This is a genomic window from Streptococcus sp. 9.1 (assembly GCF_016648815.1).
GTDB classification, from domain to species: domain Bacteria; phylum Bacillota; class Bacilli; order Lactobacillales; family Streptococcaceae; genus Streptococcus; species Streptococcus salivarius_E.
The window spans coordinates 1-102,937 of the sequence record NZ_JACLQS010000007.1 but is presented as its reverse complement, the minus strand read 5'-3'; the positions used below and the strand labels follow the sequence as shown (position 1 = coordinate 102,937).

General features: G+C 38.8%; 93 protein-coding genes, 4 pseudogenes and 1 riboswitch. Of the genes and pseudogenes, 61 read left to right on the top strand and 36 right to left on the bottom strand.

Annotated elements, in window-relative coordinates:
• The first annotated feature begins 267 nt into the window (after positions 1 to 267).
• Positions 268 to 1,878 (top strand): glucan 1,6-alpha-glucosidase DexB, encoded by a 1,611-nt coding sequence (gene dexB / locus H7T93_RS06580; protein WP_201041704.1) that lies wholly within the window; start codon positions 268 to 270, stop codon positions 1,876 to 1,878.
• 58 nt (positions 1,879 to 1,936) lie between these two features.
• Here the strand turns inward: dexB and H7T93_RS06575 are convergent, their stop codons facing one another.
• A complete protein-coding gene (locus tag H7T93_RS06575; RefSeq protein WP_201036512.1) occupies positions 1,937 to 2,932 on the bottom strand; it encodes a LacI family DNA-binding transcriptional regulator in 996 nt (331 codons plus the stop codon).
• A gap of 140 nt (positions 2,933 to 3,072) precedes the next feature.
• On the opposite strand from H7T93_RS06575, the gene H7T93_RS06570 reads away from it, so the two are divergent.
• The 14 genes from H7T93_RS06570 to H7T93_RS06505 all read left to right on the top strand — a co-directional run bounded on the left by H7T93_RS06570 (position 3,073) and on the right by H7T93_RS06505 (position 19,390).
• Entirely contained in the window at positions 3,073 to 4,239 is a 1,167-nt protein-coding gene (locus H7T93_RS06570; protein WP_060934054.1) for a galactokinase, read from the top strand.
• A 19-nt stretch (positions 4,240 to 4,258) separates the two neighbouring features.
• Positions 4,259 to 5,740 carry a UDP-glucose--hexose-1-phosphate uridylyltransferase gene (gene galT, locus H7T93_RS06565; RefSeq protein WP_064525316.1) on the top strand — a complete coding sequence of 494 codons (1,482 nt, stop codon included), beginning with the start codon at positions 4,259 to 4,261 and terminating at the stop codon, positions 5,738 to 5,740.
• A gap of 29 nt (positions 5,741 to 5,769) precedes the next feature.
• Positions 5,770 to 6,771, top strand: a complete 1,002-nt coding sequence (galE, locus tag H7T93_RS06560; RefSeq protein WP_002888050.1) for a UDP-glucose 4-epimerase GalE — start codon at positions 5,770 to 5,772, stop codon at positions 6,769 to 6,771.
• 69 nt (positions 6,772 to 6,840) lie between these two features.
• Positions 6,841 to 7,887: a galactose-1-epimerase gene (locus H7T93_RS06555; RefSeq protein WP_201041703.1), complete on the top strand. Its 1,047-nt coding sequence runs from the start codon at positions 6,841 to 6,843 to the stop codon at positions 7,885 to 7,887.
• A 111-nt stretch (positions 7,888 to 7,998) separates the two neighbouring features.
• A complete protein-coding gene (locus H7T93_RS06550) occupies positions 7,999 to 9,903 on the top strand; it encodes a PTS sugar transporter subunit IIA (RefSeq protein ID WP_201041702.1) in 1,905 nt (634 codons plus the stop codon).
• 3 nt (positions 9,904 to 9,906) lie between these two features.
• On the top strand, positions 9,907 to 12,924 hold the full coding sequence (locus H7T93_RS06545; protein WP_201041701.1) for a glycoside hydrolase family 2 TIM barrel-domain containing protein: 3,018 nt from the start codon (positions 9,907 to 9,909) through the stop codon (positions 12,922 to 12,924).
• 437 nt (positions 12,925 to 13,361) lie between these two features.
• Entirely contained in the window at positions 13,362 to 14,582 is a 1,221-nt protein-coding gene (locus tag H7T93_RS06540; RefSeq protein ID WP_260313908.1) for a hypothetical protein, read from the top strand.
• Between the two features lie 93 nt (positions 14,583 to 14,675).
• Positions 14,676 to 15,518, top strand: coding sequence for an aldo/keto reductase (locus H7T93_RS06535; RefSeq protein WP_201041700.1), 843 nt, complete (start codon positions 14,676 to 14,678; stop codon positions 15,516 to 15,518).
• 133 nt (positions 15,519 to 15,651) lie between these two features.
• A complete protein-coding gene (gene relB, locus H7T93_RS06530; protein ID WP_070438100.1) occupies positions 15,652 to 15,867 on the top strand; it encodes a type II toxin-antitoxin system RelB family antitoxin in 216 nt (71 codons plus the stop codon).
• A complete protein-coding gene (locus tag H7T93_RS06525; RefSeq protein ID WP_145517253.1) occupies positions 15,857 to 16,111 on the top strand; it encodes a type II toxin-antitoxin system RelE family toxin in 255 nt (84 codons plus the stop codon). The genes relB and H7T93_RS06525 overlap by 11 nt, the downstream gene beginning before the upstream one ends.
• Positions 16,112 to 16,255: 144 nt before the next feature.
• A complete protein-coding gene (locus tag H7T93_RS06520) occupies positions 16,256 to 16,942 on the top strand; it encodes a YoaK family protein (RefSeq protein WP_155164599.1) in 687 nt (228 codons plus the stop codon).
• 90 nt (positions 16,943 to 17,032) lie between these two features.
• Positions 17,033 to 17,665, top strand: coding sequence for a nitroreductase family protein (locus H7T93_RS06515; RefSeq protein ID WP_155164598.1), 633 nt, complete (start codon positions 17,033 to 17,035; stop codon positions 17,663 to 17,665).
• Positions 17,666 to 17,828: 163 nt separating this feature from the next.
• Complete coding sequence (locus H7T93_RS06510) at positions 17,829 to 18,512, top strand: response regulator transcription factor (RefSeq protein WP_037602224.1); 684 nt, start codon at positions 17,829 to 17,831, stop codon at positions 18,510 to 18,512.
• The gene (locus tag H7T93_RS06505; protein ID WP_175057640.1) at positions 18,512 to 19,390 is read left to right on the top strand and encodes a sensor histidine kinase; all 879 of its coding nucleotides are present in this window, start codon (positions 18,512 to 18,514) and stop codon (positions 19,388 to 19,390) included. The genes H7T93_RS06510 and H7T93_RS06505 overlap by 1 nt, the downstream gene beginning before the upstream one ends.
• A gap of 477 nt (positions 19,391 to 19,867) precedes the next feature.
• On the opposite strand, the gene H7T93_RS06500 is transcribed toward H7T93_RS06505, so the two are convergent.
• A complete protein-coding gene (locus H7T93_RS06500; RefSeq protein ID WP_175057639.1) occupies positions 19,868 to 20,623 on the bottom strand; it encodes a hypothetical protein in 756 nt (251 codons plus the stop codon).
• A 4-nt stretch (positions 20,624 to 20,627) separates the two neighbouring features.
• Positions 20,628 to 21,548, bottom strand: coding sequence for an ABC transporter ATP-binding protein (locus tag H7T93_RS06495; RefSeq protein ID WP_038676354.1), 921 nt, complete (start codon positions 21,546 to 21,548; stop codon positions 20,628 to 20,630).
• Positions 21,549 to 21,796: 248 nt separating this feature from the next.
• On the opposite strand from H7T93_RS06495, the gene H7T93_RS06490 reads away from it, so the two are divergent.
• The 5 genes from H7T93_RS06490 (at position 21,797) to H7T93_RS06470 (ending at position 26,293) form a co-directional block, all read left to right on the top strand.
• Complete coding sequence (locus H7T93_RS06490; protein WP_175057638.1) at positions 21,797 to 23,089, top strand: PTS sugar transporter subunit IIC; 1,293 nt, start codon at positions 21,797 to 21,799, stop codon at positions 23,087 to 23,089.
• Positions 23,076 to 23,939 carry an alpha/beta hydrolase gene (locus tag H7T93_RS06485; protein ID WP_175057637.1) on the top strand — a complete coding sequence of 288 codons (864 nt, stop codon included), beginning with the start codon at positions 23,076 to 23,078 and terminating at the stop codon, positions 23,937 to 23,939. The genes H7T93_RS06490 and H7T93_RS06485 overlap by 14 nt, the downstream gene beginning before the upstream one ends.
• A 179-nt stretch (positions 23,940 to 24,118) precedes the next feature.
• The gene (locus H7T93_RS06480; protein ID WP_156685338.1) at positions 24,119 to 24,568 is read left to right on the top strand and encodes an Rrf2 family transcriptional regulator; all 450 of its coding nucleotides are present in this window, start codon (positions 24,119 to 24,121) and stop codon (positions 24,566 to 24,568) included.
• Positions 24,569 to 24,700: 132 nt separating this feature from the next.
• Positions 24,701 to 25,555, top strand: coding sequence for a VOC family protein (locus tag H7T93_RS06475; protein WP_175057636.1), 855 nt, complete (start codon positions 24,701 to 24,703; stop codon positions 25,553 to 25,555).
• 135 nt (positions 25,556 to 25,690) lie between these two features.
• On the top strand, positions 25,691 to 26,293 hold the full coding sequence (locus tag H7T93_RS06470) for a nitroreductase family protein (protein WP_175057635.1): 603 nt from the start codon (positions 25,691 to 25,693) through the stop codon (positions 26,291 to 26,293).
• Between the two features lie 288 nt (positions 26,294 to 26,581).
• Here the strand turns inward: H7T93_RS06470 and H7T93_RS06465 are convergent, their stop codons facing one another.
• Positions 26,582 to 27,799: a tyrosine-type recombinase/integrase gene (locus tag H7T93_RS06465; RefSeq protein ID WP_001291561.1), complete on the bottom strand. Its 1,218-nt coding sequence runs from the start codon at positions 27,797 to 27,799 to the stop codon at positions 26,582 to 26,584.
• An 81-nt stretch (positions 27,800 to 27,880) separates the two neighbouring features.
• Entirely contained in the window at positions 27,881 to 28,084 is a 204-nt protein-coding gene (locus H7T93_RS06460; RefSeq protein ID WP_000814511.1) for an excisionase, read from the bottom strand.
• Between H7T93_RS06460 and H7T93_RS09985 the strand changes: the two genes are divergently transcribed.
• The gene (locus tag H7T93_RS09985) at positions 28,068 to 28,319 is read left to right on the top strand and encodes a hypothetical protein (RefSeq protein ID WP_001845478.1); all 252 of its coding nucleotides are present in this window, start codon (positions 28,068 to 28,070) and stop codon (positions 28,317 to 28,319) included. The genes H7T93_RS06460 and H7T93_RS09985 overlap by 17 nt on opposite strands.
• A gap of 225 nt (positions 28,320 to 28,544) precedes the next feature.
• Here H7T93_RS09985 and H7T93_RS06455 read toward each other — a convergent pair whose 3' ends face one another.
• A complete protein-coding gene (locus H7T93_RS06455; RefSeq protein ID WP_000857133.1) occupies positions 28,545 to 28,775 on the bottom strand; it encodes a helix-turn-helix domain-containing protein in 231 nt (76 codons plus the stop codon).
• Entirely contained in the window at positions 28,772 to 29,194 is a 423-nt protein-coding gene (locus H7T93_RS06450; RefSeq protein ID WP_000804885.1) for a sigma-70 family RNA polymerase sigma factor, read from the bottom strand. Before H7T93_RS06450 ends, H7T93_RS06455 begins: the two co-directional genes overlap by 4 nt.
• Positions 29,195 to 29,698: 504 nt before the next feature.
• On the opposite strand from H7T93_RS06450, the pseudogene H7T93_RS06445 reads away from it, so the two are divergent.
• Positions 29,699 to 29,920: pseudogene (locus H7T93_RS06445) on the top strand (helix-turn-helix domain-containing protein); the annotation flags it as partial.
• Positions 29,921 to 29,993: 73 nt separating this feature from the next.
• Here H7T93_RS06445 and H7T93_RS06440 read toward each other — a convergent pair.
• The 5 genes and pseudogenes from H7T93_RS06440 to H7T93_RS10040 form a co-directional block, all read right to left on the bottom strand.
• A complete protein-coding gene (locus tag H7T93_RS06440) occupies positions 29,994 to 32,912 on the bottom strand; it encodes a Tn3 family transposase (RefSeq protein WP_001240982.1) in 2,919 nt (972 codons plus the stop codon).
• A gap of 3 nt (positions 32,913 to 32,915) precedes the next feature.
• A complete protein-coding gene (locus H7T93_RS06435) occupies positions 32,916 to 33,470 on the bottom strand; it encodes a recombinase family protein (RefSeq protein WP_000576156.1) in 555 nt (184 codons plus the stop codon).
• 354 nt (positions 33,471 to 33,824) lie between these two features.
• Complete coding sequence (gene erm(B) / locus H7T93_RS06430) at positions 33,825 to 34,562, bottom strand: 23S rRNA (adenine(2058)-N(6))-methyltransferase Erm(B) (protein ID WP_001038796.1); 738 nt, start codon at positions 34,560 to 34,562, stop codon at positions 33,825 to 33,827.
• 124 nt (positions 34,563 to 34,686) lie between these two features.
• A complete protein-coding gene (locus tag H7T93_RS06425) occupies positions 34,687 to 34,770 on the bottom strand; it encodes a 23S rRNA methyltransferase attenuation leader peptide (protein ID WP_001814874.1) in 84 nt (27 codons plus the stop codon).
• A 48-nt stretch (positions 34,771 to 34,818) separates the two neighbouring features.
• Positions 34,819 to 34,902 (bottom strand): annotated as a pseudogene (locus tag H7T93_RS10040) (MLS leader peptide); the annotation flags it as partial.
• Between the two features lie 283 nt (positions 34,903 to 35,185).
• On the opposite strand from H7T93_RS10040, the pseudogene H7T93_RS06420 reads away from it, so the two are divergent.
• Positions 35,186 to 35,323, top strand: a pseudogene (locus H7T93_RS06420) (XRE family transcriptional regulator); the annotation flags it as partial.
• Between the two features lie 59 nt (positions 35,324 to 35,382).
• Here H7T93_RS06420 and H7T93_RS06415 read toward each other — a convergent pair.
• From H7T93_RS06415 to H7T93_RS06345, 15 genes and pseudogenes are all read right to left on the bottom strand, one after another.
• Entirely contained in the window at positions 35,383 to 35,550 is a 168-nt protein-coding gene (locus H7T93_RS06415; protein WP_000336323.1) for a cysteine-rich KTR domain-containing protein, read from the bottom strand.
• 118 nt (positions 35,551 to 35,668) lie between these two features.
• Positions 35,669 to 37,588 carry a tetracycline resistance ribosomal protection protein Tet(M) gene (tet(M), locus tag H7T93_RS06410; RefSeq protein ID WP_201041699.1) on the bottom strand — a complete coding sequence of 640 codons (1,920 nt, stop codon included), beginning with the start codon at positions 37,586 to 37,588 and terminating at the stop codon, positions 35,669 to 35,671.
• Between the two features lie 15 nt (positions 37,589 to 37,603).
• Positions 37,604 to 37,651: pseudogene (locus H7T93_RS10065) on the bottom strand (hypothetical protein); the annotation flags it as partial.
• Between the two features lie 313 nt (positions 37,652 to 37,964).
• Positions 37,965 to 38,897, bottom strand: coding sequence for a conjugal transfer protein (locus H7T93_RS06400; RefSeq protein ID WP_001224319.1), 933 nt, complete (start codon positions 38,895 to 38,897; stop codon positions 37,965 to 37,967).
• Positions 38,894 to 39,895: a lysozyme family protein gene (locus tag H7T93_RS06395; protein ID WP_000769868.1), complete on the bottom strand. Its 1,002-nt coding sequence runs from the start codon at positions 39,893 to 39,895 to the stop codon at positions 38,894 to 38,896. Before H7T93_RS06395 ends, H7T93_RS06400 begins: the two co-directional genes overlap by 4 nt.
• Entirely contained in the window at positions 39,892 to 42,069 is a 2,178-nt protein-coding gene (locus H7T93_RS06390) for a CD3337/EF1877 family mobilome membrane protein (protein WP_000804748.1), read from the bottom strand. Before H7T93_RS06390 ends, H7T93_RS06395 begins: the two co-directional genes overlap by 4 nt.
• A 2-nt stretch (positions 42,070 to 42,071) precedes the next feature.
• Positions 42,072 to 44,519 (bottom strand): ATP-binding protein, encoded by a 2,448-nt coding sequence (locus tag H7T93_RS06385; protein ID WP_000331160.1) that lies wholly within the window; start codon positions 44,517 to 44,519, stop codon positions 42,072 to 42,074.
• The gene (locus tag H7T93_RS06380) at positions 44,503 to 44,895 is read right to left on the bottom strand and encodes a conjugal transfer protein (RefSeq protein ID WP_000723888.1); all 393 of its coding nucleotides are present in this window, start codon (positions 44,893 to 44,895) and stop codon (positions 44,503 to 44,505) included. The genes H7T93_RS06385 and H7T93_RS06380 overlap by 17 nt, the downstream gene beginning before the upstream one ends.
• An 88-nt stretch (positions 44,896 to 44,983) precedes the next feature.
• Positions 44,984 to 45,481 (bottom strand): antirestriction protein ArdA, encoded by a 498-nt coding sequence (locus H7T93_RS06375; protein ID WP_000342539.1) that lies wholly within the window; start codon positions 45,479 to 45,481, stop codon positions 44,984 to 44,986.
• Between the two features lie 116 nt (positions 45,482 to 45,597).
• Entirely contained in the window at positions 45,598 to 45,819 is a 222-nt protein-coding gene (locus H7T93_RS06370; RefSeq protein ID WP_001009056.1) for a hypothetical protein, read from the bottom strand.
• Positions 45,820 to 45,861: 42 nt separating this feature from the next.
• The gene (gene mobT, locus H7T93_RS06365) at positions 45,862 to 47,067 is read right to left on the bottom strand and encodes a MobT family relaxase (protein WP_000398284.1); all 1,206 of its coding nucleotides are present in this window, start codon (positions 47,065 to 47,067) and stop codon (positions 45,862 to 45,864) included.
• Positions 47,068 to 47,089: 22 nt separating this feature from the next.
• A complete protein-coding gene (locus H7T93_RS06360; protein ID WP_000879507.1) occupies positions 47,090 to 47,242 on the bottom strand; it encodes a hypothetical protein in 153 nt (50 codons plus the stop codon).
• A gap of 2 nt (positions 47,243 to 47,244) precedes the next feature.
• Positions 47,245 to 48,630, bottom strand: coding sequence for an FtsK/SpoIIIE domain-containing protein (locus H7T93_RS06355; protein ID WP_000813488.1), 1,386 nt, complete (start codon positions 48,628 to 48,630; stop codon positions 47,245 to 47,247).
• A 28-nt stretch (positions 48,631 to 48,658) separates the two neighbouring features.
• Positions 48,659 to 49,045, bottom strand: coding sequence for a YdcP family protein (locus H7T93_RS06350; RefSeq protein WP_000985015.1), 387 nt, complete (start codon positions 49,043 to 49,045; stop codon positions 48,659 to 48,661).
• 15 nt (positions 49,046 to 49,060) lie between these two features.
• Positions 49,061 to 49,375: a YdcP family protein gene (locus H7T93_RS06345; protein WP_000420682.1), complete on the bottom strand. Its 315-nt coding sequence runs from the start codon at positions 49,373 to 49,375 to the stop codon at positions 49,061 to 49,063.
• Positions 49,376 to 50,098: 723 nt separating this feature from the next.
• On the opposite strand from H7T93_RS06345, the gene H7T93_RS06340 reads away from it, so the two are divergent.
• The 8 genes from H7T93_RS06340 to H7T93_RS06305 all read left to right on the top strand — a co-directional run bounded on the left by H7T93_RS06340 (position 50,099) and on the right by H7T93_RS06305 (position 55,726).
• The gene (locus tag H7T93_RS06340) at positions 50,099 to 50,407 is read left to right on the top strand and encodes a hypothetical protein (RefSeq protein ID WP_037602207.1); all 309 of its coding nucleotides are present in this window, start codon (positions 50,099 to 50,101) and stop codon (positions 50,405 to 50,407) included.
• A gap of 13 nt (positions 50,408 to 50,420) precedes the next feature.
• A complete protein-coding gene (locus H7T93_RS06335; RefSeq protein ID WP_021143931.1) occupies positions 50,421 to 50,630 on the top strand; it encodes a helix-turn-helix transcriptional regulator in 210 nt (69 codons plus the stop codon).
• Entirely contained in the window at positions 50,627 to 51,430 is an 804-nt protein-coding gene (locus H7T93_RS06330; RefSeq protein ID WP_014634712.1) for a DUF3169 family protein, read from the top strand. The genes H7T93_RS06335 and H7T93_RS06330 overlap by 4 nt, the downstream gene beginning before the upstream one ends.
• A gap of 264 nt (positions 51,431 to 51,694) precedes the next feature.
• A complete protein-coding gene (locus H7T93_RS06325) occupies positions 51,695 to 52,618 on the top strand; it encodes an aldo/keto reductase (RefSeq protein ID WP_014634711.1) in 924 nt (307 codons plus the stop codon).
• Between the two features lie 151 nt (positions 52,619 to 52,769).
• Positions 52,770 to 53,345: a TetR/AcrR family transcriptional regulator gene (locus H7T93_RS06320; RefSeq protein WP_037602203.1), complete on the top strand. Its 576-nt coding sequence runs from the start codon at positions 52,770 to 52,772 to the stop codon at positions 53,343 to 53,345.
• Positions 53,342 to 54,022: an ABC transporter ATP-binding protein gene (locus H7T93_RS06315; RefSeq protein WP_037597976.1), complete on the top strand. Its 681-nt coding sequence runs from the start codon at positions 53,342 to 53,344 to the stop codon at positions 54,020 to 54,022. The genes H7T93_RS06320 and H7T93_RS06315 overlap by 4 nt, the downstream gene beginning before the upstream one ends.
• Positions 54,023 to 54,025: 3 nt before the next feature.
• On the top strand, positions 54,026 to 55,171 hold the full coding sequence (locus tag H7T93_RS06310; protein ID WP_037602201.1) for an FtsX-like permease family protein: 1,146 nt from the start codon (positions 54,026 to 54,028) through the stop codon (positions 55,169 to 55,171).
• Between the two features lie 294 nt (positions 55,172 to 55,465).
• Positions 55,466 to 55,726 carry a SemiSWEET family transporter gene (locus H7T93_RS06305; protein WP_002885327.1) on the top strand — a complete coding sequence of 87 codons (261 nt, stop codon included), beginning with the start codon at positions 55,466 to 55,468 and terminating at the stop codon, positions 55,724 to 55,726.
• Positions 55,727 to 55,833: 107 nt separating this feature from the next.
• Here the strand turns inward: H7T93_RS06305 and H7T93_RS06300 are convergent, their stop codons facing one another.
• A complete protein-coding gene (locus H7T93_RS06300; protein ID WP_037602199.1) occupies positions 55,834 to 56,316 on the bottom strand; it encodes a glutathione peroxidase in 483 nt (160 codons plus the stop codon).
• 129 nt (positions 56,317 to 56,445) lie between these two features.
• Positions 56,446 to 59,595, bottom strand: a complete 3,150-nt coding sequence (locus H7T93_RS06295; protein ID WP_037602197.1) for a KxYKxGKxW signal peptide domain-containing protein — start codon at positions 59,593 to 59,595, stop codon at positions 56,446 to 56,448.
• 325 nt (positions 59,596 to 59,920) lie between these two features.
• Here H7T93_RS06295 and H7T93_RS06290 point away from each other — a divergent pair, with 325 nt between their 5' ends.
• The 3 genes from H7T93_RS06290 (at position 59,921) to H7T93_RS06280 (ending at position 64,585) form a co-directional block, all read left to right on the top strand.
• A complete protein-coding gene (locus H7T93_RS06290) occupies positions 59,921 to 61,306 on the top strand; it encodes an amino acid permease (RefSeq protein WP_037602195.1) in 1,386 nt (461 codons plus the stop codon).
• A 73-nt stretch (positions 61,307 to 61,379) separates the two neighbouring features.
• Positions 61,380 to 61,823, top strand: a complete 444-nt coding sequence (locus H7T93_RS06285; RefSeq protein WP_037602193.1) for an ASCH domain-containing protein — start codon at positions 61,380 to 61,382, stop codon at positions 61,821 to 61,823.
• Between the two features lie 119 nt (positions 61,824 to 61,942).
• Entirely contained in the window at positions 61,943 to 64,585 is a 2,643-nt protein-coding gene (locus H7T93_RS06280; RefSeq protein ID WP_037602191.1) for a carbohydrate-binding domain-containing protein, read from the top strand.
• A 55-nt stretch (positions 64,586 to 64,640) separates the two neighbouring features.
• Here the strand turns inward: H7T93_RS06280 and H7T93_RS06275 are convergent, their stop codons facing one another.
• From H7T93_RS06275 to H7T93_RS06265, 3 genes are all read right to left on the bottom strand, one after another.
• Positions 64,641 to 64,835, bottom strand: coding sequence for a CsbD family protein (locus tag H7T93_RS06275; RefSeq protein WP_037602189.1), 195 nt, complete (start codon positions 64,833 to 64,835; stop codon positions 64,641 to 64,643).
• Between the two features lie 66 nt (positions 64,836 to 64,901).
• Entirely contained in the window at positions 64,902 to 65,534 is a 633-nt protein-coding gene (locus H7T93_RS06270) for a DUF421 domain-containing protein (RefSeq protein ID WP_037602187.1), read from the bottom strand.
• Positions 65,531 to 65,983: a DUF3290 family protein gene (locus tag H7T93_RS06265; RefSeq protein ID WP_037602185.1), complete on the bottom strand. Its 453-nt coding sequence runs from the start codon at positions 65,981 to 65,983 to the stop codon at positions 65,531 to 65,533. The genes H7T93_RS06270 and H7T93_RS06265 overlap by 4 nt, the downstream gene beginning before the upstream one ends.
• 372 nt (positions 65,984 to 66,355) lie before the next feature.
• On the opposite strand from H7T93_RS06265, the gene manA reads away from it, so the two are divergent.
• From manA to msrB, 3 genes are all read left to right on the top strand, one after another.
• On the top strand, positions 66,356 to 67,297 hold the full coding sequence (gene manA, locus H7T93_RS06260) for a mannose-6-phosphate isomerase, class I (RefSeq protein WP_037602183.1): 942 nt from the start codon (positions 66,356 to 66,358) through the stop codon (positions 67,295 to 67,297).
• A gap of 215 nt (positions 67,298 to 67,512) precedes the next feature.
• On the top strand, positions 67,513 to 68,841 hold the full coding sequence (gene brnQ / locus H7T93_RS06255) for a branched-chain amino acid transport system II carrier protein (protein WP_073685796.1): 1,329 nt from the start codon (positions 67,513 to 67,515) through the stop codon (positions 68,839 to 68,841).
• Positions 68,842 to 68,975: 134 nt separating this feature from the next.
• On the top strand, positions 68,976 to 69,926 hold the full coding sequence (gene msrB, locus H7T93_RS06250; RefSeq protein WP_145517272.1) for a peptide-methionine (R)-S-oxide reductase MsrB: 951 nt from the start codon (positions 68,976 to 68,978) through the stop codon (positions 69,924 to 69,926).
• An 885-nt stretch (positions 69,927 to 70,811) separates the two neighbouring features.
• Here the strand turns inward: msrB and H7T93_RS06245 are convergent.
• Together H7T93_RS06245 and H7T93_RS06240 are read right to left on the bottom strand one after the other, a co-directional pair.
• Positions 70,812 to 72,161 carry an MATE family efflux transporter gene (locus H7T93_RS06245; RefSeq protein ID WP_002891247.1) on the bottom strand — a complete coding sequence of 450 codons (1,350 nt, stop codon included), beginning with the start codon at positions 72,159 to 72,161 and terminating at the stop codon, positions 70,812 to 70,814.
• Positions 72,162 to 72,224: 63 nt separating this feature from the next.
• Positions 72,225 to 73,058, bottom strand: coding sequence for a helix-turn-helix domain-containing protein (locus tag H7T93_RS06240; protein WP_145517273.1), 834 nt, complete (start codon positions 73,056 to 73,058; stop codon positions 72,225 to 72,227).
• Positions 73,059 to 73,149: 91 nt separating this feature from the next.
• On the opposite strand from H7T93_RS06240, the gene H7T93_RS06235 reads away from it, so the two are divergent.
• Both H7T93_RS06235 and H7T93_RS06230 read left to right on the top strand, forming a co-directional pair.
• On the top strand, positions 73,150 to 74,751 hold the full coding sequence (locus H7T93_RS06235) for an ABC transporter ATP-binding protein (protein ID WP_201041698.1): 1,602 nt from the start codon (positions 73,150 to 73,152) through the stop codon (positions 74,749 to 74,751).
• Between the two features lie 111 nt (positions 74,752 to 74,862).
• Entirely contained in the window at positions 74,863 to 75,279 is a 417-nt protein-coding gene (locus tag H7T93_RS06230; RefSeq protein ID WP_201041697.1) for a pyridoxamine 5'-phosphate oxidase family protein, read from the top strand.
• 49 nt (positions 75,280 to 75,328) lie between these two features.
• Here the strand turns inward: H7T93_RS06230 and H7T93_RS06225 are convergent, their stop codons facing one another.
• Both H7T93_RS06225 and H7T93_RS06220 read right to left on the bottom strand, forming a co-directional pair.
• Complete coding sequence (locus H7T93_RS06225) at positions 75,329 to 76,597, bottom strand: nucleobase:cation symporter-2 family protein (protein ID WP_145517405.1); 1,269 nt, start codon at positions 76,595 to 76,597, stop codon at positions 75,329 to 75,331.
• Positions 76,597 to 77,178, bottom strand: a complete 582-nt coding sequence (locus H7T93_RS06220) for a xanthine phosphoribosyltransferase (RefSeq protein ID WP_004182304.1) — start codon at positions 77,176 to 77,178, stop codon at positions 76,597 to 76,599. Before H7T93_RS06220 ends, H7T93_RS06225 begins: the two co-directional genes overlap by 1 nt.
• A 146-nt stretch (positions 77,179 to 77,324) precedes the next feature.
• Positions 77,325 to 77,420: riboswitch (purine riboswitch) on the bottom strand.
• Between the two features lie 206 nt (positions 77,421 to 77,626).
• On the opposite strand from H7T93_RS06220, the gene H7T93_RS06215 reads away from it, so the two are divergent.
• From H7T93_RS06215 to H7T93_RS06110, 22 genes are all read left to right on the top strand, one after another.
• Positions 77,627 to 78,307: a response regulator transcription factor gene (locus H7T93_RS06215; protein ID WP_048675379.1), complete on the top strand. Its 681-nt coding sequence runs from the start codon at positions 77,627 to 77,629 to the stop codon at positions 78,305 to 78,307.
• The gene (locus H7T93_RS06210; RefSeq protein WP_398578082.1) at positions 78,297 to 79,271 is read left to right on the top strand and encodes a sensor histidine kinase; all 975 of its coding nucleotides are present in this window, start codon (positions 78,297 to 78,299) and stop codon (positions 79,269 to 79,271) included. The genes H7T93_RS06215 and H7T93_RS06210 overlap by 11 nt, the downstream gene beginning before the upstream one ends.
• A gap of 144 nt (positions 79,272 to 79,415) precedes the next feature.
• Positions 79,416 to 80,174: an ABC transporter ATP-binding protein gene (locus H7T93_RS06205; RefSeq protein ID WP_008534947.1), complete on the top strand. Its 759-nt coding sequence runs from the start codon at positions 79,416 to 79,418 to the stop codon at positions 80,172 to 80,174.
• A 1-nt stretch (position 80,175) separates the two neighbouring features.
• Positions 80,176 to 82,176 (top strand): ABC transporter permease, encoded by a 2,001-nt coding sequence (locus H7T93_RS06200; protein WP_110981483.1) that lies wholly within the window; start codon positions 80,176 to 80,178, stop codon positions 82,174 to 82,176.
• Between the two features lie 84 nt (positions 82,177 to 82,260).
• Positions 82,261 to 82,755, top strand: a complete 495-nt coding sequence (locus H7T93_RS06195) for a YkgJ family cysteine cluster protein (RefSeq protein ID WP_002885314.1) — start codon at positions 82,261 to 82,263, stop codon at positions 82,753 to 82,755.
• A gap of 12 nt (positions 82,756 to 82,767) precedes the next feature.
• A complete protein-coding gene (locus tag H7T93_RS06190) occupies positions 82,768 to 83,433 on the top strand; it encodes a hypothetical protein (RefSeq protein ID WP_110981482.1) in 666 nt (221 codons plus the stop codon).
• Between the two features lie 136 nt (positions 83,434 to 83,569).
• Positions 83,570 to 84,247: a hypothetical protein gene (locus tag H7T93_RS06185; RefSeq protein ID WP_155222633.1), complete on the top strand. Its 678-nt coding sequence runs from the start codon at positions 83,570 to 83,572 to the stop codon at positions 84,245 to 84,247.
• 71 nt (positions 84,248 to 84,318) lie between these two features.
• The gene (locus tag H7T93_RS06180) at positions 84,319 to 85,200 is read left to right on the top strand and encodes an ABC transporter ATP-binding protein (RefSeq protein WP_201041696.1); all 882 of its coding nucleotides are present in this window, start codon (positions 84,319 to 84,321) and stop codon (positions 85,198 to 85,200) included.
• Positions 85,197 to 85,934 (top strand): ABC transporter permease, encoded by a 738-nt coding sequence (locus H7T93_RS06175; protein ID WP_002891235.1) that lies wholly within the window; start codon positions 85,197 to 85,199, stop codon positions 85,932 to 85,934. Before H7T93_RS06180 ends, H7T93_RS06175 begins: the two co-directional genes overlap by 4 nt.
• Before the next feature lie 10 nt (positions 85,935 to 85,944).
• The gene (locus tag H7T93_RS06170) at positions 85,945 to 86,394 is read left to right on the top strand and encodes a cytidine deaminase family protein (RefSeq protein WP_107373189.1); all 450 of its coding nucleotides are present in this window, start codon (positions 85,945 to 85,947) and stop codon (positions 86,392 to 86,394) included.
• Positions 86,395 to 86,536: 142 nt separating this feature from the next.
• Positions 86,537 to 87,472, top strand: coding sequence for a bile acid:sodium symporter family protein (locus tag H7T93_RS06165; protein WP_013990402.1), 936 nt, complete (start codon positions 86,537 to 86,539; stop codon positions 87,470 to 87,472).
• A gap of 434 nt (positions 87,473 to 87,906) precedes the next feature.
• Positions 87,907 to 88,116, top strand: a complete 210-nt coding sequence (locus H7T93_RS06160; protein WP_004182317.1) for a hypothetical protein — start codon at positions 87,907 to 87,909, stop codon at positions 88,114 to 88,116.
• Between the two features lie 10 nt (positions 88,117 to 88,126).
• A complete protein-coding gene (locus H7T93_RS06155; RefSeq protein WP_004182318.1) occupies positions 88,127 to 88,306 on the top strand; it encodes a hypothetical protein in 180 nt (59 codons plus the stop codon).
• On the top strand, positions 88,299 to 89,180 hold the full coding sequence (locus H7T93_RS06150) for an ABC transporter ATP-binding protein (protein WP_201041695.1): 882 nt from the start codon (positions 88,299 to 88,301) through the stop codon (positions 89,178 to 89,180). The genes H7T93_RS06155 and H7T93_RS06150 overlap by 8 nt, the downstream gene beginning before the upstream one ends.
• Positions 89,177 to 89,914, top strand: a complete 738-nt coding sequence (locus H7T93_RS06145) for an ABC transporter permease (RefSeq protein WP_004182319.1) — start codon at positions 89,177 to 89,179, stop codon at positions 89,912 to 89,914. The genes H7T93_RS06150 and H7T93_RS06145 overlap by 4 nt, the downstream gene beginning before the upstream one ends.
• Positions 89,907 to 91,001, top strand: a complete 1,095-nt coding sequence (locus H7T93_RS06140) for a sensor histidine kinase (RefSeq protein ID WP_004182320.1) — start codon at positions 89,907 to 89,909, stop codon at positions 90,999 to 91,001. The genes H7T93_RS06145 and H7T93_RS06140 overlap by 8 nt, the downstream gene beginning before the upstream one ends.
• Positions 90,998 to 91,600 carry a response regulator transcription factor gene (locus tag H7T93_RS06135; protein ID WP_004182322.1) on the top strand — a complete coding sequence of 201 codons (603 nt, stop codon included), beginning with the start codon at positions 90,998 to 91,000 and terminating at the stop codon, positions 91,598 to 91,600. Before H7T93_RS06140 ends, H7T93_RS06135 begins: the two co-directional genes overlap by 4 nt.
• Before the next feature lie 594 nt (positions 91,601 to 92,194).
• Entirely contained in the window at positions 92,195 to 93,187 is a 993-nt protein-coding gene (locus H7T93_RS06130) for an ATP-binding cassette domain-containing protein (protein WP_004182323.1), read from the top strand.
• Position 93,188: 1 nt separating this feature from the next.
• Positions 93,189 to 94,007 (top strand): ABC transporter permease, encoded by an 819-nt coding sequence (locus tag H7T93_RS06125; RefSeq protein WP_004182324.1) that lies wholly within the window; start codon positions 93,189 to 93,191, stop codon positions 94,005 to 94,007.
• Position 94,008: 1 nt separating this feature from the next.
• A complete protein-coding gene (locus tag H7T93_RS06120) occupies positions 94,009 to 94,794 on the top strand; it encodes an ABC transporter permease (protein WP_004182325.1) in 786 nt (261 codons plus the stop codon).
• 38 nt (positions 94,795 to 94,832) lie between these two features.
• The gene (locus H7T93_RS06115) at positions 94,833 to 95,294 is read left to right on the top strand and encodes a GNAT family N-acetyltransferase (RefSeq protein ID WP_004182326.1); all 462 of its coding nucleotides are present in this window, start codon (positions 94,833 to 94,835) and stop codon (positions 95,292 to 95,294) included.
• A gap of 684 nt (positions 95,295 to 95,978) precedes the next feature.
• Positions 95,979 to 102,473 carry a S8 family peptidase gene (locus tag H7T93_RS06110; RefSeq protein ID WP_201041694.1) on the top strand — a complete coding sequence of 2,165 codons (6,495 nt, stop codon included), beginning with the start codon at positions 95,979 to 95,981 and terminating at the stop codon, positions 102,471 to 102,473.
• Positions 102,474 to 102,937: the final 464 nt, after the last annotated feature.

Here is a 102,937-nt window from a genome sequence, read left to right as displayed (position 1 = left end):
AGCGTCTTTAGGCGCTGGCTGGTATTATGGGCTTATAGCCCTTGATCAAACCACCCGTTAGACGGGTGGTTATGATTGTTAAATAAGCAAAGGCTAACCTTACATTTCAACTCTATTATTTTTCAATATTACCAAAAGTTTAAGGAGTCTGGAGTATAGATCATTGAAATGTTTTAAACAACAAAAGAAAACGCTTGCATAACTTCTAGAAAAACGTAAAATAGAACTATCAGACTCACGATAATAATAACTACGAGGAGTAGAATCATGCAAAAATACTGGTGGCACAAGGCTACGATTTATCAAATTTACCCCAAGTCATTCATGGATTCCAACGGTGATGGCATCGGTGACCTCAAGGGGATTACAAGTAAGTTAGACTATCTTCAAAAGCTAGGGATTACAGCCCTTTGGCTCTCGCCTGTTTATGATAGCCCGATGGACGACAATGGTTATGATATTGCTAACTATGAGGCTATTGCAGATATTTTTGGAGACATGAGTGACATGGATGAGCTTTTGGCGGAAGCCAAGAAGCGTGATATTCAAATTGTTATGGACTTGGTGGTTAACCATACGTCTGATGAGCATGCATGGTTCATCGAAGCGCGTGAAAATCCAGAAAGTCTTGAACGAGATTTCTACATCTGGCGAGACAAACCTAATGAGTTAGTATCTGTCTTTAGTGGATCTGCTTGGGAATATGATGAGACCTCAGGGCAATATTATCTGCATTTCTTTAGTAAGAAACAGCCAGACCTCAATTGGGAAAATCCACAGTTGCGCCAGAAAGTTTATGACATGATGAATTTCTGGATTGATAAGGGAATCGGTGGTTTCCGCATGGATGTGATTGATATGATTGGTAAGATCCCAGATCAACTGATTGATACAAACGGTCCAAAACTTCACGATTATATCAAGGAGATGAACAAGGCAAGCTTTGGAAAGCACGACCTTCTAACCGTTGGTGAAACTTGGGGAGCAACACCCGAAATTGCTAAACAGTATTCAAATCCTGATAATCAAGAACTTTCTATGGTTTTCCAGTTTGAACATATTGGACTTCAGCATAAGGCAGATAGCCCTAAATGGGAGTATGAGAAGGAGTTGGATGTTACAGCACTTAAGGCTATTTTTAATAAATGGCAAACCGAGTTAGAGTTGGGACAAGGGTGGAACTCACTTTTTTGGAATAATCATGATCTGCCTCGTATTCTTTCAATGTGGGGAGATACTGGTGTCTATCGTGAGAAGTCAGCCAAGGCCTTAGCTATCCTTCTTCATCTGATGAGGGGAACACCTTACATTTATCAAGGTGAAGAAATCGGAATGACCAATTATCCTTTTAGAACTTTGGAAGAATTGAATGACATTGAATCTCTCAACTATGCCAAAGAAGCTCTCGAAAAAGGGGCATCGCTAGAAGTTATCATGGACCAAATCCGTCAGGTGGGTCGTGACAATGCTCGAACACCAATGCAATGGGATACGTCTAAAAATGCTGGATTTAGCATATCGGATAAGACTTGGTTACCTGTTAATCCAAACTATAAGGACATAAATGTTGAATCAGCCCTTGCCAATCCAGAATCAATTTTCTATACATATCAGAAGCTCGTAGAGCTTCGTAAGACTCAAGATTGGTTGGTAGATGCTGACTTTGAACTCTTGGAGACAACTGACAAAGTCTTTGCTTACATTCGGAAAACCAAAGATAGCAGTTATCTGGTTGTAGTCAACCTATCAGACCAAGAACAAGACTTCTATTATGATTTCGAAAGAGCAGAAGTTGTCATTGCAAATACCGAATTAGAGCCAATTACAGACCAAGGCAAACTCCAAGCTTGGGATGCTATTTGTGTGAAGATGAAATAAAAAGAAAAGTGGTTGCCAACTAACTGTTGGCGACCACCTTTTGTCTATTAAATGATTGTTATTTCGTACTTTCTCTCAGAGTCAGTTTAGTGCCCAACATAGTAAGTGTCGGGATTTCTCTTGGAGCCAAGACTTGTTTATTGAGGACATCCATGGCCGTTCGTCCCATTTCTTCGGTGTAGACAGTAATACTAGAAAGTGGCGGATAAACTTGTTTGGCTAGACTGGTGTCATTAAAGGAGATAATCTGGATATCTTCTGGGACATTAATGCCATTTTCCTGAAGGGCTCTAAGAGCACCGATAGCCAGACTATCACTAGCTGCAAAGTAGGCATCTGGTAGGGGTGTACCACTTGCTATTTTAGAGGCTAAAAGGTCATAGCCAGATCGAACTGTAAAATTACCTGAAAGAATCAAAAGAGGGTCATAGATGCTCTTTTCAATACAGTAGTTACGATAAGAACGTAAACGAGGCTCCGGAACGATTTCAGTTGAATCCGTTGTTTTTTCTTGCCCTGTTAAAAGACCGATGCTCTTACACCCTTGCTCAGTGAGATAACTTAGTGCCGTTTGAACAGCATTTTCAAAGTCAGTTGTCACACAAGGATGTCCCTGAAGTAGGGTATCACTATCTACAAAGACCAGTGATTTACCCAATGATTCCAATTCAGTAATCTGTTCACGACTAAACTTTCCGATACAAAGTATACCTATGACTTCTTCAGCGAGACTAAAAGGAATGTCATTGAAATAACGAAGCATCTCGTAGTCTAGCTCATGGGCTCTTGTTTCAATTCCAAGCCGAATGTTGTAGTAGTAGAGATCGTCTAACTCATCTTCCTCACTTACCCATTGGATAATTGCCACTTGATGTTTTTCTTTTTTCAAGTTTCCGATTTTCTTATGTTTGGTATATCCGATTTCATCTGCCGCAGTTAAAATACGGTGCCTGGTTTCTTCAGTAACGGAGAGGTTTTCATCTTGGTTGAGAACACGTGAAACAGTTGCGATTGATACATCAGCCAATTTTGCGATATCTTTTAATGTAGCCATATTGTTCTCCTTTCATCCAAAGTATATCATAATTTCTAAAATTTTACCTATTTTTTACTAAAAAAACAGTAAAAATATTGATTTTCCTTGTGAAAGGGGTTACACTGTTAGTGTAAAAAAGAATAAGTGAGGTACATCCTATGAAGACATCACAGTTAAGAGAAAAGTTTAAAGAAGTTTTTGGTGTAGAAGCAGAACATACTTTCTTTTCTCCAGGTCGTATTAATTTGATTGGTGAACACACTGACTACAACGGTGGACATGTGTTCCCAGCAGCTATTACCTTAGGTACTTACGGAGCGGCCCGTAAACGTGATGACAAAGTTTTGCGTTTCTTCTCAGGTAACTTTGAAGATAAGGGAATCATCGAAGTTCCACTTGAAAATCTTCGTTTTGAAAAAGAACACAACTGGACAAACTATCCAAAAGGTGTTCTTCATTTCTTGCAAGAAGCTGGTCATACGATTGATTCAGGTATGGATATTTACATCTATGGTAACATTCCAAATGGATCAGGCTTGTCATCATCATCATCTTTGGAATTATTGATTGGTGTTATTGCTGAAAAACTTTATGACCTTAAATTGGAACGCCTTGACTTGGTTAAAATCGGTAAGCAAACTGAAAATGACTTTATCGGCGTTAACTCTGGTATCATGGACCAATTCGCTATTGGTATGGGAGCTGATCAACGTGCGATTTACTTGGATACAAATACTTTAGAGTATGACTTGGTACCACTTGACCTAAAAGACAATGTTGTTGTTATCATGAACACTAACAAACGTCGTGAATTGGCTGATTCTAAATACAATGAACGTCGTGCTGAATGTGAAACAGCAGTATCTGAACTCCAAGAAAAACTTGATATCCAAACACTTGGTGAATTGGACCTCTGGACATTCGATGCATACAGCTACTTGATTAAAGACGAAAACCGTATCAAACGTGCCCGTCACGCAGTTCTTGAAAATCAACGTACACTTCAAGCCCGTAAAGCTCTTGAATCAGGAGATTTGGAAGGCTTTGGTCGTCTTATGAATGCTTCTCACGTGTCATTGGAACATGATTACGAAGTTACAGGTCTTGAACTTGATACTTTGGCACACACAGCATGGGAACAAGAAGGTGTTCTTGGAGCTCGTATGACAGGAGCGGGCTTTGGTGGATGTGCCATCGCACTTGTAAACAAAGATAAAGTTGAAGATTTCAAAAAAGCAGTTGGTCAACGTTATGAAGAAGTCGTTGGTTATGCACCAAGCTTCTATATTGCTGAAGTAGCTGGCGGTTCACGAGTACTTGATTAATGAGAAAGAAGTAGAGATTATGGCTGAAAATTTAGTAAACACTTTTGTAACTCTGGTTATTGAAAATAGTGATTATGAGGAATTGGACCGTATCTATTTGACAAACAAAGTTTTTGCTTTGGTTGGAGAAGGAGTTGCTGATGTTGAAACAGATAGCTCTGAGTTGATTGACCTTAAAGACCAGTTGCTTCAAGCAGGTGTTAAAGCTGGTTCTGTAGGTGAACTTAATGAAGAACAAGATATCATCGGTGCTCAACTCATGGACTTGATTACACCAAGCCCTAGCCTTGTCAATCGTAACTTCTGGGATACTTATAAATCTGACCCAGAGCAAGCAATTGCTGACTTTTATGCACAAAGTAAACGAAATGATTATGTGAAAGTCAAAGCCATTGCACAAAATATTGCTTATAAAGCACCTACTAAATACGGTGACTTGGAAATTACGATTAACCTTTCGAAACCGGAAAAAGATCCAAAAGCCATCGCTGCTGCTAAAAATGCGGTAGCTTCTGATTATCCAAAATGCCAACTTTGTATGGAAAATGAAGGTTATCTTGGTCGCATCAATCACCCAGCACGTAGTAATCATCGTGTTATTCGTTTCCAAATGGAAGGAAATGACTGGGGCTTCCAATATTCACCATATGCTTACTTTAATGAACATTCTATCTTCTTTTATAGTAAGCACGAACCAATGCACATCAGTCCATTGACGTTTGGTCGTCTCCTATCAATTGTTGAAGCATTTCCTGGTTACTTCGCAGGTTCAAATGCCGATCTTCCAATTGTAGGTGGTTCGATTCTTACACATGAACACTATCAAGGTGGTCGCCATACCTTCCCAATGGAAGTAGCAGGCATTAAAGAAAAAGTTAGTTTTGATGGTTACTCTGATGTTGAGGCTGGTATCGTTAATTGGCCTATGTCAGTTCTTCGTTTAAGAAGTGAAGATAAGGAAAGACTTATTGCTCTTGCAACCAAAATTTTAAATTGTTGGCGTGGTTATTCAGACGAAAAAGCTGGTGTCTTGGCTGAGTCTGATGGACAACCTCACCACACCATTACCCCAATTGCTCGTAGAAAAGACGGCAAATTTGAATTGGATTTGGTTCTTCGTGACAATCAAACTTCTGAAGAACATCCAGACGGTATCTACCACCCACATAAAGATGTTCAACATATTAAGAAAGAAAACATTGGTTTGATTGAAGTTATGGGATTGGCCATTCTTCCTCCTCGTTTGAAAACAGAACTTAAAGATGTTGAAGATTATCTATTAGGTCAAGGTAACCAAGTTGCTCCAATTCACCAAGAATGGGCAGATGAACTCAAAGCTCAAAATCCGAATGTTACGGCTGAGGAAGTGACAGAAGTTGTTCGACAATCTGTTGCAGATATCTTTGCTCGTGTACTAGAAGATGCAGGTGTTTATAAGACTAATAGTGAAGGCTTAGATCAGTTTAAAGCATTTGTAGATTTTGTAAATTTAGCTGATTAATTGTTTTTTCTGAAGAAAGGAGATAAGAAATGGCAATTTTAGTATTAGGTGGAGCTGGTTATATCGGTTCTCACATGGTTGATCGCTTAGTTGAAAAAGGTCAAGAAAAAGTAGTAGTAGTAGATAGTTTGGTAACCGGTCACCGTGCTGCCGTACATCCAGATGCTATTTTCTACCAAGGCGATCTCTCTGATCAAGATTTTATGAGAAAGGTCTTCAAAGAAAATCCTGATGTTGATGCCGTTATTCACTTTGCGGCCTATTCATTGGTTGGTGAATCAATGGAAAAACCACTCAAATATTTTGATAACAATACAGCTGGAATGGTTAAATTGCTTGAAGTTATGAACGAATGCGGTGTTAAATACATTGTCTTCTCATCAACAGCAGCAACTTACGGTATCCCAGAAGAAATTCCAATTCTTGAAACAACACCACAAAACCCTATCAACCCATATGGTGAAAGTAAGTTGATGATGGAAACTATCATGAAGTGGTCTGATAAAGCTTATGGTATTAAATATGTGCCACTTCGTTACTTCAACGTTGCTGGTGCAAAACCTGATGGTTCTATTGGTGAAGATCACGGTCCAGAAACTCACCTTCTACCGATTATTCTTCAAGTAGCTCAAGGTGTTCGTGAAAAAATCATGATCTTTGGGGATGACTACAATACTCCTGATGGTACAAATGTTCGTGACTACGTTCACCCATTTGACTTGGCTGATGCTCACCTCCTTGCTGTTGAATATCTTCGTAAAGGTAATGAATCTACAGCCTTTAACTTAGGTTCATCAACAGGTTTCTCAAACCTTCAAATTCTTGAAGCCGCTCGTAAGGTAACTGGTAAAGAAATTCCAGCTGAAAAAGCTGATCGTCGTCCTGGTGATCCTGATACATTGATTGCTTCATCTGAAAAAGCACGTACAGTTCTTGGATGGAAACCACAATTTGATAACATCGAAAAAATCATCGCAAGTGCTTGGGCATGGCATTCTAGCCATCCAAAAGGGTACGATGATCGAGGATAATTAAAATAATAAACAAAGGGTCAAAGAGTATATATAATTATTGTACTCTTTGTTTTTTGAGGAAAAAATATGAAAATAAGCTGCGAAATTATTGGAAAAGTTGATTCAGGCGATGTCAGTAAAATTTCAATGGAAAATAATAATGGTGTTGTCATTTCTACACTCACAACAGGTGCTACACTTCAGGAGTTTTTGGTTCCAACGGAAACCGGTGCTCTTAAAAATATAGTACTTGGCTTCAGTGATTACGAGGATTACTATAAGAATAACTTATGTGCCTGCCAGTCCATTGGTAGGGTTGCTGGAAGAATTGGGAAAGCTTCGTATACTCATAATATGGTTCTTTATAGTCTTCCTAAGAATGAGGGAGAAAACTGTTTACATGGTGGTCCAAAAGGAATGCAGGTTCAAAATTGGAACTATGTCACAAACCTGAATGATGAATATGTTGAGACTAAATTTAGTAGAAGACTTTATTCAAGTGTAGATGGCTTTCCTGGTGATGTTACAGTCTCTATTAGTTATAGACTTAACAATAATAACCGCTTAACAATACTCTTTGAAGCCTTCGATGTTACGGAGTCAACAGTCTTTAATCCGACAAACCATGTTTACTTTAATCTTAGCGACAAACAGGATTTATCAAGTCATGAGTTACAAATCTATTCAGACTATCGTTTAGAGTTGGATTCTGAGTTAATTCCAACAGGACAAAAAATTAATGTAGATGGAACGAATTATGATTTCAGAACGACAACTGACTTGCTACCTCGAATTGAAGCAAATAATGGTTTTGATGATGCCTTTGTAGTTGGAGGGGAAACTTGTGATCATGTGAAAGAAGTAGCTATTTTGCATGACAAAGAAAGCGGAGATGGTATTGAAATCTTCTCTAACAGAAATGGTTTAGTTATTTATACTATGGATATTATAGAGGATAATATTTACTTTGCGAGAGATCGAGGAACAATTGCAAAAGGACGAGAAGCTATAGCTATGGAAGCTCAAACACTCCCAGATGCCGTTAATCATACAGATTTTGGAGATATCATCTTGGAGGAGGGTCATAGTGTAAGCTATGAAATCGGTTTCCAATATTTTAATTCATCAAAATAACCATGTTTTAGTAAAAATTTAGTAAAAAATCACTAAAACTATTGACGATTTAAACTAATACTTATATAATGTAAGCGTATTCAAAAAAACAACTAACAGGAGGTTTTCGTAATGGGAAAATCTAAAGGTCAAATGAAGTCTCGTCTATCCTATTCAGCTGGTGCTTTTGGTAACGACGTCTTCTATGCAACGTTGTCAACATACTTTATCATGTTTGTGACAACTCACTTGTTTAACACAGGTGATCCAAAGCAAAATAGTCACTACGTACTATTAATAACTAACATCATCGCTATTTTGCGTATCTTGGAAGTATTTATCGATCCATTGATCGGTAACATGATTGATAACACTCATACTAAGTATGGTAAATTCAAACCATGGGTAGTTGGTGGTGGTATCATCAGTTCTATCGCCTTGTTGCTTCTCTTCACCGATTTAGGTGGTTTGAATAAAACAAATCCTTTCTTGTACCTTGTACTTTTCGGAATTATCTACCTTGTAATGGATGTCTTCTACTCAATTAAAGATATCGGTTTCTGGTCAATGATTCCTGCCTTGTCTCTTGACAGTCATGAACGTGAAAAAATGGCAACTTTTGCCCGTATTGGTTCTACTATTGGTGCCAATATTGTAGGTGTTGCCATCATGCCAATCGTTTTGTTCTTCTCTATGACGAACAGTAGTGGCTCTGGAGATAAATCTGGATGGTTCTGGTTTGCATTTATCGTTGCTCTCATTGGTGTGATTACATCAATTGCTGTTGGTATTGGTACACGTGAAGTTGAGTCAAAACTTCGTGATAACAAAGAAAAAACTAGCCTTAAACAAGTCTTTAAAGTTCTTGGTAAAAACGACCAATTGATGTGGTTGTCTCTCGGATATTGGTTCTATGGTCTTGGTATTAATACACTTAATGCTCTTCAACTTTTTTACTTCACATTTATCCTTGGTGATCCAGGGAAATACTCAATCCTTTACGGATTGAATACAGTTGTTGGTTTGGTTTCAGTTTCACTCTTCCCTAGCCTAGCTGGTAAATTCAACCGTAAACGTTTGTTCTATGGATGTATTGCAGTAATGCTCGGTGGTATCGGAATCTTTAGTATTGCAGGAACATCACTTCCAATGATCTTGACTGCTGCTGAACTCTTCTTTATTCCACAACCTCTTGTGTTCCTTGTTATCCTCATGATTATCTCTGACTCAGTAGAATATGGTCAATGGAAATTGGGACACCGTGATGAATCACTTACTTTGTCAGTTCGTCCACTTGTTGATAAACTTGGTGGTGCGATGTCAAACTGGCTTGTTTCTACAATTGCCGTAGCTGCCGGTATGACAACAGGTGCCTCAGCATCAACAATTACAACACATCAACAGTCTATTTTTAAGCTTAGCATGTTTGGTTTCCCAGCAGCAGCAATGCTCATCGGTGCCTTCATTATTGCTCGTAAAATCACTTTGACTGAAGCACGTCACGCTGAAATTGTTGAAGAATTGGAACATCGCTTTAGCGTAGCAACTTCTGAAAATGAAGTTAAAGCTAACGTCGTATCTCTTGTAAACCCTACAACTGGTCATTTGGTTGACCTCTCAAGTGTTAATGATGAACACTTTGCTTCAGGTAGCATGGGTAAAGGTTTCGCCATTAAACCTACTGATGGAGCTGTCTTTGCACCAATTAGTGGTACCATTCGTCAAGTTCTTCCTACTCGCCATGCAGTTGGTATTGAAAGTGAAGATGGTGTCATTGTTCTTATCCACGTTGGTATCGGAACAGTTAAACTTAAAGGTGAAGGATTCATTAGTTATGTAGAACAAGGTGATCGTGTTGAAGTTGGACAAAAACTTCTTGAGTTCTGGCCACCAATTATTGAGAAAAATGGTCTTGATGACACAGTACTTGTCACTGTAACTAATTCAGAAAAATTCAGTGCTTTCCATCTTGAACAAGAAGTTGGAGAAAAGGTAGAAGCTTTGTCTGAAGTTATTACCTTCAAAAAAGGAGAATAATCTATGAACACGACTGAAAAAATTCAAACTTACTTAAACGATCCAAAGATTGTTAGCGTTAATACTGTTGACGCTCACTCAGATCATAAGTATTTTGAATCTCTTGCAGAATTTTCTGAAGGGGAGATGAAGTTAAGACAATCTCTTAATGGAAAATGGAAAATTCACTATGCTCAGAATACAAATCAGGTTTTAAAAGACTTTTATAAAACAGAATTTGATGAAACGGATTTGAATTTCATCAATGTACCAGGTCATTTAGAGCTTCAAGGTTTTGGTTCTCCACAATATGTGAATACCCAATATCCTTGGGATGGTAAAGAATTCCTTCGTCCACCTCAAGTTCCTCAAGAATCAAATGCTGTTGCATCATACGTTAAACATTTTACCTTGAATGATGCATTAAAAAATAAAAAAGTATTTATCTCATTCCAAGGGGTTGCCACTTCCATCTTTGTATGGGTCAATGGTAACTTCGTAGGATACAGTGAAGATTCATTTACACCTAGTGAATTTGAAATCAGTGATTACCTTGTTGAAGGTGATAACAAGTTGGCGGTAGCTGTTTATCGTTACTCTACAGCAAGCTGGTTGGAAGACCAAGACTTCTGGAGACTTTACGGTATTTTCAGAGATGTTTACTTGTATGCTATTCCAAAAGTTCACGTTCAAGATCTCTTTGTTAAGGGAGATTATGATTACCAAACAAAAGCAGGTCAATTGGATATTGATTTGAAGACTGTTGGTGATTACGAAGATAAGAAGATTAAATATGTTCTTTCAGATCATGAAGGCATCGTTAAAGAAGGTGATGCATCTGTTAATGCTGACGGTGAACTATCTGTAAGTCTTGAAGATTTGCAAATCAAACCTTGGAGTGCTGAAAGTCCTAAACTTTACAATTTGACCCTTCATGTTTTGGATGATGGCCAAGTTGTTGAAGTCGTTCCAGTTAAGGTTGGATTTAGACACTTCGAAATTAAAGATAAACTCATGCTTTTGAATGGTAAGAGAATTGTCTTTAAAGGGGTTAACAGACACGAATTTAACGCTAGAACAGGACGTTGTATCACTGAAGAAGATATGCTTTGGGATATCAAAGTAATGAAACAACATAACATCAATGCTGTTCGTACTTCTCACTATCCTAACCAAACACGTTGGTATGAATTGTGTGATGAATATGGACTTTATGTTATCGATGAAGCCAACCTTGAAACACACGGTACATGGCAAAAACTTGGTCTAAGCGAACCTTCATGGAATATCCCAGCTAGTGAACCAGAATGGTTGCCTGCTTGTTTGGATCGTGCCAATAACATGTTCCAACGTGATAAGAACCATGCTAGTGTTATCATTTGGTCTTGTGGTAATGAATCATATGCTGGTAAAGATATTGCTGACATGGCTGATTACTTCCGTAGTGTTGACAATACTCGTCCAGTTCACTATGAAGGTGTTACATGGTGTCGTGAATTTGATTACATTACAGACATCGAAAGTCGTATGTATGCGAAACCAGCTGATATTGAAGAATACCTCACTAACAATCCTCAAAAACCTTATATTTCATGTGAATACATGCACACAATGGGTAACTCTGGTGGTGGATTGAAACTCTACACTGACTTAGAGAAATATCCAGAATACCAAGGTGGATTTATTTGGGACTTCATTGACCAAGCTATTTACAAACCACTTCCAAATGGTAGCGAATTCCTATCATATGGTGGTGACTGGCATGATAGACCTTCTGACTACGAATTTTGTGGAAATGGTATTGTCTTCGCAGATCGTACTCTAACTCCAAAACTTCAAACAGTTAAACATCTTTACTCTAATATTAAGATTGCTGTTGATGAAAAATCAGTAACTATCAAGAATGATAATGTCTTTGAAGATCTTTCTGCTTATACTTTCCTAGCTAGAGTTTACGAAGATGGTAGAAAAGTTAGCGAAAGTGAATATCACTTTGATGTTAAACCAGGTGAAGAAGCAACATTCCCAGTAGAATTCGCCGTTGGAGCTTCAAATGCTGAACGAATTTATGAAGTTGCTTGTGTTCAGAATGAAGCAACTGAATGGGCTCCAAAAGGACATGAAATTGTTCGTGGTCAATATGTTGCTGAAAAGATTAGCACTGAAACACCAGTTAAAGCACCTTTGAATGTTGTTGAAGGCGACTTCAACATCGGAATTCAAGGACAAAACTTCTCTATCTTGCTTTCACGTGCACAAAATACGCTAGTATCTGCTAAGTATAACGGTGTTGAATTCATTGAGAAAGGTCCTAAACTTAACTTTACTCGTGCTTACACCGACAACGATCGTGGTGCTGGATATCCATTCGAAATGGCAGGCTGGAAAGTTGCTGGAAACTATAGTAAGGTTACAGATACTCAAATTCAAATTGAAGATGACTCTGTTAAAGTGACTTATGTTCATGAATTGCCTGGCTTGTCTGATGTCGAAGTTAAGGTGACTTATCAAGTTGATTACAAGGGTCGAATCTTTGTTACTGCAAACTATGATGGTAAAGCAGGTTTGCCAAACTTCCCTGAATTTGGTCTAGAATTTGCTATCGGTTCACAATTTACAAACCTAAGCTATTATGGATACGGTGCAGAAGAAAGCTACCTTGATAAACTTCCTGGTGCCTATCTTGGTCGATATGAAACATCTGTTGAAAAGACATTTGCTCCATATCTAATGCCACAAGAATCTGGTAACCACTATGGTACTCGTGAATTTACAGTATCTGATGATAACCATAATGGTCTTAAATTCACCGCACTTAATAAGGCATTCGAATTCAGTGCTTTGCGTAACAGTACTGAACAAATTGAAAATGCTCGTCATCAATATGAGTTGCAACAATCTGATGCTACATGGATTAAAGTTCTTGCTGCTCAAATGGGTGTCGGTGGTGACGACTCATGGGGTGCTCCAGTTCATGACGAATTCTTGGTTAGCTCAGCAGATAGCTATCAATTGAGTTTCGTGATTGAACCACTCAACTAAAGTATTATTGGACTTTGCCTCCAACGATATATATGATAAAGGAAACTCGAAAGGGTTTCCTTTTGTCATGGTTTGAAGTAAGAAAAAAGGAAACAGATCTCTGTTTCCTTTTAAAATTTAACTCAGTTTTCAATTCCTTTAAAAATGGGAGTGGTCAAGTAAAATTATGAAAAAGTGAGTTAAAGTTATTGATATAGAAAAGGAACTAAACCACTCCCAAGACGTTAATGATTTTTTGTAGCTTTAAATGAAACTTGAAGATTATGCCTTGATGTTAATCGTCCAATGGCACTCTATCTAATATGAGTGTACAACTTTGAGTCTAGATGTCCAAAAATAAGACTCTATGGATTCTTATCTGTATTGTGATTGGCGACTATTTTTGTCAATAAAAATTTAAGAGGTTGTTGATTTCACTTAGAATATAGTAATGTTCTATGAAAACGTATACAATAGTAGTTAGAGAAATAAACATAGATTGGAGAAGATTGATGACATCATCTTTTGAAGACTTCACAAAAAAAGCAGAAGCATTCTTAGAAGAACATATTACAGAGTATCTCAGTGTGGACATGGCTCTTGAAGATTTTGCAAGACAATACAACCAAGGGCTTTTTGATGAGATTACTTCCCCTGATTCAAAGCAGGAGAGAGCTTGGAAACTCATTGAAGAGGCTTATCATTATCACGAGGAAGATCCTTCGAGAAGTCAGGAATTTTTGACAGAAGCTTTAAAACTAGATCCTGAAAATCTTGATGCTAAGCAGATGCTCTTAACTTTTCAAAGTCCACTTGAACATCTAAAAGGCCTAATTGCTTTAGAAAAAGAGCAAAGGTCCAAGTGGGATCAAGGTCCAAAAATGGGCTGGGCTAATCTTGACGAGCGTCCTTATTTGTCTTTGAAGTATAATCTTGCTAAATTTTATTTAAGCAACAGTATGAAGCGGTTTGCTATTAAGGAATTTGAAGAGATTCTAGAGATAGATGTTCAAGATCACATGGGAGTCTGTTACGAATTGATGGCTACCTATTGTAATCTGGAGGAGTTTGATAAGGCTAAAAGCTTTTTCGAATGTGAGCAAATGGAATATCACGAAGAAGATTTGATGATAGTACCAATGATGACGGTCTCTCTAATGACGGGACATAGTGAGGATGCGGATTTCTATTTTGATCTTCTCTATGCAAAAAATCCAGAGTTCGAAAATTATTTAAAAATGATTGAACAAGGTGATGAAGAGCGTCTAGTTGCCGAAACGCTTAAAGTCAACCCTATCTTATTTGAAGCCAATAGTATGCAAAGTCTTTTAATGGTTTTTAATCAAGTCGTTGATCTGTCCCAGTCAGAATATTATTTTACTTGGTTAATCGAAAAATATCGTGCAAAACGTCCACAAAGACATGTTGCGAAAAAGAAAAATCCAGAATTGCACAAACTAATTAGAGAATTGGAAAAAAGTATAGAACCAAGCAAAGCCCTCCAAGGACTTTCAATAAGTGTGGAGCGTATACTTCGTCAACATAGCTTAATAGAATTTAAAGATTTTAAAAAGAAAACGGAAGAGGAAGTAGCAGCGATTAGAGGAGTTGGAAAGGTGAGCATGGAAATCCTTAAAGAAAATGGTGTTGTCTATAAAAAGAAGCGGAAAAAGAAGTAAGGAACTATTCATCAAACAAGCCGTAGCAAATCTTTGCATTTTTATCTTATATTTTTTAAGATAATTCTGTTACAAATTGAAAAGGAGAACAGGATGGAAACATATACACTTTCAAATGGCGTTACGATTCCTAAAATCGGTTTTGGGACTTGGCAGATTCCAGAAGGGGAAGAAGCTTATAACAGCGTTAGTTTCGCACTTAAGGCTGGTTACACACATATTGATACAGCGCAAATCTACGGTAACGAGGTTTCTGTAGGTAAGGCGATTGCTGATAGTGATGTGGCGCGTGAGGATATTTTCCTCACAACAAAACTTTGGAATGACAAGCATGATTACGAATTGGCTAAAGCCTCTATCGACGAGTCACTCGAAAGATTAGGTGTGGATTATTTGGATCTTTTGCTCATCCACTGGCCAAATCCTAAGGCTCTTCGTGAAAATGATGCTTGGAAGGCTGGCAATGCAGGCGCTTGGAAGGCAATGGAAGAAGCTTACAAAGATGGTAAGGTTCGTGCTATTGGGGTATCTAACTTTATGCAACATCACCTTGAAGCTCTCCTTGAAACGGCTGAAATTGTGCCACATGTCAACCAAATTCTCTTGGCTCCAGGTTGTGCTCAAGAAGAGTTGGTTGACTATTGCCAAGAGCGTGACATTCTTCTTGAAGCCTACAGTCCACTAGGTACTGGTAGCATTTTTGGAAATGAAGACGTTGAAGCAGTGGCTGAACGTAACGGAAAATCTGTTGCTCAAGTTGCCTTACGTTGGAGCCTTCAAAAAGGTTTCTTGCCACTACCTAAGTCAGTGACAGCAAAAAATATCGAAGCCAACTTGGATATCTTTGACTTTGATTTGTCAGAGGAAGATATGGCAGTATTGGATAAGATTCAAGGCATTAAAACTCAGGATGATCCTGATTCAGTTAACTTTTAATAGGACTGCAAGCAACTCGTAAGGGTTGCTTTTTCTATTGTTTTACGAATAAAAGTATGAACCTATTATCAAAATTGACAAAAAGGAGGAGTGGTAATACAATGGTGTTACAAAAGAGAACGAGGTTAAGGATATGACAACAATTACATTGAAGGTTTCAGAAGCAGATAAGAAGTTCATGCAGGCCATTGCGAAATTTGAAGGGGTATCCTTGTCAGAATTAATTCGTACCAAAACTTTAGAAGCCATTGAGGATGAATATGACGCTAGAGTAGCCGATTTGGCTTTGGTAGAATATGAAGACTATCTTGAAAATGGTGGGGAGGTGCTAAATTGGGATGACCTATAAGATAGTACCCACCCCTATATTTGCCAAAAATTTAAAAAAGTTGGATCCTTTCGTCAGAAAACAAATTAAGGCTTATCTCAATCGTGTCACAGATAATCCAAGAGCCAAGGGTAAGGCCTTGGTTGCCAATCGCACTGGACAATGGCGCTATCGTATTGGTGCCTATCGTGTTATTGTCAATATTCAGGACAATGAACTAATCATACTTGCCCTCGAAGTCGGTCATAGACGTGATATCTATTAGTATCAAGACTTATAATATCCCAGATTCCGTTAATTTTTAATAGGATAGAAGCAACTCGTGAGGGTTGCTTTTTTCTACTGTGTGTGCCCGAATTTGCTATAATAAGGCTATCATATCAATTACTATTAGAAGGGAAGTTATGCTATGGAATCGCGGAACCTTCTTCCTCAAAATACGCGTCTGATGGCTAATTTGTTGAGTTTCTCGGGAGGGGCTTTGGATGTCTTTTGTTATATGTACTATCATAGTTTGGTTGCTACACAGACTGGGAATATCCTTCTCTTGGTCGCTGACTGGCGAAACAGTAGTATGTACTATAACTTGTTGCGTTGCTTTTCAATCTTATTCTTTTCTTTAGGCTTTCTTTTTGGTATGTGGTTTAAAGACCAGCGTAAGAATGCCTATTGGCGAGTTTATGGTCTTCTTCCACTTTGTGTGATGACAGCTATCCTGCCTTTTCTACCTTCAAATGCCTTGATTGAGCTCCCGATTATCGCTTTTTCTGCAGGTATCATGATGAAGACTTTTACTGGCAGTCAGATTGAGAATCATCCCTTCGTGATATTTATGACCTCAGGAAATTATCGAAGGATGTTAACGGCCCTCTATTATGCCATTCAGGGAAGTGGTGATCAGAGAGAATATCGTCGTCAGGCTGTCAATTATAGCTTTATCGTAGGGAGCTTTGTCGTTGGTGCTATCGTCTCAGCCGTTCTGATGCATTTTGTACACCTTAAGTCAATCTGGGTAATCACACTCAGTCTTATTGTCATCATGGTTTACTATTCATCTGAAGTGAAACGGCTAGGGCTCAAGGAAACTAATCTTTAGTCGTCTGTAGCAAATATTTTTGATAACAATTGTCTTATGTTATAATTTTGATTATATTATTTTCATTTAATCAAAAAAAGGAGACATAAGATGCCTGTAGTATGCAATGATTTTTCAGATATCGTTTATAATCGTCGTTCCATTCGTAACTTTGATCCATCTGTTAAGATTCCGCGAGAAGAACTGTTGGAAATCCTAGATAAGACTGTTACAGCACCATCATCAGTCAACATGCAACCTTGGCGTTTTGTTGTTGTTGAGAGCGAAGAGGGCAAGGAAAAATTGACACCTTTCGTCAGCTACAATGGTGTGCAAAATGAAACATCATCAGCCATGGTCCTTATTTTTGCCGATTTGAAGAGCCAAGAAAGAGCTGAAGATATCTACGGTAAGGCTGTTGCTCAAGGAAAAATGCCTGAAGAAGTCAAAGAAAAACAACTGTCAAGCATTGTGCCAATGTATGAAAATGCTCCTCGCGAAATGATGAATGAAATTGTCCACATCGATGCTAGCCTTGCTGCCATGCAGTTGATGTTGGTTGCTCGTTCTTATGGTTATGATACCAACGCCATCGGTGGTTATAAAAAAGATGGGCTTGCCAAAGCCTTTGGACTTGATGAAGACCGTCATGTACCAGTTTTGCTCATTGCTCTTGGGAAAGCCAATGAAGAAGGCTTTGAGTCTGTTCGTCTGGATGCCTCTGATGTGACGACTTTTGCTTAATAAATAATTGACCGTAAGTCTCGGAAGTGGAGGCTTACGGTTTTTATTTTTCCTTTTATGCTATCAATAACTCATAATGCACCTTGTCATTAATTTGGCTTTTTGTTAAGATGAAAGAAAAAGTGAGCGTATACAATTGGTAGTATTATTGGAGGATTAAGACATGGCACGTATTTTACAGATTGAAGACAATGAGGATATCCAGAATATTCTTTTTAACTTGTTTTCTGAAGAACATGATATTATCCAAGCCTACTCTGGAACCGAAGGAGAGCTTTTGTTTCAAAGTCAAGAGATTGATTTGGTTCTCCTAGATATCATGTTACCGGGTAAGGGTGGCGAAGAAGTGCTTAAGTTTATCAGGCAAAGAAGCTCTGTTCCTGTCATTATGCTGACAGCCTTGGGTGACAAGCACTTGATTAGCCAGTACTTACTTGATGGTGCAAATGATTATATCGTTAAGCCCTTTGATCTTGAAGAAGTTTATGCGCGTGTCTCGGTTCAACTACGTGAACACAGCAAGGAAAGTAGTAAGCATGATAACATCTATCAAGTCAAAAATATCACGATAAACCCAGACAGTTTTGAAGTCTCCTGTCAGGGAAAAGTCATTCGTTTGGGTAAGAAAGAGTTTCAAATTTTCCACACACTCCTTCAAAATCCAAAGAAAATTTTTACTAAAGAGGACCTTTATGAGACGGTTTGGGAAGCCCCTTATCTATCAGGTGATAATACATTGAATGCACAGTTGAGTAATCTACGTAAGAAACTAGCCCAAGTGGATGCGGGTACGGAGTATATCGAAACGATTTGGGGCTTAGGTGTGCGACTTAAAGGAGAAGACTGATGGAAGGACTGCTTATTGTATTGATAGGACTTCTTCTGGGAGCGACTACCTGTCTAGTTCGTTACTATTTGGCTGTAAAATCTCTCTCAAAGCAGATTGAAGAAAAGCTAGTTGAAGAAAGCCATCGACGAATTACTCTGAAAAACCAGCCAGAATCATTGGTTATCCTAACGAATCGGATTGAGTCTCTTTTTACCCAAATTGAAAAGACTAAGCTTGTCGCTCTCCAAGAAAAGAAAACCATGGACATGGCTATCAGTAATATTGCCCATGATATACGAACACCACTGACAGTAGCGAGCGGCTATGCTCAGCAAAGTCTTCGAAGTAGTAGGGATGATGATATGGCTATGGAGAAGATTTCTAAAAATCTACTGACTGTTTCAAAGCGTTTGGAAGCCTTGTTGGAATATCGACGATTAACAGAGGGGGCCATCCAACCACAATTTCAAGATGTGGACTTTTCTCAACTTGTGGTTAAGTCTATCCTGCCTTACTATGACATGTTTCAAGAGACAGGGATTACACTAGATATTCAAGTAACCCCTGATATCCAATGCGAAATGGATCCAGATATTTTTGAACGTCTATTTCAGAATATTATCAGTAACGTTCTAAAACATGGTAAGACTCAAGCTCAACTGACATTGCAGAAAAAGGACGATGGCATTTATTTGTCAGTTAGTAATATGGTCCAACAGCCGATACAGCATCTGGACCAACTAACGACCCGCTTTTATTCTGAAAACCTGTCAGACACCGAGGATTCCTCTGGACTTGGACTTTATATCACCGAACACTTAGTCCAAGTCTTAGCGGGTGAGTTACATTTGGCCTATGAGAATGAATGGTTTTATTTAACAGTGAGGTTAAAATAATTTCGGAAAACAATTCAACCACCGATTTGATTTAGCAAAAAATCTTTGATTCTAGAATTCTTTTAAAATATAGAAAGTAACATTATTCATACTGCTTTTCTTGATTCTATTTGCTTTCAGTGATAGAATAAAAATATTGAGAGGATATCGTAGGATGACTGGTAACAGAGCGTTCAAAGGTACCAACTTCTGGTACGGGTGCGGTGCTACCTTCAGCTTCAGGCTGTAAAGAACCCTTACTGACATTGGTCCTCTTTTTTAGTTGTCGTCAACTTTTGTTGGTGACTTTTTTTATATTTTAGATTTTGAAAGAATCCATAAATTTATACAAACTCTCGTAAATAAAATAGATATCTTCAAAGTAAACAAACACTTCTACATCAAAAATATGAATTGTTTCGCACCTTCGGAGAGAAACGGATTTGAAGTCACAGAATAAAAATAACATCGCGCGCGTGCACGATGTTATTTTTGTTCTCATAAATCTTGTTTTTCAAAGGTAATCAAGCCCAAAGCTGTGAATGCTAGGATAAATGCTACTGCCACGATTGCAGTATTTTGAATGATAGTTTTATCTGCAGTCATGCCGTAATTAAAGTTGAGTGACAAGTATTTCAAAATTTCTACTTTAGGGAAGACTGCTGCTGGTACGGTTAAAGCTACTAAACCAAGGGTGTAAGTCACAAAGGTTGTCACGATAGAATGTGTGAGGTAGAGGGCAACCGTGGTCAGACTTACCCAAGCTAGATTACACAAGAATTGGAGAAGGAAAGTTAAGGCAAAGTTTCTAACAAAGTGATCAGGTACAGTTCCAAGACCGTGGCAAAGAGTACCTAGAACAAAGGCAAGGCCGTAAGACAGGAGGAGTTGTCCTAAAGTGATAGCTACAATGACGGTTGCCTTGGCGAAGAAGAACCCGCTCCGTGAAATGCCAGAGGTGAGATTATTCTTGTACAATTTTTGTGCTAAATCAACACCCAAAATGATAGAGACCACAATTAAAGTGAAGAGGACTGTCATGGAGATACTACTAGAGTAATTAATCAGTGATCCGACACCGGTCCACGAAGAGGCGCTTTTAACGGCTTGTTTTGCCCCAGTTTCTACGCCTACATGCCCTGTGCCTCCCAATAGGACACCAGAAATAATGTTTAGGGCTAGGATAATTTCAGAAATCCAAAATCCTTTAGAACGGAAGAGTCGATAGAAATCGGCGTGAATAGTGTGTAACATGGCTCTACCTCCTTTCTGAATCTACTAGTTGTGTGAAGTAGTTTTCTAAGTCTTGACGTTTGTAGTAAATTTCATCGATGTCAACTTCTTGTTTAACCAGCTCTTTGACAATTGCCTTTATAACATGGGATTTGTCAAAAATATGAATTTCATTGTCGCTGTTAACCACTTTGAAGTGTTGATGGAGTTGGTCTTGGAGAATGCGACTAGCCAGGGCTAATTGGTTAGTTTTAAGAACGATATAGTCTTCGCTGAGATGTTCGAATTCGTCCTTAGTGATTTCACGGATGATGTGACCGTGATCAATAATGCCAAAGCGGGTTGAAACTTGATAGAGTTCAGACAAGATATGGCTAGAGATGAGAACTGTCATACCTTGCTCTTCGCTCAATTTTTTAATCATTTGGCGGAATTCTTTGATAGCAACTGGGTCGAGACCATTAATCGGTTCATCTAAAATAAGTAGGTCTGGTTTTGCAATCAGTGCAATAGCGATACCTAGACGTTGCTTCATACCCAGTGAGAAACTACGAAATTTTTTCTTGCCAGTGTGTCCAAGTCCAACTGTATCAAGGATCTCATCAATGACCTTGTCAGGATTTGGAACGTGATGAATCTTGCAGTAGTAACGTAGGTTTTGACGTGCATTGAGATGATTCAGGGCAACTGGTGTTTCAATCACAGAACCAACACGTTTCAGTGCGTGAGTCCACTCTGATTTGGAGGTAGAGTGGAAGAGGGAAATACTGCCTTGGCTAGGGCGGATGAGTTTAGTGATGACTTTAATCAGTGTTGTCTTACCTGCTCCGTTTCTTCCGATAAGGCCATAGACCTCACCCTTTTCTAAGGTCAGGTTTACATTGTCGAGTGCTAGGTGTTGGCCGTAACGTTTAGTCAGATGTCTGACCTCAAGTACCTTTTTCATGATAAGCCTCCTTTCGCTTATTTGATACCGCTTTCTTTTCATCTTTATTGTAGTATAAAGTCATTAAATAAACATCAAGAAATTCTCAAATATTTCTTAAATTTTTCAAGAAATCATGAAAATAGTGGTGACTAAATTCTGATAGTGTGTGCTTTAACCCACGATTAAGGTAAGGCCTCTCTCTTTGTGTTATAATGAAGAAAAACGTTGAATGTAAAGTTTATTTTGCCTTTTACTAGGAGTCTTTTATGACAAACTATTTGGTCCAGAGGTTTCTCTGGTTTCGTGAGCGAGGCTTCGTCCAAATTACGCAGAAAACCTTGGTTTCGCTCTTTCCCTTTTTCCTATTTTCAGGAATTATTCGGGTGATTTCGCTATCTGTCTTTTCGGAGCTTGGTTATATTAACCAATTGTTTTCAGTTTCTGACTGGTTACCGGCCTTTAAGATAACTGGGCAGGTGCTCATTAATCTTTCCAACTTTCTTGGTGGCTTAGCCGGGCCCTTATCAACCTACTTTGCAGGAAAATACACAGCTGGTCACTATGGTAGAAGTACTGGTACAGCTGGTGTGACATCCCTTTTGGTTAGCTTAATTATAGGATCGCAGGAGCTGTTGCTGTCACCGCTAAACGATGGTGTTTTGACTCGCATCAATTTACCGGCTTCAATCAACATTATGTTGGCTATCTTTGTGGGCTATCTGGTTGGCCAGATTTTTCGCTTTTCAAGAGCTAGTGATGATCAGATTGTGGACAAGGACTATATTTATCAACCAAAGACCGTCCGTCCCATTTTTTTGTCACTCATTTTAGCTATTGGACTTAACATTCTCTTTGTGATTGGAGAGCAAGATAATGTTTTTCTGATGATTAGACAGGTTACCTCTACCTTTACTGTAACTGATAATCACCTGTTCTCAACCTTTATGATGGGACTTTTGAACACTTTTTCTGCTTGGATTGGAAATAGTCAGGCTTTTGCCCTAAATTCAATTGCCGAGGATAGTTTTGCCTTGGAAAATTTGACCTATGCTGTTTCCCATCATACGACGACTGGGCTTCCCCACCTTTACACACTAACAAATCTTTATCATAGTTATGGCTTGGTTGCTGGCATTGGCTCAGGGCTAGCCCTCTTGGTGGCTCTGCTTTTAGCATCAACCAGTTATAAGGATAAGAAGGTGAGTCTTCTAAGTGTCTTTCCTAGTCTCTTTAACAATGGGGCTCCATTTATGGTGGGGATACCAGTCTTGCTTAATTTAGTTTATCTGGTTCCTTTCCTACTGGCACCTATAATCAATATGGGCATTGCTGCGGTGGCCTTGGCTATTCATCTTATGCCAGCTGCGGTTTATCCAGTTCCAGATGGTACACCAAGTCTTCTTTTCGCCTTTATCGGAACTGGGGGTAGTTTACGAGCTCTTGCTGTAAGTCTGCTCTGTTTTGCAGTCGACATTATTATCTTTATTCCATTTGTGCGTCTGTCTAATAAAGTACAACACGGTCTAAAAGAGGAAGGAGAGAGCATTGAAACTAAATAAAAAAACTAAGTTGGTCTTTATCCTTGTTGCTTTCTTTCTCATTGGGCTAGCCGTCCCATCCTATAGTTGGACTAGGAAAAATGTCAAGGAAATAGAGACTTTCTATAATTCAAAATTGTCTCCCATTATCATGATTCCAGGGAGCTCCGCTACGGAAAATAGATTCGACGGCCTAGTACGTAAGCTCAATCAAGACCGTCGTGGCGTCAAGCATAGCCTTCTCAAAGTCAAGGTCTGGAACAATGGGCGTATCACCTTTGAGGGTAAAATCAAGGATAAGGATAACGAGCCAGTCATTGTTATTGGATTTGAGAATAACAAAGATGGCTATAACAATATCAAGAAACAAACTAAGATGATGAATCAGGCATTTGAAGCCTTGCAGAATAAATACAATTTCAATAATTTTAAAGGGTTGGGACATTCAAATGGTGGCTTGATTTATACAGCTTTTATTGAAAATTATCTTAGGGACTACGATGTCAAGATAAATTCTTTGATGACTATCGGAACGCCCTATAATTTCACTGAAACCAATATTAAAAATAAATCGGTCATGCTAGCAGACTTTATAGCTGCTAAGGAGAATATTCCGGCTACCCTACATGTCTATTCGGTAGCGGGAACCATTACCTATGATTCGGACGAATTGGTTCCCGATGCTAGTGTGTCCGCTGGGAAATATATCTATCAGAATCAGGCAAAAAGTTATACTGAAATCACTGTTACAGGTGAAGATGCCCAACACTCGGATTTACCAACCAATGATGAAGTAGTGGAACTAATCAAACAACATATCGAAGGACAAGGTGTTCGTAAGAAGCAAAAGACCAATCTAGAACCTCAATAGGCTAGAATACTATGTATTATTAGTCTAGTTAGTATTATCAAATACAAAAGAATAGAGTCTACGATGGCTCTATTTTTTTAGTGTAAGACTAACTCTTTAAGTTGTTGTAACTCCTTGTTTTACAACGTTGGTTTTGTTATAATTGATTGAAAAGAAAAAGATGAATGAGAGGTTCTGATATGCAAATACCAAGTCGCTTTACCATTGCTGTCCATATTTTGACCCTTATAGCACAAAATAAGGGAAATGAAACTAAGCTAACCAGTGATTTAATGGCAGGTAGTGTGGGGGTTAATCCAGTTATTATCCGCAAAACCTTGTCGCAACTGAAGAAAGCAGACTTGATTTCAGTTCAAAGGGGAAGTGGAGGAGCCACATTAGCCAAGGCACCAGAGGAGATTAACCTTTTGCAGGTTTTTCGTGCGGTGGATAGCATCGGTCCAAGTGGCAAACTCTTTAGTTTTCATGACAATCCTAATCCAGCGTGTCCAGTAGGACGTAATATCCATGGTATTTTGGATCAGAGCCTAGAAGACGTTCAAATGGCAATGGAAAAAGAACTCGAAAAGAAAACTTTGGCTGGTATTTTAAAGGATGCTAAGGCCAACTGGAAAGAAGCTGGAGCTTGATTTTTAGATTTTAAACTATAAGAAATCGAAAGTTTTTCGGTTTCTTTCTTAATTTCCAAGTTGTAATGATTGACGTGACAATAGAAAAAGTTATAATGTAATTCATATAATTACAACACAGGAGAAAATCATATGACATACGACTACAATAGTAAGATTTACCTTGCGGAGACGGTACTCAATGTGAAGGACTTGGCACGTCAGACAGCCTTTTATACACAGGTTATAGGACTTGAAATCCTATCTCAAACTGCAACAGAAATTGTTTTGGGTGCTGGAAACAAGCCACTAGTTCACTTGATTGAAACCAATCGTGAGGAAGCGGTCAAGTCCAGTTATGGTCTCTACCATATGGCAATTTTGTTGCCATCTCGCGAGGATCTGGCAGATGTTTTCAAACATATTGCTGAGCTAGATTATCCATTTGTCGGTGCAGCTGACCACGGTTATAGTGAAGCCCTTTATTTGGAAGACCTTGAAGGCAATGGTATTGAGCTCTATAGAGACAAGCCTGTTGCTGAATGGGATATTCGTGAGGATGGTCGCATTGTTGGTGTAACAGAAGAACTATCAGCTCAAGAAATTTACGAGATGGGACGCAAGGTTGAGCCTTTTGTGATAGCTAAGGATACTCGCATGGGGCATATTCATTTATCGGTCAAAGATAGTCAGCTAGCAACGGCTTTCTATAAGGATGTTTTGGAGCTGGCAGATAAGTATACCATTCCAAGTGCTAGTTGGATTGCTTCAGGTGATTACCATCACCACTTGGCTGTCAATGAATGGGGTGGCAAAAACTTAGCCAAACGTGAAAAAGGGATGATTGGTCTTGCCTACTACGTCCTTGAAGTAGAAGACAAAGAAGATTTGATTACCATAGCAGAACGTGCTAAGAATCGTGGAGCAGAGGTCAAATGGTTATCTTCTAATGCGTTAACATTCGAGGATAGTGATGGTATTTTGACAGGAGTAAGAAAAAATCAATAATTAGTGATTTTTTGAGTCGTAACTGTTGACATTACATTTGAAAGGTCTATAATGGTTATTGTAATCAAAGTTATTACAAATAAAACTTAACAATTTTAACAATTAACATTCATCACAAAGAAAGAGGGAATAACTATGACCTACTTTACAGACTTACAAACAAAACGTCGTTCAATTTATGCTTTGGGAAAAGACCTTGAGCTCTCTAACCAAGAATTGATTGAAACCATTCAAGGAGCTGTTCTTAACACACCGACAGCCTTTAACTCACAAACATCACGTGTGGTGATCTTGCTGGATGAAGAGTCAGATGTTTTCTGGAATGAGATTGCTTACTCTGAGCTTGAAAAAGTAACGCCAGCAGAAGTTTTTGAGGCAACAAAAGAACGTTTGGCAGGTTTTGCTCAAGCTAAGGGAACAATCCTCTTCTACGAAGATCAAGATGTAGTGAAAGGCCTTCAAGAGCAATTCCCACTTTACGCTGAAAACTTCCCAATTTGGTCAGAGCAAGGTCATGGAATCGCCCTTTATGCGACGTGGTTGGCTTTGGCTGAGAAGAATATCGGTATGAACGTACAACACTACAACCCACTTGTTGATGCTCAATTAGCTGAAAAATACGACATTCCAGCTAACTGGAAACTCCGTGCTCAAGCGCCATTTGGTCAAATCGTTGCACCAGCAGGAGATAAAGACATCCAAACAGAAGGTCGTTTCAAAGTTTTTGGCGACAAATAATCACTTTAATTTAGTCAGTCAGCCTGACAGTAGGCTACATACTGACTGAACAAAATCATAATGATAAGACAAAAAAATTAGCAAGATTGAGAAATCTTGTTATTTTTTTATCTTAAACAAAGTATAAATTTCTAATTATCTTTTTATATTTTCTTAAATGCTCGTAAAGCCTTATTCTATGTGCTTTCGAGTATTTTTACTGTAGGAAGATACTTCACGTTTCTTTGCATATTTCCTCATGTCTTAGCTGTCAGAAGTGGTAAATAAGTAGTAAATTCATTTGTACTACTAAGCAACAAGACGCTCCTGTTGCTTCTCTTTATTCAAGCGTTTCATTTCTGCCATTGCAGAATCGAATGTTGCATGTGCGTAATAGTTCAGCGTCATGGCTATATTAGCATGTCCCATAATGTACTGTAATGCCTTTGGATTCATTCCTGCATTTGCATAGTTGGTACAGAATGTATGTCGCAAACTATGTGGAGTGATGTGTGGCAATTTATCCTCGTTATACTTATTGTATTTCTTAACAAGACCTTTCATCATGCCGTTGTAATCACTTGCCACTTTTGGATAGTTCTTTCTATTAAGAAAGAGGAAATCACTATATCCATCAATCTCAACACGCTTATCATTCTTTCGATTCGCTAACACTCGCTTAAATGCTTGATAGGCTTCTTCAACCATAGGAACTTGACGTTCGCCACTTTTGGTCTTTGGTGTTTCAATGTAGTACCCAATTTCAGTATCTCTCAATAGCTGATGGTCTATATTGACAAGACGATTCTCAAAATCTAAATCTGGAAGTGTCAAACCACCAAACTCTGAAATACGAAGACCTGTTTTTAAGAGTATCAGAATTTCATCATAATTTTTGCTGTAGGTTTTATCAGCTTTTGCAAAGGCTAACAGTTTTTCTTCCTGTTCTTCTGTTAGTACGGTCTTAGGGACAGTATCATCATCAAGAACTGCTTTCAGTTGAAAGTCAAATGGATTCTTCCGAACACAATCATCTTGTATAGCAATATAGAATGAAGCCTTTAAAGAACGTTTGTAGTTATTGATGGTTTGATAAGCATAACCATTTTCACTCATTCTAATAGCCCATTCTTTAGCGTCTGATGGCTTAATACTGTCAATACTTCTTACACCTAACTTGTCTTTCTTCAAAATATCCATAAGATATTTGCGTCCAGTTTCAGTGTTTTTTCTAACCTTTGGTCTTTGAGCGTTCTGTTTTGCGTAAAGCTGGCAGAGTGTCATTTTCTTTCCTACAACATCAATACCATCATGAATGTCTTTCTGTAACTCTGCGATTTTCTCTCTAAGTGAGATACAATCACGCTTTCCTGCTGGTACTCGGTCTGTAGCCACAAGTTTCCACGAGTAAACAAATTGCGGTTCTCCAAATGAATCTATATATTTGTATAAGTATCTTCCGTCTTTTCGTTGGCTCTCTCCAGTCTTTAAGATTCGACCTTTATTGTCACGTCTTTTTTCTGACATGGCATTTGCTCCTTTCCTTTATGGAAAGAGCCTTGATACGACTTAATACTATTTTATCATATACAAGACCCTTTGGCGACGCTAGATTGCGTCCAATGTATCTATAATTTTTTCAAATTGTTTTCGTTTAATCTGAATACGATTGCCATTCATAATCAGCCAATTTGCATTTTTATTTTCCTCTGCCAAGCGTCGTAGCTTGTTTTCGCCAATACGAAAATATTTTGACGCTTCTTCAATGGTTAGGGTATAACGTTCCCAAATAGGAATGTCAGTCTGCTTCATAAAATCCTCCTTTCCAAATCACTTATTTGGATTTCATAAAAGTTGTTTTACCAGCAATCGAACAGCTTTAGCAAAGCTCACGGGAGTTCCACCCCTGCATGGTTCTCATGTAGCCATACTCATTGCCTGCGACGGTTTTATCACGCTCGGACTATTGACTGTATGGGAGTATCATTATCACGATAAGAATGTCGTTGCAGGCAATCCTGCTAAAGATTGCTTCTCGGATCACTAACATGAATCGCTCGCTATCTTTATAAGATAGGTCATGGCGGTTAGTTCCGTTGGCTCTTTTCTTATCGAAACGTATTCGATTACTTTTATTCAGTTTTCAAAGAACAATGGCTCGTTAGCCTATCAAAACACATTGAAAGCTCAATATGCTTTGGTGGAATAACAAACCTCCCTGTTCGGGAAGCGTGGAATGGTTTAGCACGCTTCCACGAAAGGAGAGAGGATATTACTTAATTTCAAATGACAAAATCTTTGTAATCAGTCTGGTTTCCATTCTTCCACGTAAGACTTCATCAACGACCATACTTTGATTGCCATATTCATCTTTCATAAGTCGTAGGGAACGCTTCGTTATGTACCCTCTGTAATGATGTAGAATCTGGTTAATCGCTTCGGTATCGCCATCTGTTGCCTTTACAATGAGAGGAAAGGGAATCATAGGATATTGTGTTTTCATTCTTCAAATTCCTCCATAAACTTTTTAATTAAGGCTAGTCCACTGGTTCTATGCCGATAGACAGTAGAACGGTTCAATTTCAACAGGTCTGCAATTTCTGAATCGCTCATGTCCATAAAGTAAAACAGCAGTAGAATTTCACGTTTCTTGTCTGGCAACTCACGTAATGCTTCACTCAACAAATCATTTTCAACGCCTACTGATAACCCATTGAGTGTAAAAATCTGAAAGTCAGTTGAATAGTTATCTGTTGTCGCAAACTGGCTAACAAGATAATCGCCAACATCCGAAAAGGACACCTCACGCTTTGCAATCCTTGAAAGATAAAGCATATAATTCTTTCGCTCGTCTTCCATAGCACGTTTACAGATATAGTCAAACTGATTTTCTATTGTGGTCTGAAAAGAAGATGGTTTCATGTTTCTCACCCCCTTTCTGTCTAGGAAAGGAAGTGAGCCTTGCTCGTTTATCTCCTTTCACTCTTAGTCCCAATGTGAAAGGGGGATTTGTTGCATTACTGATAAATAAACTTTGTAAAAAAGTTCTGAATAGCCAAAAAAGCATATAAACAGATTTATTTCTCTGTTTACATGCTTCTGTTATTCTATCTATATGATTTATAAAACCACATTGGTGGACGTACTTATCTATTGCAGATAGACGACTTTTTTTGACAAGAACCCAATGTAAGGAAATTTATTGTATATGATGTACTTCATGGCGACGTTGACCTCCAACAAACCGCCATTTGGAAGTAATATACAATATTTTAACAGCGTAAATAGCACTACCATATAACGGTTTTTTTTATTGGCGTTTAGTAGTGCTTTTTATTAAATATAAACCTATAAACCATATAACACGTTTTTCTATACCTGTTTTTAATTCAGTAGGAACAATAAAATGTATAGAGGTGGTCTACTATGCGTAAAAAAGAAGATAAATATGATTTTAGAGCCTTTGGTTTAGCCATTAAAGAAGCTCGATTGAAACGAGGTTTAACTCGTGAACAAGTGGGAGCATTGATTGAAATTGACCCACGGTACTTAACTAATATTGAAAATAAAGGGCAACACCCCAGCATACAAGTTCTTTATGACCTTGTATCGTTACTTCATGTTTCCGTTGATGAATTTTTCTTACCTGGGGTCCCGAGCGCTTAGTGGGAATTTGTATCGATAAGGGGTACAAATTCCCACTAAACCAATGTTTCAAGGCCTATTTATTTTTTATATTCAATTCTCTTAAGTGTTTAGGAATAGATAACAAGTCAAATTTATACTCTCCAAGAAAAGTGATATGCTCCCAATTAATAGGAGATACATGCTTCATATACTTAGTTACTTCGGGATCTATTTTGACGAGATAATTATAAGCTGCTTGTAAGTAGACGGCGTTCCATATACTTATTGCATTTATTAACACATTAAGCGCACTAGCACTTTGAAGTTGTCGGCGAATATCGCGCTCCATAAATTTTCCGCGTCGCCCAAAAAATAGTTCTCTAGCTAAAGCATTAATCGCTTCTGTCTTATTTAGTCCATGAGTGATCCTTCGCCGTAGCTCACTATCTGTAATATAATCTATCATAAAAATGCTCTTTTCAATGCGACCTAGTTCTCTCAGTGCAAGAGCTACTCTATTCTTACGTGCGTATGAGCCTAGCTTTCCTAATAGTAAAGAACTAGATACTTTTCCTGTTTGAATCGAATAGGCGATTCGTTTAATTTCATCATAGTTTTCTTCAATAATTTTTACATTGATTTTTCCGCTTATATCTTCTGATAAGTTAGGGTAGTAGGAAGGTGATTTGATAGAAAATAATTGTGATTTTTTTATATTTCTGATGCGAGGTTCAAAATCAAAGCCTAGTAATGCGGTCATTCCAAACACCTGATCAGAATACCCATTTGTATCAGTAAAATGTTCCTCAATATCTAGATCTGTTTCATGATAAAGTAGGCCATCAAGGGTATGAGTAGCTTCCCTTGTATTAGTTGAAGCAACCTCGATATGATGAGTCGTATGCCTATCATTTATTGATCGAATCATTGTAGCTCCTTTTTCCATACTTTTGTAATGTGGATTAACATCGGATTTTAGAGCTGAGACGCCCACTGGGACGCGCATTCCGTCTGAAGCAGTGGTTTTTCCTTCACCCCAAAAGTCTGCAACAGGAAGCTTTAACTGATAATTAACCAAAACAGATTGAGCACGAGTCAGAGCTTCTTTATAAAAGCGCCATTGTTTGGCATTGGCTAACTGAGAATAAGAAATTCCAGGAGTTGATTGGGCCATTTTTTCAAGACCAATATTCATCCCTAAACCCAGCAAAGCAGCAAAAATAATTTTTCTTTCTTGTTCACTCGGCGGTTTCCCTGTAGAATCATGACTAAATTCTTGTGAAAAGTTGGTCCAACTGTCCACCTCAATTAAAAGATCACTAAGCCTTATCTTAGGAATTATTGAATAAAGTTTTTTTCTATATATTTCTGCTTCGCTAGGTGTAACTTTTTCCAACTTTTTAAGGTTTGCTCTTGAAATTCTCTTATCAACTGTCGAATAAAATTGAAGCTGTAAATCTAAAATTATTTCCCGATCCTTTAAATAGTCCTCAAACGTGTCTGGAATAGTTTCTGAATCAATACAAGCAGATAAATCAACTAAGTAATCATCAATATTTCGATGGATCATACTTCCTTCAACTGAAATATCTCCTGATCGAATATTGTTCTTTAGCTCGGTGAAAGCTACTAACTCATAGTAAGACCGATCTATTTTCCCCTCTTCTGGCCGAACAAGGCTTTTCCATTTTTTACTCACAAAATCAGTAGAAGTATCTGCCGGTATTTTTCTTTTACCACTATTGTGTAAATCAGTTAGTTGAGTTAGGGCCATGAGGACTGGATTTGCTGCCGGAGTTGCTTTGAACGAAAGGGTCCTCAATAACATTGGCGTGTATCTTCGGAGGTAATTAGCTTTATTTCGAACCATTTCTAAATAGCCATGATTTTTATTACCTGTAATTTTTTTAGCTTCTTCTCCATCTTGTACTAAATCTTCCCAAGGCATGATTCGTTCAATTTCGTCAAAAGGATTACTATCATTATCTTTTGCAAAGTGAAGAGCATCAATTAAAGAAGCATAATGTTCCAATTTTTTAGTAGCCAATTTTCCTTTTTCTTTTAACTGTTCTTGTGAATCACGTGTCCCTTTGCGTTTAATACTTGCTAAAATGCGGTCATTAATCTCAATCAGTTGATCGATCAGATATTGATGATGATTGACTAAAAAAGCAATAAGTAAAGAGTATCTTTTTTCAAGCTCAAAACGGGAGAAGTCATATGCATCATAATTTTCCCCTAGTCTAGCTAGCTGAAGAAACCTGTTCCGATTAATATGGGAGACATTAATTGTCCCGAGTCCCATGGAAGCAATCACTTCCACTTTTTTACAAATACTCATAAAGCTTTCTGGATTTGCCTTACCTGGAATGTCTTTTAGCCAAGCGAGTTTAGTTATTTTCGTCTCTTCATAAATTTGAAACAAACTCTCTAGTTTTTCAATTTGTATATCTGTTAATGAACAGAGTAATATTGAAAATAAGTTGTTTTCTGCTTTATCTCGACAGCGGCTTATAATGTCTTCAAGTGTAGCTATAGATGGAAAAATAATTCTTTTTCGAGTTAAGAAATCAATTGTTTTTTTCATTAGATAGATAGAGTCATCATTTTCTAAAGCTAGTTCAATTAAATATTCTATTAACTGTTTTTGTGTATTAGCACTACCGAATCGATGATAGTTGAATACTTCTAAGATCTCGTTGAAGTGATTTGCACGTGTATTTCTATGATCATATGAATTTAAATCAATTGCATCAAGATGGAGCTGTCGACTCACATAAGAAGTTAGTCTGGTTGATTTAATCGGCCAATTACTTAAAGAACACCCAGGATACCGGGCCAAACAAAGTTGTATCGCAAATCCTAGTTTATTGACCTTTCCACGGTGTTGATTAATAACCTCCAGATCATAATCAGAAAAACTAAAATACGCTTTAAAATCCTCTTCTGATAAGTGGTCTACAGAAAGAAGTTGTTCACGCTGTGAAGTAGTTAAAATTCTTTTCATAGCCATATCTTAAGCATTCCTTTTATTGAGGTAACGGTAAAAGGTTGTTTTGCTTAATTTAGAGGCATCAAGAATTTGACGAATAGAATACTCTTTGCTGTCATACATTTTTAAAGCTAAATCAATTGATAGCTTACCTTTACTTGGACGGCCCCCTTTTTTTCCTCGGACTCTGGCTGCCTTAAGACCAGAGTTAGTTCGTTCAATAATAATATCCCGTTCCAGTTCTGCTAAACTAGCCATAACTCGGAAAAAGAATCTTCCCATAGACGTTGAAGTATCTACGTTATCTTGAATAGATATAAAATTGACACTAAGTTCTTCAAATAATTCAGAAAGTTCAATCAAATGTTTAGTTGATCGTGAAATTCGATCTAACTTGTAAATGACAACAGAATCTCCTTCACGTAGTAGGTTGATCATTTCTTCTAATTGCGGTCGGTCTTTTTTCGCACCAGTTACTTTTTCTTGAAATAATTTATCAATTCCATAATGAGTAAGTGCATCAATTTGTAAACTAAGATTTTGATCATCCGTACTCACTCGAGCATAGCCAAAAATCATAAAAAAACCTCCTTAATTTTATAATTTAAATGTACCATAACTCATTAAGTATAACTATATAGGAACTATGAAAAAGGAACGGATTTTGGTACTTGATTTACTTAAAAAACATTTAGAAAAAGCAGGAAAATGAAAAGGTACCATAAACGGTCGTTTATGGTACCATTCAAATTTATCCTTATTGTACAAAATAACAGCGAAATTTTTAAATCTATTCCTTATCGATACAAATTCCCCGTAGGCGCTAGGGACCTCTTTAGCTCCTTGGAAGCTGTCAGTAGTATACCTAATAATTTATCTACATTCCCTTTAGTAACGTGTAACTTTCCAAATTTACAAAAGCGACTCATAGAATTATTTCCTCCCGTTAAATAATAGATAACTATTAAAAATAGACAATACTTGCTCATAAGTAACGGTACTTAAATTGTTTACTTTGGCGTGTTTCATTGCTTGATGAAACTGATTTTTAGTAAACAGTTGACGATATTCTCGATTGACCCATTTTGAAACAAAGTACGTATATAGCTTCCAATATTTATCTGGAACATCTGTGGTATGGCGGGTAAGTTTTATTAAGACACTGTTTACTTTTGGTTTAGGATGAAAGCATTCCGCTGGCAGCTTAAGCAATTGCTGAATCGAGACTTGAGTGTGCAAGAGCAACCCTAGTGTTCGGTGAATATCCAAGGTACGCTTGTAGAATCCTTCTTCAACAATCAGATAGATGTCAGACGCACGGCTTTCAAAAACCACTTTTTTAATAATTTGTGTGCTTAAATGGTAAGGAATATTCCCAACAATTTTATACCTCTGTTTGTTAGGGAATTGAAACTGTAGAATATCTTGGTGAATTAAAGTGACACGAGTATTCAGTTTTAATTTTTCTGACGATAAGTTGAATAGATGACTGTCTAATTCAATAGACGTTACCTGTTTACTTATTTTAGCCAGTTTCGTCGTTAAATGCCCTTTACCTGTTCCAATTTCGTAAACGGTATCGGTTTCTTTTAAATTCAATTGTTTTATTATTTGGTTGAGTACTTTTTCACTCGTTAAAAAGTTTTGAGAATATTTTATATTTTTGTTCATGTAATCTCTCCTGAAGTGATTACATCTATAAACAAATACAGAAGTTAAACGATTTGTTTGTAATTTTAGTTATCTGTTTAAAAAGTCATAAGATTAGTCACTGGTAGGAATTAATCTAACGTATTTATTTATCTGCGTAATCACTGTTTTTAGTCTGTTTCAAAACAGTAGATGTTTTATCTACATTACGCATTTGGAATACCAACATGACGAATCCCTCCTTCTTAATTACAAATTTTTAGCATCTAATTTAACTTCAATTCCTATTATACAAAATTTTAAGATAATGCACTATCAACACACTCTTAAGTTTGCTTCTAAGTCTTATTTCCATAACTTTAGGGTTAACCATACGCAAGACCAATCACTCTCGGACAATACTCATGATTTTAATGATAAAATCCATGTTAAACCCATAGATAAGAAATACACCTGCAATAACCGTTACCTGTTTGTGCCAATTTAAAAATGCACCACTTTTTTATAATTAAAACGGTTGAAAACTGTACCACTAATAACTCACAATAGAGAGATGTCACCGTCAAGTTAAATGTACAAAATAACAGCGAAATTTTTAAATCTATTTCTTATCGATACAAATTCCTCGTAGGCGCTCGGGACCCCTACCTGCTAATAACTTGGTAAAAAGCACCCGACGATTACAGATAGAGAAATACATGGATAGCTTTACAGACAAAGAACTATCCTTAATGGAATCTTTAGCCAGCGGTATCAACGAAGCAAGAAACATCGAAGACTAATTAAAAGAATCCATACATAACGGAAAGAGCCGATAAAATGAGATTGTATTAATCTCATTTTATCGGCTCTGCGTCTTTGCGTCTGGCTCTGTAATCACAGTTACTTTGAACTGCTTTATTTCAATTAAATTTTCTTGTCTGCATTTCGGACAATAGAGGGGGAATTTTTTTAATTCAGTATCTTCCCTTATCTTTAATCGTGTTTTATTTCCACATACAGGACACAATATCCACTTGTAGTTTATAATAACTATCTCCTCCTTTACACTTTAATTCAAATCTTTATTAAAAAATATTTCATCTTATTTAACAAGAAACCATATTTATATAACAACATAAAATACACTAAGTTATTTTATTGAACATATATCGTACTTTATCTATCCGACTATTTGGACGACGGGGCTGGCAAACAGGTTCACCGGTAGTAACATGGTACCCTTTTAACTCTGTTAAACAAACACTACGTCCATTTGTAAAGAAAGTTAAATCACTACGATATTCTTGAATACACCGAGCAGGGATTTCTCCACTAAGAATGACCTCATTATTTTTCAATTGAGTGTCTACGATGTTCGCACAATATTTAGGAGCATCGTTGTATGCTCGTGAAAGATATTCCTGTGGCGCATAAATTTTAAAACTAAGATATGGCTCTAACAATTCTGTTCCAGCTTTTTTTAAGACTTGTTCCAATACAATAGGAGCAAGCATCCGAAAATCTGCTGGGGTACTAACAGGGCTATAGTATAAGCCATACTTAAAACAGATTTTACAGTCCGTCACATTCCAACCATACAATCCTTGTTCACAGCCATAGCGTATCCCCTCCATAACTGCATTTTGAAACGATTGATTTAAGTATCCAAGAGAAACCGAGCTCTCATACTGTACTCCGCTCCCTAATGGAAGCGGTGCTACAGATAGACCAATGGAAGCCCAGAAAGGATTCGGTGGAACTTCGATGTGAATGGTATACTCTGCTTTTTTTAACGGTCTTTCCATATAAATGACTGTAGGCTCTTTTATTTCTATCTCCACATGATACTTTTCTTGCAGCAGAGCACAAGTCACTTCCATTTGTACTTTCCCTAAGAAAGAAAGTATGATTTCATGTGTCGCAGAATCCACATAATATCGCAGAAGCGGGTCACTGTCGGAGATTTCTAAAAGTGCATCAAGTAACATTTCCCTTTGTTGAGGTTTGCTCGGTTCAACAGTCGTTTGCAGCAGAGGGAGGGGATTTTCAATTCTCTCTCTCTGTGGCAATAGCTTTGTATCTCCAAGAACACTATTTAACTTCAAAAACTCATTCTGCAAAATAACAATTTCCCCGGAATAAGCCTTATCGATTTTACATAATTCACCATTTATTGAAGTATACATTTCTGTAATTTTTATTTTTTCCTTTTCCGATATTCTAACCGGATCTCGCAAATGCAGTACGCCACTATAAAGACGTATATATGCAAGACGCTGTCTTTTTTCCGAATACTCAATTTTGAAAACTTTTCCGCAAAGTTCAGACTGACCTCGATGTGTTGATGAATAAAATTTATTCGTAATCACTTCTATAAGGTTATCAATCCCTATATTGTTTTTTGCACTTCCGTGATAAACAGGGAACAGGGAACAATTATGAAATCTTATGCTTTCCTCTTGTTCGAGTTCTAATGCTTCCAATAATTTCCCAGACGTATATTTCTCCAAAAGGTAATCATTTCCTTCTATTACCATATCCCATTGTTCAGATTCGGTAAAGTTCATTACACGCATATTAGGATGCAGTTCTACCTTCTGTTTGATTACAATTTCCGCAGAAAGTTTCTCTTTAATATCCTGATAAACCGTTGATAAATCAATTCCATTTTGGTCAATCTTATTGATAAAAAAGATTGTGGGAATACCTATTTTCCTAAGTGCATGAAACAATATACGAGTTTGTGCTTGTACGCCATCTTTTGCAGAAATCAGTAGAATTGCCCCATCTAATACTGATAATGAACGATATACTTCTGCTAAAAAATCCATATGTCCTGGCGTGTCTATGATGTTCACCTTCGTATTTTCCCACTGAAAAGAGGTTATTCCTGTCTGAATTGTAATTCCTCTCTGACGTTCTAAAAGCGTATTATCCGTCCTAGTTGTACCTTTGTCCACGCTTCCTAATTCTGTAATCGCTCCACTGTTATATAATAAGCTTTCTGTTAAGGTAGTTTTTCCTGCATCAACATGAGCTAAAACTCCAATATTAATAATTTTCATGTGATTTTCCTCCATTCAAAAACCCAAAAGGGCATAAAAATCCCAGTGATAAATACTTTTATCACTGGGATTTTTATGCATAACCATAGGTATACAAAGCATACAGATATTCTCTGGATACTTTAGAATCACATGATAAAGGTATTCTTAAACTGGGTACAAAAAACTAAGCCCTCCTAAAAAAGGACATCTAATTATTTGTTCCCGCTATCAAATTGACAGTTTATTTAAGAATACCTTGCCGCATATTTATTAACTCCTTTTAAATAGTCACTTAAATAATAGCACGTAAGAGCATATTTGTAAAGGAATCTCCAATTTTTTATCAAAAAGAGTACATGATTACAAAGTATCTGTAATCATGTACCAATATTTGTTATTTTACAATCTTCCAATTACTCCCGTTCTTTTCAAGTACCAAATCAAATTGAGATACCTGCGTTGCTTTGGTCTGCTGGTCGATATACTCCACTGTCAGCGATACCGTGACTTGATTATCCTTACGATTGTGAATAGGATTTACCAGTTCTTGAAAGATGTACTCTTTTCCGATTGGTTTTAATATCCCGTCATTCACATAGTAGGAAAGTTCACTGGCTGTCGCTGTAGGATAGAGCTTGAAGAACGTCGTTAAAAACTCATTGATTTCATTGGTTGTAATGGAATCAACCGTCCCCTCACTTTCAATGGCTTTTGGTTTATAACTTGATTTCTTAGGTATGTTGGTAATGGTCGGATTCTTAACCAGTACCATATTTCCAGAACCATCTACATAGACACTCACTATATAAGCAGAGTGGACGGTCTTTGTATTTTCTCCCTCTGTAATGAGCTGGTCTACACTGTAGGTTACATTAAACTCATTGTCGCCAGTTGGCTCTACCGTCCATATCTGAAATCCTCTTACAGAAGACGATACAGGAATATCTTTGCGTACTGTATCAACATTGAGAGCTTGAAGTTCATCTGTCAGATAGCCTTTTAGACTTTCCATTCGATTATCAATGGACTTATCGGATTGCTCCCATGAATAGTAGACTTTCGCAAAGTTCTCTACAAAATTTTCTACATGATGAGTATCAACGTATTCCTTTTCTATGATAGTTGTTTCGTGAATAGTATGAGTATCTATAGCTGTAAAGTGCTTGAATATCGCAAAGCTGAAACTAAGCCCTAAAAGTACCCACAAGGCAATCACAACCTTTTTATGAGGATTGACCTTATAGACACGAGGTTTCTTTTCCTTTGGTATCTGTTTTTCTTTATTCTGATTTTTTCTAAATTTCATCATTAAATCTTCCTTTCTCATTGTTTGATTCGTCCTGCTCCCACTAAATGCTGTTGCCAGTAGGGGCTTGTTAAGTCGGCATAACCGATTGGGTCGCCTGCATGAAACATACGGTTATTGCCAAGGTATATCCCAACATGAGTAATATAAGAGCCAGCGTTATAGGTAGAATGAAAGAAAACCAAATCGCCAGCTTGTGCTTCCGATAGTGGGATATGCTGGGTCACATCATATTGCTGTTGTGCGGTTCGTGGTAAGTTAATTCCAGCTTTTCCATACGTCCATTGTGTCAGTCCGCTACAATCAAAAGAAGTAGTCGGGGAAGCTCCACCGTAAACGTATCGCCAGCCCTCATATTTCAGTGCTTCGTCCATGATGGCTTGTACCGTATCATCATCAAACTCTGTTGTGACAAGATACTGCGTTACCAGTTGCACATAAAACATATTGCCATAGTTGTATCGCCAGCCCCCATTGATAGGTATGGCTATGGGATTGGGGTAAGACACTTTTTCGCCACCTGAATACTCTTTTGAGAAACTTTGAGCCAGTTCAAAGGTATATTTATTTCCACGATTAGCCACATACCCTAAGAAACCACCACCATAATTGTAGGACTGGATAACCGATTCTAAATCTACACTGAGCCTTTCGCTACTGGCTAATAATTCACTGAAATACTTCACACCTTGCTTAATGGATTCTTCTGTACTCAATGAATTAGGTGGAAGACCGAGGGATTCCGAGGACTGCATAACATCTTCCGCAGTACCGCCCGATTCCACCTGTATAATCGCAAGAAGTATGTTGACATATTCTTCAACGCCATATTCTTTGGCATATTTTTCTACCATAGGCTTATGAGCCAGCACTTCTGCGGAAACATTCACACCTCCATAATGAATATTGGAAATTCCGCTGTCCTGTTCATCTGAAAATAAAATGGCAACAAACAGAAGCAGTGAGAAGACCATCAAGAATAATCCAGAACCACCAATCACTAAAGTTTTCAACTTCATGGTTTCTTACCGACTTTCTTAATGGTGGCGGTTTTGATTGGTGGTCTACTTCTTGTATTTTGTAGTGGTACTCTTTGAACAGTAGACGGACGTTCTTTTGTGATTGGACGTTGTGAAGTTCTATCTGCTGTAGTGGTTGAAGTTGCTGGCTTTTGAACGGTTTTTTCTTGAACGGTATTGCCTTGGCGTTCCACTTTTGGACTTGAAAAATCGGACTTAACTGCTGGACGCTCTTGTTTGGCTTGTTGAGATTCCTTATATGAAGTCTGAATATTAGACTGTTTTGAGGTCTGTTCATCATGATATTGTTCTTGTCTTGTAGTCGGTCTTTCATGAACAGAAGAAGCAGGCTGTTTTTTCTGTTTGACCTGTTCCATTTCAGAGCGACGCTTCGCAATGGTTTTTCGCCTTTGTTCCTGCTGTTCCTTGCGTCCACTGGCTCTGTCCGCTTTGGTTTGAGAAATACTACTGGTTAAATCACGGACATTCTCTTTTACTTTGGATTTTCCTTGATATACTGCATATCTTGCATTGGTCGGCAAATCTTTAACCTGTTCTTTCAAACCACTAGCAGTGTCTACCATTCTGTCTTTGGTATCAGCTACTGTACCGATGGTTTGACCGATACGTTTTCCAAGTGTTGATTTTTCCTTTCCGTCTGGTCGGGAGTGATCTGCTTGTGTCCTTGCAGAACTCCCCGAACCCGACTGTCCTTTTTTACCTGTAACAATGGCAGACCCAGCCCCTAGAGTAGTCATGGAACGTCCAAGTTTCCGCTGTAGACGGTGCATGTGAGCGTGCATAAGCATACGAGGTTTTCTCATCACACGACTTCCCACACTTTGAGAATCGTTACTCTGTAGAGAAAACATACTCATTAAATCGCCCAGCTTGAAGTAGATTCCTGCAAAGGTCACAATCTGTAGAAAAGCAATCAAAAAGAACGGATAACCAGCCGATAAGGTATAGAGCATGGTTGAAATACTAAATGCTGTCGTAATAATCAATGTGATTCCAGCTCGTGTCAAAATGGTATTAAAGAGCTTTGTTATGGCTCGTTTTGACATACCATCAAATGATGGAATCATGCTTAAAATAAAGCTCACAGGCAGAAACATAGCATAGATGATAAAAAGTACCTGCGAGAAAATCATGATTCCTGTTAATAGGAATACAAATATGGAAATCCCAATATTGAAGACAAATAGGAAGAAGACTGTACCTAAACGGTTAATGGTCTTTGTAATGGTTAGATTGGTATTGCTTCTGTCTTCAATTTCTTCCGCAACAATTTTTTCTCTGTCTTCGCCATTGTTGGAATCTGGGCTGGTGGAGAGCAGGCTTTCCACACGGTCAATACCGATACTTTCAATGTCTGAACTGTTGTATTGAAGCAGTAGCCACGGTTGCTGAACCTGTATGGAAAACAGGCTATCTCTGATTAAGTCCACGCTGTCCTTGCCTTGACTATCGGAATGGGGCATGACAATCTTCGTGCCAAGTGATAAACTGGCATTACTGATGTCTGATGAAAAGTCATTGATTTTTTTAATGTAGTCGGGAGCGTAGGCAATAAAGGAAGCCGATAGGATAAACACCAGCACAAAATTCATAATGGCATGAATTGCCTTTGTGGTTTCTCTCTTTATCAGTCCCGTATAGGCAACATAAACCCCAAGAACCAAAATCAAGAGTAAGAGGAATCCAACATAGAAACCCTCTGTTGAAAATCCGTTTGCACTCACACCAGCTAAGGTCTGCATATTCTTACCAATGGAATCTGCTGTAGCGGAAATGAAGTCTAAGGAATAGGCTTCCTGTACTAAGTAACCTGTCGCATTGGAAACATACAAACTGATTGTCCAAATAAAATTGGTAATGGCATATAGTCCATACATGACCTGTTTTCCAATCCCGTCCGACCAGTTCCACGGAAGCCAGCCCCAGCTATTATCCACATAAAAATCCAGTTGATAGTTTTCAAGTGGGTATCGGCTGTATTCATTTGCCACATTGACCGTATCATCTACCAAGCCCGCAGCTTGAACCACCGTTCCCAGCATGGCTAAAAGAAAAATGGCAATCACAAGTGTGAAAGCCACTGTCATTGCCACTTTACCTAGACGTTTCAGCGTCCAGTTTGATTTTATTCTGTTTACTATTGATGGTTTCACATTTACACCTCTTTTCGCACAGGTGGTCTGGTATCAAAGGCATGGAGCAGTTCTTCAAATACAGGGTGGAACTGTATCACACCGACACGACCATATAAATCACTGATAAGGCATTGCCCGTTTTCCAAATCACGCAATCGCTTCTGATTGTTTTCGTCCTCTGGGTCTACACCAAAAAAGGCTAAGGTCTTTTTAATCTCGTTAAGGTCAGTGGAACGAAATGCAAATTTTAAGCCGAGGTTATTTTTCAGTTTTTCATCTAAGAGGTCGTCTGTATTTTGGGTCACGAAATATACCCCAGCGTTCATAGCACGACCAGCCCGAACCAGCTTCATAGATAGTGTTTTTCCTTGTGCTACCTGTAAAAAGCTCCATGCTTCGTCTAAATCTACAATCTTGAAAATGCTTCGGTCTGTATGGATAAAGTCTAAAGCAAAGGTACTAATGACAATCAGCATAGCAACGGATAAAAGCTCCATAGTGGTATATTCCTCAAAGGAAGTTTCCTTGTCGGGAAGTACCAAGTCCGCAACCTGTATAATGTTCAGTTGTTTTTCTAAGCTGATAGACTGCTCCACATAACCATTACTGAATAATAAATGTGCAAAGTCATAGTCTGTAAAACTTTCGATATGGTCGGCTATACTGGTACTTAGTGGCGTATTCTCAACCCGTAATTCCTCAATCACTTTCATCAACCCTCGTACTTCACTATTGGTTACTGCACGAATGGCTTTTCTAAGGATTGGGAAGCGTTCCCCATCACGAGAGGAAATCCCCGTAAGGAATGTCAGAATATCAATAGCCAGTGATTCAGAATCTTTGGGATTTTTCATAATCACATAAGGGTCAAGTAAGCCTTTGTTTTTCTCATCAGAAGTCAGAGTGACGATATTGATTTCATGGGAAATCTCTGGCAAGGTTTCTTTCCATCTGCCACGTTCTGCTTTTGGGTCTACAATCACTGCTTGTGCCCCATAAAGCACCGCATAATAGACGATAAGGTTATTCGCAAAGGATTTACCACCACCCAGCGAACCAACAAAAGCCGACGCTAACGCATTGGTTACTGAACCCTTAACCCCTTGACTGGCAAGAGCAGGTTTCAGATAGACATTGCGTCCAGTATCTAAGCTGTAGCCAACATAAATCCCCTCATTTTCCCCCAGCATTTGAGTAGCACCAAAACCTAAACCAGCGAGGAAATCAGAGGTCACGTATTGAATATAATCATTCATATAACGCTTGCTGGCAGGTAAAAATTCTTCATGTAAGCCGAGCATATCCCCAAATGGTCGTACCAGTTTTACGCTTAAATCGTCATAAAAATCTTTCACTTCATTACAACGACGTTTGAGTTCGTCAAGATCATTTGCTGATACCCTTACCACATAAGACAGCTTGTACATAGATTCCTTGCTTTGGTCTAAATTGGTTTCCAGCTCATTCACACTTTCCAGAGCTTCCGCCACATTGGAGCTGGTTTCATTATCACTTTGCCAAGCGTGGTTATCCAAGTCTTTCAGTTCTTTCTTTTTATTGCGGACAGTAGATAGGGCTTTACGATTCGCTACAATTTCCACATTCATTGACGTATCAATCGGGAATGTAAATTGCTGTTGCTGGTAGTAGAAGATTTCAGAGGACGGGAAGTCCAGTTCTCCGACAATGCTGTTAATGGTAAAGTAAGCTACATAGACGGTTTCATCTTCCTGCTGGATTTTCAAATATCGCTGTTTTTCTTCCACCAAACAGCGAGTAGGCTTAATCAAGTCATAGTATTTAATCAGCGTTTCATTATCCAGCTTTTTCTTTGATAGATGGTACTCATACTCTTCATAGGCAGTGCCTGTCTGTCCGTAAAGGTGTTCAATCAGATAGCCGAAGTCGTCCTTATCTAACCTGCGGATTTTGAAACGACGAGAGATTTTATTTTCTAAGAGCTTTTCCATCTTCTGAAAACGCAGGATTTCATCATTACTCATACTAACAAAATCGCCCATCAGCTTATGGTTCACATCATAGACAAAATCAGACAAAGCATTTTTTGCTTCAACGGTAAGACTTTTCATAGAAAACTCCTGATCGTTGAGAAGCAACTTAAAGCCGATAAAGAAACGGTAGTTCACTTGATTTTCGCCAATCATGGATATTAAAGCGTCTGTCTGTTGGTCGATTTTGTCATAGGCAACCGCTTTGAGCTTGCCAGTGACTTCATTTTTGGAACGCTCTTGTGCAGAACGTATGCTGGATTCTGTACTGATTTGTAAAGCATGAATTTTGCCATCACGATTTTGTGCGATAAGCTGTCTGAAAGAATCATGCACTTGTATTTTCTGTTCTGGACTTAGAAATGAGTAATTGTAAGGAACAAGCTCATAGTAAGCATAACATTCCCCGTCTTTATTCCAGACGAGATTGTTTTCAATGTATTTAATTGGATATGCCATAAAATTCACTCCTAACTGCTGTAATGGCTTCTTGTGGCTGGTTTCTGCCAAGCGTTACTTTTTTTCCTGCATAGGTCAGCTTTGGTCGCAGTGCATAAGCAATGACAGACTTCAAAAATCCATAAGGCTTTTTACCATCAAAAGTTTTTGTAGACATAAACCATGTGAAAGCCACAGGAATCCCAAAGTATTTGAGAAATGCTCCCTCTATCATGGAAAGAGGGGGCAAGTTGCCAAGTATCATCACTGCAAAGAGTGACACGACAAACCATGTCATTTGCGTAAAGGTTATGGGAAACGGAAGTCTAAAATCATTGATAGAATACAGTACCTTTTCCACAGACCAGATACTGGTATAGCTTCGTATTTTCTTCATGTAATCAATCCTTTCATAAAAAATAGGGGTAGCTGATTGAGCCACCCCGTAAAATAGAAAATCTGCCAGTAGTAATGTACCGACAGATTTAATAGACGATTTCAAAAATCCCATGATTGGTTGAGATAAACGTTCCTGAAAGGTCTAAATCCCGACCATAGGCTTGATAATCAATATAGTTTTGAAGACTAGCTGGTACTTCGCCTAAAGCACCCGTTTCTTCAATGTAGTAGCGTGCCACGTCATACATATCATCACAATCGGAATGAATGATAATATCCTCTTGATGTTCGCTTAGTTCTTCAATGCTTGAAAAATGAGTGAGCAGAGCAGATAGCTCCGATTGTAATTCTTCGGGTAATTCCGATACCATTTCCCATAGTCGATTGAGTTCGCCAATGGAAGTGTATTCGTCAACCGTAAAGGGTAACTCGTAGTCATGAATGGCGTATTCCTCATATTCATCATTCAAGCCGATTTTCTCTTTGACTTCCTCAAAGTCAATGGGAAAGGTAAACCACGCACCGACCAATTCGCCCTCATTGTATTTGCCTAAATTCGCAATATAGACTTGCATATCGTCCATATATTCACGTCCTTTCTTTGTAGAGATTCAAAAATCCCTACCGCACTTCGTTTGGTGTACCATTCCTTTGCGGAACATAAGAAAACCACTTATATTCCACAAAAGAACGGTTTTATTTAAGCACCAATAATGCGATTGAATAGCTCTAGTAAAATGTCTTTTACTCCAGCAGCGTTGAAGACTAAGCCAACCGCAATAATCGCAATAATTAAAAAGCCAATCAGTTTGCTAAACTCACGCTTGAAGCCAAGATACAAGCCAATCACAACGATTGCTAAAAGCACCAGTGATTGAGCGTTTGATAGAAACCAGTTATAAAGGTTTTGTCCAAAATTCATAAAAATGTTCTCCTCTCTATATTCAATGAATTTGTATTTGAGTTATTTTTTTGTTGTTATCACGTCCTGTTCTTTTACTGACTGTTGCTTCAAAATCTGCTTGTGTCGGTCTGTCAGTTTCGCATGGTCGAGAATGTCTTTTACAACCTGCGTCTGGTTGATTTCATCAAGTTTAATCGCAACCTTTAAGGTCGGGGCAACTTGATGAGATAGCCAGTTCAGCGTCCTTTGGAAGGAGTAAGGCTCTGGTTTTGTGGTTAGTTTTAATCGTTCACGATTGTTCCCAATAAACCAAGCCCATTCTTCATTCAGTTTCCAATCAGAACGAGGTTTGGAATCGTCTTTATCTACAAAACGGATATACCGATTGATAATTTTAAAGGCGGTATGCTCTGGATTGTCATAGACGAGTAAATCACGGACTGCATAATAGGCACGCTCATTTTTCAATCGAATCTCAAAACGGTTTTTTACTTCTGCGTCTTCAATGGGAATATCATTTTTCTTGTACTGCTCGTAGTCCTTTTCATAGATACAGAAATAAACTTCACTTTGTAATGAACCGATATAGAGGGTGTTTCCCATACATTCCTTTTCCTCTTTGCGTACCAGTTCGCCACTGCGATAGCTTTTAAAACTGCGGAAGACGGAGATACATTCTTCCTGTTGGCACTTTTCAGTGAGTACAGGGATATTTAAAATCCCTGTCTTATCGTTAATGGCAAGGTCAAGGCGTTTCATCACACCGCCAGCCACCAAAACGTCCATAAAGAACTCATACCAGCTTCTTTGTTGTGCCAGAAGATAGCTTTCAAATTGTCTGCACCCACGACCTTTCAATTCCACCAGAACTCCTTTGTCCAGTTCATGGGAGCAAAGGACGAATATGTCGCCTAAAGCATAATGCTCTGAATAAGAATAGAAACCATAGTCCTCATGAAGAAAATAGGACAGTTTCAGTTGTAAGATGTTTTCGACCACCTGCTGTACGTCTGTTGTCGGAAAGCGAATTCTTACATAATCAAACAGCATTTCAAGGGGAGCGTCGGGATTGAAGCGTTCCAGAGCTTCCCAAAGGGACTGCTGTAAATCCTCTGATGGCTTGACTTTTCCTGTTTCAATATCGCTTAGATACTGCCTTGTAATACCAGTCGCAACAGCTAAACGGTTTTGAGATAGTCCATAAGCCAAGCGTTTTTCTTTTAAATGCTGTAACCAAGTTTGTTCATTCAGTAAAAATCCCTCCAATCAAAAAGGCGTATGTCAACTTTTAAAGCCCATTTGACATACGCTGAAATTTTGTAAATCCCTTGTAACCAAAGGATTTTCTAATGTTTTTTTGACTGTTTCCTGTCGATTTGTACCCCCCTGTTAGATACGGGGGGTTAAGTGCTGGCGTGGCTATTGCCACACCAGCCAGCAAGATCAGTCCACACCTGCGACTTCCGCTTCGCACGTCGCCTGCGTGGACTGTCTGCTGTTGGATAACTTTTTAATTTCCTCCAAGAAATCATATCCTTTTGGTACAAGGGGAGTATAAAACTCTGATATGACACTTGTTCCTACATCAACATAGCCACGACCTTTGATTCGCTTTAAGAAGAAATCCTTTTGTACGTCACTGCCAAACATCATGCCATAGCCCATTTCAGACATACGACCTAAAGCCACTCTGAAATTAAACTGATCACGGATTCCGTCGCCTAAATATTTTGCGTCTGGACGTTGACAAGCCAGTATTAGAAAGAAGCCAGCTTGACGACCTAACATGACAATCTGTTTCAGCTTATTCATAACTGCGGTGTTTTCTTTTGTTCCCAGCATTTCCATGAAAGCGACGTATTCATCAAAGATTAAGAAGTGTGCCGGGAGACCTAAGTAAGCATAATTTTTGCCAGTCTTATAGTTCTTCATCTGCTTCATTTCCTCACTACGTTTCATCATTTCTTCATAGAATGTTTCAATGCAAGAAAGCAAGTCTTCTTTTCTATAGTAGACATTTGCCATCACAGAACCTAAGTCCGCAAGATCAGCATTTTTCGGGTCAAGAATATACAGTTTTGAATCTGTATGAAGCAAGGCTTCAATCAGTGTCAGTATAAAGTAAGTTTTACCGCCACCTGTACCACCAGCAATCAACATATGAGGGAGCTTATCATATTCCCACCATACGTTTTTCATTAAGCGAAGTTTACCATCTTTAGCTTCTACTTCATCAATAGAAATACGACTGGCTATGGTGTCATAGAGCAAAGTATATTCCACATAGGAATCCTTTAACTCTTTATCCGTCAGCTCACAGTACAAGCCACTCTCTAATTTCTTTTCCAAGTGTAAGAGTTGGTCTTGATATTTTCCCAGCGTGATTTCCACCCGTATCTGTATCAAGCCATTTTTAAGTCGATAATACATTTTAGGGAAGTAGGTTATCTTTTCCTTTGTACGACCAGCACTATCTTTAAAGAAACCCTCTGTTTTGACCTGTTCAGATTCATACCACTTGTTTTCAAGTATCATCTTTGCCAGTTTTTGACGGTGGTAAAGTTGTTTAACCGTATCATAGCGAACCCGTTTGAATACAAACGCTACCAGCAAGCAGATAAGAATTGCGACACTGAAACTGATAATTAAATAGGGAATGTCAATCTTATCTGCTTGTGATAGGTTAAAATCCTGCCAGTTGATCTGCTGGATTGTCTTCACATGAAACAGTCCGACAACCAGCAGGAAAACAGGCAGGAGTGACGCTATCGTAAAATGAAAGACTAAATCTTTACCAGATGGGCGAATCCTTTTACCACGCTGTTTCATGCGAAAAAGTCTCCTTTCTACCTAGCGACTATTTGTCTTGTGTCGGTTCTTTCTTTGCTTGTGGTTGAGCTTTGAATGAACTAGAATCCTTTGTCAGCACAATATCGTCTGCCTTGATATACCAGTCAACATCTGCTCCTTGATAGGTGGCAGTAGCAACGGTGTCCGCAATGGGATTGATAAGTTCCACCCGTGCGTTATAATCAAACTCTTTCAAAGGCACGCTGGCAGGAATACTTACTTGAATCATGCGTCCTTGTCCTTTGGATTTTAAGTCATAGGTACGTTCCTTGATTTCATCTGAAACCGACCCGTCTTCATTTTGGATTCTCACTTCACGACGTAGAGCAGAGAATTTCAATTCTCCAAAAGTCGTGTCTTTATCTAATACAATGCCATTTGCTAATCTCATCATTTTTCCTCTCTTTCTTTATTCTTTTATCATGTCGTCAGCATGTAAAAGGTAATTTGTAAAACCACGAGTGCCGATTTTGTAGCCCTCTGCGGTAATACGTGGATTGACTAACTTCACACGTTCCTCAAAGCCGAAATGTTTTTCGCCAGCTTCAGCAGGAAGCACCACCACAATATCATCTGCTCTTTGAACATCAGAATAGAGATTATAGCTTCTTGATAAGACAGTTAGCCGTCCGTTGATTCTTCGCTGAACGACTTTATCCTCGCCAGCAAATTCTAAATTGCCGAATGTTTTTTCCATGTTGGGAATCACAAATTTAAGTTCCATATTTTTACCTATCCTTTCTTTTTTATTGGCTGAATGAATGTTTGATGGTCTTAAAGAGTGGGGAACGACCTTTTGATTCTTGATTTTTTGTTTTCATAAGTTCACTTCCTTTCAAAATCGGGTAAAAAAATAGACACCTCATTTTTTGAAGTGTCTACCTATTAAATATTCAAATTTTATTGGAAGTATCTTTATATCTTCACTTTTCAAGGATAAATCGTCGTATCAAAGCTCATTCATAAGTAGTAAATTAGTAGTAAATTGAGTGGTTTTGACCTTGATAAAGTGTGATAAGTCCAGTTTTTATGCGGATAACTAGATTTTTATGCTATTTTTATCATAAAAATAGTAATACCCAAGGAAAGTTATAGCTTGAATTTTGCTAAGGTGACACCGGACGTCAGCAATCTTTTTCGAGGTTTCATGACTAAGTTTTAAGTTTCTAGATTTTAAATTTTTAGGCTCGGGCTAAGACAATTTTCCCAATTTCCGAGTATCTGAAACTATTTGGTTTCGGGCGCTTGCGTAACGGCATCTTGCATATCAATTTTTCCAAGTCATTTTTTTGAAGGAGAAGTGCTATAAGATGTTAGAAAAGTTGTGTTATTTATATCATATTTTCAATGATTTTGACAATATCCTTTTTATTTTTGACAAAGATGCTTGTCAAAAATAAAAAGAAGCGTTACAATAGTTTTAGACGAAAGAAGGAGAGGTATTCTTATGGGAGCCATATGGATTCTTTTTATCCCTTTTATAGTTATATTTTATGCAAGCTCAGAAAAGAAGATAAAAGGATTGAACAGACGTATCAGACGATTAGAAAAACAAGTGAAAGGAAATAAAGAAATGTCTAGACTTTTAGAAGAATTGAAAGGCCAAACGGCCACTGTTACAGTAGATGGTGTTGGATTTGAGTATGAAATTATGGATATCGATGAAGATTGGGTCAAATTGAGTCGTGAAATTAATAAACAACAAAGAGAAACTAAATTAGTCCGTATCGAAGATATTCAGGGTGTTCAACTATAAGGAGGCGGATGCCATGATCTTAAAAAATCGTCTGAAAGAGTTGAGGGCGCGTGATGGGCTCAACCAATCTGAGCTAGCTAAGCTAGCAGGGGTCTCGCGTCAGTCCATCAGTCTCTTGGAACGGGGGGAATATACCCCTTCGGTTATTATTGCCATCACCATCGCCCAGGTTTTTAAAGAGCCTGTGGAAAATGTTTTTAGTCTTGTAGAGGAAGAGGAATGATTATGAAAAAGCAACCACAAAAAAGATCTCCACGTAATCGTTTTTGGAGAAATGTCGGAATCATCACAGTTTCCGGCTTGATTGGAGGAGTCATTGGTTTTTTGACAGGCATGTTCGGATCCGAAAAACCCCTTGAAATCCAATCCTTCTTTAGTATAGAAGTACTCCTTTTGGGCTCAATACTTTTGTTTCTTATCGTGTTTATGGTCACGATAGCCTTACTAATAAGCGCGAGAAAAGTCCATCAAAAAATGCTCCAGATAGAAGACGAAGAGGAAGCCTATCACTATGACATCCAGAATAAAAAACTGTTTGGGTTAGCGACCATTTTTAAAGGAGTCATGATCTTGCCATACTTTTTAGTCATCATCTTTTATAGTCAATGGGTGTATATGGATAGACCTTCCACAGGGCACTTAGCTTTTATCTTTGGAACTTTTACCATGCTCTATCTTTTTCTTGTCTTGATTGTCCTATTTTTCTTATCAGATATCTTCTTTCGCAAGACCTTCCATCTGCTTTATGGAAAACCAATTCCCCGCAATGTCAATACCAAGGAAGTGCGTGAATTTATGATGAGTATGATGGATGAGGCAGAAAAACAGATAAGCTACGAGGAAAATTTCGAAGTGGTGGTTAAGTTAAGTAATTATATCTTACCTATCATGCTAATTGGAATTTTAATCATTGGGATTGCCTTCCAGACGGATATCCTCTTGGCTTTGAGTGTTGTATCCATCATCTATATTTATATCCTTATTTCACAATACAAGATTACCAAACGTTATTATAAAGAATAAATGTATCATCCATGTTAGAAATCTGTAAAAGCTTTTGGAAGTGATAAAGAGCTCTTTTTATTGAAAATCTTATCTTCCATTTCTTTATATACAATCAATGGGAGTGTTATCAGTCTTGAATCTTAGGGATTCTGAGAGACTATCAAAGGTGACCTAGCTATCGTAAATCATCCAAGCCCTCAGTTGATGCTGAGGGCCTTTTATTTCTCAATTGATTTTTGAAACCCTTTTCACTACAATAGAGATACAGAAAAGGAGGCAGAGATGAAGTATATTGATTTTGCTGAAAATGAGCGATTGTCAACGATTGTCCTTGGGATGATGCGTATTAGCGAATTGAGTGAAGATGAGGTGGAGGGCTTGGTGGAGGGAGCCCTGTCGATTGGAATCAACACCTTTGATTTGGCGGATATTTATGGCAATGGCCAGTGTGAGCAGCTCCTTGGTAAGGTCCTCAAACGTCGTCCGGATCTTCGGGACCAGATGTGGATCCAGTCCAAGTGTGGGATTCGCAAAGATGGTTTTACCTATTTTGATTTTTCCAAAGATTATATTTTGGATTCCGTTGATGGCATCCTCGAGCGTCTGCAGATTGAGCGTTTAGATAGTCTTCTCCTTCACCGACCGGATGCCCTCATGGAGCCTGAAGAAGTGGCAGAAGCCTTTAATCACTTGGAGCAAGCTGGCAAGGTCCGTCATTTTGGGGTGTCCAATCAAAATCCTATGATGATGGAATTGCTCAAAACGGCTGTCAAACAACCTCTCAAGGTCAACCAGCTGCAGTTGAGTGCCGCCTTTACACCGAGCTTTGAAGCTGGTTTTCATGTCAATATGGAAGGCCCAAAAGCAGCCGTGCGAGATGGCAGTGTCTTTGAGTATTGTCGTTTAACTGATACGGTGATTCAGGCCTGGTCTGTCCTCCAGCATGGCTATTTCAAGGGAAATTTTGTCGGTAAAGAAGAGTTTGCGGCCCTCAATCACGTCCTCAATGACTTGGCAAAAAAATACCAAGTCACTCCGACAGCTATTGCCCTTGCTTGGGTTCTCCGCTATCCAGGTAAGATGCAGGCCGTCATCGGAACGACCAAGCCCCAGCATGTCCTTGAAGCAGGAAAAGCAGCAGAAGTTACCCTAACGCGCAAGGAATGGTACCAAATCTACCTTGCTGCAGGTAATGATTTGCCTTAGAATAGTTGTTAGTAGACCAGACTTCACTTGTATCAGTGGGCTGGTTTTTTTGTTTTATGCTTTACAGATCTTTTTTGACAAGTATTTCTTTATTATGGTACTATTTTAGGAAACAACTGTTGCGCAACAACCGTTGCGTGAAAGGAGTCTTATGCCACCCAAGGTTAAATTTAGTAAAGAGGCTATCATTGGGACAGCTTTACAATTGGTGAGAGAAGAGGGAATGGCTAGTTTAACTGCTCGAGCATTAGCGGAGCAACTGGGAGCCACACCGAGAGTCATTTTTGGGCAATTTGCCAATATGGCTGAGTTACAAGCAGAGGTTATTGGTGCTGCGGAAATGGTCGTGGTGGAGTATGTTCGTAAAGCCTTAGAAGATGAGAAGCCTTTTCGATCCGTCGGGGTTGCTTATATCCTTTTCGCCTCAAAAGAGCCCCAACTCTTTCAATTGCTTTTCCAAAATCCTAGCAAAGATTCGATTCGTCGCTTTCAAGATTTTCTTCCCATGAAGGATCATAGCTACCAATTGGTTCTGGAATCGATTGTCGCAGACTATCCGTTGACGTTAGAGGAGGCTAGTCGCTTGTACCAGCATTTATTTATCTACTCACACGGGATGGCCTCGATGGTTGCTTCTGGTATTTATCTGTTCAGCATGGAAGAAGTGATTGGTTTATTGACAGAAGTTTGTCAATCTCTCATCAAAGAAATGGTAGGAAAGAAATGATTCAACTAGAAAATGTTCACAAAAGTTATGGCCAAACAAAGGTTTTAAAAGGGATTGATTTGCAGATTCAAGACCAGGATGATGTGGTTATCCTAGGCCCTTCTGGATCAGGAAAGTCCACTCTCTTAAACGTATTATCAGGATTAGAAAAGGTAGACGAGGGGCATATCCTCATTCAAGGGCAGGATTTGTCTCAACTCACGGATGCTCAATTGACAGCTTTCAGACGTGAGAAGATTGCCTTTATTTTTCAGCAGTATTATTTATTACCGAATCTCACGGTCAGACAGAATGTTAAGATGGGAGCTGATCTGGCAAGCAATCATGATTTTTTGAAGATCATCGAGGATTTGGGTCTTGGCGATAAGCTGGACAAGTATCCAAGTGAATTGTCTGGTGGAGAACAGCAGAGAGTCTCCATTGCTCGGGCCTTAGCCAAAAAGCCAGAGATTCTTTTCTTAGATGAGCCGACTGGGGCCCTGGATGAAGAAACAGGGCGCAAGATTCTCGACTATATCTGGAAATTAAAGGAAAAGTTGGGCTTTACCTTAATCATGGTGACGCACAACCAAAATATTGCGGATATGGCCAGAACCATCATTCGTGTCAATAGTGGCAAGATTACCCAAGTTGTGACCAATGATCAGCCTCAGACTGCCTATGAGATTGGATGGTAAGCCATGTTTTCAGTAAAAGATATTCGAAAATTAGTTGTCGTCAGTATCATTGGGGCTTGTGCGGTCTTTGTGGCTAATCTTTTCTTGAATTTTTATCTTGATATCGAGCAGTTGGAGATTTCTAAAATCAATCCGATGATTCAGACCTACTATGATGCCCAGGTTTCGCTTTCCTGGATGGTGGCCATGGTCAGTGGAGTCGTCTTGTCCTTGACGTCGGTCCTTCTCATGTGTTTTTATATCAAACAATTTGTCGACGACCACAAGGAACAATTAGGAATTTTAAAGGCTTTGGGCTATAGCAATGGCCAGTTGGCTAAACGATTTTGGGCCTTTGGACTCAGTTTTGGAGCTGGAGCGCTTCTTGGCTATTTTGCTTCATTTCTCATGATGGGACATTTTTTTGACTTCCGTAATGAGAAGGGGATTTTGCCAGAAATCACCATTCATTTTCACTGGCAGCTCTTGCTTGCTTTGGTGATCCTGCCAACGACCTTCTTTATGCTTCTCGCGATTGGTTATGCCAGAAGACAACTACAAACACCGGCACTTCGCTTATTGAAAAAGTCTCCAACACCAATCAAGGTCCAAAGGAGAAAGAGGGCTCCCAAGAAAGACAAATCCTTCCTAAAAGAGCTATCCTCGTCACTGATTTGGGGGAGAAAATCTATCTTGTTTTTTGTAGTCTTTGGCTCTATGTGTTTTGCGGCCATGGTTCAATTGTCCTTTGGCTTAAGAGATTACACAGATGACATCATCCAAACCATGATGATTATGATTGGCCTAATTCTTTCTTTCTCGATTCTCTTTTTGTCATTGGGGATTGTCGTCTCAGAAAGTCGCGAAACCTTAGCCTTGATGAAGGCTTTTGGCTACACCAATCGTGAATGCCAAAATCATATTCTCGCTCCCTATCGTTTTTGGGCTTATCTAGGATTTGTTCTTGGGACAGCTTATCAATATGGCATCATGGAAATCTTGATCGGTGTGATCAAAGACACGGTTCCTGAAAAGATTGAGCATAACTTTGATGGGAATGTGTGCTTCTGGACCTTGCTCGGTTTTGCTGTAGTTTATGAAAGCCTCTTTTATCTATCCAACAGAAAACTCCAAAAACAAACCATCAAAGAAGTGCTCTTAGCTGAATGATTTATGACAATAATCCTTAATATCAGTGCTTTTTGATGAGAAAAAATAGTAGATTCATTGACTTTAGACCTCTTAAAGAGGTCTTTTTCTCTGATGAAAACGCTACATAAGAGACTAAATGCACTATCACAATCTTGTGATAGTTTACATCTTCTTAACATTGTCCCGAAATTCTTGCATTCTCTATTGTTAAAGCGTAAGATAGACACTGTTTTAATTTTGTGCATTAAAACATGTCTTGAAATATTTCTAGGTGTACAAGGCAAATAGAATTTTATGAAAGAGGAGTCTCGAATGTCAGATAAACAAATGAAAACCCTTGGTTGGGTGGCAACCTTCATGTCAGTTATGATGTATGTATCATACGTACCACAAATCATGGACAATTTGTCTGGTCATAAAGGAAACTTTATCCAACCATTGGTAGCTGCAGTCAACTGTAGCCTTTGGGTTTACTATGGTCTCTTTAAAAAAGAACGTGACCTTCCCCTTGCTGCGGCCAATGCACCAGGTATTATCTTTGGTTTAATTACAGCATTGACAGCTTTGTTCTAAAATAAAGCGAAATTTCTTTCTATACTATTTTTCTTAACGCAGAAAACGAGAGCAGAACTAGCGACAGTTAAAGATTGTCGTTCTAGTTTCACTCTCGTTTTTTGTTTTTAGTTACTAAGAAGAGCCTTGATAGCATCTTCCATTTTTAGTGGTTCAGTTTTGGAAGAAAAGCGTTCGACGACTTGACCTTCACGGTTAATCAAAAACTTAGCAAAGTTCCATTCGATTCTAGCCCCAAGAGGTCCAGATTTTTCTTGTTTTAGCCAATCAAAAAGTGGTTCTGCTTCCTTTCCATTGACCTTGATTTTGGCAAACCGAGGGAAGGTAGTATGGTAATTTAGGGTGCAGAAGGTATTGATTTCTTCAGCACTACCAGGTGCCTGCCCCATAAATTGATTACAAGGAAAATCAAGAATCTCGAAACCCTGGTTTTTGTATTTGTCATAAAGTTCTTGCAAGCCCTGATACTGTGGCGTCAAACCACAGCCTGTTGCTGTATTGACGATTAAGACGACCTTGCCCTTATAGTCCTGGAGAGACACAAGCTGGTTGGATTGATTTGAAACTGTAAAATCGTATAAGGTTGTCATAGGAAACCTCCTTTGGTTTAGTTGAGACTATTATAGCAAAAATAAAGACATAAGAATTGTACTTTTACAGTATAGCTTTTAGCATTCCCCACAAAAAAACCAAGACTTTCGTCTCGGTTTCATCTCATCTTATGACACGACATGTCCTTCTTTGTCGAAGGTATAGAGTTTACCGTCGATGAGGACAGAGCGGTTAGTGTATTTTTCTCCTGTTTTAGGGTCCAAATAGTAGGTGTAGTTATCAACTGTGACAAAGCGTCCTTTGACTTGTTTGCCTTCAGCGTCGAAGTAGAGGACCTTGCCATCAACTTCTTGGAAGCCGGTCACTTTTTCACCTTTGTCATTGTAATAGTAGTTGTCACCTTTATCGTAGACAATGCGATTGCGATAAGCAGGCTCACCCTTGCGGTCAGCAACTACACCATTGTCATCAGCATTATAGGCTCTGTCTCCGATGACAAAACGTCCTGTTTCGAGGTTTCCACTAGCTCGGAAGTAGTAGTCTTTGCCATCGATGGTTTGCCAACCAGTAAGAGCAGCTCCATCGTTACCATAGTAGCGTGTTGGGTAGTATGGGAAGCGTGGAGAACCTTCGTAGTTGTATGATTTTGAAAAGGCGTTGCGTGTCATGATACCAGTCAATTGGTCAAATTGGTAAGTCTTACCGTTGATTGTAACCTCTGTGCCTTTGGCTTGACGGCCATCTTCATAGAAATAGTAAGTGACGCCATCAAATGTCTTCAAGCCAGTGACTTTTTGACCATTTTCATAGAGATAACTTGTACCGCTACGATCCGTCTGCAATTGGTCAAAGTGGATGGCTTTTTCTTTTGCCGCATCAATACCCTTGGCATCAAAATTAAAGGTTACGCCACGATAAGTAAGGGCCTTGTTAGTTGTTGCAATGGCAACGTTTGTGGTCACTTTTTGGCCATTTGGTGCTGTGAAGGTCATAGGTGTTGAGTCGAAATGGTAGAGGTGTCCATTAAGAATATCCCATTCGTCAAAAGTTGACCATTGTGATTGGCGGACGTTACTATATTTAGATCCAAGAATCTTACCATCATATTGATAAGGACCTTCTTTGATATTACCGTCGGCATCTGTAACATAGACACCTTCAAGTTCATACGAATTCTCACCAGTACGCTTGAACTCAGGATAGAGACCGTTTGTCAAGAGTTTTCCATCTGGGCTAAAGAGTTGAGAGTTGATAACTCCTGTGTAGAGGTTTCCTTTAGGTGTGTCGTCATCAGAATAGTCGCTACCATAATAACGGTTGCCATCAACTTCAAACCAGCCTGTCTTGAAGGCACCATCATTGCCAGCGTAGTAGATGTTTTCAGAGAAGTCACCGTAACGCCCAGTAGATTTATCATGGTAGAAGGCATTACGTAGGACAGCACCGGTGTCTTTGTTGGCGAAGTAGTGGTTATCACCTAGGTTGAAAATCTTTCCTCGGACTTGTTGGCCCTTATCGTTGAAGTAGAAGAGGTCCTTGTTAATAGTTTGGAAACCAGTGACCTTTTTACCATTGGCATCGTAGTAGTACCATTCTTGATCAGTACCTTTAACAAATTGATTTCGATTTGTGGTTTGGTCAGCTTTAGTAGTCGCCACACCATTGCTATCAAAGTTATAGACCGTACCGTTTAAGGTAAGTGAGCGATGTACCCACTTGTCACCTGTATTTGGGTCGAAGTAGTAGGTTTTGCCACCAACAGTAACCAGTTGTCCCTTGGCTTGTACACCATATTCGTGGAAATAAAGGTTCTGTCCGTTAATGGTTTGGAAACCAGACACGGCTTTACCATCAGCTCCGAAGTAGTACCAAGAGTTGTCTCTATTGATAAATTGGTTAGTTACTGGATTTCCATTATCTTTATCGAAATAGTAGATATCGTTACCGTAGTAAAGGAAGTCCCCTTTGACTTGTTGACCATTGTCATTGAAGTAGTGAAGGCTACCGTCAACCGTTTGAAAACCGTGAAGCGCCTTACCATCTTTACCAAAGTAATACCAATTACCCTTGTCGTCAGAAACATAGCGATTGGTTACCATAATACCAGTCTTAGGATCAAAGTAATACTGTTGTCCGTTCAGGTTTTGAACGCTTGTCTTGTAGTGAGCTTGGCTACGGTCTAGGAATTCGGTTTGGAAACCAAATGGGTCTGAGAAGCCTTTAGTTGCCTTGAAGTCATTGATGTAATACCAGTTTCCAGCTTTATCCGAAACAAAGACAAAATTAGGTTGATTACCAGTAGCATCAAAGTAGTAAAGATTTCCATTTTCAGTGATGAAGTCATCTTTGACCATCTTGCCATCTTTGTCGAAGTAGTAAAAGCCAAAGTATTTATGGTTGACGTTGTTAAGAGCTTGGAGACCTGTTACGCGACGTCCATTGTCTTTATCGAAATAGTAGCTATCACCATTAATAGTGACGATTTCGTTTTTAGCTTGTCGACCATCTTCGTGGAAGTAGAGGTTAAAGCCATCGATGTTCTGAGCACCAGTGACGGGTTTGCCATCTTTGCCGAGGTAATACCAGTTTTGGTTGTTGTCTTCAATAAACTGGTTGCGTTTGTTCGTTTCAGGCAGAACTGCTGTCAAACGACCTTGGGCATCAGCTTTGTAGGCTTGACCATCAATGTTGATAGAGGTATTGGTTACCTTACGTCCATTGGCTTTGTCATAGTAGTAAGATTGTCCATTTTCTGTGATAATCTCACCCTTGGCTTGCTTGCCATCCTCGTGAAAATAAAGGTCGAAATGGTCAACGTTTTGGGCACCTGTCAGATTTTTCCCATCTTTGAGATAGTACCAGTTGCCCTCAGCATCGCTCTTGAATTGACCGCCAGAAACGACAGTAGTTTCAACAGACTCCGGTGCTTGACTGTTTACTTCGGTGACTGTGCTAGCTGTTTCTGAAGTTGAGGTAGCGGTTCTCGTTTCGCCACTAGACAAATTGTAAGTGCTACTTGCTTGGTCTTCCTTAAGGACTGGCTGCTTATCAGTTGTGACAGTAGCAGTTGTATCAGTTGCCTTATTGGTTGCGCCTTGATTAGCTTTTGTCGTAGCTACAGTTGTTTCTGTGACAACAAGCTCAGGATCCTGACTGACGCTTTCAGGCGTGCTAGCTGAGGTAACTTGATTGGCAGCTTGCTCGTCGGCAGAGACACCAACTCCAATCAATGAGGCACCAAGTGCCAAACCAGACACGGCAATGGTAACCCATTGTTTTTTCACTTTATGAAGTTTAAAATGAACTTTATTTTCCATAAAAGTTCCCCTTTTCCTTTTTAATGACCCCATTCTAACATCTTTTATTAGAAGAATCAAACGCATTCATAAGATTTTCATGTTTTTTCTAAAAATTGAAAATTCTTTCCAGATAAGGATTTGAGAAACGAAATAGAATGATATAGGACCACTTTAGCAAGCTCCTTTTAATCGAGATGTATGTAAAATTAAAAAGCAACCACTGGGAGTCCCCATTTTTGGCATAGCATTCAACAATAAAAGTATAAAAATACAGAAATGGGCCCTTTTAGGCCAAGAAATATGGTATAATAGTCCGGTATTTCGCAAAAAATGGAGTATAAAAATGAGTATTTTTCGTAAAAAGGACGTCGGTCTCGCTCAGACTGAGATGAAACGACATCTGACCCTTAGGGATGTAGTCCTTCTGGGAATCGGTGCCATGGTTGGGACAGGAATCTTTACGATTACTGGTACCGCGGCATCGACTCTAGCTGGTCCTGCCCTGATTATTTCGGTCTTGATTTCAGCCGTGTGTGTTGGGATGTCAGCTATTTTCTTTGCCGAGTTTGCCTCACGTTACCCATCGGCTGGTGGTGTTTATGGTTATCTCTATGCTGTCTGGGGGGAGTATCCTGCTTGGATGGGTGGCTGGTTGACCATGATTGTCTTTATGAATGCTGTATCCAGTGTGGCCTCTGGTTGGGGTGCCTACCTCAAGGGGCTACTGGCTAGTTTTGGTCTTAAGTTGCCTCAAGCCATCAGTGGACCTTTCAATCCCAGTCAAGGCACTTACATTGACCTCTTGCCAGTCTTGGTCTTGGTCTTGGTGACGGCTCTTCTTCTCATGAATTCTAAACAGGCTTTACGTTTGAACTCCCTCTTGGTAGTGCTCAAGTTTTCAGCCTTGGCGGTCTTTATCTTAGTGGGCCTCTTCCATTTGAATCCTAGCAACTGGGCAGATTTTGCACCATTTGGGTTTGGTCAGATTTATGGAGGAAAAACTGGGATTATGGCTGGTGCCTCTCTCATGTTCTTTGGATTCCTTGGTTTCGAGTCTATCTCTATGACCGTAGACGAGATTAAAGAGCCGCAAAAGAACGTTCCTCGAGGTATCGTTCTTGCCTTGATTATTGTGGCTTCACTTTATGCAGTGGTTTCTCTCGTCTTGACAGGAGTGGTTCACTATACCAAGTTGAATGTCGACGATGCCGTGGCTTATGCCCTTCGCTATATCGGTATTTCTTGGGCAGCCAACTACGTCTCTGTCGTTGCTATTATGACCTTGATTACGGTATGTATTTCAATGGCCTATGCCCTTAGCCGTATGGTTTATAGCCTGGCGCGTGATGGTTTCCTTCCCCAAACCTTCCAAAAGGTTTCAAAGACTAATAAGGTTCCACATCATGCGACGCTTTTGACAGGCGTTTTGTCGGCTATCTCAGCAGGTATCTTCTCTTTGGCCAATATGGCGTCCTTGGTTAACATTGCGACCTTGGCTTACTTGGTCCTCTTGGCTATTGCCCTCATTATTCTTCGTAAGGACAAGGGTTTGCCACAGAAGGATGAGTTTAAGGTTCCATTTGTTCCTGTCTTGCCCATTATTTCAATTATCGTCTGCCTCTCCTTTATGAGTCAGTACAGTTGGCAGACATGGTTAGCCTTTGGTTTGGCAGTGCTAATTGGGTCAGCTATCTATGCCTTTTACGGTTACAAACATTCTAAGTATTAAGATGAAAACGTTAGGTCTGATGATCTAGCGTTTTTTGATATAATGGAAGGAAAGTAAAAGCAGGAGTAGATTGATGAAATCAGACCAGATGTGGCAAGCCTATAAGATTTTAAATCAGACAATCGGAGATAAGATTGATGCCTGGGCCTTTGGCGTGGAAGCAGATTATTTGGCAGAACTCGTATTGATGGGGCAAAAGACAGCAACCAGTTCAGCTTTTGACTTGTATGCAGTGGGGAATGAACCATTGCCCAAGGAAAATGAACTAAGCGTCATTCTTGATAGTAAGGAGAATGCTATTTGTATTATTGAAACGACGAAAGTTGAGGTCATCCCATTTAAAGAGGTTTCTGAAGACCATGCCTACAAGGAAGGTGAAGGAGACTGTGGGCTAACCTATTGGCAAGAGCTTCATGAGAATCTCTTTAGCAATTGGTTGCATGAGGTTGGATTACATTTTAGTCAGGACAGTCTAGTTGTGTTGGAAGAATTTAGAGTGGTTTATCCTATAGATTAAAAGTTCCCAATATCTTGGGGACTTTTTACTTTAAGGAAAGATTAACCTTTCTTTAAGTCTTGTCTTAGGTTTCTTGTGTTTAATAAAGGCATCTCAAAAGTAAGAAAGAGGTCTAAGATATGACATACAAACATAGCAAACAAACACAAGAACGTTACGCCATTAAAAAATCATCAAAATGGAAAACTGCAGGCTCAGTCCTAGTAGCGAGCTTAATTTTTGGTAGCTCGGTCGTCTTAAATGAAAATAAGGCTTCAGCCGATGAGACTAACACCGAATCAACACTCTCAACGGTTACGACGGGTGAAACCACTGCCGATTTGATTGAAGAAAGTGTTCAGACAGAAGATTCGTCAAATAGTACTGAAACAAGTACAGACACTGATACAAGTACTACAACTACGACTTCCGACACGGCTTCGTCAGCAACAAGTACAACATCCGACACAACAGATACATCGACAAGTAGTGAAACATCTAATCAGTCAAGCACATCTTCAACTTCAGAAGCCAGTTCTTCTGAAACTGCTGCAACAACAACTAATGAAACTTCAGAAACGGCAACAACTACTACAGATGAAAACAGTAGCACTAATACAAGCACAAGCTCCACTGAAGCGACCGCTTCAGAGACAGCTTCAGTTCTAACCAATAATTCTGCAGATACAACTTCAGAAACCACAACGGATTCTAGCAGCACTGATTCAGAAAGTACAACGACTACGATTACCTTTAATGGGACAACGGTGGTAACGAGTGATAGTAGCACAGTGACGGTTGATGGTACTACCGTTACCATTAATCAATCAGGTTCATATACACTAACAGGTAATGGCTCAAGTTATACTATTATTGTGGCTGGTAGCGTGACGGATCCAGTTACAATTTACTTGGATGGAGTGACCTTAACAGATTCCTCAATCACTTCTAATTCCTCAGCAGAATTGACAGTGAATGTCCTTTCAGACAGTTCCATTTCTGCGACTTCTGCTAATGCCATCGAAGCAGCGGGAGCTTTGACCATTACCAGTGGTACTGGAAGCACCCTTACCCTTTCAAGTACTGAAAAGCACGCCATCAAGGCTGATAGTGTGACTGTTGATTCAGTAACGCTTGATTTGACGTCAGAGGCTAAAGATGGTATCAATGCGACGACAGCTGTAACTATTAAAAATGCCACAGTCAACATCACAGCAACTGATGACGGTATTCAGGTCGAAGACGAAACAGATGTGAACAGTGGTGATTTGACGATTACCGACTCAACGGTAACCATTAATGCAACTGATAAAGGTATCACGGTTACAGATGAATTGACTGTCGAAGGCAATTCTAAAGTAACAGTTGTAGCAGGTGACGAAGGCCTTGAAGGGCGTTATATCAATTTGACAGGTGGAACCGTTGATATCACTGCTGGTGATGATGGTATTAACGCCACTGAGTGGACGACCAAGGACAGCGCTGATACTTCAAGCTTAACCAATTCGACTTCTGACTTGGAAAATGAAGTGGGCATCAATATTGACGGTGCAACGGTAACTATCTTGGCAGATGGTGATGGTATCGACAGTAACGGCAATGTGACAGTGAAAAGTGGTTCTCTCTACGTCGCTCAGACAAGTGCAGATAATGCTGCTATCGACTACGATGGAACAGGTATTATTTCGGGCGGTACTGTATGGGCTATTGGTAACCAAGGAATGGCTCAAGCCTTTACAACAGGTTCAAGCCAGTCTTATATCATGGCCAACATCTCTGGTAGTGCTGGAGATACCATCACAGTTACAGATAGTTCTGGAAATGTTGTAGCGACCACAACAGCAACAACTTCATTTGGAAATGTGGTCTTTAGTACCGAGAGTCTAACTTCGGGTGAAACCTATACCATTACGACATCAAGTGGTGCTAGTGTGACTGCAACAGCTACTGAAGAAGGCACAAACAATGGTCCTGGTGCTGGTGGCATGGGCGGCTTCCCAGGTGGTGGTTTTGGTAATAGTTCAATGTCTGATAACTTCGGAGGCTACGGCGGACCAACTAGCTATGGTGGCAGCTCTACAAATACGGGTACCGTCAATACCCCATGGGGTCAATCTGCTTCGACAAGTTCTGAGAATACAACTAGCACAAGTAGTACAAGTTCAACAAGCCAGACGGCTAATACTGGACGTCCTACCCCATCAAACTTTGCTAGTCAAACAAGTAGCTCAAACTCTATAAATATGAGCCCTACGACAAGCAGCAGTGCTAATCAACCAGCTACCAATGCTCCAGCAATGACAGCGACAAACACAGCTTTATCAAATCAAAATACGTCAACATCAAATCCTTCAAGCTTTGAAGGAGCATCGCTTAAATCAAATACCTCTCTCGCTAACCAGCCTACAAAAGAGCAATCGACACAAACAATGACCAATACATCAAGCAGTGCCCAACAACAAGCTCATGAGACTGCTGAAAAGTTGGATAAGCTCCAACCTCAAAATCAAAGCTCTAAAGCATCAAAAGGTCAGCCAAGAGAAGTTTCAAGTCAAAAGGAAAATGTAGGCCCAGTCGTACAGACGAATCTTGCACAAAAAACAAATAATCAAACAAGCTCTAAGTCTAACCAGTCTGACAAAAGCTCACAAAGCAACCAAACAACAAGTAAATCTAGCCTACCAAATACTGGTGATGTGAGTAGCTTGGGCTTAGGCGCATTAGGAGCTGTACTCATGACAACATCATTTGCACTTAAGGGAAGCAAGCATTCCCGTAAGTAATCTCTCATTTTAAGTATAAAAAACTGTACCTGATTAACAGATACAGTTTTTTTACTTATTTTTTAAAGCTATTTTTAAGGCCTTCAACAGCACCTTCAACGCCTTCTTTAACATCTTCGATACCGTCTTTTGCTTTTGCTACAACTTTTTCGACAGCACCTTCGATTTCAGTTTTTTTGTCGCCAGTAAGTTTACCAGCACCCTCTTTAAGAGCGCCTTTAGCTTGATTCAATTTATCTTCGATTCCCATAGTAGAACCTCCTTTTTATGATGAGACCATTGTAGACAATATTAGACGGTAATGCAAGTGATTTGTTTAATAAGTAACGACATTAATGTTTCCTTTATCGTATTCAGCGATGAAGATATCTGAAATGTTGTCATATCCCATTTTAGTAAGTTCGTCGTTTAACCATGCTTCAGATTTTCCGATACTGTCAAGAATTTCCAACTGAACAACGCCATCTGTGACAATTGGGTATTTCGGATTTTCATCACCCGCACGAACCACAATCAATTGGCCGTTTTGCTCAATTACAGCACGTTTAACCTCTTTGAGTTGAAAAATTCCTTGAGAACGTAATTTTAAAGCGACATCAGAGGCTGAAAGTCCTTTAGAGCGACAAGCTTCAGGATCTAGTTGACCATGTTTGATGATGACTGTTGGCTTACCGTCAATCAAGTGTTTGATAAAGCGAATGTTTGTGTTAAGCCATTTTAGAAGTAAAATCAAAATCGTCCAAATAATCAAAATCACGAAATATTGGAGGATGGAAACGTTACTACTATAAATTGTTCCACCGATGATTCCACCAAGGACGAAGTTCTGTACTTGGTCAGTAGCTGAGCTAGGTGCTAGGTTTCCTTTACCTGTTAAATTGATAACAAAGACGAGTGAAATAAGCCCCAAAGCTAGTTTAATTGCAACAGTAAGATAAAAAGATGTCATTTTTTAACCTCCACGAGTTCAACATCAGACTTGTAAAGTTTTATTTGTTCTAGCAAGTAGCTATCGGGATCCGAACCTGCAATGGCACGGTAGTAGTTGTCTTTAACTTTTACGATAGCTCCATCAGTGGCAGCAGAAGTATTGACATAAACCTTGCTCTTATCAACGTCAAGATTTTTAGACACAACCTCGATAAAGTGAAGAGATGCTCTAAATTGGTCGTTGTTAGATTGATTGCTTTGGAAATTACTGATAGCAATTAGAACCACGGCAACTAAGGTTAAAATAGAAATAATAGAGAGTTCACGAAACTTAGTATCATGGCGTTCTTTGAAGGCTTTAAAAGCAAATACACCGGTCACTAAAATAAGTCCTGCAGTAATGGCAACCATAACCAAGTTTTGTTGGCTAATCTGACTTAGCACATAGTCGTAGGAATAGAATTTCATTGAGAAGATTTCCTTTCATAGTATCACTAACATTATAGATTAAAAAGTCTTTAAATTCAATTAATCTATCCGAAAAATGAAGGAATGAGTAGGATTCTTAAAGGAAATTTGCTATTGAAATGACTTGCAGCCATTAAGCCAAAATCTTATGATTTCTTTAAGGACTTTGTTGATATTTTCACAAATTATGCTTATAATTGAGGTAATCAACAATCAGAACTTGCCTAAATTTTTCGAGAATCAGAAGTCTGGTAACTTAAAGAGATTGGTTATTTTATGTAAGACTTCACTGTTAATCTCTAAGAGAGTCAACACCTTTTCTTGAATTCCAAAAAATGTTAAGGCCTCTCGTTCCTAGAAAAAGGAGTAATTATGTCTGAACCATTATTTTTACAATCTGTCATGCAGGAGAAGATTTGGGGTGGCACGAATTTGCGTGATGTCTTTGGCTACGACATTCCTAGCGACCATGTTGGAGAGTACTGGGCTATCTCAGCTCACCCTAACGGCGTCTCTACTATCAAGAATGGTCGCTATGCCGGTCAAACTTTGGATGCCCTTTATGCAGAGCATCGTGAGTTGTTCGGCAATCGTCAGGAACCTGTCTTTCCTCTCTTGACTAAGATTTTGGATGCTAATGATTGGCTTAGTGTGCAAGTTCATCCAGATGATGCTTATGGACTTGAACATGAAGGTGAGCTTGGTAAAACAGAGTGTTGGTATATCATTGCCGCTGAACCAGGCGCAGAAATCATTTATGGTCACAATGCTAAATCAAAAGAAGAATTGCGCCAGCAAATTGAAAGTAAGGATTGGGAAAATCTCTTGACCAAGGTTCCAGTTAAAGCAGGAGATTTCTTCTATGTGCCAAGTGGTACCATGCATGCTATTGGTGCAGGTATCATGGTTCTTGAAACGCAACAATCTAGTGATACGACCTACCGTGTTTATGATTTTGACCGTAAAGATGATCAAGGTAACCTGCGTGAACTCCATCTTGAAAAATCTATCAATGTCCTTAATATCGGTGAGCCAGCCAACAGTCGACCAGTCACAACAAAAGTAGATGACCTCAAATCAACGCTCTTAGTAGCAAGTGATTTCTTCGCCGTTTATAAATGGGAAATCTCAGGTAAGGCTGATTTTGAAAAGACTGCTGATTACAGTTTGTTTAGTGTACTTGACGGTCAAGGAAGCCTCTTAGTCGATGATCAAGAATACCAAATTGCAAAAGGCAGCCACTTTATTCTTCCTAGCGATGTTGAAACATGGCAAATTAAGGGAGAGCTTGAATTGATTGTCAGTCACCCATAATCAAAATATCAAACTAGACGAGATGAGAATCTTGTCTAGTTTTTTCGTACAAGGATACAGAAAATTTGCAATTTTAAAAACCTTTGTAAATACGTTTCAATAGCTTGAAGTTCCAAACTAATCATGTCATACTAAATAAGTTGACTAAAATTATAATAAACAAGTTGTGTCTATTTGGGGCATAAGATCTTGTTTGTTTTAGATTGGAGAAACTTATGTTAAAAAAGGGAAGCCTTACAGCTTTATTGTTGTTTGGTATGTTCTTTGGAGCGGGAAATCTGACCTTTCCCCCTCAGCTAGGCTTTGAATCTGGAGGTCATTTTTGGCCAGCCATTGCCGGCTTTGTCCTATCAGGTGTTGGTATTGCCATCCTAACACTGGTTATCGGGACTTTAAATCCTAAGGGTTACATTCATGAGATTTCTCAAAAAATCTCGCCTAAGTTTGCCCTAGTCTATTTGGCAGTACTTTATCTGTCCATTGGTCCTTTCTTTGCCATTCCTAGAACGGCCGCCACCGCCTTTTCAATTGGCTTCTCTCCTTTGATTGGAAGTGGACATACTAGCCTTTGGCTCTTTGTCTTTACCGTAATCTACTTTGCTCTAGCACTTTGGATTGCCATGAATCCATCTAAAATTCTAGATAGTATTGGACGTATATTGACGCCTATCTTTGCCATCATGATTGTTGTCGTTATCGTGGCAGGAGCATTTAAATATGGTGGTCACAATCCTCAGGATGCAAGTCAAGCCTATCAGGCTTCTGCTTTTGGTAAAGGATTCTTGGAAGGCTACAACACCTTGGATGCCTTGGCTTCTGTGGCCTTCAGTGTAGTAGCAGTAGTCACACTCAACCAATTAGGCTTCAAGTCTAAAAAAGAGTATATCTCAACGATTTGGGTCGTTGGTTTCGTAGTGACTATCCTCTTTGGTGCTCTGTATTTGGGATTAGCCTTTTTGGGGAATCATTTCCCACTCCAAGTGGCGGGATTACCAAAAGATGCCAATATTGGTGCAAGTGTCTTGTCACAAGCCACACAAGCCATCTTTGGACCAGCGGCTCAGATTTTCTTAGCTATCATGGTGACAGTGACTTGCTTCACAACAACCGCAGGGCTTATTGTTGCGACTGGGGAATTCTTCCACAAGGCATTTCCGAAAGTATCTTACAAGGCTTACGCCATTATCTTTACCTTGATTGGGTTTGCGATTGCCAACTTGGGACTTAACAATATCATTGCTTTCTCAGTGCCAGTGCTTTTGATTCTCTACCCAATTACTATCACGATTGTTATGATTGTGATTGCCAACAAGTTCGTGGCCTTGTCTAAACCTGGTATGCAAGTGACAGTTGCAGTAGTCACGCTGATTGCCTTGCTTAGTGTAATTGGAAGCCAGTTTAAACTTGCGGGACTCAATGCCCTCATTAACTTCCTCCCATTGTCGGGAGCATCACTGCCATGGTTGATACCAGCCATCTTGTGTATTCTTTTGTCTCTCATCTTACCTGATAAGATTAAGAGCGAAAGCTTCGAAATGGAATAAAAATAATATCCTATCACATAATATGTGGTGGGTTTTTTTTGTGTCTTTCCAAGTCACCTTAAGTGCGAAATCTTCTCAAAAGCGTTACACTTAAGGCGTGGAGATGCAAGTATCTATTGAAGGGAGTGTTAAAAATGTCAAATCCTAATAATCATACTATTTATCTTGCTGGTGGCTGTTTCTGGGGCGTGGAGGAATACTTTTCACGTGTTCCTGGTGTGTTTGATGCTGTTTCGGGTTATGCTAATGGGCGTAATGAGACGACTCGCTATGAACTTATTGGTCAGACGGGCCACGCTGAAACTGTTCAAGTGACCTACGATACGAACAAGGTGTCATTGCGAGAGATTTTGCTACATTACTTCCGTATCATCAACCCTCTAAGCAAAAATAAACAGGGCAATGATGTGGGTAGTCAGTACCGTACGGGTGTTTACTATACCGATGAAAATGACTTGCCAATTATCGAGCAAGTTTTCCAAGAAATGACTGAGCAATACGGTCAGCCTTTGGCAGTTGAATTGTTGCCTCTGAAGCACTTTATTCCTGCAGAGGATTACCATCAAGATTATCTCAAGAAGAATCCTAATGGCTACTGTCATATCAATGTCCATCAGGCAGCTAGTCCGGTCATTGATGCCAGTGCTTATCACAAGCCAAATCAGGAGGAGCTTAAGGAAAGCTTGAGTCCAGAAGCCTATGCTGTGACCCAGGAAAATGGAACGGAGCGTGCCTTTACTAGTCCGCTTTGGAATCAATTTGAGCCTGGAATTTACGTTGACGTGGTGACTGGCGAGCCACTCTTTTCATCCAAGGATAAGTTTGATTCAGCCTGTGGCTGGCCGAGTTTCTCTCGCCCTATTAGTCCTGAGGTAGCCAACTACAAGGAAGATTATTCTCACAATATGGATCGTATTGAGGTCCGTAGTCGTGTGGGGGATTCTCATCTTGGCCATGTCTTTCCAGATGGTCCAAGTGACAAGGGTGGTTTACGCTATTGTATCAATGGCGTAGCGACACGATTTGTGCCTAAAGCCGATATGGAAAAAGAAGGTTACGCCTACTTACTTGACCAAGTAGACTGATTATTCACTAGTATTAAGAGTTTTCTAGCAGAAGCTTATCATAAAATAAGAGTTTGGTACTGCTTGCTACCAGCCTCTTTTACCTGTAAAAGAATTTATTGAAAGCCCTTTAAAGCTAACATAACATGTTACCTAACCGTTCAGGACAAAAAAGTGACCTTTCATTACATTTTTTTACAATTTTATCCAATTTGTTTTACTTCGTATATAGAAAAAATAGTACACTATAATAGTGAGAAATCTGACAAGTGTAAATGTGTCCTTCTCCTTGGCTTTTGCTGGTTTTGGCGTCTGTAAACATTATTGTACTTTGTGTAATAATGAGTCTTCCCAACCTCCCAATATGATTTTATATGTCTTAACTTACCAAAACAAGACTAGCAAGAGAATACTAAGATATTTCCTTAAGAAGTAATGACAGCGCTTGTTAGATTTTGTGATAACATTCAGATAGTCCTAAGGACTATTTTATTGTGCTAAACCTTTTTGACGGAGATTATTATGGAATGGATGAATAAACTAATCATATTAATAGCCATTTGTGTCTTGTGGTTCTGGTCTTTTCTTTTACTTCCTAAAACAGGGGAGAAAGTAGTTTATCTTTATCATTTCCTAGCTCTGTGTGGTTTAGTCATGATTTATTTTGCCCTAGTTGATCCAGCTGGTCTCTGTGATACTTTTTTCAATATTAAACATCTATGTTTTCATTAATGAATCCAGTTTGGTAATAGGTCAGGAAAATCTGAATTTAATTAATCACTCATCAAAAGAAGCTTTCTGTGTATTGATAACAGTTTATCTGTTTTCAATATGTAGGAGGTTTTTTTCTGTATTATCGAGATTTGGACATAGAAAAAGCAGTCGGAAAAGACTGCTTCAGGTATGTTACTGTTGTGATTCGTATCGTTTGACGATTCTATTTAAGCGCCACTGGTAACAGAGACCACTGACGATAAGACTGGCAATCAGGCCAATCCAGTAACTATAGGGACCAAGTCCAGTGACTTTTTCAAGCAGGAAGCCAACTGGGAGGGTGATGCCCCAGTAGGTTAGGACACCGAGATAAAAAGGTACCTTGGTATCTTTATAGCCACGCAGGATTCCTTGAAGCGGAGCGGCAAAGACATCTGCAACTTGGAAGAAGAGGCTATAGGTCATGAAAATGGCCGTCATTCTCAAAAAGTCAGGCTCATGCCCATAAAGTTCAGCCAAATCATAACGCAAGAAGTAGAGGAAAATCAAGGTAAAGATAGAAAATCCTAGGGCTGTCAACCGTCCCAGCTTGCTGTAGCTCTTGACGGCATCCATGCGTCTGGCCCCAAATTCGTAGGAAATAATGATAGCCATGGCACTGGAAATGCTGAGAGGAAAGGCATACATGAGATTTGAGAAATTCATGGCCGCCTGGTGACTAGCAATCACTAGTGACGGATACTTAGACATAACCAGACCAACACCAGAGAAGATGGCGACTTCCGCAAAGACCGTTCCACCAATAGGGAGACCTAGTTTAAGGGCGTCAAGCAGAGCTGCTTTATCAAGGGGTTGAATCCTTTCAATGTGGTAGGGCTTAATCTTTTTATGCTTTCTGATAACCGAGATGGAAATAAGGAGAAGGGCCCAGTAAGCCAATGAAGTTCCAAGCCCAGCTCCAGCTCCCCCTAACTCTGGTAAACCAGCAATGCCATAGATGAGGAGGAAATTGAAGAAACCATTGAGGGGTAGGAGCAGAAGCATGAGGTACATGGAAAGGCGCGTGAGTCCAAGCGCATCAAGGAAGGAGCGAACCACGCTAAAGAGTAGGAGGGGAATAATACCAAGACTCAAAAAGCGTAAATAACCAAGGGCTACCTTTCTGACCAAAGGTTCTAAACCTAGATGGTTCAAAACCAAAGGTGCCCCCAGAAAAACAAGGGCAAAGAGGATAAGTGATAGACCCAAAGCCATATAAAGAAATTGATAGAAATCAGGTGCCACTCGGTCCTTGCGACCTGCCCCTAGATGGTGTCCGATAATAGGAACCAAGGCAGAGACGATACCTGTTAAAAAGGTGAAAAAAGGACTCCATAAACTCGTTGCCATGGCTACCCCCGCCAAGTGTAGGGTATCGTATTGACCAGTCATGGTAGTGTCCACAAAGGCTGCCGAGAAGTTGGCAAACTGATAAATCAGTATGGGCACAAAAATCTTGAAGAAAACAAGGAATCGCTCACGGAGAGAATGTGTTTCGTGCATTCTGTTTTCCTTTCTAAATTTTTCAAATTATATAATCATTGTACAACTGTTATCCAATAAAGTCTATAATTGACGGAAAGTTTGGGCCCATTCTCTCAAATTTTCGTCATCTCCCATAAAAGCCAAGCAGTGGAGAACTTCTTTATGTAATGAATTTCCCATGTTCTTATCGATAAATTTATAAAGGTATGCGGCTTCTAGTTCTTTAAGGTAGAGTTTTTGTAACATGAAATAGTCTGGTAATTGAATAGTTTTTAGTTCGTTTATATAGTAGTCACTATCTTCTTGATTTCCGTAAAGAATGATTTGGAAAATACAACGACTGATAACATCTAAAGTGATTCGATCTAAATTATTTCTAGGATTTTTATTGAGTATTGATAGGAGTTCCTTGATGTAGATTTTTAGCGCATCTTCTGTGAAGATATCCTTTACCATATCCAGTAAATCAATATCGAGAAGTGTCCAAATATCAATCGAAAAGAAATAGTTTTGAAGTTCTGTAGCAATATCTTGGTTAACTGACTGGTTTTGAAGTTTTGAAACCTGACAGGTAATACAAAGACTAATCAGATAATCACTATAATTGGTTTCTCCTAAAATGCGAAACTTTTCTGCGACTTGCTCCAGTGCTTCAAAATTTAGGTTATTTGAAGCTTGATTGTATTGATTAGCAAGTTTTATGTAGGTTTCGTCCACAAGATATTCTTGTCCGAAAAATTCATTATATTCGACTTTTAGGTGTTTTAAAAGTTTGAAAAGAGTATCATTTGAGAGCGATGTTTTGTTATTTTCAAAGTCTGAAATACTCGCTACAGATCCTGCTACTTGAGCGAGTCTCTGGATAGTGTATTTTCTCTGTTTCCGAATCTGTTTAAATTTTTGACCTAGTTCCATATAATATTTCCTTATCGGATTTCCGAAATTTCAATAGTTGATACTATTAGTAAACTAAAATAATAGTATCAAATGGAAGGAGGTAAAAGCAATGATTATTGAAAAAACTAAATCGGTTGCTGTGTCACTGCTTAGATTTATTAAGCTACTTCCTAAGAAGGAAATGGTACTTTATATCATTTTTGCGCTTCTTTATTCGTGTCAAGGCATTGTAATACCTATAATTATCCAGGTGGCAGGTCATATAGATAGTAGTGATAGTCGGGATTTAATAGTTTTTACATTTTCGAGTATCTCTCTTTGGGTGGTTGTGTACGCTTTTATGTATATAGAGAATATTCTGCTTCGTTCTATTATTAGAGCGTTTAATGTAAGCCTATCAGAAAATATTTTAAAGAATCATGCTGCCTTTCCTAAAAACATATCCGATTCTGAGCTTTGCTCACTCTTGACACAAGATCTTGGAATTGTAGACCAGGAGTTCCTCCAATCTTTTCTTATCTCGCCAGTGTGGGGCGCCTCTGTCCTAGTATCTGTAATTTATCTGCTCAAACAAAATATTATTGTAGGGAGTCTTTTTACTGTAGGTGCCTTTCTGATGATTTTGCCTCAGTTTATATTTAAGAGAAAGTTAAAAGAGTCAGGAGAATTACTAAGTAGCTCAAAAGAGAAAAATTTAAGAGCTATTACAGACTTTGGTAAAGGGATTGAAACGATTATTTGCAACCAAGCAGAAAAAGAGAATGTAAAGCAAACTCTCATAACCCTTAGTGAGATGGAGACGACACAATTTAAGTATTATACACTTCATAATTTAGTTATGTTTTGGACAGGACCTCTGAAAGCTGTCGGCTTGATTGGACCATTTGTGATTGGTCTTGTCATGAAACAAAATTCAATTACTACACTTATTGCTATGATGTCTGCTTCAACATATCTTATTAACCCCTTACAACAGATTCTGGAGGCTATTGCAAGTATTCAAGCAAGTCAAGTGATAAAAGATAAATTATTGACATTTGGAAGTGAGTCAGAAATTCCTTCAAAAGGGCATCACATACATACTTTAAAAGAAATTCAGTTAAAAAACGTCACTAAATCTTATGATAATCAAGAGATTTTTCAAGATGTTACGGTTACTTTTTCATTGTCTCAGCATAATCTTATAGTTGGTGATAGTGGTATTGGGAAAACAACACTTTTTAGGTTAATATCAGGGCAAGATAAGGCATATAGTGGGAAAATCATTTTTAAAAGTATAGATGGAAGGGAGCTGACTCCAAATTTAGATAACATTGCAATTATTCATCAAAATCCCTATGTCTTTCATACAAGTGTGCGACATAATCTAACTCTTTATCAAGATTATTCAGACTCAGTGCTCATTTCAACACTAAAAAAGGTCGGACTATGGGAGGCTTGTTGTCACCAATTAGACTATGAATTAACTGGAGATAACTTTTCAGGTGGTCAAATCATAAAACTGGAGATTGCACGTGCTATTTTGAGAGGCAAGCAGGTTTTACTTGCTGATGAGATGATGGCTTCTTTAGATGCAGCAAGTTCTAGAGAAATAAGAAATGTCTTGCAACAATTGCCTAATAGTATTATTGAAATTGCCCATCATTACAATTTGGAAGATTACGATGCTGTCTATAGAATTGAAAATAAGTCAATCGTAAGAATTAAATAGTACGAGCTACTTTCAGTAAAAGTTAGACAGAGTAGTTGCTTAGTCTTTTCTTTCGATTTACAAACTTGGAACAGACCTATATAATTAATCTAAGGAAATGAGGCTTTGAAAATGAACACGAAAACAGAATTTTTGAGAATAATGGCGGAACAAACAGAAATGGCTTTGGCTACTTCTGTGAATAACATTCCTAATGTAAGAATCGTTAATTTCTATTTCGACCCTTGTGATAATATTCTTTATTTTTCGACATTTAAAGATAATAACAAGGTCAAGGAGATAGAAGAAAATCCTTCAATCGCTTTTACAACTATCCCTCACACTGGAAACCAGCATGTCAAAGCCAAAGGTCTCGCAAAAAGAAGTTTGAAAACGATATTCGATTTGGAAGCACAGTTCATTGCAAAGGTTCCAGATTATAAAAAGACAATAGATTTCGCAGGAGAATCGCTGATTCTATTTGAGGTGAAATTTGATACCGCAATTGTTACAAAAGATTTGGCTACAATCAGCACCTTAAAACTATGATAAAAACACCCCTTATTGGATTGGTGAATCTATAAGGGGTGTTCTTGTGTTATTTTTCTTTTTTGTTATGGTTCAAAATGGCATTGAGGACGATGGCAAGCAAACTTGCAACGACGATACCGTTTGAGAAGAACATTTGGAAAGCATTTGGTAGGCTGTTGAAGAGGTTGCTGCCGTTAAGACCAACCCCTGCAGCGATTGATACCGCAGCAATCAAGAAGTTGTGTTCGTTGTTGGCGAAATCAACACGTGCCAAGATTTGCATCCCTTGGATAGAAACAAAACCGAACATAACAAGCATAGCGCCACCAAGGACTGGACTTGGGATGATTTGAGCCAAGGCACCAAACTTAGGAAGGAGTCCAAGAAGAACAAGGAAACCAGCTGCATAGTAGATTGGCAAGCGAGTCTTGATACCTGACAATTTCACAAGACCAACGTTTTGTGAAAAACCAGTGTATGGGAAGGTGTTGAAGAGGCCACCAAGGAGAACAGCCAAACCTTCAGCGCGGTAACCGTTACGAAGGCGAGTGCTATCGAGTGGTTCTTTGGTAATATCAGAGAGGGCCAAGTAAACTCCAGTTGATTCAACCATAGACACTGTAGCGATAATACACATCATGATGATTGATGACAACTCAAACTTAGGCATTCCGAAGTAGAATGGTGTTGGCACGTGGACAATAGGTGCCGCAGCCACTGGTGAGAAGTCAACTAAGCCCATGCTTGCTGCGATAGCAGTACCGACAATCAAACCAATCAAGATTGAGATGGATTTGATAAATCCTTTAGTGAAAATATTAATCAAAAGGATGATGAGAACGGTGATAGCTGCAAGGAAGAGGCTTTGACCAGTAGGCTTATCAGCATTATTTCCCATATTTCCGATAGCCACAGGGATGAGGGTCAAACCAATAGTAGTGATGACAGATCCCGTAACGATAGAAGGGAAGAGATTGGCCACTTTTGAAAAGACACCAGAAACGAGGATAACATAAATCCCTGAAACGATAAGAGCACCAAACATAGCACCACTACCGTGTTTCTCACCAATCATAATAAGTGGTGCTACTGACTGGAAGGCAACCCCAAGAACAATTGGAAGACCGATACCGAAGTATTTATTAAGTTGAAGTTGGAGGAAGGTTGCTACACCACACATGAAAATGTCGGTTGAAATCAAGTAGGTTAATTCATGAGCTGAATAGCCCAAGGCACCAGCAATCATGATTGGAACCAGGATTGATCCCGAGTACATGGCAAGTAGGTGTTGCAGTCCTAGGACCGCCGCCTGCGAATGTTTTTCTTTATTTTGCATTAGATGTCTGCCTCCTTAAATACGACCTGACCATTTTCAAAACGATCCAAACGAGCAAGTGAAACGACTGGGTAGCCAGCTTCTTCTAGAAGGGCACGACCATCTTGGAAAGATTTCTCAATAACGATACCGACCGCTTCGACGTGTGCGCCAGCTTCTTCGATGATTTGAATCAAGCCTTTGGCAGCTTGGCCGTTAGCTAGGAAGTCATCAACGATGAGAACCTTATCTTCAGGAGTGAGGAACTTGCTTGCGATAGAGACAGTGCTAGTCACCTGCTTAGTGAAGGAGTAGACCTCAGCAGTGAGGATACCTTCATTCATGGTGATATTTTTAGCCTTCTTAGCAAAGATCATAGGGACATCCAAAGCCTCAGCAGCATAGAGGGCTGGAGCAATACCAGATGCCTCGATAGTCACCACCTTGGTGATGCCTGCATCCTTGAACTTTTCAGCAAAGACCTTTCCAATCTCACGCATGAGATCAAAGTCCACTTGGTGAGTGAGGAAAGAGTCAACTTTGAGGATGTTCTCCCCAAGGACATTCCCATCTTTGAGAATGCGGTCTTCCAGTAATTTCATATTACCTCCTATAAAAAATAAAACTAAAGTGTATTTTGATTTTCTCAGATTCCATTGAGACTCTGACAAAGATCAAAACAATCGAATAACAGAAAAAGGCCTGCAAAGCAAGCCTTTAAAATCACAAAAAGACGGTAAATCTTTTTATGACTTTATGACTTACTTATTGTTAGGTGTTACGGCACCTTGTAGAAACGTCACGCCGATTCGTGACATAAATAAGTAATGTTCTCATTATTCGATGAAGCTGTCGTTGGTTGATGATAAACCAATATCAACTCTATAATAATACTATATTTTCTTTGAAGACTCAAAGGATTTTTCCTATGAAAACGCACTATTTTAAAAGTTGGAAAATTCAATCTAACATTATTGTAAGATTTCCTGAGAAAGGTCGTTTCTTGGGGTATTTATTGTTATAATAGTGGGAAATGAAAGAGGTTGAGTTATGCATAAGATTTTATTAGTGGAGGACGACGAGGTTATCCGTCAACAAGTCAAAAAAATGCTAGAACAGTGGGGTTACGAAGTTGTTCTTGTTGAAGATTTCATGGAAGTATTATCTATTTTTGTAAAAGTAGAGCCCCACTTGGTTCTTATGGACATTGGTTTACCTCTATTTAATGGTTATCATTGGTGTCAGGAAATTCGTAAGGTCTCCAAGGTGCCTATTATGTTCTTGTCTTCCAGGGATCAGGCCATGGATATCGTTATGGCAATCAATATGGGTGGGGACGATTTTGTGACTAAACCCTTTGACCAAAATGTTCTCTTGGCAAAAATTCAAGGGCTTTTGCGCCGATCTTATGAGTTTGGAAAGGATCAGAGTCTTTTGGAATATATGGGTGTGATTATGAACCTTAAGGCCATGGATCTGGTTTATCAGGGAGAAGTCGTTTCTTTGACCAAGAACGAGTTTCAGATTTTACAAGTTCTCTTCGACCATGCTGGAAATATCGTTAGTCGGGAAGACCTTATGAAGGAGCTTTGGAACAGTGACTTCTTTATTGATGATAATACCCTGTCTGTCAATGTGGCACGTTTACGTAAGAAGTTAGAGGCAGTTGGTTTGAAGGATTTTATTGAAACCAAGAAAGGTGTCGGTTACGGGTTGCGTCATGATGGATAAGCGTCAATTTATCAAATATCAGATTAGGTCTCGTCTACCTTTCTATCTTTTGTTTATTTTTAATGGAATCATCTTGGTTTTGTTTGCCTTTTTATTTGAAGAGGCAGCAGATATTCTTCATTATGCCTTGACCATACTGACATTTGTGGCTATCATCATAGTTATTTGGGACTTGGTTAGCTCTTATCAGTCTTATAACTTAGCCTATCTCTATGAGAAAATGACACCATCAAGTCCTTTAGAGTTTTATCTAGCTCAGGCCTTGGAAAATGCTAAGGAGAGTCAAATGGTTCAGACTGAGGAGGAGCGCAAGCGCTATACAGATTTGATGGACTACTATACCCTTTGGGTGCATCAAATCAAGACGCCAATAGCAGCCAGTCAATTATTGTTAGGGGATGTTACAGATAGTAAAACGAGGGCTCTCTTGGAGCAAGAGGTCTTCAAGATTGATGCCTACACCAATCTGGTCTTGCAGTATTTACGTTTGGAAAACTTTCATGATGATTTGCAGTTGAGGCATGTTGCATTAGCCCCCTTGGTTAAAGAAGTTGTTAAAAAGCATAGTATTTTCTTTATTCAAAAAGGGTTGACTATTAATTTACATGACTTGGATGTTATGGTCGTTACAGATGAAAAATGGCTCTTGGTTATCGTAGAGCAGGTCTTATCAAATAGTTTGAAGTACACAAAGAGTGGTGGCATTGACATTTACTTCAAAGATAATAGGCTTTATCTTAAAGATTCTGGGATTGGTATCAAGGATAGTGATATTTTACGTGTCTTTGAGCGTGGTTTTTCAGGTTACAATGGCCGCTTGACTCAGCAGTCGTCTGGACTGGGTCTCTATCTTTCTAAGAAGATTGCTGATCAGCTTGGACATGATATTAGTATTAGTTCCCAAGTAGGTCAAGGGACCACAGTTTCTATTCATTTTCAAAAGCAGAAGTTGGCTATTGATTAATAACTTACAAAAGTGTAAGAAATAAGGCTAGAAATGAAAGCAAGGGTTATGGTTGAGACCTTGCTTTTTCTATAAAATGGTATCAGAAGTTAAGTAAGAGGTTCCTAAAATCTCTTCCAAATCTATTAAATAAAGGAGCTTATTATGACATTACTAGATGTTCAACATGTTAAAAAAATCTATAAAACACGTTTCAAAGGAAATCAGGTTGAAGCCCTTAAAGATATCCATTTTACGGTTGATAAAGGTGACTATGTTGCAATCATGGGTGAGTCTGGGTCAGGAAAATCAACCTTGCTTAATATCCTTGCCATGCTTGATAAACCAACAGCAGGGCGTGTCTATCTGAATGGTATGGACACAGCAACCATCAAAAACAAGGATGCTTCTAGCTTCCGTCGTGAAAGATTAGGGTTTGTTTTCCAGGATTTCAATCTTTTAGATACCCTATCAGTTAAAGATAATATTTTGCTACCTTTGGTTCTTTCTCGTCGCCCACTTAAGCAAATGATGACACAAGTAGATGCAATCAGTCGTCAACTGGGAATTCATTCCTTACTGGAGAAGTACCCTTATGAAATTTCAGGTGGCCAAAAGCAAAGGGTTGCGGTTGCGCGTGCAATCATCACAAAACCAGAAATACTCTTAGCAGATGAGCCAACAGGTGCCCTGGATTCCAAATCTTCAGCAGCGCTCTTGGATGTCTTCGATGCTATTAATGCCAGCGGTCAGACCATTCTCATGGTAACTCACTCGACAGCGGCCGCCAGTCGAGCGCAGCGTGTTTTGTTTATCAAGGATGGAATTCTTTATAATCAAATCTTCAAAGGAGATAAGTCTGAACATCAAATGTTCCAGGAAATTTCCGATACACTAACTGCAATGGCAAGTGAGGTGAACTAATATGTTTCGTCTAACCAATAGACTGGCTTTGTCCAATCTCATAAAAAATCGTAAGCTTTATTATCCTTTTGCTTTAGCAACTATTCTGGCTATTGCCATTACCTATATCTTTACATCTTTAACGCTTAATCCTCATCTGGATCACTTGACTGGGGCAGATGCTATCAAGATGGTTTTGGGGATGGGACTTGGAATTGTCGCCCTATCCTCTGGAATTATTGTTCTTTATGCCAATAGCTTTGTTATGAAAAATCGTTCAAGGGAGCTTGGTCTCTATAGTGTGCTAGGCTTAGAGAAGCGTCACCTCTTTAGTATGATTCTAAAAGAAACAGTGATTATGAGTTTTGTGACTTTGCTTCTAGGTATAGGTGTGGGGGCACTTTTCGATAAACTCATTTATGCTTTTCTTCAAAGGCTTATCGGTGAAAGTACTGGTTTAGTTTCGACCTTTCAAGTAATGACAATTCCTATTGTTCTTGTCATCTTTGCTTGTATTTTTGGTTTGTTGGTTTTGGTAAATGGTTTCCGATTGCTACGGCTTAATCCTTTACAATTAACTAAAGATGGCCTTAAGGGTGAAAAAAAGGGACGTTTTCTAGTTATTCAAACCCTTTTGGGACTTGGTGCTATGGGGTATGGTTACTATCTTGCTCTCTCTGTTCAGAATCCAGTAACGGCTATTATGAGTTTTTTCCTAGCTGTTCTACTGGTCATTCTAGGGACTTACCTTCTCTTTAATGCCGGGACAACAGTTGTTCTGCAACTCTTGAAAAAGAAGAAGAGCTACTATTACAAGCCCAATAATATGATTTCCATTTCCAATCTTGTCTTTCGGATGAAAAAAAATGCAGTTGGGCTGGCGACCATTGCCATTCTCTCAAGTATGGTTTTGGTGACACTTGTAGGTGCTGCAAGTATTTATGCTGGAAAAAAAGACTATCTGGCGAGTTCTGCTCCGCATGATTACTCAGTTACAGGGACGAATGTAGATTTAACAAGTACACGGAAAGCTATGGATGATTTCTTAGTACAGACGGGAAATCAGGTAAATAGAAAAGTGGAAGTAAGTTACCTCTACTTTGGTATCAAAGAACAAGAAAAAAACAAGCTAACCATCTTTTCTGAGAATGAAAGAAAAGTTCTACCAAAGTCAATTTTTCTTGTCTTCTCACAATCTACTTATAAACAATTAACAGGTAAAGACCTCAATCTGACTTCAAATCAAGTTGGCTTATTTACTAAAAATAAAACATTAAAAGATCAAAAGAGTTTGTCTGTCAATAGTCAAACCTACCAGATCCATGATAGCCTTAATGACTTTCTTAAAGGTAAAATACCCAACCTCTTCACAATCATAGTTTCTGATTATAGCTACCTTGTTGTTCCTGATATGGATGATTTTCAAGAAAGTATCAAAGGAACAGCAACCACCCAAGCTACCTATGTTGGTGTTAATGTCAAAGACCCTTCACATGATGCCAAGAAAAATTCAGATTTGCTAGACAAAATCACGGATAAAGAAACACAACAGTTAGCTGGACAAACTACTGGCCTCCCTAAGTCTTACTTCACTGCAAATAGTCGATATGATGCAGAAGGCATGGTAAATGGCTTTGTTGGTGGAACCTTCTTTATCGGCATCTTCCTATCCATCATCTTCATGCTTGGCACAGTTCTCGTGATTTACTATAAACAGATTTCCGAGGGTTATGAGGATCGTGAGCGCTTTGTTATTCTTCAAAAGATTGGCTTGGACGACCTCCAAGTCAAGCAAACCATTGGAAAGCAAGTCCTTACTGTCTTCTTCCTCCCCTTGATTTTTGCCTTTATTCACTTGGCCTTTGCCTATCATATGATCAGTTTGATTGTGCGTATCATTGGAGTTCTTAATCCAAGTCTTATGTTAGTGGTTACTATCATTGTTTGTGGCGTATTCTTCCTAGCCTATATCTTGGTTTTTGCCCTAACGTCTCGTTCCTATCGTCGAATCGTATCGATGTAATTGACATAGAGTCTAGTTCATGCTAGGCTCTATTTCTTTTATGCTATAATAGATGAAAGAATTATAAATCATCGGAGAAAACACATGTCACAGACTATTGATGTCAAACGTTACGAGGAATTGGCACGTCAAAAGCAGGGGGAGCACCGAAAGTTTCTAGCACAACTCAAGAAGAAGGCTCCTAAAAATTTAGATAAGATTGTTCAGCAGGTACACAATGAAGTCTTTCAAGAAATTGATTGTACCCAGTGCGCTAATTGTTGTAAGACGCTTGGTCCCGACTTCACAGAGCAGGACATTACTCGCATTGCCAAGCATTTTCGAATGAAATTACCTGCCTTCGAGGAGATGTACCTTCAGGTAGATGAGGATGGCGACAAGGTCTTCAAGTCTATGCCTTGTCCCTTCTTAGGGCCTGATAATCTCTGTGATATTTATGATGTCCGTCCTAAGGCCTGTGCAGCCTTTCCTCACACGGATCGTAAGAAAATCTATCAGATCAATCATCTGACTATCAAAAATACGCTTTTCTGTCCAGCAGCCTACCTTTTTGTGGAAAAACTCAAGGATAGGATTTAGAAAGGAACTGTTATGAAACGATTTAATGCAGGTGTTTTCACCCTACTTATCATTGCTGCCTATTTTATCGCGACAGCATTTATTCCGGATTTGTATTTGGCTTTTAATTATAAATTGATTTTAGCCTTGCTTTTTGTGCTTTTGAGCTGGCAATCTAAGGGGAAATTTCTCTTTTTCTTGGGGATGGCTTTTCTATCGACCTATATCCATGACCTCTTTAGATTGGACTATTCAGAATGGACACTCTTTGTAGGAATTCTTATCTTGGGGATTGCAGTGGACCGTTTGAGCAAGCCAAGTTATAAGAAGAACTTTTCTTACAAGGTTTCTAAAGAACATGAGCGAGAGATTTTCGCTAAGACCTTATTTTCAGAGTCTGTTCAGGTGGTGACTTCACAAAACCTCGAAACTGTCTATGCCAATGCCGATTTTGGACGTTTGACTTTGGATTTGCGTCAGGCTCAGTTTATGACGGATCGACCTCAGATTGTGGTTCAGGCAAATTTTTCTCAGGTTATCATTCGAGTACCTAAGGATTGGCAAGTGGATGCACACGGCCTTCATACAAGCCTGGCAGGAGTGAAAAGCTACGATAGTCTAGGAGAACGAGACTTGGCTAGCACTACAGTTTCTCTAACAGGTTCAGTATCCTTTGGACAGGTAACTGTCAAACATTGAAAATAATGAAAGAGCGAAAGCTCTTTTTTTCTTGCAAATCCTTTTAATATAACATTGAATACGTTTACAAATAGTGCTATACTGATAGTGAAAATAATTGGAAATTTGCAATCATTTACTAGAAAGGAGTCTCCTTATGAAACGGTTTAATGCTCGGGCCATCTTGTTGCTTTTACTAGCAGCTTGTTTTATCGCTAGTGCCTTTATTCCAGATTTTTGGATCATGGTCAATTATAATCTGGTTTTCTTCGTGGCCTTCTTTTGTTTTGGTATCTTGAATAGGCGACCGCTCCTCATTTTTCTTGGTTTGGCCTTCTTATCACCCTATGTTCATGACTTGTTAAACCTCGATTTTGCACAGTGGAATCTCTTTAGCGGTATCTTTCTAATTGGCTTGGCTTTAGAGCTTTTTTATGGTCGTAGTCCAAAGAAAGGGCTCACTAAAGATTATAAGGTTAATAAGAACGACCAAGAGGGACCTCATATTTCTGTTAAGACCTATATGGCTGAGGATAGGTATCGTATCTATTCTCAAGAAGTCGAAACGATTGATATGAATCTAGCTTTTGGTGAGCTTTGGTTGGATTTGAGTCAGGCCAGCTTTGCGTCAGATCAGGTAGCTGTTCATCTTGATGCTAAGTTTGGTGAAGTTCATATCCGACTTCCTCACGACTGTGTCATGGATGCCACTGAAATTTCACATCCTCTGTCATCTGTGAAGGTGGATCGTTTTGAATCTGATATCGAGCAAGTTGAAACTAGGCTTCATCTGAGCGGAAGTCTCTTCTGTACGGAGTTGGAAGTGGAGTATTAAGGGAAGTCCGATGATATCAGCTCTATCGTCAATTAGCATGGCTCCTATACAAAAGAAAGGAAATCACAGGTATGAATGAAACGGTTATTCAAGTCACATCCCTTGGAAAACGCATCAAGGGAAAGACCATTTTAGAGAAGATTAGTTTTGAGATAAACAAGGGCGATTGTGTGGCCTTGATTGGACCTAATGGGGCAGGTAAGACTGTCTTGATGTCCTGTATTCTTGGTGATAAAAAACCGAGTAATGGTCAGGTCCTCATTGATGGTAAAGCAGGTAAGGCAAAAAATAAAATTGCGGTTCTCCTTCAGGAAAATACCATTCCAAATAGTTTGAAAGTGGAAGAGCTAATTGCCTTCTTCCAATCTATTTCTGATAATCCCTTGACCAATCAAGAGGTTCAGGAACTCCTACAATTCAAGGAAGACCAGTATCAGCAGTTTGCGGACAAACTCTCTGGTGGGCAAAGACGTCTTCTGGCTTTTGTCCTTTGTTTGATTGATAAACCTAAAATCCTCTTCTTGGATGAACCGACAGCGGGTATGGATACCTCGACTCGTCAGCGTTTCTGGGAGATTGTCAATGACTTGAAAAAATCAGGTGTAACCATTCTCTATTCCTCTCACTATATCGAAGAAGTGGAACACACAGCTGACCGTATCTTAGTCCTCCATCAAGGGAAACTTATCAGAGATACCACACCATACGCTATGCGACATGAAGAGAAAGAGAAGCAGGTCACTTTGCCAAGTAGCTTTGTTAACATTGTTCATGGCTTGGAAGATATATATGAGATTACTGAGAAGCGGGATGTCATTAGCTTCATGACCAAAGATATCGAAAAGGTATGGCAAAGACTCGAAAAATCAGGCTGTGGAATTTCTGATATTGAAATCCAAAATAAAACACTCTTGGATAGCCTATTTGATTCAACAAGGGAGGACAAGGCATGAAAGCATTACTAAAAATTGAATGGATAAAAACGTGGCGAAGCTGGCCAGTCTTTATCATGGGAATCGGGATGCCTGTTGGCTTTTTCCTCCTTTTTTCAAGTATTGTCTCAACACCTAATCCTGAGGCTCAAAAAGATTTTTTGCTGTCTTATATGTTGACCATGACTGGCTTTTCCATGTCTAGCTTTGGTTTATTTACCTTCCCTTATATGTTGCAAGAGGACCAAACAGAGCACTGGTTGACCTATATCGAGCATTCTAAAATCAGCATTTCGGCTTATTATCTATCTAAGATCTTTCGTGTTTTGCTGAATTTTATGGTGGCTATCATTGTGACTTTTTGTGTGGGAGCCTTTGTTCGAGATGTTGAGTTGCCTTTGTCAGGTTGGCTAGGTTCAGGTGCCCTCTTACTTCTATCAAGCTTGGTCTTTTTGGCCTTTGGCTTGCTTATCGCTCAGATTAAATCCCAACAAATCATGTCTGTGGTTGCAAATATCACCTACCTTGGCTTGGCTATTGTGGGTGGTTCATGGATGCCTATTTCCATGTTTCCAAAGTGGGTTCAGAGCATTTCTGAGTGGACGCCTGTCTATCATGTCAATGAGTTAGTTGTTAATTTTGCAAAGGATGGGACATTTTCATGGAAATCACTTTTGTTTATTTTGGCTTATACTGTAGTAGCAACAGGGCTTGCACTCTTTATCAAGTCGCAAAGAGAAAGTGATCGAGGTTAAAGGAGAAATAATGGATGCTTGGCAGAAGATGTATGAAGAGGCAAAAGCTTTGTATCAGCCACAGGAAGTCTCAGACTTTGTCTATGCTAGGCACGTTGTGGCTGCCGTTGAGGCTGAAGATGGGCAAATTTTCACAGGCTTTTGTATGGAAGGGACGTGTGGTGTTTTCCATCTATGTGCCGAAAGGGCTGCCCTTTTCAATATGTATCAAGAAACTGGTCAGACTAAGGTCAAGCGTATTATCGCCTTTCGTGACCAGCCACCTCATGGTGGACCATCTGGCATGCCTTGTGGAGCTTGTCGAGAATTTTTAATGGAACTGCATCCCGACAATCGTCATTTAGAGTTCATGGTTGACTACGAAACACGTCAGACCGTCACTTTGGGAGAATTATTGCCACTGTGGTGGGGAGAAGAACGGGCTCAACAATTTGAACAAAAGTCGCAAGACAAGGCTTAAAGTTTATAGAAATCACAAAATCCTCGCATGTTAAGTGTGAGGGTTTATTTTTTGAAAATAATTTCAGAAAATTCGAAATTTACCTTGAAATTCAAAATGAAAGTGCTATACTATATCGTGAAAATAGAAAGAAGGTTTCATTATGGAGTCACTTGTATCTTTTAGTAAATGGCTCAGCAAATGGTTTACTGTAGCTGTTATCCTCTGGGCGGCCTTTAACTACGCCCTTCCTGCAACTAGTAGTTGGGTCATTCCCAATACGGCTTATCTGCTTGGTTTGATTCTTTTTGGTATGGGGCTTACCTTGACAACTGAAGATTTTAAACGTATTGCTAAGCGTCCAATTCCCGTTGTTCTTGGGACTGTAGCTCACTATGTCATCATGCCTGGTTTGGCTTGGTTGCTTTGTATGATTTTCCATCTGAAAGGTGCGACAGCAGCAGGGGTTATCCTTGTTGGCTCTTGTCCAAGTGGGACTTCATCGAGTGTCATGGCCTTCCTTTCAGGTGGGGATGTCGCCTTGGATGTCTCTATTGAAACCCTCTCAACTCTCTTGGCACCACTCATGATTCCAACCCTCTTGTCATTCTTGGCTGGTCAGTACGTGAGTGTCCCTGCCCAAAGCCTCTTCCTAAGTACCTTGCGTATCGTGGTTGTCCCTATTATCTTGGGTGTGCTCGTTCACTCAATCTTTGGTAAGAAAATCGATGCCATCATCAAGATTATGCCTTTGATTTCACAAGCTGCCATCCTCTTGATTGTTGGAGCAGTTGTTTCTGCCAACCATGCCAATATTTTCACAGCAGCGACAGCCCTTGTCATTCCAGTCGTTATGCTCCACAATCTTTGTGGTTATGCCCTTGGTTTTGGATTTTCAAAAATCCTTGGTTTGGAAGAACCCCAACAAAAAGCCATTACCTTCGAAGTGGGGATGCAAGACTCAAGTCTTGGAGCAACTCTTGCTATGAAATATTTCGTGCCACAAGCTGCTATCCCATCAACTATCTTTAGTATTTGGCACAATATCTCAGGTTCCATCCTCTCATCATGGTGGAAGAACCATTCAAAAAATAATTAGTAAGATAAATGAAAAGCTGACCTTGGGTTGGCTTTTATTTTTTAATAAAGAATCTTTTTCGAGACTTTCCTTAGGTGATGACGGACGTCAGCGAACTTCAAAGAAGTTCCATGCCTAAGTTTCGAGTCGAAGGTCTCGAAACTTCCGAACCCCTGAAGTTTAAGTTCTTCAGGGTTTTTTATCACAGTGAAAAGTCTCAGTTATACTCACTTCGTTCCCAAAGAGAATCATCTGTCATTCTTTGCTGACTTTCTTAGTTCATGGCGCATTTGAAATAGTTTATCTATCTCTGGAGGCTGACCTTAGGTCGGCTTTTTTACGTCACATGACAAATGTCATGTCATGTCATGACATCTGGTGCTAAAAAGAGAATGACCAAAAAGATATACTTTAGTCATAACTTAGAAATAATAAAAAACGAAAGAGGTCATCTCATGAAAATCAAAACATCTTACCTTATCTACGCTGTTATCGGAACTGTCTTTGCTGGACTTAGCATGTTTACTGACATCTTTGAAAAAGGGAACTTTGAAGCTATCTTCTCAAATTTGGGTATGATTATTGGCTTGTCTATCTCAGCCTACATTCTCATCACTATGGCTAAAAGTTTTATCGACCTTGTCATTAATGAATTGAAAAACTAGGAGGCTCAGTATGAAACTATTGAAAATACTAAGCATTATGCTCCTAGCGGTAATTTGGACCATCCTCTTTGCCTATGTCCTACTTCATGGCAGTAGTGATATTCTCTACAGTGTCATGGGTGTGTCTGTTGCAGCTTGTTATGTCTTTTTAGCCTTCTACCAAAAGAAAGGAAATCACACACATGAGTGAAGCAATCCTTCAAGTCACAAATCTTGTCAAAAAAATCAAAGGAAAAACGATTTTAGACCATATTAGCTTTGAGGTGGGACAAGGTGATTGTCTTGCCTTAATTGGGCCAAATGGTGCTGGTAAAACGACCTTAATGTCCTGCATTCTTGGTGACAAGAAAGCCAGCAGCGGTCAAGTCTTTATCAAAGGCAAAAAGGGTAAAGCACAAGATCAAATTGCTGTTCTCCTTCAAGAAAATACCATTCCCTCACAATTAAGAGTCAAGGAACTGATTGCTTTTTTCCAAGATATTTCTGAGAATGGATTATCTAAAGTAGAGATTCAAGCACTCTTACAATTCAAAGACGATCAGTATCAGCAGTTTGCGGACAAACTCTCAGGGGGACAAAAACGTCTTCTTGCCTTTGTCCTCTGTCTAATTGGCAAGCCTGATATTCTCTTTTTAGATGAGCCGACAGCAGGGATGGACACTACGACACGCCAACGTTTCTGGGAAATCATCAATGATCTGAAAAAGTCAGGTGTGACTATTCTTTATTCGTCCCACTATATCGAAGAAGTCGAGCACACAGCTGACCGCATTTTGGTCCTTCATCAGGGGAGACTCATCAGGGATACTACGCCACACGCTATGCGTAGCGAGGAAAAGGAAAAACAAGTCACCTTACCAAGTCGCTTTGCGCCAAGTCTTGACAAACTGGCAGCCATTTATGATGTGACTGAAAAACGTGATGTTGTAACCTTTATGACTAAAGATATTGAAAGTGTATGGAGTAGTTTACAAGCTCACGGCTGTCGCATTTCTGACATTGAAATTCAAAACAAGACACTTTTAGATAGCCTATTTGATAGCACAAGGGAGGATAAGTCATGAAAGCACTACTTAAAATCGAATGGATAAAAACATGGCGCAGTTGGCCCGTCTTTATCATGTCTATCGGAATGCCCGTCGGATTTTTCCTCTTGTATTCAGGTATGGAAATGAGTCCTGACCCAGAATCACAAAAAGCCTTTATCTTGTCCTATATGTTGACGATGACAGGATTCTCTATGTCCAGCTTTGGTTTCTTTACCTTCCCCTACATGCTTAGAGAGGACCAAACGGAGCACTGGTTAACCTACATCGAACATTCAAAAATCAGTATTCAAGCCTATTACCTCTCTAAAATCTTCCGAGTTCTTATGAACTTTATGGTTGCTATCCTAGTGACTTTCTGTGTGGGAGCTTTTGTGCGTGATGTTAAGATGCCATTATCACATTGGCTTGGTTCAGGGGCTCTTTTACTCTTGTCAAGTCTAGTCTTCCTCTCTTTTGGCTTACTCCTAGCCCAAATTAAGTCCCAACAAATCATGGCTATCGTCGGAAATATCGTCTTTCTTGGTCTAGCTATTATTGGTGGTTCTTGGATGCCAGTAACCTTGTTTCCAAAATGGGTTCAGCACATTTCCGAGTGGACACCCATCTATCATATTAATCAGTTGGTAGTCAATTTCGCGAAAAAAGGGGAATTTTCATGGAAATCACTCATTTTTATCTTGGTCTATGCTACAATAGCTACAGGCTTAGCCCTTTTTATCAAATCGTACAGAGAAAGTGACCATGTTTAGAACATACCAGAAAAATGATTTCGCTTATTTTGTTAGTCTGATTTTCCTAGTCTTCCCAGTATTGGGAGTTTTTGGTGGCTATTTTCCAGTTTGGACCTTAGTTTTGACAGGATTGTTTACCATCGCTTATCTCCTTATGGTGTATTTGAAACAAGCCTATAGCAAGTGGATTCCCTTTCTGTGGTTTTACACTTTAGCTTACATTATCTTTATGTCCATGACCTTCGAGGGGGGCATGATGTGGTTTGTTTTTTTCAATGTCAATCTTCTCGTTTGGCGCTTTGAGGATAGCATATCATCTTATCGATTCTTTTCCTTTCTAGTGACCCTCTTGATTTTGACGTCATCATCCTTCCTATTGACAGACGATTTGAGTACCCACCTCATGTCTATGGCTATTACCTTATTTTCTTTGGGAATGTACTATTTTCAAAACCGTATACGTCAGGAGAGAAAGATGGAAGAGGCCCTTGCGGAGCAGAATCGGACCATTAATATCCTGTCAGCTGAAAATGAGCGTAATCGTATCGGCCGTGATTTGCACGATACCTTAGGGCATACCTTTGCCATGATGAGTCTCAAAACTGAGTTGGCTTTGAAACAGATGGACAAGGAACAGTATGATGCTGCTAGGAAGAATCTGGAAGAATTGAACCAGATTAGCCGAGACTCTATGTACGAGGTACGTGAGATTGTCAATAAGCTCAAGTACCGAACGGTGGCAGAGGAGTTACTGGAACTCGAGCTACTCTTTGACCTATCAGATATCGTCTTGGCCGTGGATAGTAGCCTTGACTTAGACAGCCTGTCACCTGTTAGCCAGTCGACCTTGTCCATGGTGCTTCGTGAACTGTCCAATAATGTCATCAAACATAGCCAGGCCGATAGCTGTCAGATTCGTCTAAGACGTGATCATGGTATTGTTCTTGAGTTTGAAGATGATGGTTGTGGGTTTAAGGAAGTCACTGGACAAGAACTACACAGCATCAGAGAGCGCCTCAGTTTGGTAGATGGAGACTTGGAAATTCTGTCTCAATCGCATCCAACAATCATTCGTGTGCATTTGAAAGAGGGAGGAAAAGCATGAAATTATTAGTCGCCGAAGACCAGTCAATGTTGAGGGATGCCCTCTGCCAACTTCTCATGTTGGAAGACGATGTCGAAGAGGTCCATGCGGCCAGTGATGGTCAAGAAGCCATTGCTCTCTTGGAAAAAGAAGAAGTTGACGTAGCCATTTTAGACATTGAAATGCCAATCAAGACAGGACTTGATGTCCTGGAGTGGATCCGTGCCAATCAAAGTGAAACGAAGGTCGTCATTGTGACTACTTTCAAACGAAAAGGCTATTTTAAACGAGCCCTTGCAGCCCAGGTGGATGCCTACGTGCTCAAAGAACGTTCCATCAGTGACCTCATGGCGACCATCCATACCGTCCTAGCAGGTCATAAGGAGTACTCACCAGAGCTTGTCGAAGGTGTCGCCTTTGACAATAACCCACTCAGTCAACGTGAACAAGAAGTCTTGGCCATGGTAGCCCAAGGTTCAACCAACCAAGAAATCGCAGAAAGCCTCTTTCTCTCAAATGGAACCGTCCGAAATTACATGACAGCCATCCTGACTAAACTCGATGCAGGCAACCGAACAGAAGCCGTCCGCATTGCCAAAGAAAAAGACTGGCTAGGGTGAGGAGAAGTAGATAAATTTTCTATCACTTTGTTTTAACTAAAAATTTGAATTAGATTAATTAGTAAGAGTGAAGTATTTTTAAAGTGAAACTTCCCGCTGTGAGAAAAGTGGCTGAAACAATTTAGTTTCAGCCACATGGGATTTTTGAGACCTTAGGCTCAAAAATGAGTCATGGAGCTTCGAAGAAGATCGCTGACGTCCCAATTCACTTAAGGGAAGTTTATAAAAGATACTTTTTAATTGAAGGTCACCAGATGGTGGCTTTTTTCATGCCTTATAATCTATCTAAACATTCACAAGCAAGAATGAGAGAAGTTGAAATGAGCCTCTACAGGAATATGTAGAGGCTTTGATGAATTATTGAATTGTGTCATTTTGTTTAGTGAATTAGACAGATTTTTTTGATTTTTTCAAGTATCAAAACTATTTTCTCTTTTGAGAGAATAACACTTGGTTTCCTTTTTTAACTGCTTTATAATAGAGTAATACTAAGGTCTTCTGCTGTGATAAAGAAGGGAGATTTTAGGAGATGAGAAATTGGCTTTTTGTGTTTAGAGGACACGGTTTGTTGATTTTTTACTGTAGGAGATAGATATGGCAATGATAGAAGTGAAACATCTTCAGAAAAATTTTGTGAAGACAGTCAAGGAACCGGGGTTGAAGGGGGCTTGGCGTTCCTTTATTCATCCTGAAAAGCAGACCTTTGAAGCGGTCAAGGATTTGACCTTTGAGGTGCCCAAGGGGCAGATTCTAGGTTTTATCGGGGCAAATGGTGCTGGGAAGTCGACCACCATTAAAATGCTGACAGGAATTTTGAAACCGACATCTGGTTTTTGTCGGATTAATGGCAAGATTCCACAGGATAATCGCCAAGATTATGTCAAGGATATTGGAGTCGTTTTCGGACAACGCACCCAGCTATGGTGGGACTTGGCCCTGCAAGAAACTTACACGGTTTTGAAGGAGATTTACGATGTCCCAGACTCGCTCTTCCACAAGCGCATGGATTTTTTGAATGAAGTTTTGGATTTGAAGGATTTTATCAAGGATCCCGTGCGGACTCTTTCGCTAGGTCAACGGATGCGGGCGGATATTGCGGCTTCCTTGCTTCACAATCCCAAAGTTCTCTTTTTAGATGAGCCGACTATTGGTTTGGATGTGTCGGTCAAGGACAACATTCGTCGGGCCATTACTCAGATTAATCAGGAGGAAGAGACAACTATTCTCTTGACTACTCATGATTTGAGTGATATTGAGCAACTCTGTGATCGGATTTTTATGATTGATAAGGGGCAAGAGATTTTTGATGGAACGGTTAGCCAGCTCAAGGAAACCTTTGGAAAGATGAAGACTCTCTCTTTCGATCTGACGCCAGGTCAAAGTCATCTCGTCTCTCATTATGAGGGCTTGCCTGATATGTCCATTGATAGACAAGGAAATACTCTCAATATTGAATTCGATAGTTCCCGCTACCAGTCGGCCGATATTATCAAGCAAACCTTATCTGATTTTGAAGTTCGTGATTTGAAGATGGTAGATACGGATATTGAAGATATTATCCGTCGCTTCTATCGAAAGGAGCTCTAAGATGGTCAAATTGTGGAGACGTTATAAACCCTTTATCAATGCAGGGATTCAGGAGTTGATTACCTATCGAGTCAACTTTATTCTCTATCGGATTGGTGATGTCATGGGGGCTTTTGTCGCTTTCTATCTCTGGAAGGCTGTCTTTGACTCCTCCCAGGAGCCTTTGATTCAGGGCTTCAGTATGGCAGATATCACTCTCTACATCATCATGAGTTTTGTGACCAATCTTTTGACGAGGTCTGATAGCTCCTTTATGATTGGGGAGGAGGTCAAGGATGGCTCCATTATCATGCGCTTGCTGAGACCAGTGCATTTTGCGGCCTCTTACCTTTTCACCGAGCTTGGTTCCAAGTGGTTGATTTTCATCTCTGTTGGCCTGCCATTTTTAAGTGTCATTATTTTGATGAAAATCCTGTCTGGGCAAGGAATTGTAGAAGTGCTGGGATTAACTGTCCTTTATCTCTTTAGCTTAACTCTGGCTTATCTGATTAACTTTTTCTTTAATATCTGCTTTGGATTTTCAGCATTTGTCTTTAAAAATCTTTGGGGTTCCAATCTACTCAAGACTTCCATAGTGGCCTTTATGTCTGGAAGTTTGATTCCCTTGGCTTTCTTTCCAAAGGCGGTTTCAGCTATTCTCTCCTTCTTGCCTTTTTCATCCTTAATTTACACTCCGGTCATGATTATTGTTGGGAAATACGATGCCAGTCAGATTCTTCAAGCACTTTTGCTTCAGTTTTTCTGGCTTATAGTGATGGTGGGCTTGTCTCAGTTGATTTGGAAACGAGTCCAGTCATTTATCACTATTCAAGGAGGTTAGTATGAAAAAATATCAACGCATGCATCTGATTTTTATCAGACAATACATCAAGCAAATCATGGAATACAAGGTGGATTTTGTGGTAGGTGTGTTGGGAGTCTTTCTGACTCAAGGCCTAAACCTCTTGTTTCTCAATGTCATCTTTCAACACATCCCCTCGCTAGAAGGTTGGACCTTTCAAGAAATTGCCTTTATCTATGGATTTTCCTTAATTCCAAAGGGATTAGATCATCTCTTTTTTGACAATCTCTGGGCCTTAGGTCAACGACTAGTCCGAAAAGGGGAATTTGACAAGTATTTGACTCGTCCTATCAACCCTCTCTTTCATATTCTGGTTGAGACCTTTCAGATTGATGCCTTGGGGGAACTTTTGGTCGGTTGCATTCTATTGGGAACAACAGTATCAAGCATTGCTTGGACGCTTCCCAAATTCCTGATTTTCCTAGTCTGTATTCCATTTGCTACCTTGATTTATACTTCCTTGAAAATAGCGACAGCCAGTATCGCTTTTTGGACTAAACAGTCAGGCGCCATGATTTATATTTTTTATATGTTCAATGATTTTGCCAAGTACCCGATTTCCATTTACAATTCGCTCCTTCGTTGGTTGATCAGTTTTATCGTGCCATTTGCCTTTACGGCTTACTATCCTGCCAGTTATTTCTTGCAGGGTAAGAATGGGCTCTTTGATATCGGTGGTTTGATTCTGATTTCCCTTGTCTTCTTTTTCATTTCCCTCAAACTCTGGGATAGGGGCTTGGATGCCTACGAAAGTGCTGGCTCGTAAGGGGGAAAGTAAGACTAAAATCAAGAAAGGAACTTATGATGTTTACAATTGAAGAAGTCAAGGATGAAGATCAAAAAATGGCAGTTGTTGATGAGGTTTTAAAGGATTTGCCAGAATGGTTTGGAATACCTGAAAGCACGCAAGCCTACATCGAAGGAGCCAAAGATTTGCAAGTTTGGGCAGCCTATCAGGAGAGTGATTTGACTGGATTTGTAAGCTTGTCCTATTCTAGTGAAGAGTGTGCAGAGATTGATTGTCTCGGCGTAAAAAAAGCTCATCAAGGTAGAGGAATTGGGAGTCAATTGCTTGCTACTTTAGAAAGTGAAGCACGCAAACAAGTAGACTACCTACAGGTAAAAACAGTAGCAGAAGGCTCTAATAAAGATTATGATCGAACAATTGTCTTTTATCGAAGTGTTGGTTTTAAAAAATTAGAGATTTTTCCTCAACTTTGGGATCCCCAGAATCCTTGCCAGATTTTGATAAAGAAAATCGTTTAAAACTTCCTGACAAAAAATTGAGAGTGCCATACTATAAAAGTGTTAGCCAATTTAGCTCAGTTGGTAGAGCAAGGCACTCGTAAAGTCTAGGTTATAGGTAGATAAACGACTGAGGATTTGAAAAAATAGATATGTAGAAGATAACCGTTAAGTCTTATTCTTAGCGGTTTTTTATATTGTTTAATAGCGCTGATATTTCATTAATGATGTTTGACTTTGTGATGTTGCTAGTGCTTTAAGTTGATTGCTACTATTTTTGATGGTGTGAATGTTCTGATAATGTACCCCAGCTAACTACGAAAGTTTTTGACTCTATGTTTTTAACGCTTATTAAAAAATAAATTAATGTAGGTTAATTTTTCTTGACTTAAATTTTTTAAATGATATACTATTTTTCTGGAGAGCTAACAATTATATATAAATGTACTACTCTATTTCCTAGATAATACTTATACTCGATGAAAATCAAAGAGCAAACTAGAAAACTATCCGCAGGTTGCTCAAAGCACTGCTTTGAGGTTGTAGATAGAACTGACGAAGTCAGTAACCATACATACGCTAAGACGACGTTGACGCGGTTTGATGCGATCTTCGAAGAGTATTAGTAAAACTTTTTATAACAAATGCTAGCAAAGTTAAAGTTTACTATCTATTGGAAGTTAAATAAATATGTAAGGAATTAAAATGAAAAAAAGTACAGTATTGTCATTAACCACAGCTGCAGTTATTTTAGCAGCATATGTCCCTAATGAGGTAATCCTAGCAGATACACCTAGTTCTGAAGATTCTTTAAAAATATCTGATAAAGAAACAGTAGTAGGTAAACAAAACGAAAACAAAGAAAAACTTGAAGATATTCATAATGTTATAGAAACTTCAAAGGATACTGAAGAAAAGAAAACAACAATTATTGAGGAAAAAGAAGTTGTTAGTAAAAATCCTGTGATAGACAATAACACTAGCAATGAAGAAGCAAAAATCAAAGAAGAAAATTCCAATCAATCCCAAGGAGATAAAGCGGACTCGTCTGCAAGTAAAGACCCAGAAAGTCCCAAAAAAGAGGATAAACTTGTCTATATTGCTGAATTTAAAGATAAAGAATCTGGAGAAAAAGCAATCAAGGAACTATCAAATCTTAAGAATACAAAAGTTTTATATACTTATGATAGAATTTTTAACGGTAGCGCTATTGAAACAACCAAAGATACTCTGGACATAATTAAACTAATAGAAGGTATTTCATCGGTTGAAAGGTCACAAAAAGTCCAACCTATGATGAATCATGCTAGAAAAGAAATTGGAGTTGAAGAGGCAATCGATTACCTAAAATCTATCAATGCACCATTTGGGAAAAACTTTGATGGTAGAGGTATGGTCATTTCAAATATCGATACGGGAACGGATTATAGGCATAAGGCCATGAGGATTGATGATGATGCTAAAGACTCAATGAGATTTAAAAAAGAAGACTTAAAAGGTACTGATAAAAATTTCTGGTTGAGTGATAAAATCCCTCATGCTTTCAATTATTATAATGGTGGTAAAATTACTGTAGAAAAAGCTGATGATGGAAGCGATTATTTTGATCCACATGGGATGCATATTGCAGGGATTCTTGCGGGAAATGATACTGAAAAAGATATTAAAAACTTTAACGGAATAGATGGAATTGCTCCTAATGCACAGATTTTCTCTTATAAAATGTACTCTGACGCAGGATTTGGCTTCGCAGGAGATGAAACAATGTTTCATGCTATTGAAGATTCGATCAAACACAATGTCGATGTTGTTTCGATATCATCTGGCTTTACAGGAACTGGTCTTGTAGGTGAGAAATATTGGCAAGCTATTAGAGCATTAAGAAAAGCAGGCATTCCAATGGTTGTAGCTACGGGTAACTATGCGACTTCTGCTTCAAGTTCTTCATGGGATTTAGTGGCAAATAATAATCTGAAAATGACCGACACTGGAAATGTAACACGAACTGCAGCACATGAAGATGCGATAGCAGTCGCATCTGCTAAAAATCAAACAGTTGAGTTTGATAAAGTTAACATAGGTGGAGAAAGTTTTAAATATAGAAATATAGGTGCCTTTTTCGATAAGAATAAAATCATAACAAATGAAGAAGGATCAAAAGCTTCTAGTAAATTAAAATTTGTATATATAGGCAAGGGGCAAGACAAAGATTTGATAGGATTGGATCTTAGAGGCAAAATTGCAGTAATGGATAGAATTTATACAAAGGAGTTAAAAAATGCTTTTAAACGTGCAACGGATAAGGGTGCACGTGGCATTATGGTTGTAAATACTGTAAATTACTACAATAGAGATAATTGGACAGAGCTTCCAGCTATGGGATATGAGGAGGATGAAGGAACTACTAGTCAAGTTTTTTCAATTTCAGGAGATGATGGTGTAAAGTTATGGAACATGATTAACCCTGATAAAAAAACTGAGGTTAAAAGGAATAATAAAGAAGATTTTAAAGATAAATTGGAGCAATACTATCCAATTGATATGGCAAGCTATAATTCTAATAAACCGAATGTAGGTGACGAAAAAGAGATTGACTTTAAGTTTGCACCTGACACAGACAAAGAACTGTATAAAGAAGAGATCATCGTTCCAGCAGGGTCCACATCTTGGGGACCAAGAATAGATTTACTTTTAAAACCAGATGTTTCAGCACCCGGTAAAAATATTAAATCCACTCTCAATGTCATTAATGGGAAATCAACTTATGGTTATATGTCAGGGACTAGTATGGCAACTCCAATCGTGGCAGCTTCTACTGTTTTGATTAGACCAAAATTAAAGGAAATGCTTGAAAGACCTGTGTTGAAAAATCTTAAGGGAGATGACAAAATAGATCTTACAAGTCTTACAAAAATAGCCCTACAAAATACTGCACGCCCTATGATGGATGCAACTTCTTGGAAAGAAAAAAGTCAATACTTTGCATCACCTAGACAACAGGGAGCAGGGCTAATTAATGTTGCCAATGCTTTGAGAAATGAAGTCGTAGCTACTTTTAAAAACACGGATTCTAAAGGTTTGGTAAACTCTTATGGTTCTATTTCTCTTAAAGAAATAAAAGGAGATAAAAAATATTTTACAATTAAGCTTCACAATACATCAAACAGACCTTTAACCTTTAAAGTTTCAGCATCTGCTATAACTACAGATGCTCTAACTGACAGACTCAAACTGGATGAAACATACAAAGATGAAAAATCTCCAGATGGTAAGCAAATTGTTCCAGAAATCCACCCAGAAAAAATCAAAGGAGCAAATATTACATTTGAGCATGACACTTTCACTATAGGTCCAAATTCTAGCTTTGATTTAAATGCGGTTATAAATGTTGGGGAGGCTAAAAACAAAAATAAATTTGTAGAATCATTTATTCATTTTGAGTCAGTGGAAGAAATGGAAGCTCTGAACTCCAACGGGAAGAAAATAAACTTCCAACCTTCTTTATCGATGCCTCTAATGGGATTTGCTGGGAATTGGAACCACGAACCAATCCTTGATAAATGGGCCTGGGAAGAAGGTTCAAAATCAAAAACAATGGAAGGTTATGATGATGATGGCAAACCGAAAATTCCAGGAACCTTAAATAAGGGGATTGGTGGAGAAGGTATAGATAAATTTAATCCAGCAGGAGTTATACAAAATAGAAAAGATAAAAATACAACATCCCTAGATCAAAATCCAGAATTGTTTGCTTTCAATAACGAAGGGATCAACGCACCATCATCAAGTGGTTCTAATATTGCTAAAATTTATCCTTTAGATTCAAATGGAAATCCTCAAGATGCTCAACTTGGGAGAGGATTAACACCTTCTCCACTTGTATTAAGAAGTGCAGAAGAAGGATTGATTTCAATAGTAAATACAAATAAAGAGGGAGAAAATCAAAGAGACTTAAAAGTCATTTCGAGAGAACACTTTATTAGAGGAATTTTAAACTCTAAGAGAAATGATGCAAAGGGAATCAAATCTTCTAAGCTAAAAGTTTGGAGCGACTTGAAATGGGATGGACTCATCTATAACCCTAGAGGTAGAGAAGAAAATGCACCAGAAAGCAAGGATACCAAAGATCCTGCTACTAAGATAAGAGGACAATTTGAACCGATTGCAGAAGGTCAATATTTCTATAAATTTAAATATAGATTAACTAAAGATTACCCATGGCAGGTTTCCTATATTCCTGTAAAAATTGATAATACAGCCCCTAAGATTGTTTCGGTTGATTTTTCAAATCCTGAAAAAATTAAGTTGATTACAAAGGATACTTATCACAAGGTAAAAGATCAATACAAGAATGAAACCTTATTTGCGAGAGATCAAAAAGAACATCCTGAAAAATTTGACGAGATTGCAAACGAAGTTTGGTATGCAGGCGCTGCTCTGGTTAATGAAGATGGAGAGGTTGAGAAAAATCTTGAAGTAACTTATGCAGGTGAGGGTCAAGGAAGAAATAGGAAACTAGACAAAGACGGAAATACTATTTATGAAATTAATGGTGCAGGAGATTTAAGAGGAAAAATCATTGAAGTCATTGCATTAGATGGATCTAGCAATTTCACAAAGATTCATAGAATTAAATTTGCTGATCATGCTGATGAAAAGGGGATGATTTCCTATTATCTAGTAGATCCTGATCAAGATTCATCTAAATACCAAAAGCTTGGCGAGATTTCCGAATCTAAATTTAAAAATTTAGAAAATAGAAAAGAGGATAGTCTTAAAAAAGATACAACTGAGGAAGAAAATCATCAAGAAAATGAAGAGTCTATCGAAGAAAAATCAAGCTTGACTATTCATAAAACTATTTCAACAATTAGAGATTTTGAAAGTAAAGACTTAAAGAAACTCATTAAAAAGAAATTTAGAGAAGTTGATGACTTTACAAGTGAAACTGGTAAGAGAACAGAGGAATACGATTATAAATACGATGATAAGGGAAATATCATTGCTTATGACGATGGTAGTGCCTTACAATATGAAACTGAAAAACTTGACGAAATCAAATCAAAAATTTATGGTGTTCTAAGCCCGTCTAAAGATGGACACTTTGAAATTCTTGGAAAGATAAGTAATGTTTCTAAAAATGCCAAGGTATATTACGGCAATAACTATAGATCTGTAGAAATCAAAACGACTAAGTATGATTCCCAATCAAAAACGATGACATTTGATTTATACGCTAATATTAATGATATTGTGGATGGATTAGCTTTTGCAGGAGATATGAGATTCTTTGTTAAAGATGATGATCAGATAAAAGCTGAAACTAAAATTAGAATGCCTGAAAAAAATAAGGAAACTAAAACAGAATATCCCTATACATCAAGTTATGGGAATGTAATAGAATTAGGAGAAGGTGATCTTTCAAAGAACAAACCAAACAATTTAACGGAAATGGAATCTGGTAAAATCTATTCTGATTCAGAAAAACAACAATATCTGTTAAAGGATAACATCATTCTAAGAAAAGGCTATGCACTAAAAGTGACTACCTATAATCCTGGAAAAACGGATATGTTAGAAGGAAATGGAGTTTATAGCCAGGAAGATATAGCAAAAATACAAAAGGCCAATCCTAATCTAAGAGTCCTATCAGAAAAAATAATTTATGCTGATAGTAGAAATGTTGAAGATGGAAGAAGTACTCAATCAGTATTAATGTCGGCTTTGGATGGCTTTAACATTGTAAAATATCAAGTGTTTACCTTTAAAATGAATGATAAAGGGGAGGCAATCGATAAAGATGGAAATCTTGTAACAGATTCTTCTAAACTGGTATTATTTGGTAAAGATGATAAAGAGTATCATGGGGAGGATGAGTCCAACGTAGAAGCTATAAAAGAAGATGGCTCTATGTTATTTATTGATGCAAAACCAGTAAATCTTTCAATGGACAAGAACTACTTTAATCCATCTAAATCTAATAAAATTTATGTACGAAATCCAGAATTTTATTTAAGAGGTAAGATTTCTGATAAGGGTGGTTTTAACTGGGAGTTGAGAGTTAATGAATCGGTTGTAGATAATTATTTAATCTACGGAGATTTACACATTGATAACACTAGAGATTTTAATATTAAGCTTAATGTTAAAGACGGTGACATCATGGACTGGGGAATGAAAGACTATAAAGCAAACGGATTCCCAGATAAGGTAACAGATATGGATGGAAATGTTTATCTTCAAACTGGCTATAGCGATTTGAATGCGAAAGCGGTTGGAGTACACTATCAATTTTTATATGATAATGTTAAACCAGAAGTAAACATTGATCCTAAGGGAAATACTAGTATTGAATATGCTGACGGAAAATCTGTAGTCTTTAATATCAATGATAAAAGAAATAATGGATTCGATGGTGAGATTCAAGACAAACATATTTATGTAAATGGAAAAGAATATAAATCATTTGATGATATTAAACAACTAACAGATAAGACACTAAACATTAAGATTGTTGTAAAAGATTTTGCAAGAAATACAACCGTAAAAGAATTCATTTTAAACAAAGATACGGGAGAGGTAAGCGAACTAAAACCTCATACGGTAACTGTGACCATTCAAAATGGAAAAGAAATGAGTTCAACGATAGTGTCGGAAGAAGATTTCATTTTACCTGTCTATAAGGGTGAATTAGAAAAAGGATATCAATTTGATGGCTGGGAAATTTCTGGTGTCGAAGGGAAAAAAGATGCTGGCTATGTTATTAATGTATCAAAAGATACTCTTATAAAACCTGTATTCAAGAAAATAGAGGAGAAAAAGGAGGAGGAAAATAAACCTACTTTTGATGTATCGAAAAAGAAAGATAACGTGCAAGAAAATCATAGTCACTTAGATGAAAATTACAAAAAGGAGGATTTACAAAGAGAAAATCATTCACACAAATCTGATTCAACTAAGGATGTCACAGCTAAAGTTCCTGATGAAAATGATAAAAACTTTGAAAATAAGAAGGAAGTTTATCTTAATGAACCAGAGAACATAGATAATAAACATACCAATATTGATAGTAAATCAACTACTAACAATGATAGGTTGCCAAAAACCGGAACAGTTAGCGAAGTCTTCATGTCATTAGTTGCCGGAATAATGTTTACCTTAGGTGCGTTTCTTGGATTAAAGAAAAAAGATCAAGATTAAGACAAAGCTATAGAAAAATGGTTTGTGTACTGAGATAGTGTGATGATGAAACAGTTTTGTGAAAATAGCCATTTATAACTCAATTATTTAGTTTACTTTACTATTGATACTCTTTTTGGATTTATTAATGTACTTAGTTTCGACAACTAATGAATTGATTGAAAGGGTTAGTATTGATAATATTGGTCATATTAATTAGAAAATAGAGTCTATCAAAATTTAAAGGCTAATAGAGGTGATGAGATAATTTCAAGGAATTAAGTAGCGTTTGGTTGCTTAATTCCTTTTTATTATGTGACTATTAGTCCGTTTCGCTCCGAAGGTGCGAAACAAATAAACCACCCGCTATGATTGATATGCCCCCTGTCAAGTAGACAGGTTAAATATGGCTCTTTTCTACCATTTGTCAAGTCTATCAAGGCTTTAAGTAAAAAAAGAGATAAGACAGTAACTATTCTGAGGTT

Coding starts and splice junctions, on each gene's coding strand:
- brnQ (WP_073685796.1), top strand. CDS start 67,513: ATGTTAAAAAAGGGAAGCCTTACAGCTTTATTGTTGTTTGGTATGTTC.
- H7T93_RS06130 (WP_004182323.1), top strand. CDS start 92,195: ATGGCAATGATAGAAGTGAAACATCTTCAGAAAAATTTTGTGAAGACA.
- H7T93_RS06550 (WP_201041702.1), top strand. CDS start 7,999: ATGGGAAAATCTAAAGGTCAAATGAAGTCTCGTCTATCCTATTCAGCT.
- H7T93_RS06110 (WP_201041694.1), top strand. CDS start 95,979: ATGAAAAAAAGTACAGTATTGTCATTAACCACAGCTGCAGTTATTTTA.
- H7T93_RS06460 (WP_000814511.1), bottom strand. CDS start 28,084: ATGAAGCAGACTGACATTCCTATTTGGGAACGTTATACCCTAACCATT.
- H7T93_RS06165 (WP_013990402.1), top strand. CDS start 86,537: ATGGAGTCACTTGTATCTTTTAGTAAATGGCTCAGCAAATGGTTTACT.
- galT (WP_064525316.1), top strand. CDS start 4,259: ATGGCTGAAAATTTAGTAAACACTTTTGTAACTCTGGTTATTGAAAAT.
- H7T93_RS06140 (WP_004182320.1), top strand. CDS start 89,907: ATGTTTAGAACATACCAGAAAAATGATTTCGCTTATTTTGTTAGTCTG.
- H7T93_RS06535 (WP_201041700.1), top strand. CDS start 14,676: ATGGAAACATATACACTTTCAAATGGCGTTACGATTCCTAAAATCGGT.
- H7T93_RS06120 (WP_004182325.1), top strand. CDS start 94,009: ATGAAAAAATATCAACGCATGCATCTGATTTTTATCAGACAATACATC.
- H7T93_RS06540 (WP_260313908.1), top strand. CDS start 13,362: ATGAAAACGTATACAATAGTAGTTAGAGAAATAAACATAGATTGGAGA.
- H7T93_RS06225 (WP_145517405.1), bottom strand. CDS start 76,597: ATGCAAAATAAAGAAAAACATTCGCAGGCGGCGGTCCTAGGACTGCAA.
- H7T93_RS06210 (WP_398578082.1), top strand. CDS start 78,297: ATGATGGATAAGCGTCAATTTATCAAATATCAGATTAGGTCTCGTCTA.
- H7T93_RS06575 (WP_201036512.1), bottom strand. CDS start 2,932: ATGGCTACATTAAAAGATATCGCAAAATTGGCTGATGTATCAATCGCA.
- H7T93_RS06155 (WP_004182318.1), top strand. CDS start 88,127: ATGAAACTATTGAAAATACTAAGCATTATGCTCCTAGCGGTAATTTGG.
- H7T93_RS06230 (WP_201041697.1), top strand. CDS start 74,863: ATGAACACGAAAACAGAATTTTTGAGAATAATGGCGGAACAAACAGAA.
- H7T93_RS06325 (WP_014634711.1), top strand. CDS start 51,695: ATGAAGTATATTGATTTTGCTGAAAATGAGCGATTGTCAACGATTGTC.
- H7T93_RS06510 (WP_037602224.1), top strand. CDS start 17,829: ATGGCACGTATTTTACAGATTGAAGACAATGAGGATATCCAGAATATT.
- H7T93_RS06520 (WP_155164599.1), top strand. CDS start 16,256: ATGGAATCGCGGAACCTTCTTCCTCAAAATACGCGTCTGATGGCTAAT.
- H7T93_RS06440 (WP_001240982.1), bottom strand. CDS start 32,912: ATGGCTATGAAAAGAATTTTAACTACTTCACAGCGTGAACAACTTCTT.
- H7T93_RS06505 (WP_175057640.1), top strand. CDS start 18,512: ATGGAAGGACTGCTTATTGTATTGATAGGACTTCTTCTGGGAGCGACT.
- H7T93_RS06195 (WP_002885314.1), top strand. CDS start 82,261: ATGTCACAGACTATTGATGTCAAACGTTACGAGGAATTGGCACGTCAA.
- H7T93_RS06115 (WP_004182326.1), top strand. CDS start 94,833: ATGTTTACAATTGAAGAAGTCAAGGATGAAGATCAAAAAATGGCAGTT.
- H7T93_RS06200 (WP_110981483.1), top strand. CDS start 80,176: ATGTTTCGTCTAACCAATAGACTGGCTTTGTCCAATCTCATAAAAAAT.
- H7T93_RS06475 (WP_175057636.1), top strand. CDS start 24,701: ATGACATACGACTACAATAGTAAGATTTACCTTGCGGAGACGGTACTC.
- H7T93_RS06395 (WP_000769868.1), bottom strand. CDS start 39,895: ATGAAGTTGAAAACTTTAGTGATTGGTGGTTCTGGATTATTCTTGATG.
- H7T93_RS06185 (WP_155222633.1), top strand. CDS start 83,570: ATGAAACGGTTTAATGCTCGGGCCATCTTGTTGCTTTTACTAGCAGCT.
- H7T93_RS06295 (WP_037602197.1), bottom strand. CDS start 59,595: ATGGAAAATAAAGTTCATTTTAAACTTCATAAAGTGAAAAAACAATGG.
- H7T93_RS06145 (WP_004182319.1), top strand. CDS start 89,177: ATGAAAGCACTACTTAAAATCGAATGGATAAAAACATGGCGCAGTTGG.
- H7T93_RS06215 (WP_048675379.1), top strand. CDS start 77,627: ATGCATAAGATTTTATTAGTGGAGGACGACGAGGTTATCCGTCAACAA.
- H7T93_RS06150 (WP_201041695.1), top strand. CDS start 88,299: ATGAGTGAAGCAATCCTTCAAGTCACAAATCTTGTCAAAAAAATCAAA.
- H7T93_RS06285 (WP_037602193.1), top strand. CDS start 61,380: ATGAAATCAGACCAGATGTGGCAAGCCTATAAGATTTTAAATCAGACA.
- H7T93_RS06135 (WP_004182322.1), top strand. CDS start 90,998: ATGAAATTATTAGTCGCCGAAGACCAGTCAATGTTGAGGGATGCCCTC.
- H7T93_RS06220 (WP_004182304.1), bottom strand. CDS start 77,178: ATGAAATTACTGGAAGACCGCATTCTCAAAGATGGGAATGTCCTTGGG.
- H7T93_RS06270 (WP_037602187.1), bottom strand. CDS start 65,534: ATGACATCTTTTTATCTTACTGTTGCAATTAAACTAGCTTTGGGGCTT.
- H7T93_RS06345 (WP_000420682.1), bottom strand. CDS start 49,375: ATGGAACTTAAATTTGTGATTCCCAACATGGAAAAAACATTCGGCAAT.
- H7T93_RS06495 (WP_038676354.1), bottom strand. CDS start 21,548: ATGAAAAAGGTACTTGAGGTCAGACATCTGACTAAACGTTACGGCCAA.
- H7T93_RS06305 (WP_002885327.1), top strand. CDS start 55,466: ATGTCAGATAAACAAATGAAAACCCTTGGTTGGGTGGCAACCTTCATG.
- H7T93_RS06425 (WP_001814874.1), bottom strand. CDS start 34,770: ATGTTGGTATTCCAAATGCGTAATGTAGATAAAACATCTACTGTTTTG.
- H7T93_RS06335 (WP_021143931.1), top strand. CDS start 50,421: ATGATCTTAAAAAATCGTCTGAAAGAGTTGAGGGCGCGTGATGGGCTC.
- H7T93_RS06370 (WP_001009056.1), bottom strand. CDS start 45,819: ATGAATTTTGGACAAAACCTTTATAACTGGTTTCTATCAAACGCTCAA.
- H7T93_RS06515 (WP_155164598.1), top strand. CDS start 17,033: ATGCCTGTAGTATGCAATGATTTTTCAGATATCGTTTATAATCGTCGT.
- H7T93_RS06470 (WP_175057635.1), top strand. CDS start 25,691: ATGACCTACTTTACAGACTTACAAACAAAACGTCGTTCAATTTATGCT.
- H7T93_RS06455 (WP_000857133.1), bottom strand. CDS start 28,775: ATGAAAACACAATATCCTATGATTCCCTTTCCTCTCATTGTAAAGGCA.
- H7T93_RS06500 (WP_175057639.1), bottom strand. CDS start 20,623: ATGTTACACACTATTCACGCCGATTTCTATCGACTCTTCCGTTCTAAA.
- H7T93_RS06160 (WP_004182317.1), top strand. CDS start 87,907: ATGAAAATCAAAACATCTTACCTTATCTACGCTGTTATCGGAACTGTC.
- dexB (WP_201041704.1), top strand. CDS start 268: ATGCAAAAATACTGGTGGCACAAGGCTACGATTTATCAAATTTACCCC.
- H7T93_RS06480 (WP_156685338.1), top strand. CDS start 24,119: ATGCAAATACCAAGTCGCTTTACCATTGCTGTCCATATTTTGACCCTT.
- H7T93_RS06525 (WP_145517253.1), top strand. CDS start 15,857: ATGACCTATAAGATAGTACCCACCCCTATATTTGCCAAAAATTTAAAA.
- H7T93_RS06125 (WP_004182324.1), top strand. CDS start 93,189: ATGGTCAAATTGTGGAGACGTTATAAACCCTTTATCAATGCAGGGATT.
- H7T93_RS06275 (WP_037602189.1), bottom strand. CDS start 64,835: ATGGGAATCGAAGATAAATTGAATCAAGCTAAAGGCGCTCTTAAAGAG.
- H7T93_RS06570 (WP_060934054.1), top strand. CDS start 3,073: ATGAAGACATCACAGTTAAGAGAAAAGTTTAAAGAAGTTTTTGGTGTA.
- H7T93_RS06265 (WP_037602185.1), bottom strand. CDS start 65,983: ATGAAATTCTATTCCTACGACTATGTGCTAAGTCAGATTAGCCAACAA.
- msrB (WP_145517272.1), top strand. CDS start 68,976: ATGTCAAATCCTAATAATCATACTATTTATCTTGCTGGTGGCTGTTTC.
- galE (WP_002888050.1), top strand. CDS start 5,770: ATGGCAATTTTAGTATTAGGTGGAGCTGGTTATATCGGTTCTCACATG.
- H7T93_RS06340 (WP_037602207.1), top strand. CDS start 50,099: ATGGGAGCCATATGGATTCTTTTTATCCCTTTTATAGTTATATTTTAT.
- H7T93_RS06240 (WP_145517273.1), bottom strand. CDS start 73,058: ATGGAACTAGGTCAAAAATTTAAACAGATTCGGAAACAGAGAAAATAC.
- H7T93_RS09985 (WP_001845478.1), top strand. CDS start 28,068: ATGTCAGTCTGCTTCATAAAATCCTCCTTTCCAAATCACTTATTTGGA.
- H7T93_RS06170 (WP_107373189.1), top strand. CDS start 85,945: ATGGATGCTTGGCAGAAGATGTATGAAGAGGCAAAAGCTTTGTATCAG.
- H7T93_RS06300 (WP_037602199.1), bottom strand. CDS start 56,316: ATGACAACCTTATACGATTTTACAGTTTCAAATCAATCCAACCAGCTT.
- manA (WP_037602183.1), top strand. CDS start 66,356: ATGTCTGAACCATTATTTTTACAATCTGTCATGCAGGAGAAGATTTGG.
- H7T93_RS06435 (WP_000576156.1), bottom strand. CDS start 33,470: ATGATTTTTGGCTATGCTCGAGTGAGTACGGATGATCAAAATCTTAGT.
- H7T93_RS06245 (WP_002891247.1), bottom strand. CDS start 72,161: ATGCACGAAACACATTCTCTCCGTGAGCGATTCCTTGTTTTCTTCAAG.
- H7T93_RS06205 (WP_008534947.1), top strand. CDS start 79,416: ATGACATTACTAGATGTTCAACATGTTAAAAAAATCTATAAAACACGT.
- H7T93_RS06385 (WP_000331160.1), bottom strand. CDS start 44,519: ATGGCATATCCAATTAAATACATTGAAAACAATCTCGTCTGGAATAAA.
- H7T93_RS06320 (WP_037602203.1), top strand. CDS start 52,770: ATGCCACCCAAGGTTAAATTTAGTAAAGAGGCTATCATTGGGACAGCT.
- H7T93_RS06175 (WP_002891235.1), top strand. CDS start 85,197: ATGAAAGCATTACTAAAAATTGAATGGATAAAAACGTGGCGAAGCTGG.
- H7T93_RS06350 (WP_000985015.1), bottom strand. CDS start 49,045: ATGATGAGATTAGCAAATGGCATTGTATTAGATAAAGACACGACTTTT.
- H7T93_RS06465 (WP_001291561.1), bottom strand. CDS start 27,799: ATGTCAGAAAAAAGACGTGACAATAAAGGTCGAATCTTAAAGACTGGA.
- H7T93_RS06315 (WP_037597976.1), top strand. CDS start 53,342: ATGATTCAACTAGAAAATGTTCACAAAAGTTATGGCCAAACAAAGGTT.
- H7T93_RS06310 (WP_037602201.1), top strand. CDS start 54,026: ATGTTTTCAGTAAAAGATATTCGAAAATTAGTTGTCGTCAGTATCATT.
- H7T93_RS06545 (WP_201041701.1), top strand. CDS start 9,907: ATGAACACGACTGAAAAAATTCAAACTTACTTAAACGATCCAAAGATT.
- H7T93_RS06190 (WP_110981482.1), top strand. CDS start 82,768: ATGAAACGATTTAATGCAGGTGTTTTCACCCTACTTATCATTGCTGCC.
- H7T93_RS06450 (WP_000804885.1), bottom strand. CDS start 29,194: ATGAAACCATCTTCTTTTCAGACCACAATAGAAAATCAGTTTGACTAT.
- H7T93_RS06355 (WP_000813488.1), bottom strand. CDS start 48,630: ATGAAACAGCGTGGTAAAAGGATTCGCCCATCTGGTAAAGATTTAGTC.
- H7T93_RS06555 (WP_201041703.1), top strand. CDS start 6,841: ATGAAAATAAGCTGCGAAATTATTGGAAAAGTTGATTCAGGCGATGTC.
- H7T93_RS06330 (WP_014634712.1), top strand. CDS start 50,627: ATGATTATGAAAAAGCAACCACAAAAAAGATCTCCACGTAATCGTTTT.
- H7T93_RS06180 (WP_201041696.1), top strand. CDS start 84,319: ATGAATGAAACGGTTATTCAAGTCACATCCCTTGGAAAACGCATCAAG.
- H7T93_RS06380 (WP_000723888.1), bottom strand. CDS start 44,895: ATGAAGAAAATACGAAGCTATACCAGTATCTGGTCTGTGGAAAAGGTA.
- H7T93_RS06490 (WP_175057638.1), top strand. CDS start 21,797: ATGACAAACTATTTGGTCCAGAGGTTTCTCTGGTTTCGTGAGCGAGGC.
- H7T93_RS06290 (WP_037602195.1), top strand. CDS start 59,921: ATGAGTATTTTTCGTAAAAAGGACGTCGGTCTCGCTCAGACTGAGATG.
- relB (WP_070438100.1), top strand. CDS start 15,652: ATGACAACAATTACATTGAAGGTTTCAGAAGCAGATAAGAAGTTCATG.
- H7T93_RS06375 (WP_000342539.1), bottom strand. CDS start 45,481: ATGGACGATATGCAAGTCTATATTGCGAATTTAGGCAAATACAATGAG.
- H7T93_RS06400 (WP_001224319.1), bottom strand. CDS start 38,897: ATGAGAAAGGAAGATTTAATGATGAAATTTAGAAAAAATCAGAATAAA.
- H7T93_RS06235 (WP_201041698.1), top strand. CDS start 73,150: ATGATTATTGAAAAAACTAAATCGGTTGCTGTGTCACTGCTTAGATTT.
- H7T93_RS06280 (WP_037602191.1), top strand. CDS start 61,943: ATGACATACAAACATAGCAAACAAACACAAGAACGTTACGCCATTAAA.